The sequence below is a fragment of the Kitasatospora phosalacinea genome (genome assembly GCF_030268885.1).
Lineage (GTDB): Bacteria > Actinomycetota > Actinomycetes > Streptomycetales > Streptomycetaceae > Kitasatospora > Kitasatospora phosalacinea_C.
In genome coordinates this window covers 506,974-620,581 of sequence record NZ_BSSA01000001.1, presented here as the reverse complement: position 1 = coordinate 620,581, position 113,608 = coordinate 506,974, and the positions used below count along the sequence as shown (strand labels likewise).

Genomic DNA, 113,608 nt, shown 5'->3' with positions numbered 1-113,608 from the left:
TAGGAGCCGTAGAACAGCGGGTCGCCCTCGGCGAGGACGACGACGTCGCGTCCGGCGTCGAGGTGGGCGGCGAGCCGGGCGGAGGCTTCCTGGTAGAAGTCGTCGAGGGCGCCGCGGTAGCCGCCGGGGTGGTCGGTGGTCTCCACGGTGACGGGGTACATCAGCCGCTCTTCCACCTGACCGCCCGTCAGGTAGCGTTCGGCGATGGCCCGGGCGTGCGAGCGGCCGTGCCGGGCGCAGTGGTAGGCGATGACGTCGGCCTTGCCGATGAGTTCGGCGGCGCGCACGGTGACCAGCGACGGGTCGCCGGGGCCGACGCCGACCCCGTACAGCCGGCCGGTTTCCTGACGGTCCGTCATTCTTCTTCGCTCGCAATCGCGTTGATGGCTGCGGCGGCGATGGCGCTGCCGCCGCGGCGGCCCCGGACGACGAGGTGTTCCAGGGCGGAGGGGTGGTCGGCGAGGGCCTGCTTGGACTCGGCGGCGCCGATGAAGCCGACGGGGACGCCGATGACGGCGGCGGGGCGGGGGGCTCCGGCCTCGATCATCTCCAGTAGGCGGAACAGCGAGGTGGGGGCGTTGCCGACGGCGACGACGGCGCCCTCCAGGCGGGGCAGCCACAGCTCCATGGCGGCGGCGCTGCGGGTGGTGCCCATGGCACGGGCGAGTTCGGGGACGGCGGGGTCGGTGAGGGTGCAGAGCACCTCGTTGTCGGCGGGCAGCCGCCTGCGGGTCACGCCGCTGGCGACCATGTTGACGTCGCAGAGGATCGGCGCTCCGGCGAGCAGGGCGCGGCGGGCGTCGGCGACCGCGTTCGGCGACCAGAGCAGGTCGTCGACGAGGTCGGTCATGCCGCAGGCGTGGATCATCCGGACGGCGACCCGGGCGACGTCGGCGGGCAGGTGGGCGAGGTTCGCCTCGGCCCGGATGGTGGCGAAGGACTGGCGGTAGATGGCCGCGCCGTCCTTCTCGTAGTCGATCATTTGGGCCTCCGCCATTGGGCGTTGCGGGCTTCGGCGACTGCCTCGGCCGTCTGGTTCTCTTCGGTGTCGCGGACGGTGCCGTCGACGGTGACGCGGTGTCCGGCCGCGGTGGCCAGGACGTCGACCCAGCGTCCGGCGGGGTGCCCGCAGCGGCGGGCGCAGCCGGACCAGTGGACGGGCAGTCCTTCGGCGGGGACGTCGGTGTGGGCGCGGGTGGCCTGGGCGCGGACGTCGGCGAGGGACTTGGCGCAGCCGGGCAGGCCGGTGCAGGCGGTGACGCCCTCCCAGGGGCCGCCGGGGGTGGTGCGGAACCCGGCGTCGGCGAGGTGCGGGAGCCGGGCGGGGTCGGCGCCGGGCAGGACGACGCCGCGCCAGGGGGTGAGCCGGGCGGTGCGGTCGGCGGGGAGGGCGTCGGCGAGCAGCCGCCACTGGGCGCTGGTGGCGCGGCCGAAGCGCAGTCCGACCGAGAGTCCGTCGCCGACCTGCCCCAGCGCGGGCTGTTCGCCCGCGAAGGGGGGGAGCGGGACGGTGCCTTCGGGCAGTTCGGACTGGATCTCGCGGGGGTGCCAGGCGCGTCCGGCGGCGAGGTCGAGGAAGCGGCGGGCGGCGTCGAGGGCGGCGGGCACGGGTGCGTCGACGGCGGTGGCACGGCGGGCGCGGCCGAGGCGGAGCAGGGCGCGGCCGCCGCCGACTGCGATCAAGGTCACATCGGCCTGGAGGGCGGCGACGTCGCCGCGGCCGTCGTCGAGGGCGAACAGGAACTTCCCGGACAGCCGGGCGGCCCACGGCGCGGCGCACAGCGCCTCGTCCAACTCCCCCACCCAGCCGTCGAATCGGGCGTCGCCCGCACCGCGTCCGTCGATTCCGGCGAGCGGGGAGGCGACGATGTTGCGGACGCGTTCGTGGGTGTCGGAGGGCAACAGGCCGACGGTGCGCAGGCGTTCGGCGAGGTCGGCGGCGCAGGCCTCGCCGAGGCCGCGCAGCTGGGCGTTGCCGCGGGAGGTGATCTCGATGCCGCCGTCGCCGAGGGCGTCGGCGGCGTCGGCGATCGCGTGCAGCTGACGGTGCGTCAACTTCCCGCCGGGGAGCCGGAGTCGGGCGAGGTGCCCGTCCTCGGCGGGATGCAGTCGGAGCGCGCCGGGGCAGGCGTCGGCGCGGCCTCGGTCGGGCCCGACGGAGGGTGCCTGGGCGGCGTCGGGTGTGGGTGGCATGGCGGCGAGCATACCCATCGGGCGCGTTCGCGCCACCGCCTCCTCCGTCACACCCGCCCGGGGGCCCGGGCGCCCACCGCGGGGCGATTGCGCAGCTCAGGGCGGTGCGGGTCGGAGGCGTGGGGCGCGGGTGGTCGGGTTTCGGTCAGCGTCGCAGCTCACACTCCCCCGGGGGCCGATCACCCCGTACGATGCTGGCGGGCGCCTCTCGGGGCGTCCGCTGCCAGCGACGGCACAGCGGAGGAAGTCCGGTGCGAATCCGGTGCGGTCCCGCCACTGTGACCGCGGCTCAGTGAGCCGCGGGAGCCAGGAACTCCGGCCGTCCTCCACTGCCCGGGGCGAGGACCCCGAGGAAGGCCGTTCCATGCGCTGCCGCATGCCCGCGCTCCACCGGGCGCCCGCCGTTGCCGGGCCGCCCCGTGCCGTCCGCCGGGCGCGACCCGTCCGCCCCGTCCTGCCCGCGTGCCCCGCCCTGGCCCCGTGCCCCGTGCTGTCCGAGACGCCCGGGAGGGCTTCCGCATGATCCTGCTGCTGTCGACGTCCGACACCGACCTGCTGAGCGCCCGGGCGGCCGACGGTCCGGTGCCGTTCCGCTGGGCGAACCCGGCGCGCCTGTCGCCCCAGGAGCTGCCCGCGCTGCTGGAGGGCGTGGAGCTGGTGGTGGTGCGGCTGCTGGGCGGCCGCCGGGCCTGGCAGGAGGGGTTGGACGCGCTGCTGGCGGGGCCGCGGCCGGTGGTGGTGCTGACCGGTGAGCAGGCGCCGGACGCGCAGCTGATGGAGCTGTCGAGCGTCCCGGCGGGCATCGCGGCGGAGGCCCACGCGTACCTGGCGCACGGCGGTCCGGCGAACCTGGCGGAGCTGGGCGCGTTCCTGTCGGACACGGTGCTGCTGACCGGGCACGGTTTCGCGCCCCCGGCGTCGGCGCCGTCCTGGGGCCGGCTGGAGCGCGGGGCGCGCACCGCCGAGGGCCCGGTCGTCGCGGTGCTGTACTACCGGGCGCACCACATGAGCGGCAACACGGCGTTCGTGGAGACGCTGTGCCGGGCGGTCGAGGACCGGGGCGCGCAGGTGCGGGCGTACTTCTGCGCCTCGCTGCGCGGGGCGGAGCCGGAGCTGCTGGCCGAGCTGGGCGCGGCGGACGTGATCGTGACGACGGTGCTGGCCGCGGGCGGCACCCGGCCCGCGGACGCGCAGGCGGGCGGCGACGAGGAGGCGTGGGACGCGGGGGCGTTGGCGGCGCTGGACCGGCCGATCCTCCAGGCCCTGTGCCTGACCTGGTCGCGGGCGCAGTGGGAGGGCAGTGACGACGGCCTCTCCCCGCTGGACACGGCGACCCAGGTGGCCGTCCCGGAGTTCGACGGCCGGCTGATCACCGTGCCGTTCTCGTTCAAGGAGGTCGACGAGGACGGGCTGACGGTGTACGCGGCGGACCCGGAGCGGGCGGCGCGGGTCGCGGGCATCGCGGTGCGGCACGCCCGGCTGCGGCACACCCCGGCGTCCGAGCGACGTCTGGCGCTGGTGCTGTCCGCGTACCCGACCAAGCACGCCCGGGTGGGCAACGCGGTGGGCCTGGACACCCCGGCCTCGGCGGTCCGGCTGCTGGAGCGGCTGCGCGCGGAGGGCATGGACCTGGGCGACGGCCTGCCGGGTTTCCACACCGGGACCGACGAGGGCCGCCACGAGGGCGACGCGCTGATCCACGCGCTGATCGAGGCGGGCGGCTACGACCAGGCGTGGCTGACCGAGGAGCAGTTGGCCCGCAACCCGGTGCGCATCCCGGCGGCCGACTACCGGCGCTGGTACGCCACCCTCCCGGCGGCGCTGCGCGAGCGGGTGGAGGAGCACTGGGGCCCGGCGCCGGGCGAGCTGTACGTGGACCGTTCGCAGAACCCGGACGGCGACCTGGTGCTGGCGGCGATCCGCTCCGGCAACCTGCTGGTGCTGGTCCAGCCGCCGCGCGGGTTCGGCGAGAACCCGGTGGCGATCTACCACGACCCCGACCTGCCGCCCAGCCACCACTACCTGGCGGCGTACCGGTGGATCGCGGCGGACCGCGCGGACGGCGGTTTCGGCGCGCACGCGGTGGTGCACCTGGGCAAGCACGGCAACCTGGAGTGGCTGCCGGGCAAGACGGCGGCGCTGTCCGCGGAGTGCGGTCCGGACGCGGCGCTGGGCGACCTGCCGCTGGTCTACCCGTTCCTGGTGAACGACCCGGGCGAGGGCACCCAGGCCAAGCGCCGGGCGCACGCGACGCTGGTCGACCACCTGGTGCCGCCGATGGCGCGGGCCGACTCGTACGGCGACATCGCCCGGCTGGAGCAGCTGCTCGACGAGCACTCGAACATCGCGGCGATGGACCCGGCGAAGCTGCCCGCGATCCGGGCGCAGATCTGGACGCTGATCCAGGCCGCGAAGCTGGACCACGACCTGGGGCTGGCGGAGCGGCCGGAGGACGACGGCTTCGACGACTTCCTGCTGCACGTGGACGGCTGGCTGTGCGAGGTGAAGGACGCGCAGATCCGCGACGGCCTGCACGTGCTGGGGCAGGCGCCGAGCGGTACCGACCGGGTGAACATCGTGCTGTCGATCCTGCGGGCGCGGCAGATCTGGGGCGGGGTGAGCGCGCTGCCGGGCCTGCGCGAGGCACTGGGCCTGGACGAGGCGGCGCTGACGCTGGGGGCGACGGACGCGGCGGAGGCGCGGGCCCGTTCCCTGGTCGAGGCGATGGAGGCCGAGGACTGGAACCCGGCCGCGGTCGCGAAGGTCGCCGAGGGGCTGCCGCCCGCGGTCGCCGACGTGCTGACCTTCGCCGCCACCCAGCTGGTGCCCCGACTGGCCGCCACCACCGACGAGTTGGACGCGGTGCTGCACGCCCTGCAGGGCGGTTTCGTCCCGGCCGGCCCGTCCGGCTCCCCGCTGCGCGGGCTGGTCAACGTCCTTCCCACCGGCCGCAACTTCTACTCGGTGGACCCGAAGGCCGTCCCCTCCCGGCTCGCCTGGGAGACCGGCCAGGCGCTGGCCGCGTCCCTCGTCGAGCGCTACCGGGCCGACAACGACGGCCAGTTCCCGCCGTCCGTCGGCCTCTCCCTCTGGGGCACCTCGGCGATGCGCACCGCGGGCGACGACATCGCCGAGGCGCTGGCGCTGCTGGGCGTGCGCCCGGTGTGGGACGACGCCTCGCGCCGGGTGACCGGCCTGGAGGCCGTCCCCGTCGGCGAGTTGGGCCGTCCGCGGATCGACGTGACGCTGCGCATCTCGGGCTTCTTCCGGGACGCCTTCCCGCACGTGGTGGCGCTGCTGGACGACGCGGTGCGGCTGGCGGCCCGCCAGGAGGAGCCCGCGGAGCAGAACTTCGTCCGGGCCCACGTGCAGGCCGACCTGGCCGAGCACGGTGACGAACGCCGGGCCACGGTACGGGTGTTCGGCTCCCGCCCGGGCACCTACGGGGCGGGTCTGCTGCAGCTGATCGACAGCCGGGACTGGCGCACCGACGCGGACCTGGCCGAGGTGTACACGGTGTGGGGCGGCTACGCGTACGGGCGGGGCCTGGACGGGCGGCCCGCGCGCGAGGAGATGGAGAGCGCGTACCGGCGGATCACGGTGGCCGCGAAGAACACCGACACCCGCGAGCACGACATCGCCGACTCGGACGACTACTTCCAGTACCACGGCGGCATGGTGGCCACCGTGCGGGCGCTGACCGGCGCCAGCCCGGCCGCGTACATCGGCGACTCGACCCGCCCCGAGACGGTGCGCACCCGCACCCTCACCGAGGAGGCGGCCCGGGTCTTCCGCGCCCGGGTGGTCAACCCGCGCTGGCTGGAGGCGATGCGGCGGCACGGCTACAAGGGCGCGTTCGAGATGGCCGCGACCGTCGACTACCTGTTCGGCTACGACGCGACCACCGGCGTGGTCGCGGACTGGATGTACGAGAAGCTGACCGAGGAGTACGTGCTCGACCCGGTCAACCGCGAGTTCTTCGCCGAGGCCAACCCGTGGGCCCTGCACGGCATCGCGGAGCGCCTGCTGGAGGCCGCCGGGCGCGGCCTGTGGGCGGAGCCGGACGCGGCGCTGCTGGACGAGCTGCGGCAGGTGCTGCTGGAGACGGAGGGCGACCTGGAGGACGAGTGACGGCGGCCGGACGGGCCCGCCGGGGACGGGCGGCGGCGGCCGGGGTGAGTGACGGCGCGGGATCCGGGCAGGCTTGGGGGGACCTTGACATGCCGGTGATCGAATAGGGGTGCCTTCCGGCACCGCCGGACGGACAATCTGCCCATGAACCTGCGAACCGCCCTCACCCGACCCGCCCGCTACGGCGCGCTGGCGTCGGGCGCGCTGCCCGTCCTGACCTTCCCCGGTGCGGGCCTGGCCTGGCTGGCCTGGGCGGCGCTGGTGCCGGGGCTGCTGCTGATGCGCGCGGCGGACGGGGCGCGCGAGGCGGCGGTGCGCGGCTGGTGGTTCGGCGCGGGGTTCATCCTCACGGGGATGTACTGGCTGGTCCCGTCGATCGGCCCGGGGCTGCCGGTGCTGGCGGTGCTGTTCGGCGTGCTGCAGGCGCCGCTGGGCCTGGCGGCGTGGTGGCTGCTGGGCGGCGAGCCGACGCCGCGGCGTTCGGCGGCGGCGCTGGTGGTGCTGCCCGCGGTGTGGGTGTGCGCCGAGTACGCCCGTTCCTGGGGTGCGCTGGGCGGGCCGTGGGCGGTGCTGGGCGCGACCCAGTGGGAGCATCCGGCGGTGCTCGGCCTGGCGTCGGTCGGCGGTGTGTGGCTGGTGAGTTGGGCGCTGGTCACGGTGAACACGGCGCTGCTGGTGGTGGTGTGCGTGCGCGGGCTGCGGGTGCGCGCGTTGGCGGCGGCGACGGCGCTGGCGGCGCTGCTGGCGGGTCCGGCGGCGTTCGCGGCGCAGGCGGCCCCGGCGACGTCCGGTTCGGCGTCGGTGGCGCTGGTGCAGGCGGGTTCGACGCCGGACGAGCAGGCCCGGCTGGAGGCGAACGTGCGGATCACCCGGTCGCTGGCGGGCCGCCCGGTGGACCTGGTGGTGTGGGGCGAGAGTTCGACCACCGAGGACCTGGACCGGCAGCGGGCGACGGTGGACCGGCTGGCGGCGCTGTCGCGTTCCACGGGGGCGCAGTTGCTGGTCGGCGAGGACGCCCGGAAGGCGGACGGCAGGATCTCCAAGGACGCGGTGCTGGTGGACGGTTCGGGCCTGGTGGCGCGCTACCGGAAGATCCGGCTGGTGCCGTTCGGCGAGTACATCCCGCTGCGTCCGCTGCTGGGCTGGATCGCGGGGGTGAGCGCGGCGGCGGGCGAGAACCGGGCGCCGGGCAGTTCGGTGCACCTGCTGCCGGTGGTCGGCCGGGACGGGCGGCCGCTGCCGGTGGGTGCGCTGATCTGCTTCGAGTCGGCGTTCCCCGACATGTCGCGCACCGCGGCCCGGCAGGGCGCCGAGCTGATCGTCTACCAGTCGGCGACGTCGACGTTCCAGTCGACCTGGGCCCCGGCGCAGCACGCCTCGCTGGGGGCGCTGCGGGCCGCGGAGAGCGGCCGCCCGGTGGTGCAGGCGGCGCTGACGGGCGAGTCGGTGGCGTACGACGCGCAGGGGCGGCGGCTGGCCCGGCTGGGCACGGACGCGTCGGGGTCGGTGACGGTGCAGGTGGCGCTGGCCGATCCGGCGGCCCGCACCTGGTACGTGCAGTGGGGCGACTGGGTGCCGCTGACGGCGCTGGCGGTGGTGCTGGTGGCGGCCGCGGCCGCGGCCGGGCCGGTGCTGCGCGAGCGCGGCCGCCCGGGCCCGCCGCCGGCGGCGACGCCCACCGGCCTGCCGCCGGCCCGGGTGTGAACCCCGTTGCGGGGCGGGGGCGCCGGGTGCGCCCCGCCCGCCGCGTTCACTCCTCCTCCACCGCGTGGATGCCGAAGAGCGCGCCCTGCGGGTCGTGCAGGACGGCCAGCCGGGGCCCGTCGGGGACGTCGGTGGGCGGGAGGGTGACGGTGGCGCCGAGCAGGGCGGCGCGTTCGGCGCCGAGGTCGACGTCGGCGACCACGAAGTAGGGCATCCAGTAGGGCGCGACCTCGGCCGGGAACTGGTCGGACATGTCCATCATGCCGCCGAAGTCGCGTCCGCCCAGCCCGAACCGGGTGTACATCTCGCCCGCGTTGACGCTCCAGCCGAACACCCGGGCGTAGAACTCGGCGGCCGACTGCGGTTCGTGGGTGGCGAGTTCGACCCAGCCGAGGGAGCCGGGCGCGTCGCGCAGGTCGACGCCGCGCAGGGCGGCGGGCTGCCAGGTGGAGAAGACCGCGCCGGTGGGGTCGGCGGCGACGGTGAACCGGCCCCGGTCCAGGGCGTCCGTCGGCGGGACGATCAGCTTGCCGTCGGCGTCGGCGATCTCGTCGGCGGTGGCGTCGGCGTCGGGGGTGTGGAAGCCGATCGTCCAGGCGGTGGGCTGCTCGGGCTGCGTCAGGGCGCCGAGTCCGGCGACGAGTCGGTCGCCGAGGTGGAGCCCGGTGGAGCCCGCGGCCCTCCCGTCGGGGACGGTCTCGGCGCGCCAGCCGAAGAGTTCGTGGTAGAAGGCTCTGGCGGCGGCCGGGTCCTTGGTGGCGAGTTCGACCCAGCAGGGTGCGCCGGGGCTCGGTTCGGTGGTGGTCACGGTCGGCTCATCTCCAGGATCAGTTTGCCTCGGACGTGTCCGCCCTCCACCGCGGCCATCGCCTCGGCGGCGCGTTCCAGCGGGTAGCGGGCGGTGATGTGCGGGTCGAGGGTTCCGGCGGCGACGAGTTCGGCGAGGGCGGCGAGCGGGGCGGCGGTGCCGTCGCGCTCGACGTAGGCGCCGCCGAGTTCGGCGGCGGTGGCCGGGTCGGCGGTGGAGACCAGCCGACCGGGGACGCGCAGGACCCCGGCGACCTCGCGGACGGCGTCCCCGCCGATCAGGTCGAGCACGGCGTCCACGCCCCCGGGGGCGACGCCGCGCAGCCGCTCGGCGACGCCGGGGCCGTAGCGGACGGGGGTCGCGCCGATCGAACGGACGTACGCGGCGCTGCCCTCCCCGGCGGTGCCCAGCACCTCCAGGCCGCGGCCGCGGGCGATCTGCGCGGCGGCGGTGCCGACGCCCCCGGCGACGCCGACCACCAGCAGGGTGTCTCCGCGCCGCAGGCCGAGGGCGGCGAGCTGGTCGAGCGCGTCGTGGGCGGTGGCGGCGGCGACGGGCAGCGCGGCGGCCTCGGCGAAGCCGACGGTGCGGGGCTTGTGCGCGGTGGCGCGGGCGGGGAGCAGCGCCTCCTCGGCGAAGGCGCCGCCGGGGGCGGTGCCGAAGACCTCGTCGCCGACCCGGAAGCCCTGCACGCCCTCGCCGACGGCGGTCACCACTCCGGCCGCCTCGCTGCCCATCACCAGCGGCGGGGCGGCGTCGGTGCCGAACCAGCCCTGCCGCTTCTTCCAGTCCGCGGGGTTGACCCCGGCGGCCACCACCCTGATCCGCAGCGTGCCGGGCCCGGGGGCGGGCGTCGGCCGGTCCAGGAACTCCTGCTGCTCCGGTCCGCCGTACGCGACGAACCCGAATGCCTTCGCCATCCGGTGCCTCCTCCCGGTGCGGCCCTGCGCCGTCCTCCGTTCCACCTTGCCGGGGTACCGGCGAGTAGCCCGGGGGCGGTGGGCCGAACGGGAGGGGAACACCGCCCGGGACGCCGGTTGTTCAAATTGGAACCACGGTGTAGCGTCGACCGCGCAGGATCCGGTTCGAATTTGAACAACACGGGCAGCCCCCGCACCGGACCGCAGCACGCCCCTACTCGCGGCCCCGGAGGGACCCGACATGACGCACCCCGAGACCACCCCCCAGCCGCCCGCCGCGACCGTCCGCTCCCGCGTGCGCATCCCCCTCGCCTTCCCCGACGGCTACCGCGTCGAAGCCGAGGTCCACACCTTCCACGGCCTCGCCGACGGCGCCGAGCACCTCGCCCTCACCCTCGGCGACCCGTCCGCGCACCCCGCCCCGCTGGTGCGCCTGCACTCCGAGTGCCTCACCGGCGACGTCTTCGGCTCCGCCCGCTGCGACTGCGGCCCCCAGCTGCGCGAATCCGTCCAGCGCATCGCCGAGACCGGCGGCCACCTCCTCTACCTGCGCCAGGAGGGCCGCGGCATCGGCCTCTACAACAAGCTCGACGCGTACGCCCTCCAAGACCTCGGACATGACACGTACGCCGCCAACACCGCCCTCGGCCTCCCCGAAGACGCCCGCGACTACACCGCCGCCGCCCAGATGCTCACCGCCCTCGGCGCCACCACGGTCGACCTGCTCTCCAACAACCCGGACAAGTCAGGCCAGCTCCAGGCACTCGGGATCCAGGTGCAGAACCGCATCCCCACCGGCGTCCACACCACCCCGCACAACCTCACCTACCTGCGCACCAAAGTCCGAGGCACCACCAGCCTCCTCGCTCACGACCTCCTCGTCGGCCGCATCGCCTGACCGGTTCGGCGCGCCGAGGGACAACACCTCGACCTCGAGTTCACTCAGCGACAGCTCCAGCCCGCCTCAACCCTGCGGCAATATCTGCTCTTTGGCCTCGACTCGCCCTCCGCCGGCAAAGCGAGCTTCTCCACCCGGAGGCCCGAGTTGCGGGCACGGGTCGACTGGCTGCTGTCGTACGTGAACAGGCGTACCGGAGCGACGTTCGCGGCGTCGGTATCGATTGCGCGAAGCATCAAGTCCCTTTTTTGCAAAGGTACTTGAATTCCGATGGGCAGATGGAACATTTCTCTTTGGTTAGGCTCGCTCAAGTTCGCCGGCCCTAGGAATTAATCGCAGCTTCCTTTCGGCACACTTCCCAGATGCAGATTCCGTCATCGGTGCCGACCCGTCCGACATAGCACTGCCGGCAAGGAGGACAGGTAGTACCGTGCGGTCCTCGAACCTTACGCGGGATCGCGGTCGAACCGGGCCAGAGTCCAGCGGTAGCCGAGGACGGTAAGGGCCGCGCACCAGAGCAGGGCGATCCACCAGTTGTTGCCGATGGGGTGCCGAGCAGCAGGCCGCGCAGGGTGCGCCGCATGGTTGGCGTCCGGCCGCGCGGCGCCCGGGTTCGGCCGGAGACCTGGTCGGAGCGGACGCCGCTCTGGTCGGCGAACAGCACTTCGGCGCCTTCTTCCCGGGCCTTCGCGCGGATCGTGGGCCACCTCTCTTCGCGCCGGGCACGGACTGCTTCCGGGTTCTGCTCGATCGCACGCTTGTCCGGGCGCTGGAACGGCAGCCCCCAGCGCTTGGGGTACTTGCCCACGTCCTGCTCGGTCAGTCGCACCCGGTACAGCAGGGCGATGAGGTCGCCGACGATCGCGCGGGTCCACAACTGCCCGCCCAGGCCCAGGTCTTCGGGGCGGTGGCCGATCAGGGCCTGCCGGACGCACTACTGCCGGTCCGGATCGAGCACCTGGCGCCCGCCCACCCGCCGACCGCGGCTCTCGGACGCCAACATCTCCCGGCCGCCGGCCTGCCAGACGGCCCACCAGTCGGTCACCGACTCCACAGTGACGCCGAGCAGTTCGGCCACCTCGCGCCGGCCCCGGCCCGCCCGAAGCGCCACAACCGCCCGCATCCGCAGAGCTTCCCGGGCCCTCGGCGACAGCCGCCGCGAGTCCCCCCACCAGATCCGTCACGCCCGGACCAACGAGCCCGGATCCCTACCGTTTCGGGTCAATAGCTGCGCCGGCCGGCGCGGTCGGCATCGTCGGGCCCTCCGCGATGGTCGGCGCAGATCGGAAGAAGCACCTGAAGGAGTGCGCCCCGGTGATACAGCGTGTGCGCTGCCCGACAACTTCTCAGACGCTTCGCGGATATCGTTTCGAAGCAAAGGCCGGTATCGAAAACCGTTATGCGGTTAATATTATTAGAGGGTGGCGGAGATATGAGACGGTCACGAATCATTGACCTGAAGAACGGGTTCGCTGCGCTGGTTTTCACCGCTGCGGCGACCCTGACGAACCCGGCAGCCCCTGCCCATGCGGCCGATTGGACCTGGATCAACGAGGGTGGCCCAGCCAAGTCCCCTGACGCCATTTCCGTGCAGTGGTTCCTCGGCGACTCGTACGAGGTCGTTCGCGGCTACGACAATCAGATATGGTGGCGCTACCGCGGTGGCGACTGGCGGATCATGCCCTATGACGGCCGCACCGTGTCGCGCCCCGAAGCGGTCACCGTGCGGGACAACACCGGGGCGCAGCGCCTGGCAGTTTTCATCGTCGGCAACGACGGCAACATCTGGTACAGCTTCTTGAGGGACGCCGCGGGAAACTCGTGGACACTGTGGGACGACGTCCCCGGTTCCGCTAGAGCCTGGAGCGGGGTCACCGCCGTTTCCCAGGGGAACGAGGTTGCCCTGCAGGTGACCGCCGATGGACGCGTCTACACCCAGACCATGCAGATCTACGACAACGCAGTGGCGTTCCCCTACGACGGGTGGAGGCCGGACCCCAACGCCGTCGTCGGGCAGGCTCGGCCGACGAACGTGCTTCTCATGCACGGGTTGACCTCAAGTCTTGACACCTGGGTTCTTCCGGCGAATTCCGGCGATCTTTGGGTTTCCACCATCCAGACCGGCCATTCCGCCTACATAGGGAACTACAGGAGAGCTCCTTACGGCGGATCCTGCCTGTCCATGGACGCAGGACGCGGCGGCCCCAATGAGCTGAGCACCAATACCAGCGACCCGAACTATCGGGCTCAGCAGAACCTGGCCATCGGTTGTGTGAGCCCGGTCGACCACCAGCTCTGGGTGAACACGTCGACCAATGCGGGAAGTACTTTTGCGGGCTGGTCGAGGATCACCGAAGGGGCTGCCCTCAACGGGACCCCGGAGGTTCACGGGTCCCCCGACGGGCAGGTCTTCGTGACCATTTCGGAAGGATCGCAAGGAGCGCTCCTCATGCGGCGCGTCATGTGACGGAGACCCGGCCGACCTCACTCTGCCGGTTGGCACAGACCTGGTCCGGCTCGTGCTGGCTGCCCTGCAGGAGGAATACGTACTGACCGGAGGAGCGCTCGCCGACCTGCTCCTCGACCCGTCTTTGGAGAGCGTCTTCCCCCGCACGAGTCGACCGGTGTCAACCCGGCCCGCTCCACCGCAACCCCGGCCGACACTCCGCCGCAGCCCTCGGCAGCCCATGCACGTCGGTCCTCCAACGCGGCGGTGTAGCGGGCCGGACGGCCGGGCGAGCGGCGCGAGGGCAGAACGAACGAGGCTCCGGGCGGTTGAGCGAGATGTCTGAAGTCTCAACTGTTCCTCCGGGAAGCCTCGTCGGTCACCTTTCCTGCCGCACTGGACCTGCCGCACGCGCTCCCCTCCCGGGTCACGATGCTGATCGTCACCCGGGAGGGGAGCGCCGATGCAAGCTGCGGCCCTCCCCGCGAGCCCTGGTTGCGCTCGTGTACCTGCGCAAGCACGACACGCCCGCCCAGGTCGCGGCCGGCTTCCGGATCAGCACCGACACCACCCATGCCTACGTCCACCAGGTCACCGAGCTGCTCGCCCGGAAGGCCCCCGGTCTGGTCCGGGCCCTGCGCGACGCCGACCCGGAGCGCGCCTTGGTCGACAGCACTCTCACGGAGTGCGGCCGTGTCGGCGGCGGCCGCGCCGACCACTCCGGCAAGCACCGCCGCCACGGCGTCAACCACCAAGTCGCCACCGGCCCGACGGGCAGCCTCGTGTGGGCCTCTCGCGCCCTGCCCGGCCGCGCCCACGGCCTCACCCGCTGCACCGTCAGGACCTGCGCCCGGCTCCCCTGTCCCGTCGAGCACGGCGTGGCCACCGTGGATCGGTGGAGGATCTTCCGGCACACACGCTGCAGCCCGAACTGGCTTACGTCAGCAGCCAATGCAGCCCCACCTCGGAGCTGCACCGCTGAAAGAGCCCCTGTGTGCGGCCGTCATCGACGCCCTCGAACAGATCCACTCCGGCCTTGCGGCGTGTGACCTGACACCGATCGAGCCTCTCGCCGACGGCAAAGGCCGCCGTGCCCTGCTCGTGCCGCAGCGTCTGCACAAGATCCAGATCCGCGTCCGGCAAGAGCAGAAGACCCGTTACCGGCAGGACCGGTACGCGCTGAGGGCCGGCTGCGAGGCCGCCGCCTTCGAGAGGGCGCGCGTCCACGGCCCGCGCTGCTGCCCCTACTGCGGAGATCCGTTCTCCGCACGTCCTCGCCAGCCTCGGAACTCCGGTCAAAGCCGGTGCCCCGGTCGTGCACTGTCGTGCTGGTGCGCGGGCACGCGGGGAGAACCCGGCCGGTCGGTCCGATCGTAGCTTCGGGGAGTGCCCGGCCGCGAACGCGGCCGGCATCTCACCGACGGCTCCGAAAGGGTTTCCCATGTTCGACATCACCAAGGTGCAGGCCGCTCCGAGCGCGGACCTCCTCACGCCCGACAACGCGGTCATGCTCTTCGTGGACCACCAGCCGCAGATGTTCTTCGGCACCGGCAGCGGTGATCGTGCCGCGATCGTCAACAGCACCGTGGGGCTCGCCAAGGCGGCCCGGGCCTTCGGTGTGCCGACCGTCCTGACCACGGTCGCCGCCGAATCGTTCTCCGGGCCCCTGCTGCCGCAGCTCGCCGAGGTGTTCCCCGGCCACGGGATCATCGACCGCACGACCATGAACGCCTGGGAGGACGACGCGCTGGTGGCGGCGGTCAAGGCGACCGGCCGCCGGAAGATCGTCCTGTCGGGTCTGTGGACCGAGGTCTGCCTGGTGCTGCCCGCGCTGTCGGCGCTGGAGCAGGGGTACGAGGTGTACGTCGTCTCCGACGCCTCCGGCGGCGTCAGCCCGGCGGCCCACGAGCACGCGCTGCAGCGGATGGTGGCCGCCGGCGCGGTCCCGGTGACCTGGATCCAGGTCCTGCTCGAACTGCAGCGCGACTGGGCGCGCCAGGAGACGTACGGCGCGGTCATGGAGATCGTCAAGGCCCACGCGGGCGCGTACGGCCTGGGCGTCGTGTACGCGCAGAGCGTGCTCGGCGCGCACGCGGCCGGCTGACGCCGGTGGACACCGGCATCCTGGTCCTGCGCCTGCTGGTGGGACTGCTCGTCGCCGGCCACGGCGTGCAGAAGGTCAGCTCGCACCTGGGGGGCAAGGGCCTCGACGGCGGCACCGAGGAGTTCCGCGCCGACGGCTTCCGCGGTGGAACCCTCACCGCCCTGGCTGCCGGCAGCGGCCAGATCGGATCGGGCCTGCTGCTCGCCGCCGGCTTCCTGACCCCGCTCGCCGCGACCGGCGCCATCGGGGTCATGACGGTCGCCCTCACCGTGAAGTGGCGCCACGGCCTCTGGGTGCAGGACGACGGGTACGAGTACCCGCTCGTCCTCATCGGCACCGCCGCGGCCCTGGCCGCCACCGGCCCCGGCGACTGGTCCCTGGACGCGGCCGTCGGCCTCACGCCGTACCCGCTGTGGTGGGCGGCCGTCGCCCTCTCCGCCGGGCTCGGCTCCGGCCTGCTCACCCGGGTCGTCCTGCACCGGCCGGCCCCTGCGGCGCCGGCCCCGGCCGTCGGCGGGCACTGAGCTCGAACAGCACGTACCAGGTCCGGCCGCCCGGGTCCCCACCCGGGCGGCCGGACCCTTTTCATCCGTCGGCTCGCGGACATCCGAGCGGACACCACCGGCACCGCGTCCGGAGCCTCCGGCCCAGGCCCGCTCCGGGCGCCCGAACGAGAGACCACCACGATGAGCACAGCCTCCGCCACCGGCGTCACCGACGGCACCGACGAAGCGCAGGAAAGCCGGCCGGCCCCTCCCCCGGGGCGCGGCTTCGAACCCGACCTCCGGTCGATGACCCGGATCAACCTCCGCCCGATCGCCTCACCGATGCCGCTGGGCTTCTTCACGGTGGCGATCGCCTCCGTGATGACGGCGTGCCTGCAACTCGGAGTCCTCGAAGCCGAGGCCCGCCGCGCCGTCGCCCTGTGCGTGCTGCCGGCCTTCGCGCTGCAACTCCTGGTGAGCGTCCTGGCCTTCGGCGCCCGCGACGTGATCGCGGCAACCCTGATGGGCGCCTTCGCCGGCAGCTGGCTGGCGTACGCGCTCGTCCTGTTCACCGGCGCGGCCGACGGCCCGCGCGTGCTGGGCGTCTTCAATCTGGCGTTCCTGTGCCTGGGGGCGCTGATGACCGCGGTGACGCGGCCCAAGCGCGCGCTGTGGCTCGTCCTGCTGGTCTCCCTGCCCCGCTGGGCGGCGACCGGGCTGTCGGGCCTCACCGGCGCCGAGTGGCTCACCCGCACGTCCGGCGCGCTGGGCCTCCTGGTGGCGCTCGTGGCGATGTACACGGCCTTCGCCCTGATGCTGGAGGACATGCGCACCGAGGAGGTCCTGCCGATCGGCCGCAGCGGCCCGGCCCACGCCGCCGTCGCGGGCGGCCTCGCGGTCCAGCTCCGCGACCTGGAACGCCAGGCAGGCGTCCGCCGCACCCTCTGAACACCCGCACCCGCACCCGCACCCCGCGCCCCGGACCGGTGCCTCCCGCACGAGCCGCTGTCCTCGAATCGTCGGCCGACGACGAGACCCCGGCTCCCCGCTCTGCTCGCGGGAGGGAGGCCCGGTCCGGGGTGCGTCGTGCCCGGCGGCCCGGAGGGTGAGAAGGAGGTCCCGGCCGTCCTCCGCCGCCGTCCGCGGCCGCTGCGCCCGCAGGCAAGACCCAGGGCATCGTGCGACAACACGCGGCGCCCGCCCCGCCGTAGCGTGACGGCATTCCGCGCCACGACGACGCGCGGACCAACCGATTCCGAGCAAGGGACCAACCATGCCGTACATCACCGTGGGCCAGGAGAACACCACCTCCATCGACCTCTACTACGAGGACCACGGCACCGGGCAGCCGGTCGTCCTCATCCACGGCTTCCCGCTCGACGGCCGCTCCTGGGAGCGGCAGAGCGCCGCGCTGCTCGACGCCGGCTACCGCGTGATCGCCTACGACCGGCGCGGTTTCGGCCAGTCCTCGCACCCCACCACCGGCTACGACTACGACACCTTCGCGGCCGACCTGAACACCGTGCTGGAGACCCTCGACCTGACCGGCGCCGTCCTGGTCGGATTCTCGATGGGCACCGGCGAGGTCGCCCGCTACGTCTCCCGGTACGGCTCGGCCCGCGTCGCCAAGGTCGCCTTCCTCGCGTCGCTGGAGCCCTGCCTGCTCAAGAGCGACGACAACCCGGACGGCGTCGCCCCGAAGGAGTTCTTCGACGGCGTCGTCTCCGCCGTGAAGGCCGACCGCTACGCCTACTACACCGCCTTCTTCAACGACTTCTACAACCTGGACGAGAACCTGGGCACCCGCATCAGCGAGGAAGCCGTCCGCAACAGCTGGGACACCGCGGCCCGCGGCGGCTCCTTCGCGGCCTCCGCGGCACCGGCGACCTGGTACACCGACTTCCGTGCCGACATCCCGGCCGTCGACGTCCCCGCCCTGATCCTGCACGGCACGGCCGACCGCATCCTCCCCGCCGAAGGCACGGCCCGCCCCTTCCGCAGGGCCCTCCCGTCCGCCGACTACGTCGAGATCGACGGTGCCCCGCACGGCCTGCTGTGGACCCACGCGGAGGAGGTCAACACCGCACTCCTCGCGTTCCTGGCGAAGTGAGGCCACTCCCGCCGGCCCGCCTGGAGTGAGCCCCGCCCGCGGCAGCCGGACCTCCGGCTGCCGCGGGCGGGGCCGGCACCGACGACCGGGCGCACTCCGGTCCCGGGGCCCGCGATCGCAGCATCCACACAGCTTCAGGAGAGCAGAAGCAGCATGCAGTTCGGCATCTTCACCGTCGGGGACGTGACCCCCGATCCCACCGACGGCCGTGTTCCGGCGGAACACGAGCGCATCAAGGCGATGGTCGCCATCGCCCTCAAGGCCGAGGAGGTGGGCCTGGACGTCTTCGCCACCGGCGAGCACCACAACCCGCCGTTCGTCCCCTCCTCCCCGACCACCCTGCTCGGCCACATCGCGGCCCGCACCGAGAGGCTGGTCCTCTCCACCGCGACGACGCTGATCACCACCAACGACCCGGTGAAGGTCGCGGAGGACTACGCGATGCTCCAGCACCTGGCCGACGGCCGGGTCGACCTCATGCTGGGGCGCGGCAACACCGGGCCGGTGTACCCCTGGTTCGGGCAGGACATCCGCCAGGGCATCGACCTCGCCAGGGAGAACTACGCCCTGCTGCGCCGGTTGTGGCGTGAGGACGTCGTGGACTGGGAGGGCAGGTTCCGCACGCCGCTGCAGGCCTTCACCTCGACACCGCGCCCGCTGGACGGCGTCGCGCCCTTCGTCTGGCACGGGTCCATCAGGTCGCCGGAGATCGCCGAACAGGCCGCGTTCTACGGCGACGGCTTCTTCCACAACAACATCTTCTGGCCGGCCGACCACACCAGGCGCATGGTCCAGCTGTACCGGCGCCGGTACGCCCACCACGGCCACGGCCGCCCGGAGGACGCCGTCGTGGGGCTCGGCGGCCAGGTCTTCATGCGGCGGAACTCGCAGGACGCGGTCCGGGAGTTCCGTCCCTACTTCGACAACGCGCCGGTCTACGGCCACGGCCCGTCGCTGGAGGACTTCACCGAGCAGACCCCGCTGACCGTGGGCTCCCCCCAGCAGGTCATCGAACGGACCCTGTCCTTCCGGGAGACCGTGGGCGACTACCAGCGCCAGCTCTTCCTGATGGACCACGCGGGCCTGCCCCTCAAGACCGTCCTGGAGCAGCTCGACCTCCTCGGGGGGGAGGTCGTCCCCGTGCTGCGCAAGGAGTTCGCCCTCGGACGTCCGGCGACCGTACCGGACGCCCCGACGCACGCGGCGCGGGTCGCGGCCGCCGCGGCCCCGGAGGGGGTGAGCGCCCCGTGAAGCTGGTCGCCGTCTCCGCGGGGCTGAGCACCCCCTCCTCCACCCGCCTGCTCGCGGACCGCCTGGCCGAGTCGGTCCGTGACGGGCTCGCCGACCGGGGCGCGGTCGTGTCGACCGAGGTGGTGGAGCTGCGCGCCCTGGCCGGCGACATCGCCAACCACCTCGTGACCGGCTTCCCGGCACCGCGGCTGGCCGCCGCGATCGGCGCGGTGACCGGAGCCGACGGCCTGGTCGTCGTCACCCCGGTGTTCACGGCCTCCTACAGCGGGCTGTTCAAGTCCTTCTTCGACGTGATCGATCCGGACGCCCTCGCGGGCAAGCCGGTCCTGGCCGCGGCCACCGGGGGCACCGCCCGCCACTCCCTCGTCCTCGAACACGCCCTGCGCCCGCTCTTCGCGTACCTGCGCGCCACCGTCGTTCCCACCGCGGTGTACGCGGCGTCCGCCGACTGGGGTTCCGGAGGGGACGAGTACGCCGACGGCCTGCCCGCCCGGATCCGCCGGGCGGGCGGCGAACTGGCCGCGCTCATGGCGGACCGCCCGGCCCGGGCCGAACCCGCGGACGACGTCACCGCCCTCGAACAGCAGCTCGCGGACCTGCGCTTCGACTGAGGCCCGTCCGCACCGAGTCTCGACCACGCCGCTGCCGACGCCGGCCGGACCGCACCCGCACGGAGCGCGAACATGCCCTTCCTTCCCGTCGACGGGGAGAACTCCGGCACCGTGAACCTGTACTACGAGGACCACGGCACCGGCCGGCCCGTCGTCCTCGTCCACGGCTGGCCGCTCAACGGGGCGTCCTGGGAGAAGCAGGAAGCCGCGCTGCTGGCCGCCGGCCACCGCGTGATCACCTACGACCGCCGCGGCTTCGGCGCCTCCGACAAGCCGTCCTCCGGCTACGACCACGACACCTTCTCGGCCGACCTCGCTGCCGTGCTCACCCGCCTCGATCTGCGCGACGCCGTGCTCGTCGGCTTCTCGATGGGCAGCGCCGAGGTCACCCGCTACCTCGGCGCCCACGGCTCGGGACGCGTCTCCAAGGCCGTGGTGCTCGGCGCGGTACCGCCGTTCCCGCTGAAGACCGGGCACGACCCGGACGGTGCCGACGGCGCCGTCCCCACGGTGGTCCGGGACGCCGTCCACGCCGACCGGCCGGCCTTCGTCGCCGATTTCCTCGCCGACTTCTACGACGCGGACGTGCTCGGCGGCGGCCTGGTCAGCGACCAGGCCGTCCAGTACAGCTGGAACGTCGGCGTCTCGGCCTCCGGCCCGGCGACGGTGGACCGCGTCCCGGACTGGCTCACCGACTACCGTGCAAACCTGTCGAGGATCGACGTCCCCGTCCTGATCATCCACGGCGACGCCGACCGCACCCTGCCGCTGCACTCGACGGCCGTCCCCCTCTCCCGGGCCATCGCGGGCGCTCGCCTGGTGGTGCTCGAAGGCGCCCCGCACGGCCTCATCTGGACCCACGCCACCGAGGTCAACGAGGAACTGCTCGCCTTCATCGGCGAGTGACCCATCTGCTCCCCCGCTCTCCGAAAGCGAGACCGCATGTCCAGCATGCCCGTCGCCGGGATCCGTCCCGGCCCGGCGGCCTCCGACCGCTCCCCCGACCACGCCGCCGACCTGGTCGTGCGCAATGCCGAGGTGTACACGGGCGACCCACTGCGCCCCCGGGCCGGCGCGGTCGCCGTCCGCGCCGGCCTGATCACCGCCGTCGGCGACGACGCCGACGTCCTCCCGCAGGTCGGCCCGCACACCCGGGTGGTCGACGCGCTCGGCCGGCGCGTCGTCCCCGGCCTCAACGACTCGCACCTGCACGTCATCCGGGGCGGCCTCAACTACGTACTGGAGCTGCGCTGGGACGGCGTACCGACGCTGCGCCAGGCGCTGGCCATGCTGCGCGCCCAGGCCGAACGGACCCCGCCGGGCCAGTGGGTCCGGGTGGTGGGGGGCTGGTCCGCCGACCAGTTCGCCGAGCGCCGGCTGCCCACCCTGGCCGAGCTGAACGCCGCCGCCCCCGACACCCCGGTGTTCGTGCTGCACCTGTACCAGTCGGCGCTGCTCAACCGGGCGGCGCTGCGGGCCGCGGGCTTCACCCGCGACACCCCCGACCCGGTCGGCGGGCAGATCGTGCGCGCGCACGACGGCGAGCCGACCGGCCTGCTGCTGGCCGCTCCGGGCGCCCTGCTGCTGTACTCCACGCTGGCCAAGGCGCCGACCCTGGACGAGGCCGACAAGGCCGCCTCCACCCGGCACTTCCTGCGCGAGCTCAACCGGTTCGGGCTCACCTCCGCGATCGACGCGGCGGGCGGCTTCCAGAGCTTCCCGGAGAACTACGGCACCGTCACGGAACTGGCGAGGAACGGCGAGCTGACGCTCCGGATCGCCTACCACCTCTTCCCGCAGACCGCCGGGCAGGAGCTGGACGACCTGCGGCGCTGGGTGGAGACCGTCCGCCCCGGCGACGGGGACGAGTGGCTGCGGCTCAACGGGGCCGGGGAGAACCTCACCTGGGCCGCCGCGGACTTCGAGAACTTCTCCGAGCCGCGCCCCGAACTCGGCCCCTACGAGGCCGGGTTCGAGCAGGCGGTGCGCCTGCTGACGGAGCACGGCTGGGGCTTCCGGCTGCACGCGAGCTACGACGAGACGATCCGCCGCGACCTGGCGGTCTTCGAGCGGCTGGCCGCCGAGGGCCTGTTCCCCGGCGGGAACCGCTGGCTCTTCGACCACGCCGAAACGGTCTCCCCCGCGAGCCTGGACCGGATCGCGGCGCTCGGCGGCGCCGTCTCGGTGCAGAACCGGATGTCCTTCCAGGGCGAGGCGTTCGTGCGGCGCTACGGCGCGGCCGCGGCCGCCGGAGCCCCGCCGGTGCGGGCGATGCTGGAGCGCGGCCTGACCGTGGGCGCCGGCACCGACGCCACCCGGGTCTCGTCCTACAATCCGTGGGTGGCCCTGCACTGGCTGGTCTCCGGACGGTCCGTCAGCACACGCGTGCTCCGCCCGGCCGGCAACCGGCTGAGCCGCGCGGAGGCACTGGAGCTGTACACCCTGGGCGGTGCCCGGCTCACCGGTGAGGAGGAGGTCAAGGGCCGGCTGAAGGTGGGCTGCTACGCCGACCTGACGGTGCTCAGCGCCGACTACTTCACCGTCCCCGAGGCGGACATCCCGCACATCGAGTCGGTGCTCACCGTCGTCGGCGGCCGCATCGTGTACGGCGCCCAGGAGCACGAGGGCCTCGCCCCCGAACTGCCGGCCGTGGTGCCGCCGTGGAGCCCGGTGGCCCGCTTCGGCGGCTACCAGGCCTGCCGGGCACCGGGCCTGTCCGGCGCCCGGCAGGCCGAGCAACTGACCGCCGCGGTGGCCGACTCCGACGAGCAGCGCGCCTGGCGCGCAGCCCGTGGCCGGTGGGCGCCCGGAACGGACGGCGGTCCCGTACTGGACGACCCCTGCTTCCTCTGAACCGCCCGCTTCCCGGTCGACCGCTCGCCCCGTCGGCCGTTTCCACCGCCGTGCGCCGCAGGGCTCCTGCGGCGCACGGCGCAGCCCGGCAGGAGCCGCGAAAGGACATCTCCGTGACCACCCCCGCCTCCCCCGCGCCCGTACCCGCCGCGCAGGTCCACGACCGCCACCCGCTCGTGCCGGCGCTGTTCGTGCTGACCGCCGTGAGCGGCCTGGTCGACGCGGTCAGCTACCTCGGACTCGGCCACGTCTTCACCGCGAACATGACCGGGAACGTCGTCGTGATCGGCTTCGCCCTGGCAGGCACGGACGGCTTCTCGATCACCGGCTCGCTCACCTCGCTGGCGGCCTTCCTGGCGGGTTCGGTGCTGGCCGGGCGGCTCGCGGCCGGGTACGGCGCCGACCGCCGGGCGCCGTGGCTGCGCGCGGCGCTGCTGGCCGAGACGGCGTTGCAGGCGGTGGCGGCGGCCGTCGCGTTCGCGTGCGCGCCGGAGGGGACGCGCGGGTACGGGGCGGCGCCCTCCACCGCGCTGATCGCGCTGCTGGCGCTGGCCATGGGCCTGCGCAACGGCACCGTCCGCAAGCTCGGCGTCCCGGACCTGACGACCACGGTCCTCACGCTCACCCTGACCGGCCTCGCCGCGGACTCCTCGCTCGCCGGCGGCGACAACCCCCGCTTGGCGCGGCGGCTCGGCTCGGTCCTGGCGATGCTGGCCGGCGCCGCACCGGGCGCCGCCCTGGTGGTCCGCGGCCACCTGGGCTGGGCCCTGCTGGCCGGTGCCGTCCTGGTCGGGACGGTCGCGCTCGGCTACCGCGAGGGCGGCCGGGAGGGCCGGGCCGCTTGACCGGCGGCCCGGCCCGTCGCGGTTCGAGACCGTCGAGGACGGCGCACCCGCGGGCTTCGCCGGGTACCACCGCCACCAGGACGGGGCCGTGTCCGCGCGCTCCTCGAACTGCGCGGGGCCGCGCCCGTCGGCGCGGCCCCGCGGACGACGTGCGGCCTCAGCGGTCGCCGACCAGGCGGCCCAGTTCCGCGTCCCAGTCGATGAGTCCGGACTCGGTGCCGCGGGGCACGAGGGCGAAGCTCCGGTCGCGGAGCCAGTCGCGCAGCGGCTTGGCGGGGAGGTCGAGCAGGGCCGTGCCCTCGTTCCCCACCAGCATGATCCGTAGCTGTCGGCGGCCGCGGCAGTGGCACGGCGGCCAGATCCGCACGTCGCCGAGACCCGCCGGCTCGTGCAGTCCCTCCCACAGCAGGTCGCGGGAGAACTCCCAGGCCCCGGCGCCCTCGTTCGGGCCGGGGAACTCCAGGAGCACGGCGAAGGGAGCCTCGCGGCGGTACGCGAACCGTACCGGCAGGTCGATGAACTGGCCTTCTCCGACGAAGAGTTGCGCTTCCAGCGGGAGCGCCGTGGAGTCCGCGCCCCCGGCGGGACCCTGGTCGTGCATCGGGTGGCGTCCGGGCACGGTACCTCCAAGATGGTGACGGGTGGTGCGGCGGGCGGGTCGGGGCGGGGCCGTCGGCGGACGGGCCCCGCCCGCGGGTCACGGCCCGGCCGGAGGGGTGACCACGAGGTGCTCGGCGAGGAACCAGACCTGTACCTCGCCGGTGCGGATGACCTGGGAGACCAGGAGGTCCTGGGTTCCGTCGTCGCCGAGCTGCGCGGTGCGGGCGGCCGCGTCGCGGGCCTCGGCCAGGACGGTCTCGTGGGCGTCGAGGAGCCTGGAGAGCATCGCGGGCACGTCCTCGATCCCGTCCGGTGGGCGCGGCACGCCGGTGATCTCTGCGGCGTGGCGGGGGTCGCCCACGGCGACGCCGCCCAGGCTCTGCACCCGTTCGGCGAGTGCGTCGACCAGGGTCAGCTGTTCCTGGGCGTGCTTGTCGAACAGCAGGTGCAGCGGGTAGGAGGTCGGGCCGTGCACGCCCCAGTGGTGCTTCTTGTAGAGGGCGTACAGGAACTGGGTGTCCGCGAGGACGCGGTTGAGCCGTTGGCAGGAGTACTGCCGGGCGTCGTGGGACAGGGCGATCGGCAGTTGGGTGACGGTGCCGAACGCGTGGATCTCGGGGCCGTGCTGGTGGAGTCGCGGTTGGCTGCTCATAGTGGTCCTGTTCGGTCGGTGGCGCAGTGATGGCGGGCGGTCAGTCCTGGTGCAGCGCCTGGCGCAGCGTCTGGACCGCGAGGGCGACGGCGCCCTGCGCGGACTTCGAGGTGCGCAGCGCGTCGAGCATCACGAAGTCGTGGATCGTGCCGAGGAAGCGGACGGCGGTGACGGGGACGCCGGCCCGGCGCAGCTTCACCGCGTAGGCCTCCCCCTCGTCGCGCAGCACGTCGGCCTCACCGGTGACGACCAGCGCCGGCGGCAGCCCCCGGAGCTGCTCGACGGTGGCGCGCAGCGGTGAGGCGGTGATCTCGGCGCGCTGGTCGGGGTCGGTGGTGTACTGGTCCCAGAACCACTGCATGGCGTCGCGGCGCAGGAAGTAGCCGGTGGCGAAGCGGTGGTAGGAGTCGGTGTCGAAGGCGGCGTCGGTGACCGGGTAGAACAGCACCTGCTGCACCAGCGGGACGTCGCCGCGCTCCTTGGCCATGAGCGTGAGCGCAGCGCTCATGTTGCCGCCCACGGAGTCCCCGGCGACGGCGAGGCGGGAGGCGTCCAGGCCCTTGGCGGGCCCGTCGGTCACGATCCAGCGGGCGACGGCGTAGTTCTGCTCGATGGCGACCGGGTAGCGCGCCTCGGGCGACAGGTCGTACTCCGGGAAGACGACCGCGGCCCGCGCGCCGACGGCCAGCTCGCGCACCAGGCGGTCGTGGGTCCGGGCGTTGCCGAACACCCAGCCCGCGCCGTGGATGTAGAGGACGACGGGGAGCGGACCGGCGGCTCCGGCGGGACGCACGATGCGGGCGCGGACCGGTCCGGTCGGGCCGCCGGCCACCTCGATCCACTCCTCGTCGATCTCCGGCTTGGCGATCGCGCCGGACTGCACCTCGTCGACCGCCTCGCGGCCCTTGGCCGGGCCCAGGTCGAACAGGTAGGGCGGGTTCGCGGTGGCCTCGGCGAAGGCCCGGGCCTCTGGTTCCAGGGTCGGCCCGGTGCCGGCGGCGTTCTGTGCGGACATGGTGGTCACCTCGTGGTCTCGTTGTGCTGTGCGATGGTCATCAGGCTAGGAACGTGCAGGCAGGAGGCCTGTCCCGACGGCGCACCGCCTCGCGCCGCTGCGCGCACCCCTGGCCGCGCAGGCCGGGGAAGCGGCCTCGCCGATGCCGTTCGAGGGTTCGGCGGAAATTTTCACTTCCGCTCCGCGGGGCGGTATGAATGAGCCGAAAACGGACGGGCCGGAGGCGGACGGGAACACGATGGGCGACGGGAGCGGGACGCGGTTCGGTCGGATGCTGCGGGAGCTGCGGCAGGCCCGCGGGCTGACGATCGAGGAGCTGGCGGAGGCGTCCGGTGTGTCGGGGCGCGCGATCGGCGACATGGAGCGGGGACGGAGCCTGCGCCCGCAGCGCGGAACCGTCACCGCGATCGCGCAGGGCCTCGCGCTGGACGAGGCCGCGCACGCCGAACTGCTGGCGGTGGCCCGGGCCGGACGTACGGGCAGCAGGCCGCCGGCTGCCGTCTCGGCGTCGCCCTGCGCGCTGCCCAGGGGCGTCCGGGACTTCGTCGGGCGGCGGGCGGAGCTCGCCGCGCTGCGCGGCCTCGCGCACCGGCCCCCGCCCGGCTCGCCGGGCGGGGGCGGCGTGTCCCCGCCGGTCGCGGTGGTGTTCGGCGCGCCGGGCAGCGGCAAGACGTCGTTGGCCGTCCAGCTGGCCGAACAGCTCGCGCCGGAGCTGGCGGACGGGGCGTTCCTGCTGGACATGCAGGGGCTGGACGACCGGCCGCTGTCGCCGCAGGAGGCGGTGATGCGGCTGCTGGGCGCGTGGGGTGCGGGTGACCTGGACCTGGTGCAGCTGAGCCCGGAGGAGCGTCTCGCGCGCTACCAGGCGGTCGCGGGCGGGCTCCACGGGGTCCTGATCCTGGACAACGCCGGCAGCGAGGCCCAGGTCAGGCCGCTGCTGCCGCGTGCGGGGCGGCTGTTGGTCGTGGTGACGAGCCGCCACACCATGGCCGGGCTGGAGGGGGTGCGGCGGGTGGAGCTGCCCGTGCTGGACCCGCTGGAGTCCGGTTCGCTGCTGCGCGCGGTCGTCGGCGCCGGCCGGGTGGACGCGGAGCCCGACGCCGCCCGGACGATCGCCGCGTTGTGCGGTCACCTGCCGCTCGCCGTGCGCGTCGCCGCGAACTGGGCCGCCACCCGGACGAACTGGAGCCTGCAACGGCTGGCGGTCCGCCTCACCGACGAGGACCGCCGGCTGGACTCGCTCAGCGCGGGCGACCTGCGCGTCAACTCGGCCTTCTCGCTGTCCTACTCGCGCCTCGCCCCGGGCGCCGCCCGGATGTTCCGGCTGCTGTCGCTCGTCCCGGCGCCGGACTTCAGCCTCCCGTTGGCGGCCGTCCTCGCCCGGGTCCCCCTGTTCGACGCGGAGGACCTGCTGGAGGAGCTGCTGGAAGCGGGTCTGCTGACGACGCACCGGGACGACCGCTACCGTCTCCACGACCTGCTGCGCCTGTACGCCAGGGCGCAGCTGCGCCAGGAGGACGGCGGGGCTCGGCCGGAGGCTTCCCGCTCCCGGTTGCGCGCCTGGCTGCTCGACACCGCCGTCACTGCGGGGCGGTGGCACGAACCGGAGTACGGTGCGCCGCCGCCGGACCCCGAGCGGCTGGTCGCGCTGGAGGACCCCGGGCAGGCCATGGGCTGGCTCAAGGCGGAGTACGCGAACTGGCTGGCCGCCTTCCGCGAGGCCGCCGCCCTCGGCGAGCACGGCGCGGTGAACGAGGTCGGCCGGGCCATGGGGCTGGTGTCCGACAACTGGGTGTCCGCCGGCCACTGGACCGAGGTGTTCGAGACGGCCGCCCGGGCCGCGGCGGCCCTCGGCGAGGCCGCGACGGAGGCCGGCCACCTGAACGACCTCTCCTGGGCCCACTGGGTGTGCGAGGGCAGCCACGCGGACGCGGTCGCCACCGCCACGGCCGCGCTCGACCTCGCCCGGGCCTGCGGGGACCGGGTCCAGCAGGCCCGGGCCCACCTGCGGCTCAGCGTGCTGCGGGACGCCGTCGGTGACGCCTCGTCGGCTGCCGACCACTGCCGCCGGGCCATGGACCTGTTCATCGCGGCGGACGAGGTCACCCGCTACCTCCCGGCCTGCAACGTGAGCATCCGGCTGCTGCACCGGGCCGGTCGCAACGACGAGGCCGTCGCGACCTACCGGGAGGTCATGGGGGTGCTCGCCGATCCCCGCCACGCCGAACGCATACCGGAGAGCGTCCGGGGCCTCACCGTGCTGGTCGCCACGTACCACCTGTCGCTGGTGCACCTGAACCTCGGGCAGTGGGCCGAGGCGGTCGACGCCCTCCGCCCGCTCCGCGGGCAGCTCGACGCCCGCGGCTACCACCGGGTGGGGGCCAAGCTCCACCTCCACCTCGGCCACGCGCTCGCCCACCTCGGGGAGGGCGACGAGGCCGCCGCCGAGTACCGCGCCGTCGTCGCGTTCGGGGACCGCGTCCCCGGGGAGCTGGTGGAGCAGGCCCGGGCCGCCATCGAGGGCCTCGGGACCGGTCGGCTGTCGCCGCCGACCGTTTTCGACTGACCGGCCCTGACTCCGGCCCGGCCGGGCCGGTGGTCAGACGGCGACGCCGTACGCGGCCCGGGCGGCGGCCTCCCCGGCCCTGCCGCCCGAGGGCCGGCGGCGGACCGGGTCCGGGCCGGTGCCCGCTCGCCACTCGCGGGGGGAGAGGCCGTATGCGGAGCGGAACGACCGGCTGAAGTGGCTGGCGCTCACGAAGCCCCACCGGGCCGCGACCGACGCCACGGTCAGCGCGCCCGCCGGACGGGCCAGGTCCCGTCGGCACATGGCCAGTCGCTGCTGCTGGATCCAGCGGGCCACCGTCACGCCCTCGAACTGGAAGATCTTGTGCAGGTAGCGCACCGACACGTGGTGGGCCGCCGCGATCCGCTCCGGTGAAAGGTCCGGGTCGCCCAGGTGGCGCAGGATGTGGTCCTTGACCCGTGCCAGGGTGGCGCCCGCCGCCTCGGGCGCGCCCGCGACCGACCGCCCGGTGCGCTCGTGGGCGAGCACCGCGAGCAGGTCCAGGGCGGTGGTGGCGAGCCGGCCGGCCACCTCCGGCCCGAGCGAGTCGGCCGACCGGGCCAGGCACTCCAGGTACGCGGCCACCAGTGCGGCCGTGCCGCTGCCGGGGTCGAAGGCCGTCGCGGTGAGCACCCGCAGGTCCTCGTCGGACACGCCCACTGCGGAGCGCGGCCAGTGGAAGGCCGTGAAGGCGAAGGGCTCCGGCAGTTCCTTGGCGAACGGCCGTCCGGCGTCGGAGATCGCAAAGGTGCCCGGCCGCAGCAGCACCTGGTGGCCGTCCTGCCCCAGCCGGGCGGTGCCGCGGTGCTGGAGCGCCAGCGTCAGGTGGTCCTCCCCGCCCCGGGCGATCAGGCCCGCGGTGCGGACGACCCGCTGCGGACCGGCCTGGACCAGGGAGACCTGCAGGGCGCCCAGGCGGTGGCTGGTGATGGTCCCGGCGGCGGGCTCGTCCTCCAGCAGGCGCACGTCCAACGGGATGAAGGTGTGGGAGACCGCCTCGTGCCAGTACTCGGCCCGTTCGGCCGGCGGCACCGGGGCGGTGTCGAGAACGAGGGACATCGGTGCTCCTCGGCGGGTCGGGGTGCGGGAATCGGGCGGCCCGCGGGTCTCCCCGCTCCGCCTCATCCATCCCACCCCCGCGCAACGCCCTGGACCAGGAAGAACCACAGGCAGAAATCCGCCCGCCGGGGTCCGCGGCGCCCGGCCTCACCAGGAGCGGCGGTGCAGGGCGACGTGCACGGTGTCGACGGCCTGGATCAGCGCGGCCCGAGCGGTGCCGGTGGGACGGAGCGCGTCCAGGAGGAGGAAGCCGTGCACGGCGCCCTGGTAGCGCGTCGCCACCACCGGGACGCCCGCCACCCGGAGCCTGGCCGCGTAGGCCTCGCCCTCGTCCCGCAGCACGTCGGCCTCGGCGGTGATCACCAACGCCGGTGGGAGACCGGCGAGTTGCTCCAGGGTAGCCCGCAGCGGCGCGGCGGTCGCCTCCCGCCGCCGCTGCGGCTCGGGCAGGTAGTCGTCCCAGAACCGGCGCATGTGGTCGCGGTGCAGGAAGTAGCCCGTGGCGAACCGGCGGTAGGACGGGGTGCCGAAGTCCGCGTCGGTCACCGGGCACAGCAGCACCTGGTGCACCAGCCGCACGTCCCCGCGCTGCCGGGCGAGCAAGGTCAGGGCCGCCACCAGGTTGCCCCCGGCGGAGTCGCCGACGACCGCGATCCGGCCTCCCTCCAGTCCGATCTCATGGCCGTGCGCGTGGATCCACCGGGCCACGGCGTAGCACTGCTCGACGGCGACCGGGTAGCGAGCCGCGGGTGCCCGGGCGTAGTCCACGTACACCACCGCGGCATCGGTGCCCAGCGCGAACTCCCGGATCAGCCGGCCGTAGGAGGCGGCGTCGCCGAACGACCAGCCGATGCCGGGCAGGAACAGCACCACGGGGCTCGGCCCGGGGGCGCCGACGGGCCTGGTCACCTGGACGTGCACCCGCCCGGTGGGCCCGCCGGGCAGGGCCAGCCACTCCGCCGTGGTGCCGTACGGGTCTTCCGGCTCGTCGGCGGACGCCGCGGCGGCGTCCGCCGGGCCCCCGGCGTCGGCCGGGGCGAGGAGGGAGAAGTCCGGGAATTCCGTCGCCGCGTTGCCGGCGGACGCGTCCAGGAGCTCCTGGAGCGGCCGGTCGAGCGCCGGCCCCCGGCCGGGCGGGGGCGTGATGTCGGACAACTCTCGTCTCCTGGCGTGCTCGGACGGGAACGGCGGCGCGCGGCGCGCACCACGGCGGGTGCCCGGCGCGGCGCGGGGCACGGCGCCGTCCCCTCCCCGGGCACACGCCGCTCGACCGTACGTCCCCGGCGGCGGCCGCAGTGTCCTGTCCGTGCACGGATTCCGGACACCGGCCCGCGGACCGTCAGCCGGCGTCCGCGGTCCGCAGCGCGCGCCACTCGCGGGGCGAGACCCCGTAGGCGGCCCGGAAGGCCCGGCTGAAGTGCGCCGGGTTGACGAAGCCCCACCGCTGGGCGACCGCCGACACCGTCGGCGCGGTGCGGCCGCGACGGCCCAGCTCCCGGGCGCACGCGTCCAGTCGGCGCTGCTGGACGAGCCGGCCCACCGTGGTTCCCTCGCCCTCGAAGAGCCGGTGCAGGTACCGCACGGAGATGTGGTGGGCCCGGGCGATCGTCTCGGGCGACAGTTCCGTATCGCACAGGTGACGGTCGATGTGCTCCCGCACCCGGCGGACCAGGTGGTCGTTCGCGGCGTGCGGTCTGTCGGCCGCCCGCTCGGCGGTCAGCTGGGCGACGAGCGTGCTCAGCAGGTCGGCGACGCTGCCGGCCAGCCGGTCACCGACCGGGGCCGAGTACGAGGGGGCGGACACCGCCAGGGTGCTGAGGAAGGGCAGCAGCACGGACCCGCACCCCTCGTCCGGGGTGACGGCCGTCCCCGCCGCCTGCCGCAGCTCGCGCTCCGGCACGCCCAGCAGCCGGCGCGGCAGGTGGAACAGGTGGGTGCGGAAGGGCTCCGGGTAGTCGACGGAGTACGGCCGTGCCGTGTCGTACAGGACGAGCCCGCCCGCCGGCACCTCCGCCCGGCGCCCGTCCTGCTCCAGCACGGCCCGGCCCGACACCTGGACCCCGACCCCCACCTGCGGCTCGGCCTGCGGGGTCCGGGCGATCAGCGCCGGCGTGCGGGAGATCCGCACCGCGTCCGCCTCCAGCGTCGAGATCCGGACGTACCCGAGCCGGTGCGACGCCAGGTGCCCCGCGAACGGCCGTCCGCCGCGCGGGGCCACCTCCACCGGTACCAGCGTCCGCGACATCGTCCGGTTCCAGAACGCCGTCCGTTCCTCGTCCGGCACCGACGCAGCCGTCACCTGCGAGCCCACCTGACCGTCCTTCCCGTCCCAACCTTGCGACGCAAGACTGATCCGCAGGTCAGCGAGCCCGTTAGGTCATCTGACTGGCGGGCCGCCGTGGTGCGCTGCCGGACCGGAAGGGTGCACGGAGAGCACAGTCGGCCGCTCGCCCCGGCCGGTCAGCCGCCGCCCAGGGCGAGCGCGAGCGCGGCCCGCGAGGTGATGCCGAGCTTCGGGAAGACCTTGTAGAGGTGCGCGCCGACGGTACGGGGCGACAGCTGGAGCAGTCGGCCGATCTCCTTGTTGCTCAGGCCGGTGGCGGCCAGCCGGGCGATCCGCAGTTCCTGACCGGTCAGTCCGGTCGTGTCCGGGGCCGCCACGCCCGACGGCGGTGCCACCGGGTCGCCCGCGGCACGCAGTTCCTCCTCGCACCGCCGCGCCCAGGGGTCCGCCCGGAGGCGGCGGAACGCGTGGTGCGCCGCGCGCAGCGCCTCCCGGGCCCCGGGCCGGTGGCGGCGGCGCAGCCACGAGCCGTGGGCGAGCCGCAGCCGGGCGAGGTCGAACACCCACTGCTCGGCGCCCGGCACGGCGTAGGCGGCGCGGTAGGCGGCGTCGGCGTCGGCGTCGACGGCGGCCAGGGCGGCGGCGGCCGCCAGCAGGAAGGCGTGCCGGCCGGAGATCTCCGCGGAGCCCCCGGCCCGCCCCGCCGCGACGCGGGCCCTCGCCTCCTCGGGCCGGCCGGTGTGCACGGCGGCGGTCACCAGGTCGAGGACCAGCGCGTGGTACCAGGGCGGGCCGCCCGGCGGCCGGCCGGGCGGAGCGAGCTCGCCGAAGAGCGCGTACGCCTCCTCGTAGCGGCCGTGGGCGAGGGCGGCCAGGCCGCGCAGGTGGGTCAGCCGGTCGAGGACGAACCGCATCCGGGCGCGGGTGGCCGTGGGCCTGACGGCCTCCTCGACCTCGCGCAGTCCGGCCTCGTCGCCCCGCCCGGCCAGGAAGTGGGCGTAGTACTGGCGAAAGACCAAGGCGTTGCAGTGGTAGCCGAGCCCCTCCGCGATCTCGGCCTCGCGCCGGCAGGCGTCGGCCTGGTCCCAGTGCCCGAGCAGGTAGTCCCGGTGGCACTTGGCCTTGGCCACCGAGCCCTGGGTGGCGTAGCTGTGCTGCCCGGTGGAGCGCTGCCACAGGTCCGCCTCGGGGGCGTCCAGCGCCGAGGCGGTCCACAGCAGGAGCCAGGCCGCGCCCGCCTCCTGTTCCTGCGTCATGCCCTCGGTCACCGTCCGGAGCGCCTCGGCGACGCCCGGGCCCGGCTCGGTCCAGGCCCGCAGGCAGAGCCGGCCGGCCTCGGACACGTTCCCCCGGTGCCGTTCCAGGGCCCGCCAGGCCCACGGGTCGTCCGTGTAGCCGGCAGCCAGCAGCAGTTTGAAGTAGGCCTGTTCGACCAGCCCGCCGAAGGGGTCGGCGCCCTGCGCCGTCAGCGCGTCGAGGACCGAGGGCAGCAACGCGGCGGAGGACCCGAAGTCGACGTGGTGGCTCTGGTCGGCATAGACCACCGCGTACGCGAACAGCGGAGCGACGTCCGACGGGACCGCACCGGCCTTCAACTCCTCCACCAGGGCGGCCGTGTGGCGCAGTTGGCCGCCGCGGGCCGCCATCACCGCGGCCCAGGTGAGGCGGCGGGCGCGGTCGGCCGGATCGGGGCTGAGGGCGGCGGCGCGTTCGAGCAGGAGCGCCCCCTCCGCGTCACCGCCCCGCTCGGCGAGGCCACGGCCCACCTCCTGCAACTGGTGCGCGAGGCCTTCCTCCGGGAGCAGCGCGGCCGACGCCTCGTGGACCAGCCGCCGGGGGTCGTCCGCCGAGAGCGAGGCGGCAAGAGCCCGGTGGGCCTCGCGGCGGGCCGAGTCCGAGGCCGCCGAGACCACCGCGGTGCGGACCAGGGGATGCCGGAACACCAGCCGTCCGTCGGCGTCGAGCCGGGCGAGGCCGTCGGCCTCGATGCGCTCGATGGCGCCCCGCGCTTCCTCGCCCCCGACGGCACCCAGCCACGCCCGGCCGCCGAAGTCCGTACCGGTCGCCAGCGCGCCCATCAACAGCAGGCGTCCGGCCTCCGCCGTCACCGACCCCAGCCGCTCGGCGAACATCCGCTCCAGCTTCCGCCCCAGCGGCAGGCGGTCCGGCAGCGAGACGATCCCCCGCCGCTGGCCGTCGGCCAGCTGCCGGGGCAGCTCCACCAGCGCCAGCGGGTTGCCGGCCGCCTCCGTCAGGACCCGGTCCGTGGCGCTCTCCGCCAGCTCGGGGTAGCAGGCGCCCAGCAGCAGCGCCGCGTCCGCCCGGGACAGGGCCGCCACGTCGACCGGGTCGGCCGACCACGTCCGCGCCACGGAGCCGTCGGGCCGACTGGCACCGACGATCACCAGCGGCAGCTCCGCACAGCGCCGGCGGAGGAAGGCGAGGACCGTCGCGCTCGACGAGTCGGCCCAGTGCAGGTCGTCCAACAACAGCAACACCGGGGAGCTCCGCACCGCTTCGTCCAACAGCGCCAGCGCAGCGGCACCCACCGCGAACCCGCTCGGGGTACCGGCCCGGACACCGAACGCGCCCTCCAGCGCCTCGCGCTGGTGGGCGGACAACGCCCGGGACCGCCCGAGCAGCGACCACAGGGCCTGGTGCAGCACCCCGAACGCGAAATCGGCCTCCGCCTCGGCACCGACCGCCCGCAGGACCGTGAACCCCCGCCCCCGCGCCTCGCCCTCCACCCAGGCCAGCAGCGCGCTCTTCCCGACCCCGGCGTCCCCCCGCAACAGCACCGCAGCGCCACCCGCGCCGCTCCCGGCCCGAGCCAGGGTTTCAGCCAGCAACCCCATCTCCCGCCCGCGCCCGACCAGGCCCGGACCCCGCCCGTCCTCCACCACTCTCGTTCTCCCCGGGTCGACCGACCTGCCAGCACCCCCGGCCGCCCAAGGCTACTGAACTTGATCGGGTGATGTCGGTGCTGTTCGCCGGACAGCTGGTCGTGGGTACCGGTAGCCCTGTGGTGTGAGGTACGCGCAGGGCGGCGGGCTGACCGACGCCGAGAGAAGCACGCGGGAGCTGCTACGGCTCCAGGCGGTGGAGCGGTTCGAGGGCGGGCAGAAGAACACGGAGATCGCCACTGCTCTGCGGATCAGTGTGCGGTCGGTCGAGCGGTGGCGCCGGGCCTGGCGCGAGGACGGCGAGGCGGGCGTCCTGTCGAAGGGGTCGCCGGGAAGACCTCGGCTTAGTGAAGCCCAGATCGCCAGGCTGGAGCGGGAGTTGGAGCGTGGTCCACTGGCTCACGGCTGGGCGGACCAGCGGTGGACGCTGGCACGGATCAAGACGTTGATCGGCCGGCTGTTCCACGTCTCGTACACGGTCGAGGGCACCTGGCGGCTGCTGAAGCGACACGGCTGGAGCTGGCAGCAGCCCGTCCGCCGGGCGATCGAGCGCGACGATGCGGCGGTTGAGAGGGCGTTAAGTCCGTTTCTGGTAGCGGCCGCGTCCGGGTTGGTCGAGGGTTCCCTGGTGGGCGAGTCGTCCTAGGCGGGAGCGGGTGACGTTGATCGAGGGCTCGTCGGTTGGCAGGCCGAGGAGTTCGTGTAGTTCGCGAACCCGGAAGACCTGCCGGGGATGCTCGTTGAAGGCGGTCACGATGCGCTGGTAGACGGTGGCGGTCTCCGCAGGGGCCGGTTCGTGGTCGGGCAGGGCGAGGCCGTCGATGACCTTGCCGGTGGTGACGATCTCGGCGAGGCGGGCCTCGACCTCGGCCAGCGCACCGGTGAGTTGCTCGATCTGTGCGCGCAGGCAGTCGGCGCGTGCGGCGGTCTCGTCGTGTTCGGCCTGCAGCAGCCGCAGGAGTTCGGTGACGTTCACGCGGCCAGCTCGACGTCGTCGCGCCAGGCGGGGCTGGGGTGGTGAGGCGGCGGAGCATGCCGGCGGTGGAGGCCCAGTAGACGCGGGAGGCGGCGTTGTCCAGCCGGTGGTCGTAGTCGCGGGCGAGGCGCCGGTGGAGCATGAGGGTGCCGTTGACCTGCTCGACCACCCACCGCTTCGGTTGCGGGACGAAGCCCTTGCCCGCGTCGTCGGGGTTGCGCCGGACCACCTCGACGGTGATGTCCTTCACCGCCCCGTGGATGATCACCGCGTCCTTGAAGCCCTGGTCGACCAGGACCTTCTCCAGACGCATCCCGCACCGCATCGCCGCCTGGTCCAGCAGGGCGATGCCGGCCTCGTTGTCGTGCGCGCTCGCGGCCAGGACCACCACGCCGATGACCAGGCCCAGCACGTCGACGGCCAGTCCCCGCTTCCTGCCGGGCGTCTTCTTGTTCGCGTCCAGCCCCGTGGTCTCCTTCGGCACCCCGGCCGCCGCACGGACGGACTGGGTGTCGATGATCACCAGGGACGGGTCCTCTAATCGACGGGCCCGCTCCCTCACCTGGCAGCGCAGGATCTCCTGGATCCGCTGGTCAAGGCCGCCCTGGCGCCACAGGGTGAAGTAGTAGAACACCGCCGACCAGGCCGGTAAGTCGTGCGGTAGGAGCCGCCACTGACAGCCCGTCCGGTTCTGGTACAGCAGCGCGTTCACGACCTCGCGCAGGTCGCAGGAGCCCGGGTCCCCGGTCGCCGACCGCGACACCCGCTCCTGCTTCCAGGCGGTGACCAGCGGCTCGATCAAGGCCCACTGCCCGTCGGACAAGTCCGTTGAGTACGGCATCCGTTCCATGCCCCGACCCCATCATGCGCACGACACCACGGTCAGCCCGAACGGCCCTACCCACGAACGGGCGACACCAGATCATCCAGAAACGGACTTAACGTCCTCTTAAGCTCCCGACATGACGTCCACAAAGCACCCCGGCCTGATCGGACTCGAGGTCGAGATATCCCAGCAGGACACCGACACCCCTCGCGCGGTCTACCTGCTGCCGGACGAACTGGCCGAGGCCGAGTTGACCATGGCACGCCTGCGGGAGTACTCGGCCACGATCCGCCGGTCCGCGACGGCGAACACCGATCGCCCGACCACGAGCCGGACAGGCGCGTAACCGTCGACCTCGGGATGTTTCCGCAGGTCGAGAACAAGGTGGAGGGGTGTACCGTCATCCCAGGACTCCGGCCTGGACACCTACCAGGCCAACACCGCCCTCGGCCTCCCCGAGGACGGCCGCGACTACACCGCCGCCGCCCAGATGCTGCACACCCTCGGCGCCCCCGCCGTCCGCCTGCTCAGCAACAACCCCGACAAGGCCGCCCAACTCGCCGCCCACGGCATCACCGTCACCGAACGCGTCCCCACCGGCGTCCACCTCTCCCCCAGCAACCTCCGCTACCTCCGCGCCAAGGTCGAACACACCCGGCACACCCTCGCCCTGGCCCCCCTGGTCGGCTGACGCCCCGACCGGGTGCGGCTCAGTCGCCCAGGCCCGGGACCCAGACCAGGCGCAGGACGTCGACGGTGCGCTCGTCGGCGTCGACGAACAGCTCCGCGGTGACGGTCGGGGCGATGACGACGCTGCGCAGGTCGCCCCAGGCGTCGACCGGGGTGCCGGCCCGGCCGTCGAGGAGGACCAGGGCGGCGGTGACCAGGGCGAACAGGTCGTCGTCGGCCTTCGAGATGGCGATCATCGTCTGGGCGGGCTGGTCCTGCAGCCAGACCCGCCAGCCCGTCACGCCGCCGTCCCGGTCCGGCGCCCGCGGGTGCGGACCGGTCCGCTCCCCCGGCCGCCGCGCCGCACCCGCCGTGCTCCGGGCTCCGCCGTCGCGGTCATCCCCTCGCCTCCCCTCGCGTCCCGACCGACCGTACCCCCTTCCCGGCCGGTCCGTCCGCTCGCGGCCCCGGGGAGCGCGTCGGCGCCCGGACTGCTGCCGGGACGCCAGTTCGACGGCGCCGGGCGGCAGTTCGGGGCGGGGAAGCCCCGCGCGCCCCGGGCCGGCGCCGGTCCACCGGGTCGGTACCGTGGCGATCGGCGAAGGCACAGCCGACCAGGACGGTGCCGGACAGGACCGAACGGGAGGGCCCCGTGCTGCACCACCTCCTCACCCAGGACGCCGACCTGCGCATGGTCCCCACCGACCGGGCCGAACTGGCCGCCGCGGTCGACCGGTTGCACGAGGAGCTGTCCGCGGGGGCCGCCCCCGGCCGAACCCGGGTCCTGACCCGGTGGATCGGCATCGGCCACCTCGTCCTGGGGAACCACGACGAGGCCCGCGCGTTCCTGCGGCGCGCCCTCGAACTGGCCGTCGCCGACGGGGACGCCCGGGCCGTCGTCGCCACCGGCGTCAACTCCGGCGACGCCCACCGCTACGCCGGGGACCTCCCGGCCGCGGACGCGTGCTACCGCAGCGCCCTGGACACCGCGCGGAGCGCCTGCCCGGAACTCCTCGACTTCGCGCTCCAGCACTTCGGCAAGCACCTCGCGGAGCGCGGCGACCTCCTCGGCGCCCGCGCGCACCTGCGGGAAGCCCTGCGGCTGCGGGACGCCAAGGGGGACGCCGAACTGATCGGGTCGACCCGGGACGCGCTCGACCTGGTCGAGTCGCGGCTCCGGGCCGCCGGGGGTGGCGGCGGGGCGTGAGGGCCGGGGCCGCGGTGCCGGTCAGCGGTGCGGACGCGGGCGCAGGCGCAGCAGGGCGGCGGTCTCGGTGCGGCGGTTCCAGGCGATGACGGCCAGCGGGACCATGAAGAGGAACGGGGTGCCCGCGTTCTCGCCGTGCATGGCGGTGAGTTGGACGGCGAACGCGCAGAACAGGAAGGCGATCAGCGCCGTCGCGGCCGGGCCGGCCAGGCGGGGCAGCAGCAGGCCGACCGCTCCGGCGAGTTCCACCAGGCCGGTGAGGTACATGAACCAGTCGCCCGCGCCGATGGCGTCGAAGACCGTGGTGGCGGCCGGGACCGCGAGCAGCTTGGGCAGGGCGCTGGCCACCGCGAAGAACAGCGCCATCAGGATCCGCAGGGTCCAGACCGTCCGGAGGAGGACCTTCCCGGGCCTGGCGGCAGCGGTGGTGGCGGTGGAAGCGGTGGTGGTGGAAGCGGTGGTGCTGGGCATCTCAGGTCTCCCCGGTCGGCGGTCGTTGCTCTCACGGGCTTCGACGGCCGCCGCCCCGGGAACTCATCGGTGCCCGGCGGGGAATTCTTCCGCCCCCGGTCAGGGCGCCGGGGGGACGCCCCACCAGCGGTCGGCAGTCGCCGGTGCACTCGGGTTCACCGAGCAGGACCCGGCGGGCCTCGGCGGTGCAGCGTCCGGACCGCAGCACGTCGATCCGCAGGTGGCTGAACACCCGGTCGTCCTCAGGCCGGTGGGCTCCGCGGGCGGTTGCTCCCGGGCGGCGTCCCGGTCGCTCCGGGTCGCCGGGCGGGCACGGGGCGTCGAGAGCGGGACGGGCGGTGCGGGCCCGCGTTGCGGGCGCGGGGCGGCGGGCGGACGGTGGAAGCAGCCGCGTCCGGCGGCCCGTCGCGCGCGGCTGCCGCCCGTTCCCCGAAGAGCACGGAGCGCACGGAGAACACGGAGAACACGGAGACCACGGGAACGAGCACGAGGGACACGAGGAGCACGGAGAGCGCCATGACCCCAAGGCCACCGCCCGACCCCGCGGGCCCGGGCCCGGGGCCCCTCGCGGGCCCGGCGGATCCGCACGCGACGGTGGCGGAGCTGGCCGGGTGCCTGACGGGGGCGGCGCGGGACGGGCAGGCGCTGGACGCGTTCCTGTACGCGGCGGGGATGCTGCAGGCGGCCGAGGACCGGCTGGCCGGCAGCTGGATGGTGCCGCGACGGCTGGTCCGGCACCTGCAGGACGGGGCGGACCCGACGGCCGGGGGCCGGGCCGGGGCGCGCGGGGCGGCGGCCCTGGAGCGGGCGGCGGTGACGCTGGCCGGGCGGGCGCCCGCGCTGGGGACGGCCGCGCGGTGGGTGCGGGCGCTGGCCGGTGCGACGGACGAGCTGGCCGCGCTGGTGCTGCGCCCGGCCCCGTTCCCGTCCGTCCTGTACCGGCGGCTGGAGCGGCTGACGGGGTGGTGGGACGGGCGCTCGGCGGGCGGGGCGGGGCTGCGCCGGGTGCTGGGGTCGGCGGTGCGGCGGCCGCCGTCCTGCTTCTGCAGTTTCGACCAGTACCCGGACGACCTGGTCGAGCTGGCCCGCCGTTTCGACGCCGTGCGTCCGCTGCCCGCCGACCTGCCGCTGCTGGTGGTGGGGGTGCGGACCTCCGGCAGCTACCTGGGCCCGCTGCTGGCGGCCGCGCTGCGGCAGGCCGGGCACCGGGCGGTGCTGGGCGGCACCGTCCGGCCGGGACAGGCCGTACTGGCGGGCCGGGAACGGGAGTTGGCGTGGCTGGTGGCGGCGGGCGGGCAGGTGCTGGTGGTGGACGACCCGCCGGTCACCGGGCGTTCGCTGCTGGAGGTCGCCTCCGGCCTGCACGCCCGGGGGTTCGCGGCGGACGCGGTGAGCGTGCTGGTCGCGGTGGAGCGGGAGCCGCCCGACCTGGGTCCGTTCCGGGTCGTCGCGCTGCCCGGATCCGACTGGCGGGTGCAGGAGTTGGTCTCGCCCGCGGCCGTGGAGGCGCTGGTCCGCCGGAGCGTTCCGGGCGCCGCCGACTGGCCGCGCCTGGAGGTCGGCCCGGCCGTCTGCCCGGGGCGGGGCCTGCACCGCTCGCTGCCGGTGACGGGGCACCCGGCGGACGGGCCGCCCGTGCCGCTGCGGGTGGAGACCGTCGGCCTGGGGCACCTGGGCCGACGGGCCGCCGAGTACGCCGCCGCGCTGCCCGGCCTGGTACCCGAAGTCCTGGCGCTGGAGGGCGGGTTGATGGTCCGCCGGGAGCAGCCCGGCGACACCCCCGTCTCGGCGGAGGCGGCGTCCCGCTACGTGGCCGCCCGGCAGCGGGCGCTGGCCCTCGGCGCGGACCGCACCGCCCGGCTGGTCGGGCGCGGGCCGGTGTGGGAGGAGGCGGGGCGCCTGTTCGCGCCGCTGTTCGGCCGCTGGTCGGCGGTGCTGCGCCCGCTGCTCGCCGACCCGGTGGCCCGCGAACTCACCCGCGCCGCACGGCCGTACGTGGTGGACGGGCGCACCTCGGCCGGGCGCTGGACGGGCCGGGACGGGCGGTGGGCGAAGACCGACTGGGCGGAGGGCGCGTTCAGCCACCTGGACCTGGCGAGCTGCGACCCGGCCTGGGACTTGGCGGGTCTCGCCGTCTCGCTGACCGCCCTCGGACGCCCCGGCCGGGCCGCCGAGGTGCGGACCGGGTACGAGCGGCTGACCGGGGAGCGGATCGGCGCGGCCCGCTGGTGCCTGGCCCAACTGGTGCAGGTGCAGCACGGATCGGGCGACCTGCCCGCGGGACGGGCGGCGCGGCGGCGGGCTTCGGCGCGGGCGGTGCAGGGTTTCCTCGCCGAGGAGTACCTGGACGGCCTGCCGGCGCCCCCGGAGGGCGCCGGGGGCGGGGACGGGCCGGGGGCGGGGTGGTGCGTGCTGGACCTGGACGGGGTGCTGGAGACCGATCCGCTGGGGTTCCCGGCCGGTTCGCCGCTCGGGATGCTCGCGCTGCGGGCGCTGCGGGCGCACGGTTTCCGTCCGCTGCTGGCGACCGGCCGTTCGCTGCCGGAACTCCAGGACCGCTGCCTGGCCTACGGCTTGGCGGGCGGCGTGGCCGAGTACGGGGCGGTGGTGCACCTGCCGGGGCGGCCGCCGCTGCCGCTCGCCGACCGGGACGGCGCCGGGGTCCGGGCGCTGGCCGCGCGGTCGGCGGACCTGGAGGTCGACCCGCTGGCCCGCTGGACGGCCCGGGTGTCCCGGCGGCAGCCGGACGGGCGGCGCACCGGGCTGGACGGGCGCACCGCCGAGCGGATCGCCGCCGCGACCGGCACCCGGACGGTGCGGGGCGAGCAGCAGACGGACTTCCTCCCGCCGGGCGTCGGCAAGGCCGCCGGAGTACGGGCGCTGCTGGCGGAGTTGGGCGATCCGGGCGCGGTGCCGGTGTTCGCCGCCGGGGACGGCCCGGCGGACCTGGAGCTGCTGCGCCTGGCCCGGCTCGGTGTCGCGCCCGCCCACGCCCCGGCCGAACTCCGTTCCGTCGCACGGGTCTCCGCCGCCGCGTACCAGGCGGGACTGGCGGAGGGGGTCGCCGCCCTGCTGGGCCACCGCCCGGGCGGCTGCCCCCGCTGCCGTCCGCCCCGGCCCGCCCCGGGCAGCCGGGCCCTGCTGGCGCTGCTCGCCCTGCCGGAGGCCGGTCGGGCCGGGATGCCCGCGCGGCTCGCCGAACTCTCGCTGGCGGTCGGCGCGTTGGCGCTGTCCGGGGAGCGGGAGCGGGAGCGGGGATGAGCACCGGCCGCCGGGTGCCCGTGCACGAGCTGATGGGGGTGCGCGAGGTCGCGGGCGGGCTGCTGCTGGTGCCGCCGGGGGTGGCGGGCCGGGCGGTGGACGGGCTGCGACTACGGCTGGCCGCACGGGAGTTGGGGCGCGGCCGGTGGGAGGCGGTGGCGCAGGGATTCTCGGACGTGCTGGTGGCACGCCGACGCCCGGCGGACGGCGGCCCGCCGGTGCTGGTGAAGTGCCCGCGCACCCAGGAGGCGGTCCTCGCCCTGGCGCGCGAGCGGGACGCGGTGAAGGTGCTGGCCTCCCAACTGCGCTCGGCGGGGCTGCGGGAGCTGCTGCCGCGGACGGTCGACTCCCGGCTGGGCGCCCGCCCGCCGGTCCTGGTGCAGGAGGTGCTGCCGGGCGTCCCGGGCGACGTCCTGCTCTCCCGCCGTCCCGAGCTGGCCGGCGCCGTGACCGCCGCCGCGTTCCGGGTCCTGGACGGGTTGCGCGGCGCGACGGGCGGTCCGAGCCGGGACGGGCGACTGGTGGACGGCTGGTTGGGCCACCGGCTGGCGGTCCTCTCCGACCGGGTCCGCTGGTGCCGCGGCGCGGAGGGGACCGCCGGGCTGCTGGCGCTGCGCGCCTTCCTGCGCCGCGAGTTGGCCGAACACCCGGTCGAGGTCGCCTGGACGCACGGCGACTTCACCCCCGGCAACCTGCTGCTCCGCTCCCCCGCCCGGACCGGCCCGCCGCCGGACGACGGACCGCCCGTCGCCGGGTCGCCCGTCACCGGCCTGGTCGACTGGGCGGACGCGACGGCCGACGGCCCGGCCGTGGTCGACCGGGCGACGTTCGCCCTGGCCCTGGGCTGGCTGCTGGACGGCCGCTCCTGGGGCGAGCAGGTGGTGACGGCCCTGCGCACCGGCGCCCTGCACCGCCCCGAGACCGGCGAACTCCCGCTCACCGGAGTCCTGTTGGCCTGGCTCTGGCACGTCTCGGGCAACCTGGAGAAGTCCCGCCGCTTCGCCCGCAACCGCCACTGGCTCCGCGAGGTCCTCGTCCCCGTGCTGCGCGAACTCGCCCGTCCGTGAAGCCGTTCCGTGGAGCCGTTCCGTGAAGCCGTTCCGCGGAGCCGTGGAGCGCTCAGGGCAGCGGGGTGCCGCCGGTGGCGTTGACGATGTCGCCGGTGATGTAGCCGGCCTCCGGCGAGGCCAGGAAGACGTAGGCGGGCGCCATCTCGGCGGGCTGGGCGGGGCGACCCAGCGGTGACTGCTTCCCGAACCCGGCCACCTTGTCGGCGTCCATCGTCGCGGGGATGAGCGGCGTCCAGACGGGGCCCGGGGCGACCGCGTTGACCCGGATGCCCTCGGGGGCGAGCTGCTGCGCGAGCCCTTGGGTGAACGTGACGATGGCGCCCTTGGTGGCCGCGTAGTCCAGCAGGTACGGGCTGGGCTTGTAGCCCTGCACGGACGTGGTGTTGATGATCGACGACCCCGGCTCCAGGTGCGGCAGCGCCGCCCGGCACAGCCAGAACATCGCGTAGAGGTTGGTCTTCACCACCCGGTCGAACTGCTCGGTGGTGATGGCGGCGAGCCCGTCCGGCTGGGACATCTGGTAGGCGGCGTTGTTGACGAGCACGTCGAGGCCGCCGAGCTCGTCGACGCAGCGGGCCACCAGGTCGGTGCAGAACCGCTCCTCGCGCACGTCGCCGGCCACGGCCAGGGCGCGCCGTCCGGCGCTGCGGACCAGCCGGACCGTCTCCCGGGCGTCGTCCTCCTCGGCGGGCAGGTGGCAGAACGCCACGTCGGCGCCCTCCCGGGCGAACGCGAGCGCGACGGCCCGGCCGATGCCGGAGTCCGCGCCGGTGACGAGCGCGACCCGGTCCGTCAGACGGCCGGTGCCGCGGTAGGTGTCCTCGCCGTAGTCCGGCTCCGGGTCCATCTCGGCGCTGCGCCCGGGGTGGGGCTGCTGCTGCTCGGCGAAGTCGGGCTTCGGGTACTGCTCGGTGGGGTCGTTCGGGGTGAACTGGTCGCGGGTCATCGGTCGTCCTCCCAAGGGGCCGGTCCGGGGCCGGGTACGGGCGCCTCCGCGGCGCCGGCGGGCGCGCAGCCTCCTCGCGGCTGCCCGGGGCGGTGCGGCCGAAACCTCCCCCACCTGCGCCGGACCGGGGCGGAGCGGTCCGTCGGGGCGGCCGGGTTCACCAGGCGTCGTGGGTCTGCCGCGGGACCGCCGGGGTGCGGCCGGTGGCCACCCGCAGGAGGGCTTCCAGGATGCCGGTGCTCTCCGCGGCGGACAGGGCGGCGGTGCGGGGCAGGCCGCTCGGGGAGCAGGCGATCTCCAGGAGGACGCGGGCGGCGTCGGCCAGCGCGGCCGCGGCCCGCTCCGCGCGTTCGACCGGGTCGGGGTCGGGGCCGACGGGCAGCCCGAGGGCCTCGGCGGTGTGGCGCCGCTCGCGGCGGGCCTCGTAGGCGCGCTGCCGGCAGGACTGGCCGCAGTACTTGGGGCGGGCCCCCCGTTTCCCGGGCGCGGGGACGGGCTTGCCGCACCAGATGCACGGGGGCGTGTCCGGGCGGGCGTCCGCCCCGGGAACGGAGGCGGAGGCGGAGGCAGGCCCGGGAACGCGGCCGGGACGGGTGGCGGGAGCGGGGGCGGGGGCGTCGTCCATGCACGGTCCAACGCCCGCGGCCCGGCGCCGGAGGAGGGCGCGGAGCCGGTTCACCTGAACGGGGGGACGGGTCTCCGGCCGCGGCCGCGGCCCTGGGTGCGGCCACGGACGCGGCCTCAGTGCTGCCAGACGCCGACCCAGGCCACGTGCAGCCGGGCGGTGTCGGTGCCGGTGAGCGGGGCCTGTTCGAAGCCGACGGCGAGGTTGATCAGGAGTTCCATGGGGGTGCGGGGGATCTGGGCGGGGTCGGTGACCTGGAAGCGCGGGACGCCGTCGACGTACCAGGTGATGCCGTCGGGTTCCCAGTCGACGCCGAAGACGTGGTAGCCGCCCGCGAAGTCGGCGGGGCCGTAGCGCTGGTGGGCGATGGTGTCCTGGCCCTGGGGGGTGAGGCCGTGCAGGTTGAGGTCGACGTAGCGGTTGGAGTTGATGAACTCGGCGACGTCGATCTCGGGCAGGCCGCCGCGGGTGGCGGCGGGCAGCAGCCAGAAGGCGGGGAACGTGCCGGTGGCGTCGGCGGGGGCCTGGATCGCGGCGGCGACGTAGCCGTAGGTGAAGGTGTGCCGGGGCTCGGCGTCCCAGTTGTCGCGGCCGGTGGAGACCATGCCGGACGTCCAGGGGTAGGTCCTGCCGTCGCTGCCGGGGGTGGGGCGGCGGGTGGCGGTGAGGGTGAGGGCGCCGTCCGCGACGGAGACCTGGCCGGGGCGGTACCACTCGCTCTCCTTGTTGCCCGCGTTGGTGCAGCCGCCCTGGTTCCAGTCGTAGCAGGTCGTCCAGTCGGCCGGGTCGAGGGTGCGTCCGGTGAAGTCGTCGTGGAAGACGGAGTGCCAGGGGCCGGTGGCGTCGGGGGGCTGGGCGGGCGGTTCGCCGGTGGGGACGGCGGGGGTGGCGGGGCCGGGGCTGCCGGGGTCCCGCAGGTCGCCGGCGGCCGGTCCGCCGCAGGCGGCGGTGGCGGTCAGCAGGGCGGCGGCGGCCCAGGCCCGGCCGCGGCCGGGGCCCCGCCGCGGGGCGGGCGCTCGCCGCGGGGCGGGCGCTCGCCGCGGGGCGGGAGCGGCGGCGCTGCCGGACGCGGTGGGCTGCGGGGCCGGTGGGCCGCGGTGGGCGAGCAGGGTCAGTGCGGTGGTCAGCACGGCGAGCACCAGGACGGCCCGGGTGGCGGTGAACCGGCCCGCCAGGGCGAGGGCTTCGGTGGTCAGGGCGGTGAGCGCGGCGCTGGTCGCGACGGCCAGGACCGCCGCCGACCAGCGCTCGCCGCGGCGCAGGGCGGGGCGGGCGAGCCGGAGGGCGGCGGTGCCGGGGCAGGTGAGCAGGAAGGCGGTGACGGCGGCGGCCCGCAGCGCCCCGGCGGCGGGTGGTGCGGCGGGCAACGCGGTGGCGGCGAGCGCGACCCAGCCGGAGGCGGCCAGCAGCAGCGGTCCGTGGCGCCCGCCCTGCCGCCGGAGCGCCCGCCCGGCCTCGGCGGCCCGGTTCGCGACCCGGATCGCGGCCCGGTTCTCGGTGCGGCTCATGGCGTGCCTCCTCCGGTGCCGGGGGCGGTGGGCGGCAGGTACTGGTAGACGACCGCGTCGGGGCTGCTGTGCACGGGCCGCAGGGTGGGCAGGTGGGCGGCGCTGTACCGGATCTCGTCGACCGCGGCGGCGGGCAGGAGTCCGGTGAGTCGGCAGGCGGCGAGCTGGGCGCGGGTGAGGACGAGGTAGGAGGGTTCGGCGGTGGGCTGTCCGGTGGCGAGGGCGTCGGTGAGGGCGGTCTCGGGGTCGGTGGCGAGGAGTCTGCGGTCGGCGGGGTCGGCGTCGACGAGGATGGTCCACCGGTGCTGGTCGTAGTGGAGCTCGCCGCCCGGTTCGTCGGAGGTGAGGGAGACGATCCGGGAGCCGGGCGGGGTCTGCGTGGTGGCGTAGCGGACGGCGGCGGCTTCCTGCGGGGTGAAGTGGTTGACGGCTTCCTTGCTGTAGTAGCCGAACAGCAGTCCGCCGAGCAGGGCGACCAGGACGGCGGCGGTGGCGGCGGCCCGGAGGGGCGGGAGGTGCGGGGCACCGGTGGCGGCGGGCCGGGGGTGCGAGGTGCCGGGGGCGAGCAGGGCGGCGATCAGGAAGGAGGTGGCGGGCAGCGCGAACAGGTAGGCGCGGAACAGCATTTCGCCGTCGTAGCCGTTGGCGAGCAGCAGGACGAGCGGGGCCAGCAGCAGCAGCGGCAGGGTGGTGCGGCGGACCCGGCGGCGGCGGACCACGGCGGCGAGGGCGAGCAGCAGGACGGTGGCGGTGGTGGCCCGGTCGATCCAGGAGGCGAGGACCTGTCCGGGTGCGGCGGCACCGAGTTGGGCGAGCCCGGAGACGGCGTTGCGGTCGGGGGCGGCGAGCGCGGCGATCAGCCCGTGCAGGTTGGCGGCGACGAACGGGCGGGCGACGGTGGCGTCCCAGGCGGCGGTGAGGACGAGGGCGGCGGCGAGGACGGGCAGCACGGTGCGGCGGTTGCGGCGGGGCAGGGCGAGGACGGCGAGCGAGCTGACCAGCATCACGGGGGTGAGCTGGTGGGAGGAGGCGATCGCGGCGATCAGCACGACCAGCAGCGCGTACGGTCCGGGCCGCCACCCGAACCGCCCGCAGTCGCTTCTCCCCAGCGAGAGCTGACGCATCGTCAGGGCGATCACGGTGACGTACAGCAGGTAGGCGAAGGCCTGCGGGGAGAAGTAGTCCTGGCCCACCCAGGAGGTCGCGTAGTACAGCCAGACGGCGCACCAGACCAGGCGGCGGTCGCGGGTGAGGCTGCGGAAGAGCAGCAGGAGCGGGCCGAGCAGCAGCAGGTTGGCGACCAGCGGGTACCAGGAGGCGTAGCCGAGGGCGGAGTGCAGGCCGGTGGCGCGCAGCAGGAGGGCGTTGAGGGCGAAGAAGCCGGGCCACTGGTTGTAGACGTCGAGCTTCCCGGCGTCGGGGACGGTGCCGCCGTGGCGGAGCATGGCGTCGACGACGGCGATGTGCTTCCAGGCCCAGGAGTAGCGCAGGGTGGGGTAGAGCAGGCTGGGGGTGGCGTGGACGAAGGTGATCAACGCCAGTGCGTACCAGGCGAGTCGGCGCTGCGGGAGCCAGGGGGTGCGCAGGGCGGTGAGGAATCCGGCGGTGAGGACGGCGAGCGCGGCGTAGTAGGTGGGCGGGAGGGCCTGGAGCAGGCCGAGGTCGCCGATCCGGTCGAGGCGGGTGGTGCGCAGGGCGAGCAGCCAGAGCAGGACGGCGAGGGGCAGCGCGAGGCGGACCGTCCAGACCTGCCGGGGGGCGGCCCACCGGGCGGTGGTCCGCCGGGCGGTGGCGCGGGCGGCGGGGCGCAGTGGGCTGGCGCCGGTGGGAGGGTCGGCGGCGGCGGTCCTGGCTGGTGCGGTCACGGCGTTCTCCTGGCCTGCGGAGGGCCTGCGGGGCCTGCACGGCCCGCGGGCGTCCGGGGTGTCACTGGCGGGGCGGTCCGCCGACGGGGCTGCCGAGGCGGGCGCGCAGGCGGCGGTAGGTGCGCCAGGCGCGGGTGGCGGTGCTGTCGCGGAGCGGGCCGGTGCGGGTGGCGCGCAGGTGGGTCCAGTCCTCGAAGGTGCGGGCGGGGGTGGTGCGCATGACCATCAGGCGGCAGATCCGCAGCGGGTCGTCGATGGTGGAGCTGAGGGCGTTGCCGACGGCGGTGGCGGAGGTCCAGCCGGCCCGGGCGACCTCGCGGCGGACGGCGGGGCTGTGGTAGCCGTGGGGGTAGGCGAAGGCGGTGGCGGGGTGGCCCAGGGCGTCCTCCAGCTCGCGTTTGCTGTCGGCGACCTCCTGGCGGAGCCGGGCGGGCCGGGCGGTGTCGAGCGGGAGGTGGGTGCGGGAGTGGCCGCCGATCTCCACGCCGAGGGCGTCGAGGGTGGCGACCTGCCGCCAGTTGAGCATGGGGGTGGGGGGCAGCAGGCTGCCGCCGGGCCGGGCGCCGGGGGCGTGGACGGCGCCGGTGGTGAGGTAGACGGTGGCGGGCAGGCCGCGGTCGGAGAGGATCGGGGCGACCGTCCAGTAGAAGTCGGCGTAGCCGTCGTCGAAGGTGAGGACGGCGCAGTGGGCGGGCAGCGGGGGCCCGCCGTGCAGGGCGGCGACCAGGCGGGCGAGCGGGACGACGGAGAGTCCGGCGTCCTGGATGCGGTCGAGTTGGGCGCGGAAGGCGTGCGGGGGGACGGTGTAGGGGGCGAGCCAGTTCGGCGGGTCGTCGGACACCGAGTGGTAGAGCAGGACGGGGACGGCGGTCATGGCGTTCCCCTTTCCTGATGGTTCGTCAACTGTGCTGCCCGCTGGGCGAGGTAGCCTCCGGCGGTGAGCAGGACGCCGCCGGTGAGGGCGGTGGCGGTGCCGAGGCGGCCGCGCAGCAGGGCGCGGCGCAGGGCGGCGGGGACGGTGCGGCGCAGGTAGGCGCGTTCGCTGGCGAGGGCCGGTCCGGGGCCGGTGCGGCGGGCGACCATCGCCTTGGAGCGTCCTTCGGCGAGGCAGCGGGCGGCGAAGTACCGTACGGTGGCGCGCTGTCGGGGGACGTGGTGGCGGACGGCGGCGGACGGGTCGTAGTGCATCCGGGCGCCGGGGTGGCGGGCGGCCAGGCGCAGGCAGAGTTCGGTCTCCTCGCAGCCGAGGGGGCGGCGGCCGACGCGTCCGAGGTCGGTGCGGAAGCCGCCCGCGGCGCGGGCCGCGTCGGTGCGGAAGGACATGTTGGCGCCGATCAGGTTGCGCACCCGGTCGGGCCGTCGGGGCATGCCGCTGTGGCTGCAGCCGACGACCCAGTCGAAGGCGGGCGGGAACCAGCGGGGGCGGCCGTGCTGCCAGTGCGGGACGACGGGTCCGCCCGCGCCGAGCACGCGCTCGTCGCGGTAGGCGGCGAGCAGGGTGGCGCTCCAGCCGGGGCGGGCGGCGGCGTCGTCGTCGAGGAAGGCGGTGACGGTGCCGCGGGCGGCGGCGAGTGCGGTGTTGCGGGCCCCGGACAGGCCGGTCCGCTGCCGGTTGGCGAGCACCGTGACGCCCGGCAACTCGTGGGCCTTCCGCAGTAGTTCGTCGTTGTGGTCGATGACCAGGAGCAGTTCGCCGGGGGGCGGCTGCTGCCGGTGCACGGAGTCGACGGCGGCGCGCAGCAGCGTCCAGCGCTCCAGCGTGTAGGCGCAGATCGCCACGGTGAGGGTGGGGTCGGGGGCGGGACCGTGGGCGGGGGTGGGGCGGGGGCTCATGTCGGCTCCTCCTCGGGGTGTGGGCGGGGCCGGCCGGGCAGCGGGGCCGGTCCGAGGACGCGGGGCAGCGCGGCGAGCAGCGGCAGGGCCAGGGCGCATTCGGCGATCAACCAGGCGCAGCCGATGCCGGTGAGGCCGAAGGTGGGCAGCAGGACGGCGGTCAGGGCGATGACGACGACGGCGAAGGCCAGCCGGATGCCGATCATCCAGGGCAGCGCGCGGCGCACCCGGGCGACCTGGAGGACCACGTTGGGCACGGTGTTGGGGATCGCGGACAGGACCATCAGCCGCAGCGCGGTGGTGCCGTGCTCGGCGTAGTCGGGGCCGAACAGGCCGAGGATCCAGGGCGCCGCGGCGGCGATCGGCAGCGCGGCGGCGGTCACCAGCAGGGTGGAGTGGCGCAGCAGCCGGCGGGCGTGCTCGGCGAGCCGGGCGGGGTCGCGGGAGCCTTCGACGACCAGCGAGTGGCCCATGCTGAACGCGGCCACGTACAGGGTGGAGGCGATGACGAAGGCCAGCGAGTAGTAGGCGCTGCCGTCGGCGCCGAGCCGGTCCAGGACCATCAGCGGCAGGACGGTCGCCGCGGCGAAGGTGCACAGGTTGCCGAGGTAGTCGGCCCCGGCCCAGCGGGCGATCCGCTCGGTCGGAGGCGCTTCCCGCTCGTCGACGGGGGCGCTCCGGTGCGCGGGGATCGCGCTGCGGAACAGCACGGCGTTGGTGAGGACGATGGCCAGGACGAGCGCGGCGGCCCAGGACAGCAGGATGCCGGTGCCGACGGCGAACGCGGCGCACAGCGCGAGCAGGGCGGCCTTGGCGACGGCGAACACGGTGTTCTCGCCGAGCACCCAGCCGGCCCGGCGGACGCCGGTGAGCGCGCCGTCCTGCAGCACGAACACCGAGTACCCGGCGGTGGCGGCGACGAACGACACGGCGAGGACGGGTCGGCGCAGCTCGCCGAGGTCGGGGGCGACGACGGGGACCAGCAGCAGGAACGCGACGGCGACGACGGCGCTGACGGTGGTGCTGACCAGGTAGCTGCGCAGCACCAGGGCGCGGGTGCGGCGTCCGGCGGTGGGGACGAAGCGCACCAGGGCGTCGCCGAGGTTCAGGCTGCCCAGGGTGGACAGGAACATGGTCGCGGACAGCGCGGCGTAGCTGCGGCCGACGTCGGCGGCGCTGTAGGAGCGGGTCGCGAGGATCCAGAACAGCGAGCCGAGCCCGGCCGACAGCAGCGAACTCGCGGCCAGCAGGTGGCCGTTGTGCAGCAGCGGCTCCCGGCGGGAACGGGCGAGCAGGGCCCGCGTCCCGGCCCGCAGCAGTGTCGGGTAGCTGCACTCGCAGGGCAGTTCGACGGGGCAGGCGCAGCGGGCGCGCCGGTCGACGGCGCTCATCGGCCCGGCCCGTCCGTGAGTTGGCGCTCCGCGGGTCGGCGCTCGGCGGGTCGGGGCTCGGCGGGACGACGCTCCGCCACCCGGTGGTCGGCCGCCTCGCCGTCCGCGAACGGCCTTTCGGCGTACCGCCGTTCGTCCCGCCGCCGGTCGGCGAGTCGGCGTTCGGCGATCCGGTGCTCGGTGATCCGGTGATCGGCGCGGTGCTGGGCGCGCAGGCTGCGCAGGTAGCCGAGCGGGCCGTACAGCAGGCCGAGCAGTTCGCGGCGGCGCAGCGTCCGCAGCAGCGGGTCCGCGGGGGCGGTCGGGGTGGCGGCGGGTGCGCCCCGGTGGGCGGTGCGCCACAGGCCGCGCGGGATCAGCGGCACCAGGGCGGCCAGCAGCCGGGGTTGGTGGCGGACGGCGGCGGCGAGGTAGGCGCCGAAGCCCGCGCCGAGGCCGAACACCTGCCGCGGCAGGGTGTCGAGTTCGCGCCGGTGCGGGTGCCAGACGATGGCGTCGGGCCGGTAGCTGACGGTGTGCCCGGCGGTCAGGACCTGCAAGAAGGCGAGCAGGTCCTCCCCGCCGAGGGCGGGCGTGCCGGTGCCGGTCGCGGGGTCGAACCCGCCGAGGGCGCGCAGCACTTCGGTGCGGAAGGCCATGTTCGCGCCGGTGCCGAGGCGGCCGGTGGCGAAGGGGTGCAGCGGGTCCCCGGTGGGGGTGTGCAGGGTGTGGTCGCGCGGGGCGAAGCCCTTGCCGTAGCCGCCGTAGCGCTCCAGCAGGAGCTGGGCGCGGGTGTCGAGTTCGGCGGGCAGCACGAGTCCGGTGACGCAGGCGGTGCGTGGGGCGCCCCGGAAGCCCGCGGCCAGGGCGGGCAGCCACTGCGGGTCGAGGACCAGGTCGTCGTCGGCGAACGCGCAGATCGTGCCGCGGGCGGCGGCCAGCCCCCGGTTGCGGGCCCGGGCCAGGCCGGGCACCGGCTCGCGCAGGTAGCGCACCCGGCGGCCGTAGCGCTGCAGCAGCAGGCGGCGGACGGTGTCGTCGGCGGGGGCGTTGTCGACCACGACGGCGTCCAGGTAGGGGTAGTGGGTGCGCAGCAGCGAGTCGAGGCAGCGGATGAGCAGTTCGGGCCGGTTGTGGGTGCACACCACGACGCTGACGGTGGGCTCCTCGCCGGTGTCCTCCTCCGCCCCCGCCCCCGACCCGTCCGGACCGCCCGGCCCCGACTCGCCCGCCTGCGACTCGCCCGCCTGCGCGTCGAACCGGCGGTGCGCGGCGGCGTGCAGGGCGGCGCAGAGCTGTTCGGGGCGGCCGCCCGGGGCGTGGGCGGTGACGGTGCCCAGCGGGCGCCCGGCGGAGCGGACCAGGGCGAGGGCCCGCCGCCCGGCGGGGCGGTACCACTCGCCGTAGCCGGGTCGGCGCAGTTCGCCGGGGCGGGTGAGGTCGAGCTCGACGACCTGTACCGGCGGCTCTTCCGGCAGGACCGCGGAGGCCGACGCGGGGACGGGCGCGGGGGCGGACGCGGCGTTGCGGGTGTTCATGGCCGGCCTCCGCCGGGGGTGTGCCGCTGCTGCCAGCGGGCGTAGAGGTAACGGGACGGCCCGAGGAGGAGGCCGCGGCGCTCCATCCGGCGCAGGGCCCGCAGGCGGCGGCGCTCCAGCGGGGTGTCGGCGGCGGGCGGGCGGTGGCCGCGGTGCCAGCCGAGGGCCCCGGCGGGCAGGCGCAGCAGCAGGTCGGCGAGCAGGGCGGGGCGGCGGCGCAGCGCGGCGGCGAGGTAGGCGCCGAAGCCGATGCCGAGGCCGCGGACCTGGACGGTGAGGGCCTGCAGGGTGCGCCGGTGGCGGTGCCAGACGACGGCGTCGGGCCGGTAGGCGACGGTGTGCCCGGCGGTCAGGACGAGGTGGAAGGCGAGCAGGTCCTCGCCGCCGCGGGAGGGGGTGCCGGTGCCGGTGGCGGGGTCGAACCCGCCGAGGGCGCGCAGCAGTTCGGTGCGGAAGGCCATGTTCGCGCCGATGCCGCAGCGGCCGGTGGAGTACCGGTCGAGCGGGCCCGCGTCGGGGGCGGCGAGGTTCCAGTCGCGGGGCGTCCAGCCGCGTTCCGTTCCGGCGTAGCGTTCGAACAACTGCTGGGCGGGGGTGTCGAGTTCGGCGGGGACGACGAGTCCGGTGACGCAGCCGGTGCGCCGGTCGGCGGCGAACGCGGCGGCCAGGGCGGCCAGCCAGCCGGGGTCGGCGAGGGCGTCGTCGTCGGTGAACGCGCAGATCGCGCCGCGGGCGGCGGCCAGCCCCCGGTTGCGGGCCCGGGACAGGCCGGGGGCGGGCTCGCACAGGTAGCGGACCCGGCCGGGGTAGCGCTCCTTGACCAGCTGCTCGGTGGCGGGGCCGGTGGGGGCGTTGTCGACCAGCAGCACGTCCACGAACGGGACGCCCGGGGCCTCGGCCGGTCCGTCCCCGACGGGTCCGGCGAACGCACCGCGCCTGTCGAACGCACCGCGCCCCGCGGAAGCACCGCGCCCCACGGAAGCACCGCTCCCGGCGAGGGCACCGCGCCCCACGGAAGCACCGCTCCCGGCGAGGGCACCGCGTCCGGCGAGGGCACCGCCGCCCACGGAAGCGCCGCGCTCCGCCAGGGCGTCGGCGGCGCGCAGCACGGAGTCCAGGCAGTCGGCGAGCAGTTCGGTGCGGTCGCGGGTGCAGATCACGACGGTCATCCCGCCGGTCGGGAGCACGGCCCGGCCGCCGGGCTCCTTCGGTTCGAACTCCGTTTCTGGGAAGTCGAGTTCGCGATGAGCGGCGGCGGCCAGCGCCCGGGCGAGCGCGGCGGGCCGGCCGCTCGTCCCGGTGGCGTGCACCATGCCGAGCGGGTGTCCGTGCAGTCGCACCAACGCCGACACGCGTCCGTCGGGGGCGGCGGGGCCGCGGCCGCCGGGCGAGCGCACCTCGCCCGGGTCGGCCAGGTCGAGTTCGACCACGGTGACGGGGGTGTGCGGCGAGGCCGGTGCGGCGGGCGGCGGGCAGGCCGCGGGGCGGCGCCGACCGCGGCCGTTCATCGTCCCTCCCCCGCGCCGGGGCGTTCGGCGAGCAGGGTGCGCAGTACTCTGCGGCCGTCGGAGACGGCGTGCAGGTGGGAGCGTCCGCTGCGGCGGGGAAGTTCCAGGCTGGGGACTTCGGCGATCCGCAGTCCCGAGCGCAGTGCGTGGGCGATCATCTCGGCCTCGATCTCGAAGCCGGTGGCGCGCAGGTCGAGTTCGGCGAGGAAGTCGCGGCGGAAGGCGCAGTAGCCGTAGCACAGGTCGGTCAGCAGGCCGCCGTAGAGGCGGTTGACGACCAGCAGCAGGGCCTTGTTGCCGAGCGCACGCAGCGGCGTGAGGTCGAGCGAGCCGCCGCCGGCCATCCGGCGGGAGCCCTTGACGAAGTCGTATCCGTGGTCGAGGAAGTGCAGGAAGTGCGGGATCTCGCCGGGCCACATCGAGCCGTCGGCGTCGATCATCACGATGTACTCGCCGGTGGCGGCGGCGAATCCGGCGCGCAGCGCGTTGCCCTTGCCGGGGGCGCCCTGGTCGACGTTGCGGACGGTGGGGCGGCAGGCGCGGGCCATCGCGACGGTGGCGTCCCGGGAGGAGCCGTCGACCAGGATGACCTCGTCCACGCAGCTGGGGATCTGCTCGAACACCCAGGGGATGTTGCGGGCCTCGTCCCGGGCGGGGACGACCAGGCTGACGGTGTGCCGGGTGCGGTAGTCGCCGGCCCGCCGGGCGGGTCCGCGGACGAGCGGGCGGACGGGCGGGCGGTCACCGGCCCGGCGCATCGGGGCCCGGTCGGCGATCCGGTCGGCGGCGCGGCGCCGGAGCCCGGTCCCGGGGGGCGTCCGCGGGTCGGTGGACGCCCGGGACCCGGCCGGACCGCCGGACGGTGTGGCGGGGTTGGCTGGGGGTTGCCCGGTGGGCAGGGTGGTGCTCATCGCGGTGCCTCTTCGTGGCGGGCCTCTCGCGGGGCGGCGGGCCTCTCGCGGGGCGGAGGCGGGAACGGGCAGGGCGCTGCCCGTGCGGAAGGTGGGGTGCGGCGGTCCGGGACGGCGCCGGACGGGGTCGGCGGTCCGGGACGTCACCGGGCGGGTACGGCGGCCCGGGACGTCACCGCGGTTCCAGTGCTCCCCCCGGTTCCATCGCCCTCCCTGGTGCCCGGTCTCCCTGCCGGTCCCCCTCGGGACGGTCGGCGCCGCAGAAGGGCGATCGTCGTCCGGGGCGCGTGGTGCGCCGCGTGCGGCCCGCTCGGCGAGGTGGGGGCGGGGCCCCCGTACCGGCGGTGCCAGGACCTCATCGTCCGCCCGCGGCGGAGCGACTGTCAACCGTCTTCGCACCGGTCTGTCCGTTTTTGCCCCACCGTGCGGACGCCGTCTCCCGCCCCGTTCCGGACCCTCCGGCCACCGCGGGGCGGGCGGCCCGTCGTGCCGCGTCCGAAACTGCCACCCGACGCACCCGCGACGCCCGGCCCCGCCCCCGCAGAAAGGTTTCAGCTCTCGTACCCGAGCCCGGGCTCGGGCGCCGCCTCGAAGTCGGCCTCGGCGATCCGCCGGGCGATCTCGGCGGGGCGGACGGGGCGGCCGAAGTGCCAGCCCTGGGCGAGGTCGCAGCCCATCAGGCGCAGGCGTTCGGCGTCGGCCCGGCTCTCCACGCCCTCGGCGGTGACCGACAGCCCCAGGGTGTGGGCGAGCGAGACCAGCCCGCTGACGATGCGCCAGCCGAGGTGGGTGTCCTTGGCGGGGTCGTGCAGGTCGCCGACGAAGGAACCGGCGATCTTGAGGTTGGAGACCGGCAGGTCGCGCAGGTAGGCGAGGTTGGACCAGCCGGTGCCGAAGTCGTCGACGGAGAGCGAGACGCCCATGTCGACCAGGGCGTGCAGGGCCTTGAGCGCCTCGTCCTCGGGGCCGACCACGGTCGACTCGGTGATCTCCAGCTGCAGCATGGCCGGGTCGAGCCCGGTGCTGCGCAGGGTGCGTTCGACGTCGCCGACCAGTCCGGCGCTGCGGGCCTGCCGCACGGCCAGGTTGACGCTCACCCGGGGCGCCCGGTCGCCGAACCGGGCGACCCAGTCGGCGGCCTGCTCGCAGGCCTGTTCCAGCACCCAGCGGCCGAGCGGCATGATCAGCCCGGTCTCCTCGGCGACGCCGACGAACTCCTCCGGGCCGAGCACCCCGAGCTGCGGGTGCCGCCAGCGCACCAGCGCCTCGACGCCGGCCATCGCGCCGGATGCGAGGTCGACCATCGGCTGGTAGTCGATGAAGAACTCGCCGCGGTCCAGCGCGGCGGGCATCCGCACGGACACCGCGTAGCGGCTGACGGCGCGGGCGTTCTCCTTGGGGTCGAAGAGCGTCCAGCGGCCGCGTCCGGCCTCCTTGGCGCGGTACAGCGTGAGGTCGGCGGCCCGGACGGCGGCGCCGGGCGTGGTGGTGGCGATGCGCCGCTCCAGCACGCCGACGCTGGCGCCGACGGCGAGCCGGTGGTCGCCGATCACGACGGGCTTGGTGAGCGCGGCGAGCACGGTCTTGGCGGCGGCGACGGCCTCCTGCTCGCCGCGGCAGTTCTCCAGCAGCACCACGAACTCGTCGCCGCCGAGCCGGGCCACCATGTGGCCGAGCGGGCTGAGCGCGTTCTCCAGGCGGCGGGCCACCACGGTCAGCAGCTGGTCGCCCATGTCGTGGCCGAGGCTGTCGTTGACGACCTTGAAGCCGTCCAGGTCGACGTAGCACAGGCCGAAGCGGACGTCCGGCTCCGGTTCCTCGAAGAGCTTCTCCAGCCGTTCGAAGAACGCGGCCCGGTTGGGCAGGCCGGTCAGCGGGTCGTGGGTGGCCTGGTGGCGCAGCCGCTCCTGCAGGCGGTAGCGGTCGGTGACGTCCTCCAGCATGGCGACCTGGTAGAGCGGGGCGCCGTCGTCGTCGCGGATCAGCGAGACGGTCAGGTGGGTCCACACCACTTCGCCGTCGCGGCGGTAGTACGGCTTGTCGAACTGGAAGTACTCGCGCTTGCCGCTGATCAGCTCCTCGTACGCCTCCCAGACGCCGGGGGTGTCCTCGGGGTGGACCAGGTCGTTGACGCGCACGCCCGTCATGTCCTCGGGGCCGCCGCCGAAGATCTCGCCGAGGGCCCGGTTGACGGCCAGGATGTTGCCGTCGGTGTCGCCGAGGCCGATGCCGATCGCGGCGGACTCGAACAGGGCGCGGAAGCGGGCCTCGGAGACCCGCAGGGCCTTCTCGACCTCCTGCCGGGCGGTGTCGGCGGCGAGCCGGATCGCCTCCTGCTCGCGCAGCGTGCGTTCGCGCAGGGCGGCGGCCCAGCCGGCCGCGAAGGCGCCGCTGAGCTCCGGGCCGCGCTCGTCGGGCACGGCCTGACGCTGGATCAACTGCACGGTGTCGGCGAGCAGTTGCGGGTCGGTGAACTGGTTGTCGATGAGCAGCGCGCCGACCTGTCCGGCCAGTTCGGGGCGGAACGGGTGCTCGCGGGCGGCGCGCAGCAGCAGGTCGGCGGTGCTGGCGATCAGCGGGTTCAGCACGCCGGGGCGCACCGCGGCGCCGTGCCCGGTGCGCAGCATGGCGGACCAGGCGGCGCGGAAGTCGGCGGCCGCGGCCTCCTCGGCCCGCGCGTCCTGCGCCGCCTGCGTGCCCGCCGCCCTGCCCGCAGCAGCCCCGAGCGCCTCGCCGACCGTCCCGCCCGCAGCCGGTCCGAGCGCGTCGTCGGCCGCCCCGAGCGCGTCGTCGGCCGTCCCGAGCGCGTCGCCACCCGGCGCACTGTCGTCGTCCAGCGGGCCGGGCAGGTCTGCCGACTCGTTCACGACAGGCGCCCGACCCCGGCCATGCCGGTCATCCGCTCGGGGTGCGGGCCGACCGAGTCCGCGTCGTCGGGCCGCCACTCGGGCAGGTAGACGACGCCGGGTTCGACCAGCTCGTAGCCCTCGAAGAAGGCGGTGATCTGTTCGCGGTTGCGCATGGTGAGCGGGGTCGGGGTGGAGCGGTAGAGGCTCTGGTGGGAGCCGGCCTGGTCGGGGCGCCCCTCCAGGGAGGCGTGCGAGAGGATCAGCATGCTGCCGCTGGGGAGGGCCTCGCGGAGCTTGGCGAGGATCTTGTCGGGTTCGTCGGCGTCGGTGACGAAGTGCAGGACGGCGTTGAGGATGACCGCGACGGGTTCGCCGGGGGCGAGCAGTTCCTCGACCTCGGGGCGGGCGAGCAGGTCGTCGGTGTTGCGCAGGTCGGCGTCGACGATCTGGCAGAGCGGGTCGTCGGCCAGGATGAGGCGGCTGTGCGCGACCGCGACGGGGTCCATGTCGACGTAGACGACCCGCGCGTCGGGCCGGTGCTCGCGGGCCACCTCGTGGACGGCGCCGAAGGTGGGGATGCCGGAGCCGATGTCCAGGTAGCGGCTGATGCCCTCCTCCGCGGCGAACTGGGTCGCCCGGCGCAGGAAGGCCCGGTTGGCCCGCATGATCTTGGGCAGGTCCGGCCAGAGTTCGATCGCCTTGCGCGCCATCTGCCGGTCGACCTCGAAGTTGTGCGATCCGCCGAGGTAGTAGTCGTAGACCCGGGCGGCGTTCGGCTTGTCGAGGTCGGTCCCTGCGGGCACCCAGTTCGGACGCGCCATGACGGCACTCCCTCCGACGTGGCAGTCGAAAATGGCAATAGGACATAAAGATCTTCCTATATTTGTGATGCGCATCGCAAGCCGCGGCGTCCGAACGGCGGCGCGGCGCGTCCCGCGTGGCGCCCGCGCCGGATCGGCGCAGAATCACCTTCATGGGCGGACGCATCGAGGACTACGCGCTCCTCTCCGACCTGCAGACCGCCGCCCTGGTCGGCCGGGACGGCTCGGTGGACTGGCTCTGCCTGCCCCGCTTCGACTCCCCCAGCTGCTTCGCGGCCCTGCTGGGCGCCCCCGAGCACGGCGCCTGGCGGATCGCCCCGGCCGGGGCGGCCGACTGCACGGAGCGCCGCTACCTCGGCGACACCCTGGTGCTGGAGTCGCGCTGGCGCACCCCGGACGGCGAGGTCGCGGTGGTCGACCTGATGCCGCACCGCGACCGGACCCCGCGGCTGGTGCGGATCGTCGAGGGCGTCAGCGGCGCCGTCCCGGTCCGCGGCGAGCTGCGGCTGCGCTTCCACCACGGCCGGGTCGACCCGTGGGTCCGCCGCACCGAGCACCACCGGGTCGCCGTCGCCGGGCCGGACGCCGCCTGGCTGCGCGTCCCGCCGGGCGTGCACACCTACGGCGCGGACGGCACCACCGTCTCCGAGTTCACCATCCGCCCCGGGGAGCGCGTCCCGTTCGTGCTGACCTGGCAGCCCTCGCACCTGTCCACCACCCCGCGCACCGATCCCGAGGCGCTGCTGGCCGCGACGCTGGAGGGTTGGCGCGAGTGGGCCGGGCAGCTGCGCTACCGGGGCGAGTGGCGGGAGGCGGTGCTGCGCTCGCTGTTGACCCTGAAGGCGCTGGCGTACGAGCCGACCGGCGGGATCGTCGCGGCGCCGACCAGTTCGCTGCCGGAGGTGCCGGGCGGGGAGCGCAACTGGGACTACCGGTTCTGCTGGCTGCGCGACTCGGCGATGACGCTGTCGGCGCTGCTGCGCGGCGGCTTCCGCCAGGAGGCGGCGGCCTGGCGCAAGTGGCTGCTGCGCGCGGTGGCGGGCGACCCGTCCGACGTGCAGGCGGTGTACGGGGTGGCCGGGGAGCGCGGCCTGCCGGAGACCGAGGCCCGCTGGCTGCCCGGACACCTCGGCTCGACGCCCGTCCGGTTCGGCAACGCGGCCGTCGGGCAGCTCCAGCTCGACGTCTACGGCGAGGTGGTGGACACCCTGGACCTGGCGCTGCGGGCGGGCATCCCGATGGAGCGGCAGGTGTGGAGCCTGCTGCGCACGCTGCTCGGTTCGCTGGCCGCGCGCTGGCGCGAGCCGGACGAGGGTCTGTGGGAAGTGCGGTGCGGGCGGCGGCAGTTCACCCACTCGAAGGTGATGGCCTGGGTCGCCGCCGACCGGGCGGTGCGGATGGCGGAGGCCACCGGCCTGCCCGCCCCGCTGGAGCAGTGGCGGGCGCTGCGCGACGCGGTGCACGCCGAGGTGTGCGAGCGGGCCGTGGACCCGCGCCGCGGGGTGTTCGTCCGCTCCTACGGGGAGGGCGAGTTGGACGCGGCGACGCTGTTCGTCGCCACCACCGGTTTCCTGCCGCCGGACGACCCCCGGGTGGTGCGCACGGTGGAGGCCGTCCAGGACGGCCTGGACCACGGCGGGTTGGTGCGCCGCTACCGGCCGGGGGCGACGGACGGCCTGTCCGGGTCCGAAGGGGCTTTCCTGGCCTGCTCGTTCTGGCTGGCGGACGCGCTGGCACTACTGGGCCGCCGCGGCGAGGCGCGCGAACTCTTCGTCCGGACGGCCTCGTTGGCCAACGACCTGGGCCTGCTCAGCGAGCAGTGGGACCCGGTGGGCCGCCGCCAGCTGGGCAACACCCCGCAGGCGTTCACCCATGTCGCCCTGGTCAACACCGCCTTCCGGCTGGGTGGTTGACGCTCCGTGCGGAAAACGGCAACCGCCCACCTGCAGACCCTGCAGGTGGGCGGCGCCTCTATTGGTGGTGCGTTGCGGCTCTCCCCGCGTCAGTCGGGTGGGGCCGCTGTCCGCTGCGTGCTACCGGCTGCCTGGTGTCAGCTGGTGGCGGTGCAGGTCAGGGTCGGGACGGCGTTGCTGCCCGAGTAGTTGGCGCCGAAGCCGAAGCTGGTGGAGCCGTTGGCGGCGACGGTGCCGTTGTAGCCGGCGTTGTTGACGGTCACGGACTGGCCGGACTGGCTCACGGTGCCGTTCCACAGGTTGGTGATCTGCTGGTTGCCACCGTAGGTCCAGGTGACCTTCCAGGACTTGATCGCGGTGTTGCCCGCGGTCACGGTGATGTCGGCGTTGAAGCCGGCGCCCCAGTCGCTGCTGACCTTGTAGGTGGCGGTGCAGCCGGCGCCGGTGCTGGTGCCGGCCTGGGTGGTGGCGGTGACGGCCGCGGCGGCGGAGAGGTTGCCGGCCGCGTCCTTGGCCTTCACGGTGTACGAGTACGCGGTGGAGGCGGTCAGGCCCGAGTCGGTGTACGAGGTGCTGGTGGTGGACCCGATCAGGGTGCCGCCGCGGTACACGTTGTAACCGGTCACGCCGACGTTGTCGGTGGAGGCGCCCCAGGTCAGCGTGGCGCTGCTGGAGGTGGTGGTCGCCGCCAGGTTGGTCGGGGCGGTCGGGGCGGTGGTGTCGGTGGTGCCACCGGCGGTGGTGGTGGCGCTGAGCGCCGCGGAGGCCGCGGAGACGTTGCCGGCCGCGTCCTTCGCCTTGACCGTGTACGAGTACGCGGTGGAGGCGGTCAGGCCGGTGTCGGTGTACGAGGTGTTGTTGGTGGACCCGATCAGGGTGCCGCCGCGGTACACGTCGTAGCCGGTCACGCCGACGTTGTCGGTGGAGGCGGTCCAGGTCAGCGAGACGCTGCTGGAGGTGGTGGTCGCCGCGAGGCCCGTCGGGGCGGTCGGGGCGGTGGTGTCGCCGGTGCTGGTGCCGAGCGCCGGGTAGGCGTTCTTCAGCAGCTCCTGGAACTGGGCCGAGAACCAGTGGCCCGCGAGCGGGGCGTTGGGCAGCGCACCCGACATGTTGTTGTTGTTGCGCGCGTTGCCGGTGTAGGTCGGGTCGCACATGGCGTCGAAGCCCTTGCCCTCGTCGTTGGCGACGGCCTGGCTCGCGCCGTCCGACTCACCCGGGGGCTTGACCCACACGTACGCGGCGATGCCGTCCTCGGGGGCGGCCTTCGGGCGCTCGCCGAGGCCCGCGCCGGACTGGTTGCACCAGTTGCCGGTCTGGAAGCGGCGGTCGATGCGGCCGCCGTCGACGTACGCGTCCACGGTGGTCTTCGGGCCCGGGCCGGCCGGACGGTTCGCGCCGCCCCAGCCGTTGCGGGAGGTGTCGATGATCATGCCGATGTTCGAGTTGAACCCGGACGCGATCGCCTTGGTGCGCCACGCCTTCGCGAAGGACGCCTCGTCGACGTACTGGTTCCAGTCCACCCACTTCGACTGGCGGACCGAGGTGCCGTTCACCGTGTCGGCGACGGTGAAGTTGGGCTCGTGCAGCGCGCCGTAGTTGGCGGTGTTGACGACGAAGCCCTGGACGTTGTTGAGCGTCGAGCCGGACGCGGTGGCGGCCTGCTTGATGACGTCGATGGCCGGCTGCATGTTGGAGTCCCAGCCGAGCCAGCCGTGGTGGCCCGCGTCCACGTAGTTGTAGACGTTCGGGATCGCGCCCAGCTTGGCCAGCGCGTAACCGACGCCCTTGACGTAGTTGCCGTTGGCCTTCATGGTTTCGCAGTTGGGCGTCGAGGTGGCGGTGCCGCCCGCGTTGGTCGTCAGGTTCGGCAGCGAGTCGAGCTCGACCGTGGTGACGATCCGCAGGTTCGCGTAGGCCGGGTCGGCCAGGATCGCGGCGATCGGGTCGATGAACTCGCTCTGGTAGCGCGGCAGGTCGGTGGGGCCGAGCTCGCCGTTCGAGGCCAGGGCGGCGCAGTCGCGGCCCGGCAGGTCGTAGATGACGACCTGGAACACGTACGGCTTGCCCGCGGCCTGCTTCACCGCGGCGTTCAGGTGGTCGCGCAGGCCCATGCCGCCGTTGACGCCGTTGATGGCGGCGATGCGGTCCAGCCAGACGAAGGTGGGCTGGTTGGCGATGGCCGAACCGCCCGGCTCGGCGGCGGCGTTGGCGGACCACTCGGGGTTCACGTAGACCCCGGCGCCGACGAAGGGGTTGTCGACACGGGTCGCCGCGTGGGCGGCGGTGGTGGTCAGGGCAAGGGGGATCACGGTCGCGGCGCTGAGCACCGCGGCCGCTGCCGCCGTCCGGAGGCGACGCGTCAGATTTGCCGACACGGTAAGGGAGTCCTTTCGGGTGGGGGACGGACTCGATGAAAACGCCCCTAACTAATGGGAGCGCTCCCATACTTGGCCCGGACTGAGGCGAACTCAGCTCGGGGACAACCGATATGAAGCCATGACCTCGAACTCCCGTCAAGAAGTTGGACAGAACCTGTGGGAGCGCTCCCGCCGATCGGGGATGGACACCGCCCGCCGGGGTTCGGCCACCCCGCCCCCGCCCCGCTCCCGTCCCCCTCCCCCGCACCTCCTGAGCCCCAACAGGCCGCGCCCGCACCACCGTTCACCCCCGAATCGGGGACGGTTCGCCGACGATCCACCCACTCCCCCACCAGCTGCGCACCGCCCGCGCCGGGGGCGCACCGGGCCCGCGCGGCGCCTTCCGGCCGGGCGACCGTGGCCGGATCCGTCCCCCCTGCGGTCGCGGGTGCGCACCCCGCCCACGACCGGCGGGGACCACGGGCCACGGCCCGGACCACCGCGCGGGCCGGTGCGCGGCGCCCGGGGCGGCCGGACGCCCCGCACCCCGCCCCGCCACCGCCCCCACCTGCGGGTTCGCCCCGCCCGCCCGCCCCGCCCCCGTCCGGGCCCGGCCCCCGCGGCGCCGGACCGGACGAACCGCCCCGCGCCGGGGCCGTTCTGCTGCGAAACTTTCACGGTCCGCCGCGCCGCGGGGCGGATTCCGGCCCGGACGGGCCCGGTGCGCGTCGCCCGCCGGGCCCGGGCGCGGCCCCGTGGCAGGCTGTTCCCGACCCGCAGGAGGAACCCGTGCCCGCCCGACCCCGCTTCGACGACGACCAGCGCCGCGCCCGGCTCGCCCGCCGCCACAGGCTCGCCCCCGGCACCGGGGCCGACCGGGCCGAGCAGGTGGTGGACGACCTGGTCGCCGTGCACGCCACCGACCCCGCCACGGTGTTCCTCGCCGTCGCCGCCCGGCTCGCCGCGCCGGGCACCGCCGACACCGAGCGCGCCCTGTACGCCGACGGCACCGTGCTGCGCCGCCACGGCATGCGCAAGACCCTGTTCGCCGTCCCCGCCGACCTGGCCCCGGCCCTGTACGCCTCCACCACCGCGAAGGCCGCCGCCGCCGAACGCGCCCGCCTGCTCAAGGACTTCGCCGCCTCCGGCCGCGACGCCGCCTGGACCGCGGCCGCGGAGCGCGCCGTGCTCGACACCCTCACCGCCGCCCTCGACACCTCGCCGGACGGCCTGACGGGCAGTCAACTCGGCGAATTGGTACCGCAGTTGCGCGAGACCATCGACTACGGGGTCGGCACCTCCTACCAGACCGCCCAGCCCGTCGGCATGCGGCTGCTGCGGCTGCTCGGCATGGAGGGGGCGATGGTCCGCCGCCGCCCGCTGGGTGGCTGGACCAGCAGCCGGCACCGCTGGGTTCCGGGTCCGCCCGTGCCCGCCGCCCCGAAGCCCGCCGAACGCGCCGCCGCCCAGGCCGAGTTGGCCGCCCGCTGGCTCGCCTCCTACGGCCCCGCCACCGAGGACGACCTGGTCTGGTGGACCGGCTGGGGCATCCGCGAGGTGCGCACCGCACTGGCCGCGTGCGCGGCCGCCGAGGTCGAACTCGCCGACGGAAGCACCGGGTTCGTCCTCCCCGACGACCTCGCCCCGGAGCCCGACCCGGCCCCCTGGGCCGCCCTGCTGCCCGCCCTCGACCCCACCGCCATGGGCTGGAAGCACCGCGACTGGTACCTCTCCCCCGAGCACCGCCCCGACCTGGTCGACCGCTCCGGCAACCTCGGGCCCACCGTCTGGTGGAACGGCCGCGTCATCGGCGGCTGGGCCCAGCGCCCCGACGGCGAGGTGGCCTTCGACCTCCTCACCGACCCCGGCCCCGAGGCCCGCCGGGCGGTCGCCGCCCGGGCCGCCGCCCTCCGCACCGTCCTCGCCGACGTCCGCGTCACCCCGCGCTTCCGCACCCCGCTGGAGCGCCGCCTCAGCGCCTGAGCACCTGACCTGCGGATCCGACGGCGAGCGCGGGGCGCGCTGGGCCTAGCCCGGGACGATGACGACCACCTCGGCGATCCTCGGCCAGTTCGACCTCTGCGCGGACCGGGCGGAGTTCCCCGACCTGGACAACGGCTACTCCTACCCGGTCGCCGAGCGGCTCCACCTGTTCGGCGGCCGCACCCGCTGGGCCGTGGTCGCCGAACTGCTGGGGTACGCCCCGCGCGACGGGAACCTCGTCGACGTGGTGCACCGCTTCGGCAACTGCCTGACGCACGGCGAGCCCGGGTTCGGCGAGTTCCTGGAGCGGGTGGACAACATGGCGGAGCTCGACCCCGACCGGACCGGCCGCTACCCGGGCGGCACCCCGGTGGTCGTCCGCGGCACCGCCCTGTCCGTTCCCGCCGCACCGGGCACCCCCTGGCAGGACGTCTTCCGGCAGCTCGCCCCGGCGCACCGTCCGCTCCTGCTCGCCGACCCGGCGGAGCTGCGCACCGGCCTCCCCGCCGACCTGCCGGTGCTGCTCCGGCTCGACGAGTGGAACCAGCCGGAGGACCTCGGGGGCGTCATGCCCAGCGAGCACGAGACCTTCCGGCTGATCGCCGAGGTGCTGGACTCCGGCGACCCGTCCCGCTACCGGCCCGCACTGGCCCCGAACACCCACTGGTCCCACTGGCCGGAGGCCGGAACGCTGTAGGCCACCCGCCCCGCCCGCCCCCGGCTACTGCGGCGCGGCGCTCGTCGCGGCGGGCCCCTCGACCGGGGTGGTGGGGGTCGGGACGAGGGTGAGCTGCATCAGCAGGGTGTCGATCCAGCGGCCGTGCTTGTGGCCGACGGCGGCGAGGCGGCCGGCGTCGGTGAAGCCGAGGCGGCGGTGCAGGGCGGTGGAGGCGTCGTTGCCGGGGCTGGCGATGACGGCGACGAGCTGGCGGAGCTCGGTGCGGGCGCAGGCGTCGACCAGGGCGCGCAGCAGGGCGGTGCCGTGGCCGCGGCCGAGGTGCTGCGGGGAGAGGTAGACGGAGTTCTCGGCGGTGTGGCGGTAGGCGGGCTTGGGGCGCCAGGGAGCGGCGTAGGCGTAGCCGACGACCTGTCCGGAGACCTCGGCGACCAGGAAGGGCAGGCCGCGGCCGGTGAGGTCGGCCAGCCGCTCGTGCCAGTGCGCGACGGGGGGCGGGGTCTCTTCGAAGGTGCTGACGGTGTGTCGGACGTAGTGGGTGTAGATCCCGGCCACGTCCTCCAGGTCGGCGGGGGTGGCCGGGCGGATCAGGCGGCGGTCGTCGACGGTCACGGGAGCGAGCATAGGGGGCGGCCGCCCACACGGGTACGCGTCCTCCCCGGCCACCGCGAGGAAGCACCCGGGTGAAGTGCCCCGGGGACGGAGGCGGTTCCGGTACGGCGGGGCGGTGACCTGGGCGGACGGTCGGGCCAATCGGGTGAAGCGGGGCGGAGGGGCGCTCCGGCGGCGGTTAGGATCACCGGGTCTGACGGTCCGTCAGATCTCTTCGGGGGTGCGGTGTCCGTCGTAGGCGCTGTCGCACCGCCACGATGCGGCCGCGCCGCGCCGCCGGGCCCCGCCCGTCCCCCGCGCGGGGTGTCCCCCGTCCGGTCGGCGCACGTCCCTCCGCCTCCAGAAACGTTTCGCCTACGCATCACCCTTCTACCGCGAGGACTCCCCCAGCATGAGCACGACCACCCTCGCGGCCGCGCCCGCGGCCGCCACCGATGCGGAACTGCTCCGGGCGGCGGCCGACCACGCCCGCCGCCACGACACCGCCGCCCTGCTGGGCGCCCTGCTGCCGGGCCTGGACGGCGTCGAGCTGCGCGCACTGACCGACCGCTGCCGTTTCGCGCACACCGGGCTGCTGGTCTTCCCGCCGGACGCCGACGCGCTGCACCGGCTGCTCGCCGGGGCCGGGCTGGCGGCACGGGAGGCGCCGCGGCCGAGCACGGTGGTGCGGGAGCGGCTGGCCGCCCGGCACGGCCGGGACGCGGCCGGGCTGGAGGTCGGCATCCTGCGGCCCGCCGTGACGGGCGCGGACGGGGAGGACCGGGCGGTCGAGGTGTTCGCACTGACCGTGCCGCCGGGCTCGGACCTGGGCGAACTCGCCGCACACGAACGGGCGTTGCAGCACGAGGCGCACCTCGGCTTCGAGGTGGTGCGCCCCGACCCGCTGGTGCTGCGCGGCCTGTGCGCGCTGCTGGACCGGCACGGCGCGCGGCCGGACGGCGGCGGCTACAACCCGCACGAGGACGGCACGGTGCTGTACTTCACGGCGCCCGCCGGTGCGAAGGCCGACTGTCCGCGGATCGAGCTGTACGCGCCGGGCGACCACCGGGAGTTGCTGGCCGAGCACCTGGCCCGCCACCGCTCCGGGCAGCCCGCCGAGGTGCTGCTGCGGCAGCTGACCGGCGCGTGGACGACCCAGGCCCTGGGCGCCTTCGCCGAGTTGGGCGTCCCGGAGGCGATGGAGGCGCACCAGCCGCGCAGTGCCGAGGAGTTGGCGGCGGCGGTGGGTGCGGACCCGGAGACCCTGCGGTCGCTGCTGCGCTACCTGGCCGCGCTGGGCACGGTGGTGCAGGACGGCGCGGGCTTCCGGCTGGCCCCGGCGGGGGAGTTGCTGCGGGCGGGGGCGGCGGGTTCGCTGCGGCCGCTGTCCCTGCTGTACGCGGGCCCGTTCTACCGCTCCTTCGGCGAGTTGGCGTGGACGGTGCGGACCGGCCGGGTGGCCTTCGACCGGCTGTTCGGCGAGAACCACTTCGACCACTTCGCCCGCGATCCCCGGCTGGCGGAGCTGTTCGACCGCTCGATGGCGGCGAGCAGCCGGATGTTCGACCCGCTGCCGGGCCACCCGGTGGTCCGGGCGGCGGCCGCCGCGGCCGCCGCGGGCGCGCCGCGCACGGTGGTCGACCTCGCGGGCGGCACCGGCGAGCTGCTGGCCCGCCTGCTGACCGCGCACCCCGCGCTGCGCGGCGTCCTGCTGGAGCGCCGCCACGTCGCGGACGCGGCCCGGGCGTTCCTGGACGGCGCGGGCTGCGGGGCCCGGGTCGACTGCCGGGCGGGCGGGTTCGCGGACGTGCCGCCGGGCGGGGACGTGTACCTGCTGTCGCGGGTGCTGCACGACTGGGACGACGACCGCTGCCGGGAGATCCTGCGCCACCTCGCCGCCGCGATGCCGCCGCACGCGGACCTGCTGGTGGTCGAGCGCCTGCTGCCCGAGGACGGCTCCCCCTCGCTGGCCACCGCCTGGGACCTGCACATGCGCTGCAACGTGGGCGGCCGCGAACGCACCGCCGGGCACTACGCGCGCCTGTTCGCGGACGCCGGGCTGGAGTTGACCGGACACGAGCCGCTGCCGCTGGACGCCCGCGTCCTGCACGTGCGCAAGTCTCCGGTGGCGAGCGCGGGTTGACCCCTCACAGCGCGTCGAGCGCGGCGGCCGGTCGGGCGTCCGCCGCCGCGGAGCCGCGCAGCAGGGCGGCGAGGTCGTGCCGCCCGGCGGGTTCGGCGGTCGGGTCGGCGGCGGTGATCCGGTCGAGCCGGAAGCCGCGTCCGGCCCGGCGGGTGCGGCACCAGGCGATCAGGTACCAGTGGCCGCCCGCGGTGAGCAGCCCGGCCGGTTCGACCAGCCGTTCGCTCTCCCGTCCGGCGGCGTCGGCGTAGCGCAGCCGCAGCACGGTGCCCGCGGCGAGGGCGTGCTCGACGGCGGCCCGGGCGGTGGCGACGGGTTCGGGGGCGGCGGGGAGGGCGACGATCCGGCGGGCGAGGTCGCGGGCGGTGGCGGCGGCGGGTTCGGGCAGGACGGCGGCGAGCTTCTGGGCGGCGGTGCGGGCCGCGGCGGCGTACGGGGTGCCGTGGCCGGTGGCGGCGAGGGCGACGGTGAGGGCGGCGGCCTCCTGTTCGGTGAACCGGACGGGCGGGAGGGTGGTGCGGGGGTCGATGGACCAGCCGCCGCCCCGTCCGGTGGTGGCGCGGACGGGGAGGCCGGCGGCCGTCAGGGCCTGCAGGTCGCGCTGGACGGTGCGGGTGGCGACCTCGAACCTGGCGGCGAGGCGGGCGACGGTCAGCGGTCGGGGCGCGGCGGCGCGCAGCTCCTCGACCAGGGCGTACAGTCGGGCCGTTCGGTTCACCCGGGGGACCTTACCGCCCCGCGGCGGTGAGGAACCCGGCCTCGCGGTCGCGTTCGCGGGCGGTGACGGTGAGCGGGTAGAGCGTGAAGCCGTGCATCGCGCCCGCGACGACGTCGAGGCGGGCCGTGCCCCCGGCGTCCTGCCAGCGGCGGGCGAGCAGGACGGAGTCGTCCAGCAGCGGGTCCTCGGTGCCGACCACGAGGCGGGCGGGCGGGAGTCCGGTGAGGTCGGCGTACAGCGGGGAGAGCCCGGGGTCGCGGCGCTCCGCGGGGCCGGTGCCGGGGCTGTACATCTCGTAACTCCCTTGCAGGCTGCGGGTGTTGCTGAGCAACGGGCGATCGCCGAAGTCGCGTTGGCTGGGGGTCATGGCCAGGTCGTAGGGGCCGAAGGCGAGGTGCGCGGCGCGGTAGGCGCCGGGGAGGCCGCCGTCGCGCAGGCGCAGCAGGGTGAGGACGGCGAGGTGGGCTCCGGCGGATTCGCCGCCGATCAGCAGGCGGCGGGTGCCGAACTCGGCCTCGGCGTGCTCGGCGAGCCAGCGGGCGGCGGCTTCGCAGTCGTCCGGTCCGGCGGGGTGGGGGTGTTCGGGGGCGAGGCGGTAGTCGACGCTGACGACGGCGAGGCGGGTCCGGCGGGCGAGTTCCCAGAGCCGTTCGTCCTGCCCGTCGGCGGAGCCGAACGCCCAGCCGCCGCCGTGCAGGTGCAGCAGGACGCCCTCGGGCGCACCGGGGTCGAGGACGCGGACCCCGACGCCGGACGGGAGGCGCCGGTCGCGGGCCTGCGGGAGGCGGCGGGGCGGGGTGTCGCCGCCGAGGCGGTTGCGGCGCAGCAGGGCGAGGGTGGCGGCGTCGAGCGGACCCCGGCGGGCGGGGCGGCTGCCCGCGGCCCGCTCGAAGGCCCGGTTGAAGGCGAGCGTCTCGTCGAGGCGGTCGAGGTCGACCAGGTGCTCGCGCAGGGGGTGGGCGTCGTAGGCGTCGGGGCCGGTGGTGGGGGGCGTGGCGTGGGCGGGGCCGGTGGTGGCGGGGTGCGTCATGGCACAGACGGTGGCAGGGTGCGGCGACAGCCCCGTGTCACCCTTTCCACGTGACCCCGGTCACACCTCGCGCGGTCGCCCCTCGGACGGGCGCGCCTCGCGCGGGCCGCGCCGTTCAGACGGCCTGCAGGACGGCGCGGCTGCGGGGCGAGGCCATCTCGACCAGGTGGGCCCCGGCGGCGCGGAGGCGGTCGGCGGTGGCGCGGGCGGTCTCCGGGCAGAGGGCGAAGACCCAGGTGCCGGGGATCAGGACGGTGTCGACCCAACCGGCGGCGATGTCGGCGAGCAGGTGCTCCAGGCGGGGGGCGCATTCGGTGGAGCGGGTGCCGTTGTCCAGGTAGAGGATCGGGCGGGCCAGGCCGGAGCGGTCGGCCAGGTCCTCCAGGGCGCGGCGGTGGGACAGCATCTCCCAGTGGTCCTCCGGATAACAGCGCAGGTAGATGGCGGTGCCGTTCTTGGGCATGAGGTCCTCGCAGGGTGGGTCCGGCCTACCGCGGTTCGGCCACGAGTGCGATCGGTGCGTCCAGTCTGCGTGGCCCCGGACAACGTTGTCCAGACATTCCGGACGCGTTTCCGAAAAACGATAATGGTTAAGCAAAGTTTAAGTAATATCGGGCCTTCTGCTTCACTCGTCGCAAGGTGAGCAACACGTATCGCTTAACCTTTCGGGGTTTCGTCCGCCGCGGTCCACCCTCCGCAGGAGCCAGCCGCAGCACTAGCGTGAGGGGGACGGCGTCGGAGGGAGCACCCGGTGTTCGAGCGGTTCTCGCGGGCGGGGACGGGCAGTGCGAAGTGGGCGCGGGCGGGGGCGGGTCGGATCGCCATGGGGGTGGCGGACATGGACCTGCCGGGCCCGGCCGCGGTGGGGGCGGCGCTGCGGGCGCGGGCGGGGCACCCGGCGTTCGGGTACCCGGTGGCGGAGGCCGCGGACCGGGTGCTGGTCGCCGACTGGTACCGGCGGCGGCACGGGGTGGAGGTGGATCCGCGGTGGGTGATGCTGCTGCCGTTCGCCCCGGGCACGGCGGTGCGGCTGCTGGTGGAGGCGGTGCGTCCGCTGCCGGGCCCGGCGGTGTTCGTGACGCCGGAGTGGGGCGGTTTCGCGCGGGTCTGCCGGGCCGCGAGGGTGGCGACCCGGGAGCTGCCGCTGCTGGAGACCGGCGACCCGGCCGACCCGTACCGGCTGCCGCTGGCCGACGTCGCCGCGTCCCGCCCGGGCCTGGTGCTGCTGAGCAGCCCGCACAACCCGTCCGGGCGGATCTGGTCGGCGGGCGACGTCCGGGCGCTGGCCGCGGCGGCCGGGCCGGGGCTGCTGGTCTCGGACGAGGTGCACGGCGACCTGCGGCACCCGGACGCGGGCGTGCCGCAGCCGGTCGCGGTGGCGGTGACCGGCGGGGCGGCGAACGTGGTGACGCTGAACTCGGTGGGCAAGACCTTCAACGTCTCGGGCCTGCCGAGCTGTATCGCCCTGGTGCCGGACGCGGGGCTGCGGGAGCGGCTGACGGCGGTGATGGCGGGCTTCGGGCTGTGGGAGGGGGGCCTGCTGGGCGCGGTCGCGCAGCGGGCGGCGCTGGCCGAGGGCGGGCCGTGGCTGGACGCCGCGCTGGCGCACCTGGTGCGGGCCCGGGAGCTGGCGACGGCCGCGTTGGGCGGTGCGGTGCTGGCCCGTCCGCAGAGCTCGTACCTGCTGTGGCTGGACGGGGCGGGGCTCGGCACCCGGGAGGAGCTGCTCACCCGCTGTCACGTCGAGCTGGCGGACGGGTCCGATTTCGGAACGGCCGGTTCCGGGCGGCTGCGGCTGAATTTCGCCCTGCCGCTGGACCGCCTGCGCACCGCACTCACCCGCCTGACCTGCGAAATGTCGGCTCGGGCGGCACCGAGGTTTGCCCCGGAGCAGACTGAGCAGGAACAACCGGGCTCAAGTCGCGAACCGAGGGATGGTGAAACCCGGTGACATCCGTACGTCCGCAGCAGGCCGCACCGGCCCCCGACCCGATACACAGCGTGACGCTTCGGGCGGAGTTGACCGAGGCGTCGGCCGAACGCCACCTGGGGGCCATCTGCTTCAAGATCGGGCCCCCGGCGCTGGTCGGGGTGGAGGCGGAGTGGTTCGTCCACGACGTCCGATGTCCCGGCGTACCGGTGGACCCCGACCGGGTGGCGGCCGCGCTGGCGGCGCTGCCCGACTCGGCCGACGGCCCGGTGTTCCCGGCGGGCTCGCGGCTGACGCACGAACCCGGCGGGCAGGTCGAGCTCAGCTCCCCGCCCGCCGCCGATCCGGCCGACTGCGCGGCCGGGCTGAGCGCCGACCAGGCGGTGCTGCGGGCGGCGCTGGCCGCCGAGGGCCTGCGGCTGACCGGCAGCGGCACCGACCCGATGGACCGCGAGCGGCGGATGCAGGCCGCCCATCCGCGCTACCGGGCGATGGAGCGCTACTTCGACCGCGGCGGCCCGTGGGGCCGGATCATGATGACCGGCACCGCCTCCGTGCAGGTCTGCGTGGACGCCGGGACGGAGGCCGACCACGTCGAGCGCTGGCGCCTGGTGCACGAGCTGGGGCCGGTGCTGGTCGGCGCGTTCGCCAACTCGCCGCTGCTGGAGGGCCGTCCGACCGGCTGGAAGTCGACCCGGCAGCTGGTCTGGTCCCGGATGGACCCCTCCCGCACGCTGGCCCCGCCGCCCACCGCCGACCCGCGCACCGCCTGGACGCACTACGTGCTGGACGCCGCACTGCTGTGCGTGCGCCGCCCGGACGGGCTGCCCTGGGACGCACCGGCCGGGCTGACCTTCCGCGGCTGGCTGCGCGACGGGGGCGAGCGGCCCGCCGCGCTGGCCGACCTGGAGTACCACCGCACCACGCTGTTCCCGCCGGTGCGGCCGCGCGGCCACCTGGAGCTGCGGATGATGGACGCCCAGCCCGGCGAGGGCTGGCGGGTGCCGCTGGCGCTGGTCAGCGCGCTGATGGACGACCCGCGGGCCGCCGACGAGGCCCGCGCCGCCCTGGAACGGCTCGGCCACGCGGGCAGCCGCGCCCCGCGCTCGGGCCTGTGGCGCCGCGCCGCCGCCCTCGGCATGGCCGACCCGGACCTGCGCCGCGCCGCCCTGCTGTGCTTCGCCGCCGCCGAGCGCTCGCTGGCCCGCCGGGGCAGCCCGCTCCGCACCGACCTGGTCGAGTTCGCCGAACGCTACCCGGCCCGCGGCCGCTGCCCGGCCGACGACCAACTGGCCGCCCTGCGCACCGGCGCCGCCCCCGGCCTGCTGGAGGACGCCCCGTGCTGACCGCCGCCGCTCCCGCCCGGCCGGAGGAACGCCGGCTGCACCGCGGGCCCGCGTCCCCCGCGCCGGGGGAACCCCACCTGCCGACCGCCGAACTCCCCTTCCCGCCAACGGAGGTGGCCGCGTGCTGAACGCCGACCGGACCGACCCCGCGCTGCTGCGCGAGCTGATCGCCGCCGAACTGCTGGCCGCCCGGGAGCGCACCGCGCTCCTCACCGGGGCCGTCGACGACGCCGAACTCGTGGCCCAGCACTCCCCGTTGATGTCGCCGCTGGTGTGGGACCTGGCGCACATCGGCAACCAGGAGGAGCTGTGGCTGCTGCGCAACGTCGGCGGCCGCGACCCGATGCACCCGGAGATCGACCCGCTGTACGACGCGTTCGAGCACCCGCGGGCCGAGCGGCCCCGGCTGCCGCTGCTGCCGCCGGCCGAGGCCCGCGCCTACGCGCACGAGGTCCGCGGCCGGGTGCTGGACCTGCTGGCCGCCTCCCCGCTGGAGGGCGCGCCGCTGCTGGACGCCGGGTTCGCGTTCGGGATGATCGTCCAGCACGAGCAGCAGCACGACGAGACCATGCTGATCACCCACCAACTGCGCAGCGGTCCGGCCGTGTTGGACGCCCCGCCGCCGGCCGCCACCGGCGGCCCGCTGCCCGCCGAAGTGCTGGTCCCGGCCGGTCCGTTCACCATGGGCACCGACACCGAGCCGTGGGCGCTGGACAACGAGCGCCCCGCCCACCAGGTCGACCTGCCCGCGTTCTGGCTGGACACCACGCCGGTCTCCAACGGCGCCTACCGGCGCTTCGTCGCCGACGGCGGCTACGACGACCCGCGCTGGTGGACGCCCGCGGGCTGGGCGCACCGGATGTCCGCGGGGCTGGAGGCGCCGCTGTTCTGGCAGCGCGACGGCGGCCAGTGGCTGCGCCGCCGCTTCGGCCACCTGGAGCCGGTGCCGGACGAGGAGCCGGTGCTGCACGTGAGCTGGTACGAGGCCGACGCGTACGCCCGCTGGGCGGGGCGGCGGCTGCCGACCGAGGCCGAGTGGGAGAAGGCGGCCCGGCACGACCCGGCCTCCGGCCGCTCCCGGCGCTTCCCGTGGGGCGACGAGGCGCCCGGCCCCGAGCACGCCAACCTCGGGCAGCGGCACCTGCGACCGGCCCCGGTCGGCGCCTACCCACAGGGTGAATCTCCGTACGGAGCACGGCAGTTGATCGGTGACGTGTGGGAGTGGACGTCCAGCGACTTCACCGGCTACCCGGGGTTCACGGCCTGGCCGTACAAGGAGTACTCGGAGGTGTTCTTCGGCCCCGAGTACAAGGTGCTGCGCGGCGGCTCGTTCGCGGTCGCGCCGGTCGCCTGCCGGGGCACCTTCCGCAACTGGGACTACCCGGTGCGGCGGCAGATCTTCTCCGGCTTCCGCACCGCCCGCGACGCCGGGCCCCGGACGGAGGGCTGAGCCCGGTGTGCCGCCACTTCGCCTACCTGGGGCGGCCGGTGCCGATCCGCTCGGTCCTGCTCGACCCGCCGCACGGGCTGCTGCGCCAGTCCTGGGCGCCCCGGCTGCAGCGCTACGGCACCGTCAACGCGGACGGCTACGGGGTCGGCTGGTACGCCGCCGGGGACGAGCGCCCGGCCCGCTACCGGCGGGAGGGGCCGATCTGGGCCGACGGCGACCTGGTCGACCTGGCCCGGGTGGTCAGCTCGCACGCGGTGCTGGGCGCCGTCCGCTCCGCGACCCCGGGCTGCGCGGCCGGGGCGCAGGCCGCCGCCCCGTTCGCCGCCGGACGCTGGCTCTTCAGCCACAACGGCGCCCTGCCGGGCTGGCCGGGCGCCTTCGCCCCGCTGGCCGAACTGCTGCCCGCCACCGAGCTGTTGGAGCTGGAGACGCGCACCGACTCGGCCCTGCTGTGGGCGCTGGTGCTGAACCGGCTGCGGGCGGGCGTCAAACTCGGCGAGGCGCTCGCCGACGTCTGCCTGCTGGCCGGAGAACTGGCCGACGCCCGGATCAACCTGCTCGCCACCGACGGGAGTTCGATCGCGGCCACGGTCTGGGGCGACACCCTGTTCCAGCGCCGGGACGCGGACGGCTCCGTGCTGGTCGCCTCCGAACCCTTCGACGACGGGCCCGGTTGGTCCGAAGTCCCCGACCGCACCCTGCTGGTGGCCGATCCGGCCGGCAGCGTGCTGACCCCGCTGGCCCCCATCGGCCCGCGCACCCGAGAGGACGCCCCCCGATGACCGGATACCGGCTCACCCGCCTGCTGCCCCCCGACCACCTGCACCACGCGCTGCGCGCCGACGTCCGCGACGGACTGACCGGCGAGCCCAAACGGCTGCCCCCGAAGTGGTTCTACGACGCCCGCGGCTCCGAACTGTTCGAGGAGATCACCCGGCTGCCCGAGTACTACCCCACCCGGGCCGAACGCGAGATCCTCACCACCCGCGCCGCCGACATCGCCACCACCACCCGGGCCCGCACCCTGGTCGAACTCGGCTCCGGCTCCTCGGAGAAGACCCGCCTGCTGCTGGACGCGCTGCGCGCCGCGGGCACCCTGGAGCGCTACGTCCCGGTGGACGTCAGCGAGAGCGCCCTCGAATCGGCCGCGACGTCCCTGACCGCCGACTACCCGGGGCTCGACGTCGCCGCCGTGCTCTCCGACTTCACCCAGAGCCTCGGCCTGCCCGACGGCGGCGGCCCCCGCCTGGTGGTGTTCCTCGGCGGCACCCTCGGCAACCTGCTGCCCGCCGAGCGCGCCGCCTTCCTGACCGGCCTGCGGGCCCAACTCCTGCCCGGCGACTGGCTGCTGCTCGGCACCGACCTGGTCAAGGACCCCGCCGTCCTGGTCGCCGCCTACGACGACGCCGCGGGCGTCACCGCCGCCTTCAACCGCAACCTGCTGTCGGTCCTCAACCGCGAACTGAACGCCGACTTCGAACCGGAGCAGTTCGACCACGTCGCCCTCTGGGACGCCGAGCACGAGTGGATCGAGATGCGGCTGCGCTCCCGGCGCGCCCAGACCGTCAAGATCGCCGACCTCGGCCTCCCCGTCCACTTCGAGGCGGGCGAGGAGCTCCACACCGAGGTCTCCGCGAAGTTCCGCCGCGAACGCGTCGAACGCGAGCTCTTCGCCGCGGGCCTGCGCCTGGCCGACTGGTGGACGGACGACGAGGGCCGCTTCGGGCTCTCGCTCTCCCGCCCCTTCGAGGACGGCTCCGACTAGGCGCTCTCGGTCCCGTCCGGTCGATCATGTGCGGAGCCAGATGACGAGGGCGGCTGCGGTGACGGTGCCGAGGTAGACGTAGCCGCGCTTGTCGTAGCGGGTGGCGACGGCTCGGGCGTGCTTGAGCCTGTTGATGGCCCGTTCGACGGTGTTGCGTTTCCTGTACCGCTCCTCGTCGAACCCGGGTGGCCGCCCGCCGCGTGAGCCCTTGCGCAGACGGGCGGCCCGGCTGTCGGACTTCTCCGGGATCGTGTGCCGGATGCCGCGTCTGCGCAGGTAGGCGCGGCATGGTCCGTTGCTGTAGGCCTTGTCGCAGGCCACGCTGTCGGGCGTCTTGCGGGGCCGGCCCGGACCGGTCCGCAGGACGCGGATCTTCTCCAGTACGGGCTCGAACTGCGTGCAGTCGGCCCGCTGCCCCGGTGTGACGATCAGGGACAGCGGTCGGCAGAAACCGTCCGCGCTCAGGTGGATCTTGTTGGTGAACCCGCCGCGTGAACGACCCAGGCCCTCGCCTCCAGCACCACCTCCACCAGCCGGCCGACGAGGCTCTGCCACGGTGTCTCGTCCTGGTGTTCTCCTCGCCCAGCCCCCTTTGGCGCGAGGGCCGGCGGCGGGTCGGTACGGGCACCGGCCGCGTGCTGGTGGGCCCGGACGACGGTGGAGTCCACCGAGCTGTCCCAGTCGATGTTGCCGGCCGCGTCCGCCTCAGCCTGGACCCGCTGGAGCAGGCGTTCCCAGGTCCCGTCAGCCGACCACAGCCGGTGGCGCTCGTAGACCATCTTCCAGGGACCGAACCGCTCGGGCAGGTCACGCCAGTGCACGCCGGTCCGCACCCGGTGCAGGATCCCGTCGATCACCTGCCGATGGTCCCGCCACCGGCCACAACGCCTGTTGCTGACCGGCAGGAACGGTCGCAGCCGTTCCCCCTCGGCATCCGTGAGATCTCCCCGCCCCATGCCCGGACCAACGAGCACAGCGAGTGATAGTCACATGATCGACCGGTCAAGTCCTAGTAGTACTTCGTTACGTTGAGCGATCTTGCTTGTTGGTGGGCATCTTCTGGGTGTGAAGCTGGGGGATGTGGAGCGGCTCCGGGGCGAGTTGGCGGAGTTCGTGGGTGATGTGTTCGGCTCGTTGCGGCGGCGGGATCAGCGGCGGTGGGGTGCGTGTTACCTGCGGGGTCTGATGCTGGACGGTCGGCGCAAGTCGATCCAGCCGATGGCCGCGCGGTTGCCGGACGGGGACATGCAGGCCCTGCAGCAGTTCGTGAACCAGTCGCCGTGGGATCCGCTGCCGGTACGGAGACGGATCGCGCGGCGGCTGTCGGAGGCGATCGCACCGCAGGTGTGGGTGATCGACGACGTGTCGTTCCCCAAGTGCGGTCGGGCTTCTGCCGGAGTGGCCCGGCAGTACTGCGGAGCGCTGGGGAAGCGGGCGAACTGCCAGGTCGCGGTCAGCGTCCATGCAGCCACCGACAGCGCGTCGTGCCCGCTGGACTGGCAGTTGTACCTGCCCCGGGAGTGGACGGAGGAGCCCGGCCGTTGTCGTCGGGCCGGCATCCCGGAGGGCGTCGTCCACCAGGAGAAGTGGCGTCTGGCGCTGGGCCTGCTGGACAACGTGGCCGGGTGGGGGCTCGATGCCCCGGTGGTGGTCGCCGACGCGGGCTACGGCGTCAGCACCCCTTTCCGCCACGGCCTGGAGGAGCGGGGCATGTCCTACGTCCTCGCGCTGACCGGGAAGGAAGTTGCCCATGAGCTGGAGGCCGAGCCGTACCGCCCCGACTACGGCGGGCTGGGGCCGCCCACGCTTGCCCGCTACCGGACGGCGCCTCGCTCCCTCGCGCTTCACGCGGCCGACGCGGCTGCCGCCGGCCGTTTCACGGAGGTCCTCTGGCGGCAGGGCAGCAGAGGACCGATGACCTCGAGGTTCGCGGTCATGGCCGTACGGCCGGCGGGCAAGCAGTCCCTGGCCGCTGCCCAGACGGCGGGCGGTGGACGCAGCCGGTGGGACGGCGTCCTGCCCGCCGCCACCGTCCTGGTGGAGTGGCCCGCCGGTCATGACGCCCCGACCGGCTACTGGATATCCAACCTGCCGCCCGACACGCCCGTCGCCGACCTGGCGCGATGGGCGAAGATGCGCTGGCACGTCGAGCACGACTACCGCGAGCTCAAACATGGCCTGGGCCTGGACCACTTCGAGGGACGGACCTGGCGCGGCTGGCACCACCACGTCACCCTCGTCACCGCCGCCCAGGCCTTCCTCACCCTCAGGCGGCTCGACCCAAAAGTCCGAACGCCGGCCTGACCCTCTACCAGGTCCTTGACCTGTTGCAGGACCTGTTGAAGGGCTGGACCGGCACCTGCACCACCTGCAACCGCCCCCTGCCTCGCATGAGAACCAGACACCGAAGCAGAGGCAGAACCTAACGAAGTACTACTAGCGCGGTAGCTGCTTCGACCAGTCACCCCGGAAATGGTAGGCACGACCCTCAGTGACCTGCTTCATCCCGCCGGGAACGACATCCCGGTAATAGCGATGTTGTCGCGTCACCGCCGCCAGCAGGAACTCCAGGAAGCCCCCTTCGAAGAGGTCCCACTTCTGCCTGGACTCGAACCTGGCGACGACCGGCCACCGGTCCGGGTCCGGCCCTCGCATCAGCCAGAAGAACTGGTCGGCGTTCCAGTTGTTGGCCCACTTCAGCAGCCCGCCCTCGGCCGGGAACACCGGGTACGGGCACTCCTCGTAGTCCCCGTCTGCATAGGCCTGAGCCAGCGTGGCGCAGTACCCGTAGGGATCCGTCGTGTAGTACAGGAACCCCTCGAAGCCGACCGGTTGCCCGGTCTTGCTGGTTGGCTCCGACGACGGGGCGTAGACGTGCAGCTCGTCGCTGATGCTCACCATCCCGTACCGATCGACGAATGCCCGGTAGTCCGCAGGCAGCTGGAAACCCATCACCTCGGGCGCGAGCTCCCACGGAACCGGGACCACACCATCTTCGGGCGGCGGCCCGATCACCACGCCGAGCCGGTCCATCGCCTCGTCGATGTTCACCACGTCCGCTCCCGTCGGCCTCTCATGTTCTCCTGGTGGTGGGGCTGTTCCCGGACGCCCAGGTGGTCGGCTGGGCAGGCCGCGGTGTCGAAAAGTGCGGGCACGGCCTCTGCCAGTCCAGCTCTGCCCTCTCGCCGAGCGCCACAACGGCGGCAGGTTGCAGTTTTCTGTCCGTTTGCCCGCCCGCCCTCCCGCAACTTCCCGGCAAAGTACCACTGAGGTGCCCTACAGATGATCGTCAGGACAGCTCCTAGCTTGATCTTTAACCTGTGCGGCGTGGGCGAGGGTTGCTGACCTCGGGCTTCTTCTTCGCTGATGGCTTCGCGGGGCCGGTCTTTGCGGCGGTGTGGACGTCGTGGCGTGGTGTGGGGTGGGTGTTCTTGCGGCCGGGAGGTCGTCCGGCACGCCGCACAGGTTAAAGATCAAGCTAGGCGCTCTCGGTCCCGTCCGGCGGCGCCTGCGGGCGGACGCCCTGCCGCAGCAGGCCCGCCCACAGGCGGGCGCGGCCGCTGCGGTCGAGGGCCTCGTGCGCGGCGAGCAGGCCGCCGGTGACCGCGCCGAGGAAGCCCCCGGCCAGGCAGTCCTGGCCGGAGAGGTAGAGGCCGTCGATCGCGGTGCGCGGGCGCAGCCAGTCCGCCCGGCCCGGTGTGCGGCCGTCGCCGAAGGCGGTGACGTCCTTGGCGAGCCCGTAGAGGCTGCCGCCGGGCCAGGCGGTGAAGTGCTCGGCGGTCAGCGGGGTGCCGAGCTCGTGGTGGGCGACCCGGCCGCGGGTGCGGGGCAGGCAGCGGTGGAGCCGGTCGAGGAGGTGCGCGGTGAGCTCGGCCTTCAGGGCCAGGTACGCCGGGCTGCGGCGGTGCCACCGCGAGCCGTGGAAGGGCGCGAACAGCTCCGGGTGGACGTAGGCGAGGATCTCCCCAGTCGAGCGGCCGGGGTTGCGGGCGCTCCAGGTGGGGTCCTTGGCGCAGGAGAAGGAGAGGAAGCAGCCGCTGGTGCGTCCGCCCGTGCCGTCGAAGAAGGCGTCGCAGTCCCCGTCGGTGACGAGCAGGTTGTGCCGGGGCAGGCCGAGTTCCGCGGGGTCGCCGTCGAGGCCGAGGAAGAGCACCACGAACGGGAACCCGCGCCGCATGCCGTCCAGGCGGTCCGGCCCGGGGCCCGGCGCGTGGCCCGACCGGGGGTCCGGCTGCGGGGCCGCGGGCGTCGGCAGCAGGGTGCGGTAGGTGTGGTGCGCGCCCGCCGCGCTGACCACCACCGGGGCCCGCACCCGGGTGCCGTCCGCCAGGTGGACGCCGGTGGCCCGCGACCCGGTCAGCTCGATCCGGGCGACCGGGGCCCGGACGAAGACCTCGCCGCCCGCGGCCCGGATCGGGTCGAGCATCGCGCGGGCGATCGCGGCGCTGCCGCCCACCGGGTACCAGGCGCCGGTCCGGAAGTGCTCGAACATCACGGCGAGGAGGAAGAACGGCAGGTTCGCGGTGGAGTCGGCCAGCAGCAGGGCGCTGCGGGTGAGGACGGCCTGCCGCAGCCGCTCGTCGCCGATCAGCCCCTCCACCACCTCCCGGGCCGGGCGCATCGCCTCGGGTGGTACGGCGGCCGCCCGCAGCAGGCGGGCCAGCCGCCGGACCACCGGGCCCGAGAGGCGGCCCAGGGCGAGGGCGGGGAGCACCGCCCGGCACCGCCCCACCAGCGCGAACAGGGCCTCGACGCCGCCCCGTTCGGCCGGGAAGCGGGCGATCAGCTCGGCCCGGTACGCGTCGAAGCCGACCGGCCCCCGGTACGCCTCGTCGGCCAGCCGGTACTCGTCGCACGGGTCCCCGACCGGGGCCCAGCGCAGGGTGCCGCCGGTCAGGTAGTCGGAGAGCACCCGGACCGGTTCGCGCGGGGCCAGTTGGCCGACGTAGTGGATGCCGACGTCCCACTCCCAGCCGCGGCGCCGGTAGGCGTGGGTGTAGCCGCCCGCGGTGTAGTGCTGTTCGAACACCGCCACCCGGCGCCCCTGGCGGGCCAGGCAGACCGCGGTGGTCAGCCCGCCGGCCCCGGAGCCGATCACCACCGCGTCGTACCGCTCCGCGACCGCACCCGCCGTCAGGGGCCTGCCCACCAGCACGCGTCCTGCCACGTCCGTCACCTCCGCCGCACCGGCCCGGGGGCGGAAGGAGATCCACCGGCCGGTACAACTCCCCGGGGGAGCGGTGGTTACGGCCCGCACCCGGTGCGGTCAGCCCGCTGACGCCTCGCTGGACGCCTCGACGGACGCCTCGACGGGCGTTGCGAGGGACGCTTCGATGTCGGCGAGTTGGGCGGCCAGCAGTTCCTCGAACGCGGCCCGGCGGTCCGCGCCGAGCGGGCGGACCTCGCGGGCGAAGCGGGCCAGCATGGGGAAGCGCTCGGGGTCGGCGCCGAGCACGGCGACCCGGAACTGCTCCAGGCCCTGCTCGTACTCCTCGGGCGCGACGGAGCCGAGGCCGCCCTCGGCGGAGATCAGTGCGGAGAGCAGCACCACCAGCCGGTGGTAGCGCACCGGGACCTCACGCTCCGGCAGACCGGCGTCGTGCAGGATGCGCAGCAACTCCTCCATCACCAGCCGGGATCCCGCGCCGCCGGACCCGTAGCGCCCCCAGATCGCGGCGAGCTGCGGCTGCTCGCCGAAGCCCTCGCGCAGGCGCAGCGCCAGGGCGGTGACGCGTTCCTTCCAGTCCGCGCCGTCCGCGCCGTACGCGCCGTCCGCGCGGTCCGTGCCGTCCGCCCCGGCGCGGTGGTCGGCCATGGCGGTCTGCAGGACCCGGTCGGCGACCTCGCGCAGCAGTTCGGTCTTGTTGCGGAAGTGCCGGTAGAGGCTGGAGGAGTCGGTGCCGAGCGCGGCGGCGAGCCTGCGCAGGCTGAACGACTCGGTGTCGCCGGTGCGCAGCAGCTCCGCCGCCTTGTCGAGGATCTCGTCGGCGGTCCATCGCCTGCGGCCGGTCATGTCGCTCCCCATCGTCGCTTCCCGCCCCAGCCTAGCCCATGCGCGCGACATTGCCCGTGACGTTGCGCTCGCCATTGCACTTGCCGTTGCACGCGGCGCGTGCATTAATGGGGGCGCGGCGAGCGGCCGGAACACGACGACACGGACACGCACCCGGCGGCGCGCCGGGAGGGGGAGCAGGACGGATGGACACCGCACGAGCGGACACGGGCGGCATCGGCGCGACCAGGCCACCGGCCCCGGACTTCGAGACGGTCACCGCCGAGGAGCTGGCGGCCTACAGCGCGGCGGAGAACCGCTTCCGCTCCTCGGCGGCGGCCCGGGCGGTGCTCGGGGAGCCGGACCCGGGGGCGACGGTCGAGTGGCGGCACCTCGCGCTGCCCGGCCGCGAACTGCCGGTCCGGGTCCACCGGCCGAACACCGCACCGGACACCGGATCGGCGGCCGCACAGGACGCCGGATCGGCGGTCGCGGGAAGCCGCCTGCCGTTGGTGGTGCACGTGCACGGTGGCGGGTTCGTGGGCACCGCGACGCAGTGCGACTGGACGACCAGCCACCTCGCGGCCCGGCTGCCCGCCCTGGTCGTCTCGGTCGAGCACCGCCTGCTGGCCCCCGGCCTGCCGCTCGCGGAGGCCGCCGCCGACGGGTGGGAGGCGCTGGTCGCGCTGGTGCGCGACGCCGAGCGGTGGGGCGTCGACCCGGAGCGGGTCGCGGTCCTCGGGGAGAGCTGCGGCGCGCTGATCAGCGCCCTGTCGGCCGTCCGGGCGGCGGCGGAGGGCCTGCCGCTGCGGGCGCAGGTCCTGGTCAACCCGGTGACCGACGTGACCGCCGCGATGTTCGACCACCCGTCGGTGGCCGCCCACGGGGACCGACCGGGCCCGACGCTGCCGCTGCTGCGCCTCGTCCGGCGGCTGGCCGTCCCCTCGGGGGACGAGGCCGCGGCGCGGGCGCTGTCGCCGCTGCACGCACCGGGGCTGGGCCGGACGGCTCCGGCGCTGGTGGTGGTGCCGACCCGGGACTCGGTCGCCGACCACGGCCGTCGCCACGCCGAGCGGCTGCGCGCGGCTGGGGTGCCGGTGCGGCTGACCGAGTACCCGGACGCCCCGCACGCGTTCCTGACCCTGCCGGGCCTCGAACCGCAGGCCGTCGCCGCGCGGGCGGAGATCCTCGGTTTCCTGCGCACCGCCCTGGAGGCACGGTGAGCGCGGCGAGCGCAGTGAATGCGGCGAGCGCGGCGAGCGCGCCCGGCGGGGTGCCGCTGCCCCGGCTCGGCCTCGGCTGCATGAGCATGGTCGGCAGCTACGGCGCGGTCGACGGGCGGGAGGCCGCGGCGACCCTGCTGGCGGCGCTCGACGCGGGCGTCACCCTGTTCGACACCGGCGACTTCTACGGCGACGGGGCGAACGAGGAGCTGCTCGGCCGCGTCCTCGCCCCGCACCGCGAGCGCGCCCTGCTGGCCACCAAGACCGGGCTGCGCCGCGACCCCGGGGGCCGACTGCTCCCGGCCGGGGCGCCGGACGAGCTGCGCCGGGCCTGCGAGGCTTCGCTGCGCCGGCTGCGCACCGACCGGATCGACCTGTACTACCTGGCCCGGATCGACCCGGTCGTCCCCGTCGAGGAGTCCGTGGGCGCGCTGGGCGCGCTGGTCGCCGAGGGCAAGGTGCGGCGGATCGGCCTGTCGGAGGTCTCGGCGGCCACCCTGCGCCGGGCGCACGCCGTCCATCCGGTCGGCGCCGTGCAGAGCGAGTACTCGCTGTGGGAGCGCGGGGTGGAACGCGAGGTGCTGCCGGTGGTGCGCGAGCTGGGCGCCGTCCTGGTCGCGTACGGCCCGCTCGGGCGCGGGCTGCTGACCGGGACCGTCCGGGCCGGTGTGCCGTACGCGCCGGGGGACTTCCGGGCCACCGCTCCGCGCTACCGCGGTGCGGACCTGGTGGCCAACCTGGCCGTGGTGGAGGCGGTGGCCCGGGTCGCCGCCGACCTGGGCGCCACACCCGCGCAGGTCGCGCTCGCCTGGCTGCTGGCCCGGGGCGACGACGTCCTGCCGATCCCGGGCAGCTCCCGGCGCACGCACCTGCGCGACAACCTGGCGGCGCTCGACCTGCGGCTGGGCGCCGCCGAGTTGGCCGCCGTCGACGCCGCCGTCCCGCTCGGCGGCGCGCGGGGCGCCCGGTACGGCGAGCACGGTGCCGCGCTGCTCGACGAGTAGGGCGAGCGGGAAGGGCGAGCGGGGAGGGCAGCGGTGCCGTCCGTTATTCGGTGGCGCGGGCCCGGGGCCGTCCGGAGAATGCCCGGGTGCAGATGACTGAGCAGCGGACGGCGACCGTCGTGGTCGGGTGGCAGGGCGAACTCCTGGGGGCGGTGGGCCCGTTCGCGACGGACTCGCCGTACTGGGCGCAGGTCGGCGAGGTGGCCGCGGCGGCGTCGCGGGCGGCGGGGGTGCCGCTGGCGGTGCTGCGGCTGCTGTCGGTGGCGGGCGGGGAGGGCGGCCGGGGCGGCGGGACGGTGTACCTGGCGGTGGCGTCCGAGCGCCCGACCGGCGCGCTGGCTCCGGCGGACACCGAGGACGTCGGGCACCCGCTGCGGCTGCGGTGGGCGTCGGCGGACGGGCTGGCGGCGGAATGGGCCTGGGCGGACGGCGAGTTGGCCGAGCTCGGCCGCCCGAGGACCGGCCCGGTGGAGCAGGTGCGCAGCTGGAACCTGTCGGCGCTGTCGCGCTTCCCGACCGCGGACGGCCCGGTGTGGCTGAAGAGCACGCCGCCGTTCGCGGTGCCGGAGGCGGCGGTGATCGCCCGGGCGGGGCGGGTCGATCCGGAGCTGGTGCCGCGGGTGCTGGCCGCGGACGGGCGGCGGGTGCTGCTGGCGGACGTGCCGGGCGTGGACTGCTGGGGCGTGCCGGAGGACGGCATGCTGACGGCCGTCGACCGCTGGGCGGCCGTGCAGGCGGCGGTCGCCGCGGACGGGCCGGGCGAGTGGGCGGACTGCTCGCCGACCGCGCTGGCGGAGCGCTTCCCGGCGCTGCTGGAGCGGCTGCGCCCGGAGCTGTCGGAGCAGGAGTACGCGCAGGCCCGGGAGCTGGCCGGGCAGCTGCCCGCGATCGCCCGCGAACTCGAGTCCTGTGGGCTGCCGTCGACACTCGTGCACGGCGACTTCCACCCGGGCAACTGGCGCTTCGACGGCGAGCGGGCGACCGTCCTGGACTTCTCGGACGCGGCCTGGGGCCACCCGGCGCTGGACGGCCTGCGGCCGATGCCGTTCCTCTCCCCCGAGCGCTGGGCGGTCGTCCGGGCGCGCTGGGCCGACGCCTGGCGGGAGCTGGTCCCGGACTGCGCCCCGGAGCGGGCGCTGGAGCTGGCGCCGCCGCTGGTGCACGTGCACTTCGCGCTGCGCTACCAGGAGTTCCTGGACGGCATCGAGCCGAGCGAGCACCCGTACCACGCGGGCGACCCGGCCGGTGAGGTGCGGCGGGCGCTGCGGTCCCTGGGCAAGGCGCTGTTCCCGACGGTCGGGTCGGAGCCGCGGGGCGCGGGCCGCGAGCTGTACCACGCGCTGATGGCGAGGACCGGGAGTTCGGCGCAGCTGGTGCTGGACGCCTGGGCGGCCGAGGCCCTGCCCGGCTACCCGGAGCGGTTGGCGGCGGCGGCCTCGTACGACGCCTTCACCGCGCAGTCGGCGCAGGAGCAGGACCTGCTGGAGTGCGAGCTCTACGCGCTGAGCCGGACCGCGGACGCGCTCGCCCTGGAGTTCCAGCCGCCGTACGGCGACGGGCCGGTGCGGGACGGGGTCCGGCTGGGCGTCGGCCGGGAGGAGTTCGCGGCGTTCTTCGCCCGGCTCGGCATGACGGAGGTCGGTGCGGCGGACGGCTTCGACCCGTTCCTGCACGAGATCGCCGAGCTGGTGCCCGCCGAGGACCCGGACGCGCCGATCGAACTGCTGGACGTGCTGTGGCCGGGGTTCGTCCTCGGCGAGCTGGTGTTCACCCGCGCGGGCGTGCGGGTGCGGGCGGGCGCCCGGGTGGCCGAGCCGGGCTGGGCGGACGCCTCGCCGGTGTACTGGGCGTTCCGGCGGCGCGGTCGGCGACCGGTCGACCTGTCGCAGGGCTGGGGTTCCAACTCGCAGTGGAGCACCAGCCACCGGATGGACTTCCGGACCGCGGACGGCGACCGGCTGAACGTGGTGCGCACCCCCGAGCGGCTGTCGGACCACCACGCGATCGACGGCTTCCCCCCGCTGAGCCGGGCGGAGGCCGAGGAGCTGCTGCGCCACCGCTGCCTGCTGCGCCGCCCGGCCGGGTACCCGGAGCTGGTCGTGGACTCGCAGGAGGCGGCGGACTTCTGGCCGTTCGACTGGACGCTGCCGGAACCGGCGGCGTGCTCGCCGGACTGCCGCGACCACGGGAGCAACTGGCAGCGGCCCTGAGCCGAGCCCTCAGGGCAGCTCGCCGCCGCTGACGAGGGCCACCCCGAAGGCGGCGACCGGCAGCCCGGCGGCGAGCAGGGCCGCCGCCCCGAGGAGGGCGCCGAGGGTGGCGGCGGTGCGGGGCCGGTCGACGGTGTCGGCGGGCAGCGCGCCCTCGGGGCGGCCGGGCAGGTAGCGGACCTCGACCCGGTCGCCGACGGCGCGCGGGGTGTCGCCGTCGTCCTCGACCAGGACGGGCAGCTGGTCGGCGGTGCGGAAGCGGAGGACGGCCCGGCGGTCGGTGTGGACCTGCCGGGTCTCGGCGTGCCGGTGCGTGCTGACGTACGTCTCCAGGACCTCGGCCTCGGCCCCGAGGCCGTCGGCCCGCAGGCGGCGCAGCCGGGCGTCGTCGCGCAGCCGCTGCACGGCGACGGCCGCGCCGAGGGCGGCGAGCAGCAGGCCCGCACCACAGGCCGCCGTACCGGCCGCCGCGTCCACCCAGCCCATCCGCTCCCCCGTTCCCGTACGGATGGACGTCCGGGCCGGACCGCCGGTTCCCGGAGCGGTCTCAGCGCAGGCGGCGGTAGCGCAGTTCGAGGCCGTCGAGGAGGGCGTCGAGGCCGGTGTCGAAGGCGCCCTGGTCGATGGTGCGGCGGTGTTCGGCGAGGCGGTGGGCGTCGCCGAGGTGGGGGTAGTCGGCGGCGTCGTAGAGGGTGGCGTCGTCGGGGAACCCGGCGGCGAAGGAGCCGAGGGCGGAGCCGGTGACGAAGTAGCGCATCAGGGCGCCGATCCGGGTGGCCTGGCCGGGGGGCCAGCCCGCGTCGACGAGGCAGCCGAAGACGGCGTCGGCCAGGCGCAGGGCGTGGGGGCGGCGGCCGGGGCCCTGGGCCAGGACGGGGACGAGGTGGGGGTGGGCGGCGAGGGCGGCGCGGTAGGAGCGGGCCCAGGCGTGCAGGGCGGTGCGCCAGTGGTCCGGCGCGTCGAACATGCTGAGGTCGACCTCGCCCATCACACTGTCGACGACGGCGTCGAGCAGGTCGTCCTTGGTGGCGAAGTGGTTGTACAGCGAGGGACCGCTGACCGAGAGCTCGGCGGCGAGGCGGCGGGTGGAGAGGGCGGCCAGGCCCTCGGCGTCGACCAGGGCGAGGGCGGCGGCGATGATGCGGTCCCGGCTGAGCAGGGGGGTGCGGGGTCGGGCGATCTCCGCCTCCTGGGGTGCGGGCCGGTGGGGTACGGGCCATTGTCGCAGGTGCCTCCGGGCGCCGGTCGGGTGCTCCTGCGCTGCTCTTCCGCTTCCGGCCGGGGCGGGCTACAGTCACCGTAAAACTTGCAGTGCTAGTTTATCGGCACCGCAGGATCGCCGAGTGTGTGCCGAGTGTTCGGGGTGTCGCCGCGTGGACCTGGAGCTGACCGAGGAGCAGTCCGCCGTACGGGAGTTGGCGGCCGTCTTCACCGAGCGGGAGATCGTGCCGTTCGCCGCCGCGTGGGACCGGGCGGAGTCGATCGACCTGGGGATCGTCAGGAAGCTGGGCGACCTGGGCTTCCTGGGGCTGACCCTGCCGGAGGAGTACGGCGGCAGCGGCGGCGACCACCTGGCGTACTGCCTGGTGCTGGAGGAGCTGGGACGCGGCGACTCCTCGGTGCGCGGCGTGGTGTCGGTCTCGCTGGGGCTGGTCGCCAAGTCGGTGAACGCGTTCGGCACCGAGGAGCAGAAGCGCACCTGGCTGCCGCGGCTGTGCTCGGGCGAGGCGCTGGGCTGCTTCGCGCTGACCGAGCCCGGCACCGGTTCGGACGCCGCCAACCTGACCACCCGGGCCGAGCGCGACGGCGGCGACGGCGCCGACTGGCTGCTGTCCGGCGCGAAGATGTTCATCACCAACGGGACGTGGGCGGACGTCGCCCTGGTCTTCGCCCGCACCGGCGGGCCGGGGCACCGCGGCGTCACCGCCTTCCTGGTGCCCACCGACGCACCCGGCTTCGAACGGCGGCTGGTGCACGGCAAGTTGGGCCTGCGCGGGCAGGCCACCGCCGAGCTGTCCTTCGACCGGGTGCGCGTCCCGGACAGTGCGCGCCTGGGCGGGGTCGGCGAGGGCTTCAAGGTCGCGATGGCGGCCCTCGCCAAGGGCCGGATGTCGGTCGCGGCGGGCTGCGTGGGCATCGCGCGGGCCTCGCTGGACGCGGCGGTCCGCTACGCCGGGGAGCGCGAGCAGTTCGGCAAGCCCGTCGCCGCCCACCAGTTGGTGCAGGAGCTGCTGGCCGACATCGCCGTCGACGTGGACGCGGCCCGGCTGCTGACCTGGCGGGTCGCCGACCTGATCGACCGCGGCCTGCCGTTCGCCACCGAGTCCTCGGTCGCCAAGCTGTACGCCTCCGAGGCGGCGGTGCGCTGCGCCAACAACGCGCTGCAGGTCTTCGGCGGGTACGGCTTCATCGACGAGTACCCGGTCGGCAAGTACCTGCGCGACGCCCGGGTGATGACCCTGTACGAGGGCACCAGCCAGATCCACAAGCTGCTCATCGGCCGCTCCCTCACCGGCGTCAACGCCTTCTGACCCCTGCCCCTCCCCCTTTCCCTCGGCCCACCGGCCCACTGACCCACCGACAAGGAGCCCGACGAAGTGCTTCCGGTCTTCATCGCCGCCGCCCGCCGCACCCCGATCGGGCGGCTGCGCGGCGCACTGTCCGCCGTCCGGCCCGACGACCTGTCGGCGGCCGTGCTGCGCGGACTGCTCTCCGAGGTGCCCGCGCTGGACCCGGCGCGGATCGACGACGTGTACTGGGGCGCCGCCAACCAGGCGGGCGAGGACAACCGCAACCTGGCCCGGATGGCCGTGCTGCTGGCCGGGCTGCCGGACAGCGTGCCGGGCGCCACGCTCAACCGGCTGTGCGCGTCCGGGATGGAGGCGGTCACCACCGCGGCCCGGGCGGTCGGCTCCGGCGAGGCGGACGTGGTGGTCGCGGGCGGCTGCGAGTCGATGAGCCGCGCCCCGTTCGTGCTGCCGCGCCCGGACGAGGCGCTGCCGCACCGGATGGAGACCTTCGACACCCGGCTCGGCTGGCGCCTGACCAACCCGCGGATGCGCGAACTGCACGGCGTGCTGTCGATGGGCGAGACCGCCGAGGAGGTCGCCGCCCGCTACGGCATCGGCCGCGAGGCGCAGGACGCGTTCGCCCTGCGCAGCCACCGACTGGCCGCCGCCGCAAGGGAGTCGGGGCACTTCGACGCCGAACTGCTGCCCGTCGCCCGCCCGGACGGGACGCTGGTCGACCGCGACGAGTCGATCAGGCCGGACACCACCGCGGAGAAGCTCGCCGCCCTGAAGCCGGTCTTCCGCCCCGGCGGGACGGTGACCGCGGGCAACGCCTCGCCGATGAACGACGGCGCGGCCGCCCTGCTGCTGGTCAGCGAACGGGCGCTGGCCGAGCTGGAGTTGGAGCCGCTGGGCCGGTACGTGGCGGGCGCCTCGGCGGGCGTGCACCCCGACGTGATGGGGATCGGGCCCGTCCCGGCCACCCGGCGGGTGCTGGAGCGCTCCGGCTGGAAGCTCGCCGACCTGGAGACCGCCGAGTTCAACGAGGCCTTCGCGGCCCAGGCACTGGCCTCCGTCGGCGAGTTGGGCATCGACCCGGAGCTGGTCAACCCCTCCGGCGGGGCGATCGCCCTGGGCCACCCGCTCGGCTGCTCCGGCGCCCGGATCCTCACCACCCTGCTGCACCGGATGCGCCGCACCGGCGCCCGGCGCGGCCTGGCCACCATGTGCGTGGGCGTCGGCCAGGGCTCGGCCGTCCTGGTCGAGCGCGACTGAACCCACCACCCCCACCAAAAACATGACGGATCGTCAGGAACGGAGCGCGACAGTGGGCAGGTTCGACGGCAAGGTGGCGGTGGTGACCGGCGCCGCGCAGGGCATCGGTGCGGCGACGGCGCGGCTGCTGGCCGCGGAGGGCGCGGCGGTCGCCGTGGTCGACCTCACGGCGGAGCGGGCGAAGGGCACCGTCGAGGAGATCCTGGCGGCGGGCGGCACGGCCCGGGCCTACGGGTGCGACGTCGCCGACTACGAGGCGGTCCAGGCCGTCTTCGCGGTCGTGGTCGAGGAGTTGGGCGGGGTGCACGTGCTGGTCAACAACGCCGGGATCACCCGCGACAACCTGTTCTTCAAGATGCCCAAGCAGGACTGGGACACCGTCCTCGCGGTCAACCTGACCAGCGCCTACAACTGCGCGCACGTCGCGCAGAAGTACTTCGTGGCGCAGAAGTACGGCAAGATCGTCTCGCTCAGCTCGCGCTCCGCCCTGGGCAACCGCGGCCAGGCCAACTACGCGGCGGCGAAGGCCGGCATCCAGGGCCTGACCGCGACCCTGGCCATCGAGCTCGGCCCGTTCAACGTCAACGTGAACGCCGTCGCCCCCGGCTACATCGCGACCTCGATGACCGCCGCGACCGCCGAACGGGTCGGCGCGACCCCGGAGCAGCACCAGGCCGAGGTCGCCGAGCGCACCCCGCTGCGCCGGGTCGGCCGCCCCGAGGAGGTCGCGGCCGTGGTCGCGTTCCTGGCCAGCGAGGACGCCTCGTACGTCAGCGGCCAGACGCTGTACGTCAACGGCGGCGCACGCTAGGCGTGCCGTCCGGCGGCCGGGGCGGTCAGTCCCGGCCCAGCAGGCCCAGGGCCCGGGAGCGCTGGGCGACGAGCGCGTCGTAGGTGCCGTCGCGCTCGGCCCAGCGGTGCCCGCGGACGGCCCGCACCAGGATCTCGCGCGGGGTGGGCTCCTGGGCGAGCAGCTCCATGACCTCGGTGGCGAAGTCGTCGAGCGGCAGCGCGTGCGGGTTCACCGCCTCCTGGCCGGCGGTGGCGACGGCCGGGGGGACGAGTTCGACGACGCCGACGCCGGTGCCGTCGAGCTGTGCGCGCAGCGCCTCGGAGTAGGCGTGCACCGCGGCCTTCGACGCGGCGTAGCCGGGCATCGGCGGGAACGGCAGGAAGGCGATGCCGGAGGTGACGGTGACGAAGGTGCCCGCGCCCCGTCGGACCAGGTGCGGGGTGAAGGCGTCGACGACCCGGACGGTGCCGAGCAGGTTGGTGTCGATCGTGGTCGCCGTCGCCGCGAAGTGCCCGGGGTCGAGCAGGTCCTCCAGCAGCATGACGCCCGAGCTGGTCACCACGGTGTCCAGCCCGGGGTACCGGGCGAGCACGGCGTCGCGGGCGGACGCGACCGAGGCGCCGTCGGTGACGTCGACGGCGAAGGCGCCGAAGCCCTCCCGGTCGAGTTCCGCGAGCGCCCGCGGGTCGCGGCCGCCGACGGCCACGGTGCTGCCCGCCGCGGCGAACCGGCGGGCCAGCTCCCGTCCGATGCCCGAGGTTCCGCCGACGACGAGGACGGTGCGGTCGGAGAGGTCCACGGGGTCCTCCCTTTCGTTCGGGGCGCCGCCGGGGTGCGGACCGGCGGCGGCCGGGGGTGGTTCCCGTCCCTGCCGGAACGGTTCCCCCGCAGTCTCGGCCGCACCGGCCGGGCCGCGGGAGGGCCCCCGTCCTCCCTGGTCCTGACAGGACCCCCGTTCCGGCACCCGCACCGCAGTACGGTGGGCGGCATGAAGGACGACGGATCCGGCAACCGGCTCGGCAGCTACCTGCGGGCCCGGCGCGAGCTGGTCTCCCCGGCCCGGGCGGGGCTCCCGCCCGGCGGCAACCGGCGGGTGCCCGGGCTGCGCCGCGAGGAGGTCGCGCTGCTCGCCGGGATCAGCCCCGACTACTACCTGCGCCTGGAGCGGGGTCGCGACCGGAACCCGTCCCCGCAGGTCCTGGAGTCGCTCGCCCGCGTCCTGCACCTCGACGAGGTCGAGCGGACGTACCTGCTCGGCCTCGCGGCGGCGCGCCCCCGGGCACCGCGCCGCAAGCGGCCCGAGCAGGTACCGGCGCGGGTGCACCAGTTGCTCGCCCACCTGACCGTGCCCGCCTTCGTCGAGGGGCGGGCGTTCGACGTCCTGGCCGCCAACCCCCTGGCGCTCGCGCTCTCCCCCCGGCTGCGCCCCGGCCTGAACCGGCTGCGCTCGCTGCTCCTCGACCCCGAGGAGCAGGCCTTCCACCAGGACTGGGCCCGGGCCGCGTCCGATGCCGTCGCCGCCCTCCGCGCCACGGTCGGGGACGACACCGACGACCCCCGGTTCGTCGAACTCGTCGGCGAACTCGCCCTGTCGAGCCCGCACTTCCGCGCCCTGTGGGCCCGCCACGACGTCCGCCCCCTCGGCGGGGGCACCACCACGGTCCACCACCCCGTCGTCGGCGACCTGCACCTGCACCGGGACAAGCTGCCCGTGGACGAAGTCATCCTCGTCGTCTACTACCCCGACAAGGACGGCGAGAGCGACGAGAAACTGCGCCTCCTCGCGGCGCTCGCGCACGACGGGCCGGTGGACGGCTCCCTCCCGCGGACGCCCTGAGGGAGCGGGAGGGGGCGGCGGGCGGCGCGTCGGTCAGCGCCAGGGCCGGCGGCGGCCGGGCTTCGACTGCGGCGCGGGCTGCGGCGGGACCGGAGCGGGGCCGGTCGGCGGGACCGGGGCGGGGCCGGTCGGCGGGACCGGCGCGGGGCCGGTCGGCGGGCGTTCGTGCTCAGGCTGGAGGATGACCGGGTAGTCGAGCCCGGTGGCGATCTGGACCAGCGCGGTGGCCCGCCAGCCCGTCCAGTCGCTCTCGCGGTCGTGGCTCTCGTGCTCGGCCCGGTCCTCGGTGCGCAGTTGGACCGCGGTCATCCCGGCCGCCGCGGCGCCGCCGAGCTCCCGGCCGTCGCCGACGCCGACGTACAGGCAGCGTTCGGGGGTGACGCCCAGGCGCCGCGCCACCTCGGCGTACAGGGCCGGGTCGGGTGTGCGGCGGCCCTCGCGGCAGGAGAACACCGCGGCGTCCACCCAGCGGGCGACGGGCACCAGCGCCCAGTGGTCGGCGAGTTCGCAGGAGCAGTCGCTGAGCACCCCGATCCGGACGTCCCGGCGGCGGATCGTCTCCAGCACCCGCAGGGCGTCCGGCCGCGCCTCGAACAGCTCCCGTTGCGCCTCGCGGCGGGCCTCGCACGCCCGCCACAGCGCGATCCGCTCCGGGTCCGTCACCCCGCAGCGCGCCGCGAGCGCGGTGACGGTCTCCCGCAGGTCACCGAGCCCGCCGACGGCCCGTTCCGGCCAGGACTCGTCCCAGGCCCGCCGCCAGCGCTGCGAGTCGATGCCCAGCGGGGCGGCGCTGCGCGCGGCGTGCTCGTCCCGCACCCGGGACGGGACGGCGGGAGTGAGCGTGCCGAAGAAGTCGAACACCACGGCCTGGAAGGGCGAGAACGGCATGCGGAGCAGGATACTGCCCCTGCACGGGCCAACGACCGTCGGTGCGAAGGGAGTTCACGCGCGGTGCAGTCGCACGGCAACCGAGGGCTCGGCGACGGCGGGCTCGGCGACGGTGCGGCGGCGGCCGCGACCGGCGAGGCGGCAGCCCGTGCAGTCCGGGTGGCCGTGGCGGGCGGCGCGGTCGCGGGTGCGCCAGTGCCGCTGCTGCGCCGGGCGCGGGCCGCTGGGCTTGCCCCAGCCCGCGAGGTGCAGGGCCCAGGTGGCGAACGCCGCGACGGGGGCCAGGGCGATCCCGGCCCACAGGACGGCGGGCGAGGCGAGGACCAGTCCGGCCCCGGCCACCGTGAAGGCGAGGATGCCGAGGGCGGAGCCGGTCCATCCCGCGACGGTGTGCCCCATGTCGTGGTCGCCGTGTGCGCTCATGTGTCCTCGTTTGGTGTGATGGGCGGATGCGGAGACAGGTCGGGCCGGATCGGGTGGCAGCCCACCGGACCGTTTATCTCACGAGCTAAGTAACTTAGATGCTAAGGAGTTCTCGAGTGGAGGGCAAGCCGCGCCCCCGGGCCACGCCTGAACAGGCCCTGCAGGCCATGGACCGCATGATCGCCCTGGCCCAGTTCGGCCAGCACGACATCGCCGCCAGGCTCGGGCTCAACGTCACCGACCTGACCTGTCTGGGCTTCGTGATCGAAGCCACCGCGTCCGGCGAACCGCTCGCCGCGGGCGACCTCGCCGAACGCGCCCAGCTCACCACCGGCGCCGTCACCGGCGTCCTCAACCGGTTGGAGAAGGCGGGGTACGCCCGCCGCGAGCCCGACCCGAGCGACCGCCGCCGGGTGCGCGTGCTGATGTCCGAGGACGCCCAGGAACGCATCCTCCAGGTGTACGGCCCCTTCTACGCCCGCCTGGCCGAGCTGTTCGCCGACTACTCCCCCGCCGAGGTCGCCGTCCTCGCCGACTGGTTCACCCGCGCCCGGGCCGCCATGGCGGACTCCCTCGCCGAGATCCGCGAGTAGGCCCGCGCCCGGCCCGCCCGCCGGCCTCCGACCCGCCCGCCGGCCTCCGACCCGCCCCCGTACCCGCCGACGAAGGAGCACCCGTGCCCGACCGCACCGAGATCCGCCTGATCGCACCCGGTGACGCCGCCCCGATAGCCGCCCACCGGGCCCGGGACGTCGAACTCCTCCGGCGCTGGGAACCGGCCCAGCCGCCCGCCCTCCTCACCGCGGAGGGCCAGGCCGAACGGATCGACCGGCTGCTGGCCGGGCACCGGGCCGGCACGCTCTGGCCGGGCGTGGTGCTCGCCGACGGCGAGGTGGTCGGACAGGTCACCGTCGGCGGCGTCCTGCCGCAGCCGCACCTGCGCCGCGGCTCCCTCGGCTACTGGATCGCGAGCACCGCCCAGAACCGGGGCCACGCCGGGCGCGCCGTCGGGCTCGCGCTGCGGGTGATGGCCGAGGAGCTCGGGCTGCGCCGCGCCGAGGCGTCCACCAACCTGGAGAACCTGCCGTCCCAACGGGTGCTGCGCCGCAACGGGTTCAGCCCGTACGGCGTCGCGCACTCCACGATCCTGCTCGACGGCGAGTGGCAGGACTCGCTGCTGTGGGAACTGATCCTCGGCGACTGACCGTTCGACCGGCCGGCCGGACAGGCGTCCGACCGACCGCCCGACTGCCGGGCCCTCAGCCGCGGTTCTCGGCGAGCTGGCGCAAGTAGCGCTCCGCGGCGCGGAGTTTGCGGTTGTCCGGGCCGGGGAGGTGCGCGCGGAGCTCGATGATGTCGGGGGCGAGCCGGATCGCCTCGGCCGGGTCCTCGACCGCGCGCCAGCAGGCCTCGGCGTTGGTGACGGCGCGCTGCGTCTCGGGGTGTTCGGGGCCGTCGCTCTGCAGCAGGGCCGCGGCGACCTGGCGGTAGAGCTCGGCCGCGACGGCGGGACGGCCGCCGACCCGGCAGACGTGCGCCCGGACCTGACGGACCTGCAGCACCACGGTGGCCCGGGCGCCGTACGCCCCGACGGCCTTCTCCTCCAGCGCGAGGGCGAGCGCCGAGGCGGTCTCGTGGTCGCCCGCCTCCGCACTGCGGACGATGTCGCCGATCGCCTCCAGGTACTCGCTGGGCGGCGCCTGCGTGCGGTCCACCGAGGGCTGCGGCGGCGGGGCGTCGGAGCCCTTGCCGAGCCGGACGGTCCCGGTGGACGCGGGGCCCGCCGCGGCGGGGGCGCCCCGGCCGGGGAGCGGGGTGGTGGCGGCGAGCGGGTCGTGCCGGGGCGTCGGTTCGGGCTCGGGGCCGCGCTCGACGATCGGGATGGTGACGGGCCGGTCTATCGGGAGGGTCGCGGCCAGGGTGTCACCGGCCCCGGCCGGTGCCGCCTCCTTGGCGAACGTCACGGCGGACGCGGCGGACGCGGCGGACGCGGCGGGCGCGGGTTCGAGCGTCGGCAGCGGCTCGGTCGCGGTGTCCCCGGCCCCGGCACCGGTCGGGGCACCGGTGCCCTTGCCCAGCTCGACCCGCGGCGCGCCGCGCCCCGGCTTGTCGAGCGCCACCGGCGGGGCCGCCGGGCCGGCGGAGGTGGGCGTGAGCGGGACGGTGGACTGCGTGTCCGCGGGCACCATCGGCTCGCCCTTGACCAGCGAGACCACCATCGCGCGGCGCGGCGGGGTCGCCGGGACGCCCGCCTTGCGCAGCGAGACCAGGCCGCGCGGCGTCCAGCCGGGCGAGAGCCGGGGCCGGACCGGTTCGGGAGCGGCGGTGCCACCGGCGGCACCGGCACCGACGGCCGCGCGGGCCGCGGTGTCGGAGCGGGCCTGGAGGGGGGCCGCGGGCTCGCCGGTGCCGATCTGCCGTGCGGTGTTGCGGAAGTAGGGCCGGTCGACGGGGTGCGAGGTGATCACCACGGTGTCGGCCCGCAGCACCGAACTGACCTGCTGGCGGACGAGTTCGGGGGTGAGGAACTGGTCGGCGCCGGGGCGCCCGCGGTGCAGGGCCTCGATCAGGCCGAGGGTGAAGGTTCCGAGCTGGTCGGGGTCGTGGTTGACGACGGCCCAGAGCGGTACGCCGTCGGCGAGTTGCTGCCCGGCGGTGGCGGCGAGGGTGGGCCAGACGACCTGGTCGGCGCTCAGGTCGCCGATCACCAGGGTGTCCAACTCGGTTCCGCGGTGCCGCAGTTCGGTGGCGATCGCGGACCAGGGCAGGCTCTCGGAGCTCTTGTTCTCGCGCAGCGAGAGGTAGAGCTGTTCGCCGCGCCGGTCGGTGATCAGGTGGCCGCCGAGGTGGATGAGCAGCGGTCCGGGGTGCCGGGCGGCGGCGCGCAGGTGGGCGAGGACGGTCTGCGGGTCGCTGGCCCCGGGCAGGTGGACGGCGTCGACCTGGTCCGCGGAGAGCAGCACCTGCGGGGCGACCCCGGCCAGCGCGGCGGAGAGCACCGAGGTGTGCGCGCCGCCGCCGCGGCCCCAGCGGCGTCCGCCGCCGTAGCCGCCCTCGATGACCAGGATGCGTCCGCGCAGGCCGCCGCCGATGCCGTGGGCGGGGGGCGGGGCGTCCGCGACGGGGGCGGCGGTGGGCGCGGGGGGCACGGCGCGGACGACCGGGAAGGAACCGGTCCAGCCGGTGCCGCCGGGCGGGGCCGCGGGCGGCGGCGGGAGGGCGGTGCCGCCCGCCGGGGTGGCGGTGGGGGGCAGCGGGACGGTGCGGGCGGCGTCCGGGATCACCAGGTTGATGGAGGTCGCGAACGGGTCGGCACCGGGCGCGGCTTCGAACTTCTGCTCCACGGCGGGCCCGCTCGGGGGAAGCTCGGACGTCTCCTCCGGGCCGGCCCCCGCCGACCCGTCCCCGGCCGTCGATGCCACGTCAGCCACCGTTCGGTCACCGCCCCCGTCCGTCGCCGGCGCGACGCCGTGCCTGTACGCCGTGGTGTCCCGCACCACGTTCCGATCCCGGCCACGATACGTGGTCGGCAGCCGGACCGGCCAGGCCGGGTCCCACGAGGGCCGGCACCCGGCCGGACCGCGCCCCGGCCCGCCCCCGAACGCGGCGACGGGGCGCGGGCGTTGGCCCCCGGCGGACCGCCGACCGGCCCCGAGCAGTACGGCGGACAGTGCGCAGAGGACGGTACGCAGGGGCCAGTACGGCAGGGCAGCACGGCAGGGCAGCACGGCAGGGCAGCACGGCAGGGCAGCACGCCGAGCGCCCCGTCACCGGGCGTCGGACGGGGTGTCAGTCCCGCTGTCCGGCCACCGGCTCGGGCCGGACCCGGTGGCCGTACCCGCGCACGACGGCGGCGGCCAGGAGGGCGACGGCGCCCCCGAGCACCATCACGGTGGCGGGCGAGGAGCGGTCCACCACGAGGCCGCCGGTCAGGGCACCGATCGACAGGGTCGCCTGGAAGGAGGAGGTGAACAGCACGCCCGCCGCCTCCGGGACGTGCGGGGCCGCCGCCAGGAACCAGTTCAGCGAGCACACCGGCACGGCGCCGTACGCCGCGCCCCACAGCGTCAGCAGGACGGCGGCGCCCGGGCCGCCGGTGCCGAGCAGCGGCATCAGCAGGGTCGCGGCGGCGAGCAGCACCACGGCCGTGCCGAAGACCGGCCGCAGGGCGCCCGCCGCGCGGCCTCCGGCGAGCGCGTTGCCGAGCAGCCCGGCGGCGCCGTACCCCAGCAGCAGGCCGGTGACCAGGCCGGGCCCGGCGTGCGCGGTGGTCTCCAGGAACGGGGTGACGTAGGTGTAGCTGCCGAAGTGGGCCAGCACGATCAGGAAGGTCACGGCGAGGCCGCTGCGGGTGCCCCGTCCGGTGAGCAGGCCGCGCAGCACGCCCAGGTCGGTGACGGCCGACGGGGGCAGCGGCGGGAGCGAGAGCAGCAGGGCGGCCAGGGTCAGCACGGTCAGCGCGGCCGCCACCAGGAAGGCGGCCCGCCAGCCCGCGAGCGACCCGAGGTACACGCCCGCCGGTACGCCGAGGACCGAGCCGAGCGGGACGGCGGTGAAGAACACGGTGGTGGCCCGGCCCTGCCGGTGCGCCGGGACGAGCCGGGCGGCGAGCCCCGAGCCGACCGACCAGAACGCCCCGATGACCAGGCCGAGGGCGACCCGGGCGGCCAGCACGGCCCAGTAGGCGGGGGCGAGGGCGTTGAGGAGGTCCGCCAGGGTCAGGAGCAGCAGCAGGACGCACAGCACGGTCCGCCGGTCGGCGTGCCTGGTCGCGACCGTCACCACCGGTGCGGCGGCCGCGGCGACGAGGCCCGGGAGGGTCATCATCAACCCGGCGGTGCCGTCGGAGATCCGGAAGGTGGCGCCGATCGGGGTGAGCAGGCCGATCGGCAGGATCTCGGTGGTGACGAGGGAGAACACGCCCGTGGTGACGGCCAGTACGGCGGGCCAACCACCTTGCCCCGTCCGTCGGTTGGGGCGGTCACCGGGGGCGGTGGGCGGGCGGTGGGTGGTGGTGGCGGCCATGCCGGAGGTCCTGTCCGTGGGCGGTGGGGTGTCCCTGGACAGTCCACCAGCCGGACCGGGGGCGGACCGGCGCGAATCGGACCTCGACGTCCCGCCCCGCGTCCGTCAGCCCGCCACCCCGTCACCCCGTCACCCCGTCAACGCCCCTCCCGCCGACGGCGGTTGCGGGCGAACAGCAGCACCCCGACCCCGAGCAGCACGCTCAGCGCCGTGCCCGCGGCGACCGTGCCGATCCCGCCCGCACCGGTCGGGGGCAGTCCCCCGCCGTGGTGGTGCGGCCGGGGCCGGTCGGTCGGCCCGGGGTGCGGCGTGGGGCTGGGCGTGGGCTCCGGCGAGGGCGAGGGCGAGGGCTTCGGGGTCGGGGACGGCGACGGGCTCGGCGAGGGCGACGGGGTGGTCACCTCGACCGGGACGTCCGGGCTGCGCGAGGCCCGCCACTCACTGCCGGACGGGGCGTAGACGGCGTGCAGCACGTGGGTGCCCGCCGTCGGGTGCGGGTACGTCAGGACGGCGCGCCCGTCCGCGTCCAGCGTCGCGGTGCCGACGGCGGTGCCGTCCACGTACAGGGTCACCGTGCCGGGCGGGGTTCCGGCGGCGGCGTCCCGGGCGGTGACGCGGAGGTCCACCGGCAGGTCGACGCCCTCCTCGGGGGTGCCGCGCGGGACGAGCGCGGTGACGGTGTCGGCGGCCCACTGGGCGTGGACGGTGCGGTCGGCGTCCAGCGGGGTGTCGGGGCCGATCTCGACGGGCCGGCCGCTGCCGTCGGCCGCCGTGTTCCAGCCGGTGAACGTGAAGCCCGCCCGGGTGGGCGGCGCGGGGACGGTGCGGGCCCCGGCGGCGAAGGAGGTGGCGAACACCCGGACGGCTTCGGTGGGGGTGCCGCCGTTGGCGTCGAAGGTGACCAGGAAGTTGTGCGGCTTCACGCCCAGTTGCTGCCACTGGACGCCGTCGGTGGGCAGCTGGATCGCCCCGTTGTTGACGACCAGTCCGTTGCCGGTCCCGCCGCTGCGCAGCGAACCGTCGCCGGTGACGGTGACGCCCGCGGGGACGCGCAGCGCCGCGCCCCCGGGGACGATCAGCACGGCGGGGGCGCGGACGTCCAGCGAGCCGAAGGCGCTGCCCGCGACCGCGCCCTGACCGACCGCGGAGGAGTCGTAGGCGGCCTTGTTGGCGGCGGTGACGGTGCCGCCCTCCAGGACGACGGTGCCGCCCGCTCCGGCCTGGCCGCCGCCGATGCCCGCACCGGAGGTGGTGGCGGTGGCGGTGACCACGGGGTTGTCGCGGACGGTGAGCGAGCCGCCCGCGCCGCCGTAGCCGCCGCCGATCCCGGCGCCGATGGCGGAGCCGGTGGCGGTGACCTGCGCGGTCCCGGCGATCAGGACGGTGCCGCCGTTGCCGCCGGTCAGCGGGGTGGTGAGGCCGGCCTGGCCGCCGCCGATGCCCGCGCCGCGGCCGGTGCTGGTGGCGGTGACGGTGGCGGCGCCGTCGACGGTGACCTCGCCGCCGTCGCCGCCCCAGTAGCCGCCACCGATGCCCGCCCCGCCGTCGCTGGTGGCGGTGACGGTGGCGTGGTCGGTGATCCGGGTGGTGCCGCCGGGGCTGTAGTCGCCGCCGCCGATGCCCGCGCCGTCGACGGCCCTGGCGTGACGGTGGCGTTGCCGGAGATGGTGACGCTGCCGCCGCCCCCGCGGTCGCCGCCGCCGATCCCGGCGCTGAACTGCCCTCCGGCGGCGGAGACCCGGGCGTCGCCGGTGATGGTGACGGTGCCGTTCTCGCGGTGGTTCTTGTCGCCGCCGATGCCGGCCGCCTCGTTGTCCCGGGCGGTGGCGCTGACCACCGCCCGGCCCTGGACCACCAGGGTGGCGCCGCCCACGGCGATGCCCGCGCCGCCGAGGCGCGGGGAGGCGGCGGTGAGCACGCCCGGCGTGGCGGGGGCGGGGGTGGTGTCGGTGAGGGTGAGGGTGCTGCCCGCACCGAGCACGACGGCGACGGTGTCGAGGCGGTGGCCGTTCAGGTCGAGGGTGAGCGCGGCCCCGTCGGCGAGCCGCAGGTCGGCGGCCGCGCCCTGCACGAGGTCCGCCCCGAGCTCGACCTGCCCGCCGACCCCGGCCGGGTTCGCGAACGCGCCGCTGAGCGCCACCCAGTCGCCGACGTCCGTGGCGAACGCGGGCTGCGGGAGCAGCGTCCAGGTGGCGGCGACGACCACAGCGGCAGCCAGGACGGCCCTGCTCGGGCCCGTGGAGTTGCGCATGGCCCAGAGTAGGCGAACGATCTCCCTCCGCTTACGCACGATCACCCCCGACGGCGTGTCCCGCGCCCGCTCGACGGCCTCCCCGGGCCGCCGGTCCGAGCAGCCGGTCCGAGCAGCCGGTCCGAGGAGCCTGCCATCATGCCGCGCATGGATGACCGAGTCGCCGACCTTCGCCCCTGCGTTTTCTGCTCCCACCCGGTGCCGGAGGACGCGCTCGACGAGTACGACTGCCCGGTGTGCGGCGATCCCTGGTCCCGGCCGCCGTCCCGCTGACCGTCTGCCCGCACCCGCTCGCCCGCCCCGTCAGGGGTGGCCGTTGCCCGTGCGCAGGGCGGCGCCGAGCGGGGTGGGGCGGTAGTGGACGTGGCGGCCGTGGCGGGTGCGCTCCAGCAGGGCGGCGGCGTGCAGGGCGGCCAGGTGCTGGCTGACGGCGGCGGGGGTGACGGCGAGGCGGTGGGCGAGTTCGGTGGTGGTGGCGGGGCCGTCGTCGGCGAGCATCACCAGGAGCCGGGCGCGGGTCGCGCCGAGCAGCTGGGCCAGGGCGCGCGGGGCGGGCGGCGGCGGGCTCTCGGCGAGGGTGGCCAGGCCGCGGGTGGCGTAGACGATGTGCGGGGGCGCGTCGCGGTCGAGCATGGTGGAGACGCCGTCGGCGAAGCAGCTGGGGGTGAGCAGCAGGCGGCGGCCGTCGACGGGGATGTCGTCGGGGGTGGACGGCCAGGGGCCGCCGCGGCGGATGGTCAGGGTGTCGTCGGCCCAGGAGAGCCGTTCGCTGATGCCGCGGAACAGCGCGTCGGCGCCGCCCTCGGCGAGGGTGCGGGCGCGGTGCGCGAGGTCGGCGGCCAGGACGGCGCGGGCCCGGGGCCACCAGTGCGGGCGCAGGCAGGCGTGCCAGTACGCCTCCAGGGCGTCGGCGAGGTCGGCGAGCAGCCGGTCGGGGTGGTGCAGGCCCGCGGCGAGCACGGGCGGGACGGGTTCGCCGAGCGGGTGGAAGGTCTGTTCGATGCCGGGTCGCAGCCGGGCGGGGTCGGTGGCGCGCAGCGCGGCGAGTTCCGCGCGCAGGTCGGGGGCGGGGGCGGCGGGGCGCGGGGTGAGGAAGTCGGGGACCCAGTAGCGGCGGTGGGCGACCAGCGCGGTGAGCAGGGGGTGCGCGTCGAGCCGTTCGTACGCGGGGCGCATTGCGGCGAAGGCGGGGCGCAGGGCGGGGAAGCGGCGGGCGTGGTGGGTCCACATGCGCAGGCTGAGCACGGCCTCCTGGAGCGGCGAGTACGCGAAGGAGGTGGCGGCGAGGTCGGCGAGGCGGAGCCGGAAGCGGATCATTAAGCACCAGGGTAAATCGGTTCCGGCCTCCGGCGGCCGCGGGTGTGCTGGTCGGCATGAACCTGAGCACCGCCTCCCCGCCCCTCGCCCGCCCGCTCTCCCCCGCCCCGGTGGTGCGCCGACTGGCGGCGCTGCTGCTGGTGAACGCGGTCGGCAACGGGCTGTTCCTGACGGTGGGCACGCTCTGGTTCACCCGCGGCCTGGGCTTCTCGGCGGGGGTGGTGGGCGCGGCGCTGACGGCGGCGGGCCTGTGCGGGGGGCCCGCGGCGCTGCCGGTGGGGCGGCTGTGCGACCGGCTGGGCGCGAAGCCGGTGCTGGCAGTGGTGCACGTGGTGCAGGCGGGGGCGACGGCGGTGTTCGCGTTCACCGGGTCGCTGTGGCTGTTCGTCCTGCTGGTGTGCGTGACGGGCGCGGCCTCCCGGGCGAACGGGGTGGCCCGCTCCACCCTGTACGCGCACGCGCTGCCCGCCGCGGTGCGTACCCGGGCGCTGGCCGTGCTGCGGGCGCTCAACAACGTCGGCATCGGCGCGGGCGCGGCGCTCGGCTCGCTGGTGCTGGCGCACGGCGGACCGGTCTCGCTGCGGGTGGCGATCTGCGCGAGCGCGGCCGCGTACCTGCTGGCGCTGCTGCCGCTGCGGACGGTGCCGACGGGGGTCGCGCCCGGCCCGGCGGCCGCCCGGCCGGTGGCGGCGCGCCCGCTGCGGGACCTGCCGTTCGTGGGGGTGGCGGTGCTGAACGCGGTGGTGAACACGCTGTACGTGGTGCTGGAGGTCGGGTTGCCGCTGTGGACGCTCGGGCACACCGCGGCCCGTCCGGCGGTGACGGGCTGGCTGCTGCTGACCAACACCGCGCTGGTGGCGCTGCTGCAGGTGCTCGCGGCTCGTCGGGTGTCCGAACTCGCGGGCGCGGCACGGTCGTTCCGGCTCGGCGGCCTGCTGGTGGGCGCGGCCTGCGTGACCCTGGCGGGGGCGGCCGGACGGACGCCGGGGGTCGCGGTGGCGGTGCTGCTCGGGGCGGTGGTGCTGCTGACGGCCGGCGAGGTCCTCTCCCAGGCGGGCAGTTGGGCCCTGGCGTACGGCCTGGCCCCCGAGCACGCCCACGGCGCGTACCAGGGCGTCCTGCACACCGGCGTCGCCCTGGCCCAGGCCCTCGCCCCGGCCGCCCTCACCGCCCTGGTCCTCCCCCGCGGCACCACCGGCTGGGCCGCCCTCGCCGCCGTCCTCGCCTGCGCGGCCCTCGCCCTCCCCCCGGTGGCCCGCCACGCGGCCCGCCGCAACGAGGCGGCCGGTCGGCCGAGTTGACCGCCCCCGCTCCTCGGCGCCCCGCCGGGCCGGGCCGCGCCCTCACCCCAGCGTGTTCTTGTACACCGTCCCGCCCTTGACGACGAGCCGCAGGTGGCGGCCGGGGTCGCCGAGGACGGCAAGGTCGCTGGTCGGGTCGCCGTCGACCACCAGCAGGTCGGCCCAGGCGCCGGGGACGAGGACGCCGAGCGGGGCCTCGCGGTAGGGATCGCGGAGCCCGGCGAGGCGGAACAGTTCGGCGTTGCCGGAGGTGGCGAGCTTGAGGACGGCGACGGGGTCGAGGTACTCGCCGAGGCGGACCAGCATCTCGTTCTGCCGGTGGGCGAGGGAGGGTTCGAGCAGCAGGTCGGTGCCGAAGGCGAGCCGGACGCCGTGCTTCAGCGCCCAGCGGAAGGTGTCGCCGACGCCCGCGCAGACCCGGCGGTTCTTGGCCCGGCTGTCGGCGTTGTCGAAGTGGTGGTCGTCCTCGGCGAAGGGCTGGGTGCTGAGCCAGACCCCGCGCTCGCCGAGCAGCCGGACGGTCGCCTCGTCGGCCAGGTGCCCGTGCTCGATGCAGCGCACGCCCGCGTCGACGGCGCGCCGCACGCCCTCGGAGGTGTAGACGTGCACGGTGACGTAGGTGCCCCAGTCGGCGGCGGCCCGGACGGCGGCCTCCAGTTCGGCGGGCGTGAACTGCAGGACGTCCAGCGGGTCGTACGCGGAGGCGGCGCCGCCCCCGGCCATCAGCTTGATCTGGGCGGCGCCGCGCTTGAGCTGCTCGCGCACCGCGGCGAGGACGCGTTCGGGCCCGTCGGCGACCCGCATCAGGCCGAGCTGCTCGGCCCGGGACGGCGGCCCGCCGAGCGCGGTGGGCGGGTCGTAGACCGTGCCGAAGTCGCCGTGCCCGGAGGTCTGCGAGAGCGCGGCCTGGCTGGGGTAGATCCGCGGCCCGGGGAACAGTCCGGCGTCCAGGACGCGGCGCAGCGGGTCGGTGTCGCCGGCCAGGTCGCGGACGGTGGTGAAGCCGCGCATCAGCATCGCCCGGGCGGAGGCCAGCGCCTGGTAGTACACCGCGCCGGTGGGGGCGAGCTGGAGTCCGGCCATGGTGCCGCCGATCAGCATCAGGTGGACGTGCGCGTCGGTCAGGCCGGGCATCAGGGTGCGGCCGCCGCCGTCGACCACCGTCCCGGCGGTCCCGGCCGCGGGCGCCGGGTGCCCGAGCACGACCTCGGCGATCCGGTCGCCCTCGGTGCGGACGTACCCGGGCACCGCCTCGTCCCCGATCCCGTCGAAGACCCGGACGTTGGTGATCAGCAGCCCGCCCGGAACGGCGGTGGACGCGTCAGGAGCCATGCCCCATGCTCGTCCGCCCGGACCGCCCGCCCCCGCCCGTTCGGCCGGACGTGGGCGCGTCGGGCGGCGGCTCGCGGCGAGCCGTTCCCCGTGCCCCGCCCCGCTCCGCCCGGACGGTCGTCAGTAGGTGACGGTGATCCTGCGGGCCGGGCCGTCGACCCGGATGCGGCCGCCGTAGGGGATGACGAGCTGCGGTTCGGTGTGGCCGAGGTCGACGTCGAAGACCACGGTGGCGTCGGGGGCGTAGGCGTCCAGGGCGCGCAGGACGGCGGCGCGCTGTTCGGCGCGGTAGCGGGCGCGGGCGGGTGCGTCGTGGGGGTGCTCGAAGGACCAGGCCATGGCGCGGCCGACCAGGACGGCGGGGAACTGGCGGAGCAGGCCGCGCTCGCCGAGGTTGCGCAGCATCCGGAACACCTCGGTGGCGCTGGGCAGTTCCTCGGAGGTCTCCAGGATCAGCACGCCCCCGGCGTGCTCGGCGGCGGGGCGCAGCCGGTCGGCGGCGGCCATCCAGTGCAGGATCTCCAGGTTGCCGCCCCAGCTGGTGCCTTCGACGACCCGGTCGGGACGGTGCCAGTGCCAGCCGGTGGCGGGTTCGGCGGCGGGTTCGCGCTCGAAGGTGGCCGGGTCCTCCCAGCGGCCGAGGACGGTGCTGCTGTCGGCGGCCTCGGTGAGTTCGTACGGGCCGCTGCCGAAGAGGGCGGCGCGCAGCGAGGCGTCGGTGAGCGGGTGGACGGCGTGCGGGCGGCCGAGCTGGGTCATCAGGGCGGCGCCGTGGTAGCTGACGATGCCCTGGCGGTGCAGGAGGTCGAGCAGGTTGGTGTTGTCGCTGTAGCCGAAGAAGGGCTTGGGGTTGGCCCGGATCAGTTCGGCGTCCAGGTGCGGGACGACGGTGATCTGGTCGTCGCCGCCGAGGGTCGCCATGACGGCGGCGACGCCCGGGTCGGCGAAGGCGGCGTGCAGGTCGGCGGCGCGCTCGGCGGGGGTGGCGCCGAGCTTGCGGGTGGTCGGGTACTCGACGGGCTCCAGGCCGTACTCCTCGCGCAGGCGGCGCAGCCCGAGCTCGTGCGGCAGCGGGAAGGCGCCCGGCCCGGCGAAACCGGGTGAGACGATCGCGATCCGGTCGCCGGGGCGGGGCTTGGGCGGGTACGTGGGCTGGTCCGTCATGCCGGGATGCTAGCGACGCGGGCGGGCCGCACACGACCGGATATCCGGAGCGGTCCGGGCGCGGTTCAGGGGCGGACGTCCAGCAGGGTCTTGCCGAGGGTGGCGCGGTTCTCGATGGCGCGGTGGGCGTCGGCGGCGCGCTCCAGCGGGAAGCGCTGGCCGATGACGGGGCGCAGCCGGTGCGCGGCGGCCTCGGCGAGGACGTGGGCGGTGGCGGCGCGGGTGCGCTCCGGGGTGGGGCGCAGGTGGAGGACGGTCAGGTCGCGGGCGGCGGCCTCGTCGGCCGGGAGGTCGGTCCAACTGCCGCTGGCCAGGCCGTAGCTGACGATGCGGCCGCCGTCGCGGAGCAGGCCGGCGGCGGCCCGGCCGAGGGCGCCGCCGACGCCGTCGAGGACGAGGTCGACGGGGGCCGGGGCGCGGGTCCAGTCGGGCTGCAGGTAGTCGACGGTCTCGGCGGCGCCGAGTTCGGCGGCGAGGGCGAGTTTGCGCGGGCCGCCGGCCGCGGCGAGGACGTGGGCCCCGGCGGCGGTGGCGAGTTGGACCAGCAGGGTGCCGACGCCCCCGGCCGCGGCGGTGACCAGGACGCGTTCGCCGGGCGCGGGGGCGGCGGTCTCCAGCAGCAGGCGGGCGGTGCGGCCGTCGGCGAGCAGCGCGGTGGCGGTGTCCAGCGGGAGGCCGTCGGGGACGGGGTGCAGGCCGTCGGCGGGGACGGCGGCGAGTTCGGCGTAGCCGCCGCTGCCGCCGGTGGAGGAGACCACCCGCCGCCCGAGCCAGGCCGGGTCGGCGCCGGGGCCGAGGGTGGTGACGGTGCCGCCGACGCCGTTGCCGGGCACCATCGGGAGGGCGCCGGTGAACGGTCCGAGGCCGGTGGCGCGGAACTGGGTCTCGACGAAGGTCAGGTTGGCGTGCGCGACCTCGACCAGCACCTGCCCTTCCCCCGGCACCGGGTCGGGGGCGGCCCCGGCCACCAGCACCTCGGGCCCGCCGAACTCCCGCAGCCACACCGCTCGCATCACGCCTCCGCCCGTTCCCGGACCGGTCGTTCCGGCCCGCCGCCCATCCTGCAACCTCAAGCGGGCTTGAGGTCAAGCACGGCCCCGACCGACCGGGTGTCACCGGCGGGTGCCGGGATCCGGGCCGTGGACACGGACGGTTTCCGGGCGCTGGAGGCGATCGGCCACGAGAGCCCCCACGACGCCGAGTTCGACGAACCGGTGTGGACGCCGGAGCAGCGCGCCGCCCGGCTGCCGCGGCTCACCGCGCTGTTCGCCGGAGCGAACCGACGCCCCGTCAGGTCAGTGCCCGCTCGATCAGCGCGCGGGTGAACAGCCGGGCCTGCTCGGCGCGTTCGGTGCGGGCCCCGGGGGTGAGGACGGGCGGGGTGCCGTAGCGGCGGGCGGCGATGTCCTCGGCCAGGCCGGGCGGGGCCTCCAGGGCGGCGAGGCGGGTGATCGCCTCGCGCTTGGTGATCAACCGGCCCTCGCGCAGGGCGGCGGTGGCGCGGACGGCGGTGACCGGGCCGTGGTCGACCCAGATGTCGCGCTGCCACGGGTCGGGGCGGGCGGTGATCGGGTACCAGTAGTCGCGCAGGTCGGCCCGGATGAAGGCGTGCAGTTCGGCGTCGTCCACCGGCGGCAGCAGCTTCTCGGGGCGCTCGCCCGCCAACACCGTTGCACCGTCCAGCAGTTCGCGCCGGGTGACGGCCGTGACCGGACGCCGCATCGGCTCGCCCTGGGCGAAGGTGAAGTGCGCGGCGGCCGCGTCGGCGAGCTCCCCGACCGGCAGGTAGCTGCAGTGCAGCCGCGCCGCGTCGGGCTCCCGGTCGATCAACTCCCGGTGCAGCGCGGCGAGTCGCTCCTGCAGCTGCCCGTCCGGGGCGGCGGGGAGGACGGCGACCAGGTCGAGGTCGCTGCGCCCGTGCCGGTAGTCCCCGTACGCCAGCGAGCCGTGCGCCCACAGCGCACGCACCGGCGCGGCGGCGGACAGGCGGGCGGTGAACTCCGCCAGCAGCGGTGCGGCCAGGGCGCGTTGGGCGGCGTCGACGGCGTCCCGCTCGGCGGCGGACAGCCGCAGCAGCTCCGGAAGGGTCATGCCGCCCATCCTGACACGCCCGCCCCGGTACGCCCGCCCGTCCCGCTGCGCCCCGGTACGCCCGCCCGCCCCGACGCGCCTGCGCCGGGGAGCGCCGGGCCCGCCCTACTGTCGAAGGGGTCCGGCCGGGCGGCCGGGCGACCGTACGGGAACGGAGGACCCTTCCGATGAGTCAGAAGATCACCACTTTCCTGTGGTTCGACGACCAGGCCGAGCAGGCCGCCGAGTTCTACACCTCGGTGTTCGAGTACGGCCGGATCACCGACGTGCAGCGCTACTCGGAGGCCGGACCGGGCGAGCCCGGCAGCGTGATGCTGGTGTCCTTCGAACTGTTCGGACAGGAGTTCCTGGCCCTGAACGGTGGGCCCCAGTTCACCTTCAACGAGGCCGTCTCGCTGCAGGTCGACTGCACCGACCAGGCCGAGGTGGACCGCTACTGGGAGCTGCTGACCGCGGACGGCGGCGCGCCGGGCCCGTGCGGCTGGCTGAAGGACCGCTACGGCCTGTCCTGGCAGATCGTGCCGCGCCGGATGACGGAACTCCTCTCCGACCCGGACCCGGAGCGCGCCCGCCGGGCCACCGCGGCGATGCTGCAGATGGGCAAGCTCGACATCGCCGCCCTGGAGGCCGCGGCGGACGGGGGCTGATCGGAGCCGCCGCACGAGCCCGCCGCCCGGCGTTCGTCCCTGCGCGGAGGAACTCCCCGGACGGAGCAACGGGACCGCACCGGCAAACGGACTGACGGCGGCCGCCCGAGCTGGCACCATGGGGCGGGTGACCCACCTCCGAAAGGCCCGTGGCGCGTAAGCCGCCCGGCGCCGTCCGCGCCCTGCCGCGGCGGCGGCCCACCCGTCCCGTCCGCCGCCTCCAGGGGCTGCCCCGGCGCACCCGGACGGCCGTCCACCGCATCGAGGCCCTGGGCCTGGGGGCGGGCGCGGTCGCCGAGGCGCTGCACACGTACGAGCGCTTCCTCCGCCGACCCGGCCGCCACCTGTACGTGCCCCGGGCGGACTGCCCCTGCTGCGACCCGCTGACGGCCCGGGACGTCCTGGAGACGGCCCTCCACCGCCTCCCCCGCCCGGCCCGCGCCCCGCTGCGGGCCCTGGTCGAACGCCTCGACGAGGAGTTCCTCCACCGCACCCTGCCCGACCCGCTCGCCGCCCGCCCGGACGGCACCCGTCCGGCGGCCTGGTGGCACCGGCGCCTGCGCGCGGACTGACCGCCGCCGCCCCGGGCGGGGCGACGGCGGTCGGCGGTGCGGGTCGGCTTCCCGCTCAGCTGCCGGTGAGCAGGTCGCGGAGCAGGGCCACGGTGTCCGGGTCGAGGTCGCGGCCGGTGCGGCGGCTGAGCGCGTCCAGCCGGTTGACGGAGCGGACGAGCTGGTCGCGGGCGCCCGCCGAGGCGTAGGCGTAGAACAGGTCGCGGTGCAGGAGTTCGACCTCGGGGGCGACGGCGAGGGCACGGAAGATCGCGGCCTCGGCGGTGCGGTGGTCGCCGTACTGCAGGCGGCGGGCGGCGAGTTCGTGCGCGGTGTCGACGATCGCGGCCAGCATGTCCTGCCGTTCGGCCTCCGCCCAGGCGTACGTCCCGGCCGGGGCCTCGGCGAACGGGGCGCCGCGGACCAGGGCGAGGGCGTGCGCGAGGGCGGCGTCGGCGGTGCTGGAGGTGGAGCGCATGCCGCGCCGGTACAGGCTGCGGAACTCGTCCCAGTCGCAGCTGACGGTCGGCGCCAGGGTGTACGTGTCGGCGGGCTGCCCGCCCAGGTAGTCGCGCCCCTCCGGGGAGGTGCCCAACCAGCCCGCCAGCGCGGCGAGTTTGACCGGCAGCGGCTCGGCGAGGCGCTCCGCGGTGGCCTTCGGGTCGAGGTGCGCGGCGCCCGGGTGGAGGTCGCGGTCGATCGCGGTGTGCTCGCTGCCCGGGCGCAGCGCCAGGTACGCGGCGAGCTCGGTGAGCCGGGGACGGCCCGCCGGGTCGGCGCTGCCCGCCGCCCCGAGCACGTCGACCGGTCCGAGCACCCGGATCCGCGGCGCGGACCGCAGGTGGTGGGCCTCCGGGGAGCGCAGGATCGCCAGCAGGTCGTCGCTGTCGGTGCGGGCCGGACCGCTCCCGGGCCGGGCGGACGGCCGGGCCGGGGAGCGCGGGTCGGGGGCCGCCGCCTGGTCGTGGGTGGGCAACGGCTCCGGCGCGGGCTCCGGCTCGGGCGCGGGCGCGGGTGCCGCTGGCGTTTCGACCGGCTGCTCGACCGGAGCGGGGGCGGCGAGCCCGGACGGCCGGGCGCCGTCCTCCGCCACCGGCTCGGCCCCGGGCTCGGACCCGGACCCGGACTCGGCCGCGACGGACGGGAGTCCGTCCTGCGGCGGCAGCGGCGGCGCGGGCGGGGCCGGCGGCTGGGCGGGCACGACGGGCGGCAGCGCGGCGGCGATCCGGGGGTCGACGGGCGTGCCGTGCGGCGGGGTGGTGACCTTGCGGGCCTGTCCGTTCGCGGCGTGCCGCGGCTCGGCGGGCGCCGCGGGCCGGACGGGCTGGGCGCTCTGGGCGCTCTGGGCGGGCTCCGGCGTCGCGGGCGGCAGCGCGGCGGGCTGGACGGGCACCACCGGCACGACCGCGTACGGGTTGGTGGGCGCGGTCGGGACCAGCCCGGCGAACGGGCTGCTGCCGGTGGGCACGACCCGGGCCAGCAGCCGCGGCCCGGCCCCGTCGCCCTCGTCCTTCCGGCCCTCGCCGCCTGCGCCGCCTGCGCCGCCCGCGCCACCGCCGGTCGGCTTGTCCAGGCTGGTCCGCACCGGGGCGTCGGCCGTAGCCGCTTCCGCCCCGGCCGTCCCGATCGGCCCGCCGAGCAGGGCGATCAGGCGGGCGTCGAGCGTGCCGTCGGCCCGGACGGCGCCCTCCTGCCCCCCGTCCTCCGGCTCTCCGAAGCCGGTGCCGAACGGGGCGGGGACGGCTCCTATCGCGGCGCCGACCGCGGCCAGCGCCGGGACGGGCAGCGGGAGTTCGGCCTCGTCCTCGGGGCCGTTGTGCGGGCCGTCGACGGTCCAGTCGGGGGCCGGGTGCTGGGTGAAGTCGCCGGAGGCGCGGACGAGTTCGCCGATCTGGGCGTACTGCTCGCGGTTCAGGCGCTGGAGTTCGACGCTGAGGTGCAGGCCGGGCAGGGCGGCGTGCCCGGTCGCGGGGAGGGTCCAGCGGGCGACCGGTCCCGCGCCGCGCTCGGGGGCGCGGGTGAGGACGGCCAGGCAGGTGCGGGGGCGGCCGTCGAGCAGGCGGCCGAGTTCGGCGGGGACGGCTCCGGAGGGCGGCTGCGCGGACAGCACGATCTCCGGCAGCCAGGCCTCGTCGGCGCTGCCGCGGCTGCGGGCCTCGCGGGGGCTGCCGACGTTCGCGCCGATCAGGGTGGCGCGGGCCTTGGCGGTGCGCGGGCCGAGGGCGGCGAGCGCGGCCTCCAGGGTGGGGTGGTGGTGGACCCGGTCGGCGGCCGGTCCGGCGGTGGGCAGGTCGGTGGCGATGCCGACCAGGTGCAGGTGCAGGCGGTCGGCGAGCGGGCTGTGGGCGAGTTCGACGGCGAGGCTGCGCAGCACGTCCTCGGCGTCCTCGGGGTGCCCGGACAGGTGCACCAGCCGGACGGTCTCCAGGTCGGCCAGCACGGTGGAGCCGTCGGGGGTGGCGCCGAGGGTGACCAGCGCCGGGTAGGGGGCGGCGTACTTGGCGGCCTGCCCGGCGGAGAGCAGCTCGGTGGAGTCGACCGGGCACCACCACACGTTCGGGGCGTGCGCGGCCCGGAACGGGGCGATCGGCACGGCCGGGGCGGCCAGGTGCAGTTCGACGGTGCCCGCGACGGTGATCCGGGCGGCGACCAGGGCGGGCAGCCGCTTCTCGCCGCGGACGGTGTTGCGGCCCAGGGTGCGCAGGGCGCGGTTGAGCAGGTCCAGGCCGTGCTCGTCCTGCCGGGCCTTCAGCTCGGCCTCGAAGCGGCCTGCCTCGGCCGAGGGCAGGGCGATCCGGTGCCGGGGGCGGCGGGCCCGCTGCTGGTCGGTGCGGCGGCGGGCGACCAGGGTGATCAGCGCGGCGGCCATCAGCACGCCGAGGCCGGAGGCGGCCAGCGCCACGGTGTAGTCGTCGCCGCTCTTCGCGACGGCCTGCTGGTCGCGGACGGCGGGCAGGCCGGTGGCGGCCGCGGTGTCCTGCGGCGCGGGCGTCTGCGCCTCGGCCGCGGGCGGGGTGGCCTGCTGCGGGGCGGGCTGCTGGGCGTCCGGCGCCGGGGTCTGGGCGTCCGGGGCGGGCTGCTGGGCCTCCGGCGCGGGCGTCTGGGCCTCCGGCGCCGGGGTCTGCGGGCCGGGCGCGGGCTGCTGGGCGTCCGGCGCGGGGGTGGTCGCGGCCCCGGGCA

The 113,608-nt window shown here is 75.5% G+C and carries 94 protein-coding genes, 5 pseudogenes and 1 riboswitch (2 of these 100 running past the window's edge); of the genes and pseudogenes, 45 read left to right on the top strand and 54 right to left on the bottom strand.

Features of this window, described 5'->3' with window-relative positions; translation table 11 throughout:
* The 3 genes in view from QSK52_RS02690 to QSK52_RS02680 are tightly spaced (each overlapping or abutting the next) and all read right to left on the bottom strand, a layout consistent with a single transcriptional unit that may run on beyond the window.
* On the bottom strand, positions 1-359 hold the start of the coding sequence (locus QSK52_RS02690) for a precorrin-2 C(20)-methyltransferase (protein WP_285733023.1). The gene continues 1,201 nt to the left of window position 1, outside the view; 359 of the gene's 1,560 nt are visible here — the first part of the coding sequence; its start codon is at positions 357-359; its stop codon lies beyond the left edge, outside the window.
* Positions 356-982, bottom strand: coding sequence for a precorrin-8X methylmutase (locus tag QSK52_RS02685; RefSeq protein WP_285733021.1), 627 nt, complete (start codon positions 980-982; stop codon positions 356-358). The genes QSK52_RS02690 and QSK52_RS02685 overlap by 4 nt, the downstream gene beginning before the upstream one ends.
* Positions 979-2,193 carry a cobalamin biosynthesis protein CobG gene (locus QSK52_RS02680; RefSeq protein WP_285733019.1) on the bottom strand — a complete coding sequence of 405 codons (1,215 nt, stop codon included), beginning with the start codon at positions 2,191-2,193 and terminating at the stop codon, positions 979-981. Before QSK52_RS02680 ends, QSK52_RS02685 begins: the two co-directional genes overlap by 4 nt.
* A gap of 247 nt (positions 2,194-2,440) precedes the next feature.
* Positions 2,441-2,505, top strand: a riboswitch (cobalamin riboswitch).
* Between the two features lie 207 nt (positions 2,506-2,712).
* On the opposite strand from QSK52_RS02680, the gene cobN reads away from it, so the two are divergent.
* Both cobN and lnt read left to right on the top strand, forming a co-directional pair.
* Positions 2,713-6,324 carry a cobaltochelatase subunit CobN gene (gene cobN / locus QSK52_RS02675; RefSeq protein WP_285733018.1) on the top strand — a complete coding sequence of 1,204 codons (3,612 nt, stop codon included), beginning with the start codon at positions 2,713-2,715 and terminating at the stop codon, positions 6,322-6,324.
* A gap of 144 nt (positions 6,325-6,468) precedes the next feature.
* Positions 6,469-8,028: an apolipoprotein N-acyltransferase gene (gene lnt, locus QSK52_RS02670; protein ID WP_285733016.1), complete on the top strand. Its 1,560-nt coding sequence runs from the start codon at positions 6,469-6,471 to the stop codon at positions 8,026-8,028.
* Positions 8,029-8,074: 46 nt separating this feature from the next.
* On the opposite strand, the gene QSK52_RS02665 is transcribed toward lnt, so the two are convergent.
* The gene (locus QSK52_RS02665; RefSeq protein WP_285733014.1) at positions 8,075-8,836 is read right to left on the bottom strand and encodes a VOC family protein; all 762 of its coding nucleotides are present in this window, start codon (positions 8,834-8,836) and stop codon (positions 8,075-8,077) included.
* Positions 8,833-9,756: an NADP-dependent oxidoreductase gene (locus QSK52_RS02660; protein WP_285733012.1), complete on the bottom strand. Its 924-nt coding sequence runs from the start codon at positions 9,754-9,756 to the stop codon at positions 8,833-8,835. The genes QSK52_RS02665 and QSK52_RS02660 overlap by 4 nt, the downstream gene beginning before the upstream one ends.
* A gap of 241 nt (positions 9,757-9,997) precedes the next feature.
* Between QSK52_RS02660 and QSK52_RS02655 the strand changes: the two genes are divergently transcribed.
* Complete coding sequence (locus tag QSK52_RS02655; RefSeq protein WP_285733010.1) at positions 9,998-10,654, top strand: GTP cyclohydrolase II; 657 nt, start codon at positions 9,998-10,000, stop codon at positions 10,652-10,654.
* 446 nt (positions 10,655-11,100) lie between these two features.
* Here QSK52_RS02655 and QSK52_RS39660 read toward each other — a convergent pair.
* Positions 11,101-11,777 (bottom strand): annotated as a pseudogene (locus QSK52_RS39660) (winged helix-turn-helix domain-containing protein).
* 309 nt (positions 11,778-12,086) lie between these two features.
* Here QSK52_RS39660 and QSK52_RS02640 point away from each other — a divergent pair.
* Positions 12,087-13,121 carry a hypothetical protein gene (locus QSK52_RS02640; protein WP_285733005.1) on the top strand — a complete coding sequence of 345 codons (1,035 nt, stop codon included), beginning with the start codon at positions 12,087-12,089 and terminating at the stop codon, positions 13,119-13,121.
* A gap of 411 nt (positions 13,122-13,532) precedes the next feature.
* Positions 13,533-14,149, top strand: a pseudogene (locus QSK52_RS02635) (transposase family protein).
* On the opposite strand, the gene QSK52_RS02630 reads toward QSK52_RS02635, so the two are convergent.
* Complete coding sequence (locus QSK52_RS02630) at positions 14,037-14,327, bottom strand: hypothetical protein (protein ID WP_285733456.1); 291 nt, start codon at positions 14,325-14,327, stop codon at positions 14,037-14,039. The pseudogene QSK52_RS02635 and the gene QSK52_RS02630 overlap by 113 nt on opposite strands.
* 214 nt (positions 14,328-14,541) lie before the next feature.
* Between QSK52_RS02630 and QSK52_RS02625 the strand changes: the two genes are divergently transcribed.
* The 9 genes from QSK52_RS02625 to QSK52_RS02585 all read left to right on the top strand — a co-directional run bounded on the left by QSK52_RS02625 (position 14,542) and on the right by QSK52_RS02585 (position 23,359).
* Positions 14,542-15,204, top strand: a complete 663-nt coding sequence (locus QSK52_RS02625) for a hydrolase (RefSeq protein ID WP_285733003.1) — start codon at positions 14,542-14,544, stop codon at positions 15,202-15,204.
* Between the two features lie 5 nt (positions 15,205-15,209).
* Positions 15,210-15,728 carry a DoxX family protein gene (locus QSK52_RS02620; RefSeq protein ID WP_285733001.1) on the top strand — a complete coding sequence of 173 codons (519 nt, stop codon included), beginning with the start codon at positions 15,210-15,212 and terminating at the stop codon, positions 15,726-15,728.
* A gap of 162 nt (positions 15,729-15,890) precedes the next feature.
* On the top strand, positions 15,891-16,637 hold the full coding sequence (locus tag QSK52_RS02615) for an acetate uptake transporter family protein (protein WP_435053147.1): 747 nt from the start codon (positions 15,891-15,893) through the stop codon (positions 16,635-16,637).
* A gap of 325 nt (positions 16,638-16,962) precedes the next feature.
* Positions 16,963-17,799, top strand: coding sequence for an alpha/beta fold hydrolase (locus QSK52_RS02610; RefSeq protein WP_285732999.1), 837 nt, complete (start codon positions 16,963-16,965; stop codon positions 17,797-17,799).
* 153 nt (positions 17,800-17,952) lie between these two features.
* Positions 17,953-19,050, top strand: coding sequence for an LLM class flavin-dependent oxidoreductase (locus tag QSK52_RS02605; RefSeq protein ID WP_285732997.1), 1,098 nt, complete (start codon positions 17,953-17,955; stop codon positions 19,048-19,050).
* Entirely contained in the window at positions 19,047-19,661 is a 615-nt protein-coding gene (locus tag QSK52_RS02600) for an FMN reductase (protein WP_285732995.1), read from the top strand. The genes QSK52_RS02605 and QSK52_RS02600 overlap by 4 nt, the downstream gene beginning before the upstream one ends.
* 72 nt (positions 19,662-19,733) lie before the next feature.
* Positions 19,734-20,567 (top strand): alpha/beta fold hydrolase, encoded by an 834-nt coding sequence (locus QSK52_RS02595; RefSeq protein WP_285732993.1) that lies wholly within the window; start codon positions 19,734-19,736, stop codon positions 20,565-20,567.
* Between the two features lie 36 nt (positions 20,568-20,603).
* Entirely contained in the window at positions 20,604-22,514 is a 1,911-nt protein-coding gene (locus tag QSK52_RS02590) for an amidohydrolase (protein WP_285732991.1), read from the top strand.
* Between the two features lie 113 nt (positions 22,515-22,627).
* Positions 22,628-23,359 carry a YoaK family protein gene (locus QSK52_RS02585; protein WP_285732988.1) on the top strand — a complete coding sequence of 244 codons (732 nt, stop codon included), beginning with the start codon at positions 22,628-22,630 and terminating at the stop codon, positions 23,357-23,359.
* Positions 23,360-23,516: 157 nt separating this feature from the next.
* Here QSK52_RS02585 and QSK52_RS02580 read toward each other — a convergent pair whose 3' ends face one another.
* From QSK52_RS02580 to QSK52_RS02570, 3 genes are all read right to left on the bottom strand, one after another.
* On the bottom strand, positions 23,517-23,960 hold the full coding sequence (locus QSK52_RS02580) for an SsgA family sporulation/cell division regulator (protein WP_285732986.1): 444 nt from the start codon (positions 23,958-23,960) through the stop codon (positions 23,517-23,519).
* Between the two features lie 96 nt (positions 23,961-24,056).
* Positions 24,057-24,611 carry a Dps family protein gene (locus tag QSK52_RS02575; protein WP_285732984.1) on the bottom strand — a complete coding sequence of 185 codons (555 nt, stop codon included), beginning with the start codon at positions 24,609-24,611 and terminating at the stop codon, positions 24,057-24,059.
* A 40-nt stretch (positions 24,612-24,651) separates the two neighbouring features.
* Positions 24,652-25,626: an alpha/beta hydrolase gene (locus QSK52_RS02570; RefSeq protein WP_285732982.1), complete on the bottom strand. Its 975-nt coding sequence runs from the start codon at positions 25,624-25,626 to the stop codon at positions 24,652-24,654.
* Between the two features lie 271 nt (positions 25,627-25,897).
* Here QSK52_RS02570 and QSK52_RS02565 point away from each other — a divergent pair, with 271 nt between their 5' ends.
* Positions 25,898-28,192: an XRE family transcriptional regulator gene (locus QSK52_RS02565; RefSeq protein ID WP_285732980.1), complete on the top strand. Its 2,295-nt coding sequence runs from the start codon at positions 25,898-25,900 to the stop codon at positions 28,190-28,192.
* A gap of 33 nt (positions 28,193-28,225) precedes the next feature.
* On the opposite strand, the gene QSK52_RS02560 is transcribed toward QSK52_RS02565, so the two are convergent.
* From QSK52_RS02560 to QSK52_RS02545, 4 genes are all read right to left on the bottom strand, one after another.
* On the bottom strand, positions 28,226-29,251 hold the full coding sequence (locus tag QSK52_RS02560; protein ID WP_285732979.1) for a helix-turn-helix domain-containing protein: 1,026 nt from the start codon (positions 29,249-29,251) through the stop codon (positions 28,226-28,228).
* A 147-nt stretch (positions 29,252-29,398) separates the two neighbouring features.
* Positions 29,399-30,406, bottom strand: a complete 1,008-nt coding sequence (locus QSK52_RS02555; RefSeq protein WP_285732977.1) for an alpha/beta hydrolase — start codon at positions 30,404-30,406, stop codon at positions 29,399-29,401.
* Between the two features lie 184 nt (positions 30,407-30,590).
* On the bottom strand, positions 30,591-31,562 hold the full coding sequence (locus tag QSK52_RS02550) for a helix-turn-helix domain-containing protein (RefSeq protein ID WP_285732975.1): 972 nt from the start codon (positions 31,560-31,562) through the stop codon (positions 30,591-30,593).
* Between the two features lie 149 nt (positions 31,563-31,711).
* On the bottom strand, positions 31,712-34,435 hold the full coding sequence (locus QSK52_RS02545) for an AAA family ATPase (RefSeq protein ID WP_285733434.1): 2,724 nt from the start codon (positions 34,433-34,435) through the stop codon (positions 31,712-31,714).
* 127 nt (positions 34,436-34,562) lie between these two features.
* Between QSK52_RS02545 and QSK52_RS02540 the strand changes: the two are divergent.
* Positions 34,563-35,009: pseudogene (locus tag QSK52_RS02540) on the top strand (winged helix-turn-helix domain-containing protein); the annotation flags it as partial.
* Positions 35,010-35,015: 6 nt separating this feature from the next.
* Here QSK52_RS02540 and QSK52_RS02535 read toward each other — a convergent pair.
* Entirely contained in the window at positions 35,016-35,414 is a 399-nt protein-coding gene (locus QSK52_RS02535) for a hypothetical protein (protein ID WP_285732971.1), read from the bottom strand.
* Positions 35,411-36,264: pseudogene (locus tag QSK52_RS02530) on the bottom strand (IS5 family transposase). The gene QSK52_RS02535 and the pseudogene QSK52_RS02530 overlap by 4 nt, the downstream one beginning before the upstream one ends.
* 112 nt (positions 36,265-36,376) lie before the next feature.
* Between QSK52_RS02530 and QSK52_RS02525 the strand changes: the two are divergent.
* Together QSK52_RS02525 and QSK52_RS02520 are read left to right on the top strand one after the other, a co-directional pair.
* A complete protein-coding gene (locus tag QSK52_RS02525; RefSeq protein WP_285732970.1) occupies positions 36,377-36,586 on the top strand; it encodes a hypothetical protein in 210 nt (69 codons plus the stop codon).
* 60 nt (positions 36,587-36,646) lie between these two features.
* A pseudogene (locus QSK52_RS02520) lies at positions 36,647-36,931 on the top strand (GTP cyclohydrolase); the annotation flags it as partial.
* A 19-nt stretch (positions 36,932-36,950) separates the two neighbouring features.
* Here the strand turns inward: QSK52_RS02520 and QSK52_RS02515 are convergent.
* Complete coding sequence (locus QSK52_RS02515; protein ID WP_285732967.1) at positions 36,951-37,211, bottom strand: hypothetical protein; 261 nt, start codon at positions 37,209-37,211, stop codon at positions 36,951-36,953.
* Between the two features lie 350 nt (positions 37,212-37,561).
* Between QSK52_RS02515 and QSK52_RS02510 the strand changes: the two genes are divergently transcribed.
* Positions 37,562-38,116, top strand: a complete 555-nt coding sequence (locus QSK52_RS02510; RefSeq protein ID WP_285732965.1) for a tetratricopeptide repeat protein — start codon at positions 37,562-37,564, stop codon at positions 38,114-38,116.
* Between the two features lie 21 nt (positions 38,117-38,137).
* Here the strand turns inward: QSK52_RS02510 and QSK52_RS02505 are convergent, their stop codons facing one another.
* The gene (locus QSK52_RS02505; protein ID WP_285732963.1) at positions 38,138-38,587 is read right to left on the bottom strand and encodes a DoxX family protein; all 450 of its coding nucleotides are present in this window, start codon (positions 38,585-38,587) and stop codon (positions 38,138-38,140) included.
* A 516-nt stretch (positions 38,588-39,103) separates the two neighbouring features.
* Here QSK52_RS02505 and QSK52_RS02500 point away from each other — a divergent pair.
* Positions 39,104-41,848 carry an HAD hydrolase family protein gene (locus QSK52_RS02500; RefSeq protein WP_285732961.1) on the top strand — a complete coding sequence of 915 codons (2,745 nt, stop codon included), beginning with the start codon at positions 39,104-39,106 and terminating at the stop codon, positions 41,846-41,848.
* Positions 41,845-42,915, top strand: coding sequence for an aminoglycoside phosphotransferase family protein (locus tag QSK52_RS02495; RefSeq protein WP_285732960.1), 1,071 nt, complete (start codon positions 41,845-41,847; stop codon positions 42,913-42,915). The genes QSK52_RS02500 and QSK52_RS02495 overlap by 4 nt, the downstream gene beginning before the upstream one ends.
* Before the next feature lie 52 nt (positions 42,916-42,967).
* On the opposite strand, the gene QSK52_RS02490 is transcribed toward QSK52_RS02495, so the two are convergent.
* The 12 genes from QSK52_RS02490 to QSK52_RS02435 all read right to left on the bottom strand — a co-directional run bounded on the left by QSK52_RS02490 (position 42,968) and on the right by QSK52_RS02435 (position 58,692).
* Entirely contained in the window at positions 42,968-43,864 is an 897-nt protein-coding gene (locus QSK52_RS02490) for an SDR family oxidoreductase (protein ID WP_285732958.1), read from the bottom strand.
* Between the two features lie 157 nt (positions 43,865-44,021).
* Entirely contained in the window at positions 44,022-44,489 is a 468-nt protein-coding gene (locus QSK52_RS02485) for a hypothetical protein (RefSeq protein WP_285732956.1), read from the bottom strand.
* A gap of 116 nt (positions 44,490-44,605) precedes the next feature.
* Positions 44,606-45,997, bottom strand: a complete 1,392-nt coding sequence (locus QSK52_RS02480; protein ID WP_285732954.1) for a glycoside hydrolase family 16 protein — start codon at positions 45,995-45,997, stop codon at positions 44,606-44,608.
* Positions 45,994-47,862 carry a glycosyltransferase gene (locus tag QSK52_RS02475; protein ID WP_285732952.1) on the bottom strand — a complete coding sequence of 623 codons (1,869 nt, stop codon included), beginning with the start codon at positions 47,860-47,862 and terminating at the stop codon, positions 45,994-45,996. The genes QSK52_RS02480 and QSK52_RS02475 overlap by 4 nt, the downstream gene beginning before the upstream one ends.
* Positions 47,863-47,923: 61 nt before the next feature.
* On the bottom strand, positions 47,924-48,736 hold the full coding sequence (locus QSK52_RS02470) for a polysaccharide deacetylase family protein (protein WP_285732950.1): 813 nt from the start codon (positions 48,734-48,736) through the stop codon (positions 47,924-47,926).
* Positions 48,733-49,695, bottom strand: a complete 963-nt coding sequence (locus tag QSK52_RS02465) for a glycosyltransferase family 2 protein (RefSeq protein WP_285732948.1) — start codon at positions 49,693-49,695, stop codon at positions 48,733-48,735. Before QSK52_RS02465 ends, QSK52_RS02470 begins: the two co-directional genes overlap by 4 nt.
* Complete coding sequence (locus tag QSK52_RS02460; protein ID WP_285732946.1) at positions 49,692-51,086, bottom strand: lipopolysaccharide biosynthesis protein; 1,395 nt, start codon at positions 51,084-51,086, stop codon at positions 49,692-49,694. Before QSK52_RS02460 ends, QSK52_RS02465 begins: the two co-directional genes overlap by 4 nt.
* Positions 51,083-52,603, bottom strand: a complete 1,521-nt coding sequence (locus QSK52_RS02455; protein WP_285732943.1) for a glycosyltransferase family 2 protein — start codon at positions 52,601-52,603, stop codon at positions 51,083-51,085. The genes QSK52_RS02460 and QSK52_RS02455 overlap by 4 nt, the downstream gene beginning before the upstream one ends.
* A complete protein-coding gene (locus QSK52_RS02450; protein WP_285732942.1) occupies positions 52,600-54,111 on the bottom strand; it encodes a glycosyltransferase in 1,512 nt (503 codons plus the stop codon). The genes QSK52_RS02455 and QSK52_RS02450 overlap by 4 nt, the downstream gene beginning before the upstream one ends.
* Entirely contained in the window at positions 54,108-55,022 is a 915-nt protein-coding gene (locus QSK52_RS02445) for a glycosyltransferase family 2 protein (RefSeq protein ID WP_285732940.1), read from the bottom strand. The genes QSK52_RS02450 and QSK52_RS02445 overlap by 4 nt, the downstream gene beginning before the upstream one ends.
* A gap of 551 nt (positions 55,023-55,573) precedes the next feature.
* Positions 55,574-57,889 (bottom strand): putative bifunctional diguanylate cyclase/phosphodiesterase, encoded by a 2,316-nt coding sequence (locus tag QSK52_RS02440; RefSeq protein ID WP_285732938.1) that lies wholly within the window; start codon positions 57,887-57,889, stop codon positions 55,574-55,576.
* A complete protein-coding gene (locus QSK52_RS02435; RefSeq protein WP_285732935.1) occupies positions 57,886-58,692 on the bottom strand; it encodes an SAM-dependent methyltransferase in 807 nt (268 codons plus the stop codon). The genes QSK52_RS02440 and QSK52_RS02435 overlap by 4 nt, the downstream gene beginning before the upstream one ends.
* Before the next feature lie 152 nt (positions 58,693-58,844).
* On the opposite strand from QSK52_RS02435, the gene QSK52_RS02430 reads away from it, so the two are divergent.
* On the top strand, positions 58,845-60,605 hold the full coding sequence (locus QSK52_RS02430; protein WP_285732933.1) for a glycoside hydrolase family 15 protein: 1,761 nt from the start codon (positions 58,845-58,847) through the stop codon (positions 60,603-60,605).
* Between the two features lie 137 nt (positions 60,606-60,742).
* Here the strand turns inward: QSK52_RS02430 and QSK52_RS02425 are convergent, their stop codons facing one another.
* Positions 60,743-62,914 carry a glycoside hydrolase family 6 protein gene (locus QSK52_RS02425; protein WP_285732931.1) on the bottom strand — a complete coding sequence of 724 codons (2,172 nt, stop codon included), beginning with the start codon at positions 62,912-62,914 and terminating at the stop codon, positions 60,743-60,745.
* An 837-nt stretch (positions 62,915-63,751) separates the two neighbouring features.
* Between QSK52_RS02425 and QSK52_RS02420 the strand changes: the two genes are divergently transcribed.
* A complete protein-coding gene (locus tag QSK52_RS02420) occupies positions 63,752-64,945 on the top strand; it encodes a winged helix DNA-binding domain-containing protein (protein WP_285732929.1) in 1,194 nt (397 codons plus the stop codon).
* A gap of 58 nt (positions 64,946-65,003) precedes the next feature.
* Entirely contained in the window at positions 65,004-65,642 is a 639-nt protein-coding gene (locus QSK52_RS02415) for a DUF7003 family protein (RefSeq protein ID WP_285732927.1), read from the top strand.
* Between the two features lie 24 nt (positions 65,643-65,666).
* Here QSK52_RS02415 and QSK52_RS02410 read toward each other — a convergent pair whose 3' ends face one another.
* Positions 65,667-66,245, bottom strand: a complete 579-nt coding sequence (locus QSK52_RS02410) for a GNAT family N-acetyltransferase (protein ID WP_435053146.1) — start codon at positions 66,243-66,245, stop codon at positions 65,667-65,669.
* A gap of 379 nt (positions 66,246-66,624) precedes the next feature.
* Here QSK52_RS02410 and QSK52_RS02405 point away from each other — a divergent pair, with 379 nt between their 5' ends.
* Entirely contained in the window at positions 66,625-68,355 is a 1,731-nt protein-coding gene (locus tag QSK52_RS02405; RefSeq protein ID WP_285732923.1) for a methyltransferase, read from the top strand.
* 4 nt (positions 68,356-68,359) lie between these two features.
* On the opposite strand, the gene QSK52_RS02400 is transcribed toward QSK52_RS02405, so the two are convergent.
* The 3 genes from QSK52_RS02400 to QSK52_RS02390 form a co-directional block, all read right to left on the bottom strand.
* Positions 68,360-69,073, bottom strand: a complete 714-nt coding sequence (locus QSK52_RS02400; RefSeq protein WP_285732921.1) for a helix-turn-helix transcriptional regulator — start codon at positions 69,071-69,073, stop codon at positions 68,360-68,362.
* Positions 69,074-69,083: 10 nt separating this feature from the next.
* Positions 69,084-70,103, bottom strand: coding sequence for an alpha/beta hydrolase (locus tag QSK52_RS02395; protein ID WP_285732919.1), 1,020 nt, complete (start codon positions 70,101-70,103; stop codon positions 69,084-69,086).
* Between the two features lie 115 nt (positions 70,104-70,218).
* Entirely contained in the window at positions 70,219-70,566 is a 348-nt protein-coding gene (locus tag QSK52_RS02390; RefSeq protein ID WP_285732916.1) for a hypothetical protein, read from the bottom strand.
* A 288-nt stretch (positions 70,567-70,854) separates the two neighbouring features.
* Between QSK52_RS02390 and QSK52_RS02385 the strand changes: the two genes are divergently transcribed.
* The 5 genes from QSK52_RS02385 (at position 70,855) to egtD (ending at position 76,594) form a co-directional block, all read left to right on the top strand.
* Complete coding sequence (locus tag QSK52_RS02385) at positions 70,855-72,054, top strand: aminotransferase class I/II-fold pyridoxal phosphate-dependent enzyme (RefSeq protein WP_285732915.1); 1,200 nt, start codon at positions 70,855-70,857, stop codon at positions 72,052-72,054.
* Positions 72,051-73,379, top strand: coding sequence for an ergothioneine biosynthesis glutamate--cysteine ligase EgtA (egtA, locus tag QSK52_RS02380; protein ID WP_285732913.1), 1,329 nt, complete (start codon positions 72,051-72,053; stop codon positions 73,377-73,379). The genes QSK52_RS02385 and egtA overlap by 4 nt, the downstream gene beginning before the upstream one ends.
* Before the next feature lie 121 nt (positions 73,380-73,500).
* On the top strand, positions 73,501-74,829 hold the full coding sequence (egtB, locus tag QSK52_RS02375; protein ID WP_285732910.1) for an ergothioneine biosynthesis protein EgtB: 1,329 nt from the start codon (positions 73,501-73,503) through the stop codon (positions 74,827-74,829).
* 5 nt (positions 74,830-74,834) lie between these two features.
* A complete protein-coding gene (egtC, locus tag QSK52_RS02370) occupies positions 74,835-75,611 on the top strand; it encodes an ergothioneine biosynthesis protein EgtC (RefSeq protein ID WP_285732908.1) in 777 nt (258 codons plus the stop codon).
* Positions 75,608-76,594 carry an L-histidine N(alpha)-methyltransferase gene (gene egtD / locus QSK52_RS02365; protein WP_285732906.1) on the top strand — a complete coding sequence of 329 codons (987 nt, stop codon included), beginning with the start codon at positions 75,608-75,610 and terminating at the stop codon, positions 76,592-76,594. The genes egtC and egtD overlap by 4 nt, the downstream gene beginning before the upstream one ends.
* 24 nt (positions 76,595-76,618) lie before the next feature.
* On the opposite strand, the gene QSK52_RS02360 is transcribed toward egtD, so the two are convergent.
* Positions 76,619-77,550, bottom strand: a protein-coding gene (locus QSK52_RS02360) for an IS5 family transposase (RefSeq protein ID WP_285733432.1) whose coding sequence is annotated in 2 segments (ribosomal slippage) — positions 76,619-77,175 and positions 77,175-77,550 — 933 coding nt in all. Because the reading frame shifts where the segments join, the coding sequence is not laid out codon by codon here.
* A 109-nt stretch (positions 77,551-77,659) separates the two neighbouring features.
* Here QSK52_RS02360 and QSK52_RS02355 point away from each other — a divergent pair.
* A complete protein-coding gene (locus QSK52_RS02355; protein ID WP_285732904.1) occupies positions 77,660-78,898 on the top strand; it encodes an IS701 family transposase in 1,239 nt (412 codons plus the stop codon).
* 132 nt (positions 78,899-79,030) lie between these two features.
* Here the strand turns inward: QSK52_RS02355 and QSK52_RS02350 are convergent, their stop codons facing one another.
* From QSK52_RS02350 to QSK52_RS02340, 3 genes are all read right to left on the bottom strand, one after another.
* A complete protein-coding gene (locus QSK52_RS02350) occupies positions 79,031-79,648 on the bottom strand; it encodes a hypothetical protein (protein WP_285732902.1) in 618 nt (205 codons plus the stop codon).
* A gap of 424 nt (positions 79,649-80,072) precedes the next feature.
* Positions 80,073-81,761: a phytoene desaturase family protein gene (locus QSK52_RS02345; RefSeq protein ID WP_285732900.1), complete on the bottom strand. Its 1,689-nt coding sequence runs from the start codon at positions 81,759-81,761 to the stop codon at positions 80,073-80,075.
* A 99-nt stretch (positions 81,762-81,860) separates the two neighbouring features.
* Positions 81,861-82,607, bottom strand: coding sequence for a TetR/AcrR family transcriptional regulator (locus tag QSK52_RS02340; RefSeq protein WP_285732898.1), 747 nt, complete (start codon positions 82,605-82,607; stop codon positions 81,861-81,863).
* Between the two features lie 185 nt (positions 82,608-82,792).
* On the opposite strand from QSK52_RS02340, the gene QSK52_RS02335 reads away from it, so the two are divergent.
* From QSK52_RS02335 to QSK52_RS02325, 3 genes are all read left to right on the top strand, one after another.
* The gene (locus QSK52_RS02335; protein ID WP_285732896.1) at positions 82,793-83,809 is read left to right on the top strand and encodes an alpha/beta hydrolase fold domain-containing protein; all 1,017 of its coding nucleotides are present in this window, start codon (positions 82,793-82,795) and stop codon (positions 83,807-83,809) included.
* Positions 83,806-84,813, top strand: coding sequence for an aldo/keto reductase (locus tag QSK52_RS02330; protein WP_285732893.1), 1,008 nt, complete (start codon positions 83,806-83,808; stop codon positions 84,811-84,813). Before QSK52_RS02335 ends, QSK52_RS02330 begins: the two co-directional genes overlap by 4 nt.
* A 92-nt stretch (positions 84,814-84,905) precedes the next feature.
* A complete protein-coding gene (locus tag QSK52_RS02325; protein WP_352230265.1) occupies positions 84,906-87,023 on the top strand; it encodes a phosphotransferase in 2,118 nt (705 codons plus the stop codon).
* A gap of 9 nt (positions 87,024-87,032) precedes the next feature.
* Here QSK52_RS02325 and QSK52_RS02320 read toward each other — a convergent pair whose 3' ends face one another.
* Positions 87,033-87,509 (bottom strand): DUF3592 domain-containing protein, encoded by a 477-nt coding sequence (locus QSK52_RS02320; protein ID WP_285732889.1) that lies wholly within the window; start codon positions 87,507-87,509, stop codon positions 87,033-87,035.
* Positions 87,510-87,570: 61 nt separating this feature from the next.
* Positions 87,571-88,203 carry a TetR/AcrR family transcriptional regulator gene (locus QSK52_RS02315; RefSeq protein ID WP_285733429.1) on the bottom strand — a complete coding sequence of 211 codons (633 nt, stop codon included), beginning with the start codon at positions 88,201-88,203 and terminating at the stop codon, positions 87,571-87,573.
* Positions 88,204-88,396: 193 nt separating this feature from the next.
* Between QSK52_RS02315 and QSK52_RS02310 the strand changes: the two genes are divergently transcribed.
* From QSK52_RS02310 to fabG, 3 genes are all read left to right on the top strand, one after another.
* Positions 88,397-89,554, top strand: coding sequence for an acyl-CoA dehydrogenase family protein (locus tag QSK52_RS02310; protein WP_285732887.1), 1,158 nt, complete (start codon positions 88,397-88,399; stop codon positions 89,552-89,554).
* A 66-nt stretch (positions 89,555-89,620) separates the two neighbouring features.
* Complete coding sequence (locus QSK52_RS02305) at positions 89,621-90,808, top strand: thiolase family protein (protein WP_285732885.1); 1,188 nt, start codon at positions 89,621-89,623, stop codon at positions 90,806-90,808.
* A gap of 52 nt (positions 90,809-90,860) precedes the next feature.
* Positions 90,861-91,619 carry a 3-oxoacyl-ACP reductase FabG gene (gene fabG / locus QSK52_RS02300; protein ID WP_285732883.1) on the top strand — a complete coding sequence of 253 codons (759 nt, stop codon included), beginning with the start codon at positions 90,861-90,863 and terminating at the stop codon, positions 91,617-91,619.
* Positions 91,620-91,644: 25 nt separating this feature from the next.
* On the opposite strand, the gene QSK52_RS02295 is transcribed toward fabG, so the two are convergent.
* Positions 91,645-92,400 (bottom strand): SDR family oxidoreductase, encoded by a 756-nt coding sequence (locus QSK52_RS02295; RefSeq protein WP_285732881.1) that lies wholly within the window; start codon positions 92,398-92,400, stop codon positions 91,645-91,647.
* A 189-nt stretch (positions 92,401-92,589) separates the two neighbouring features.
* On the opposite strand from QSK52_RS02295, the gene QSK52_RS02290 reads away from it, so the two are divergent.
* On the top strand, positions 92,590-93,438 hold the full coding sequence (locus QSK52_RS02290; protein WP_285732879.1) for a helix-turn-helix domain-containing protein: 849 nt from the start codon (positions 92,590-92,592) through the stop codon (positions 93,436-93,438).
* Positions 93,439-93,471: 33 nt separating this feature from the next.
* Here QSK52_RS02290 and QSK52_RS02285 read toward each other — a convergent pair whose 3' ends face one another.
* Positions 93,472-94,326 carry an HAD family hydrolase gene (locus QSK52_RS02285; RefSeq protein ID WP_285732877.1) on the bottom strand — a complete coding sequence of 285 codons (855 nt, stop codon included), beginning with the start codon at positions 94,324-94,326 and terminating at the stop codon, positions 93,472-93,474.
* A gap of 54 nt (positions 94,327-94,380) precedes the next feature.
* Positions 94,381-94,749 carry an HGxxPAAW family protein gene (locus QSK52_RS02280; protein WP_285732875.1) on the bottom strand — a complete coding sequence of 123 codons (369 nt, stop codon included), beginning with the start codon at positions 94,747-94,749 and terminating at the stop codon, positions 94,381-94,383.
* A 116-nt stretch (positions 94,750-94,865) separates the two neighbouring features.
* Here QSK52_RS02280 and QSK52_RS02275 point away from each other — a divergent pair, with 116 nt between their 5' ends.
* On the top strand, positions 94,866-95,342 hold the full coding sequence (locus QSK52_RS02275; RefSeq protein WP_285732873.1) for a MarR family transcriptional regulator: 477 nt from the start codon (positions 94,866-94,868) through the stop codon (positions 95,340-95,342).
* An 83-nt stretch (positions 95,343-95,425) separates the two neighbouring features.
* Positions 95,426-95,953 (top strand): GNAT family N-acetyltransferase, encoded by a 528-nt coding sequence (locus QSK52_RS02270; protein WP_285732872.1) that lies wholly within the window; start codon positions 95,426-95,428, stop codon positions 95,951-95,953.
* A gap of 55 nt (positions 95,954-96,008) precedes the next feature.
* Here QSK52_RS02270 and QSK52_RS02265 read toward each other — a convergent pair whose 3' ends face one another.
* The 4 genes from QSK52_RS02265 to QSK52_RS02250 all read right to left on the bottom strand — a co-directional run bounded on the left by QSK52_RS02265 (position 96,009) and on the right by QSK52_RS02250 (position 102,025).
* Positions 96,009-98,180, bottom strand: a complete 2,172-nt coding sequence (locus QSK52_RS02265) for a hypothetical protein (RefSeq protein ID WP_285732870.1) — start codon at positions 98,178-98,180, stop codon at positions 96,009-96,011.
* 358 nt (positions 98,181-98,538) lie between these two features.
* The gene (locus tag QSK52_RS02260; RefSeq protein WP_285732868.1) at positions 98,539-99,774 is read right to left on the bottom strand and encodes an MFS transporter; all 1,236 of its coding nucleotides are present in this window, start codon (positions 99,772-99,774) and stop codon (positions 98,539-98,541) included.
* A gap of 137 nt (positions 99,775-99,911) precedes the next feature.
* On the bottom strand, positions 99,912-101,045 hold the full coding sequence (locus QSK52_RS02255) for an Ig-like domain repeat protein (protein WP_285732866.1): 1,134 nt from the start codon (positions 101,043-101,045) through the stop codon (positions 99,912-99,914).
* A 131-nt stretch (positions 101,046-101,176) separates the two neighbouring features.
* Positions 101,177-102,025, bottom strand: a complete 849-nt coding sequence (locus QSK52_RS02250; protein ID WP_285732864.1) for a hypothetical protein — start codon at positions 102,023-102,025, stop codon at positions 101,177-101,179.
* A 147-nt stretch (positions 102,026-102,172) separates the two neighbouring features.
* On the opposite strand from QSK52_RS02250, the gene QSK52_RS02245 reads away from it, so the two are divergent.
* On the top strand, positions 102,173-102,298 hold the full coding sequence (locus QSK52_RS02245; protein ID WP_285732862.1) for a hypothetical protein: 126 nt from the start codon (positions 102,173-102,175) through the stop codon (positions 102,296-102,298).
* 30 nt (positions 102,299-102,328) lie between these two features.
* Here the strand turns inward: QSK52_RS02245 and QSK52_RS02240 are convergent, their stop codons facing one another.
* Positions 102,329-103,342 (bottom strand): ArsR family transcriptional regulator, encoded by a 1,014-nt coding sequence (locus tag QSK52_RS02240; RefSeq protein ID WP_285732860.1) that lies wholly within the window; start codon positions 103,340-103,342, stop codon positions 102,329-102,331.
* A gap of 56 nt (positions 103,343-103,398) precedes the next feature.
* Here QSK52_RS02240 and QSK52_RS02235 point away from each other — a divergent pair, with 56 nt between their 5' ends.
* Complete coding sequence (locus tag QSK52_RS02235) at positions 103,399-104,643, top strand: MFS transporter (RefSeq protein ID WP_285732858.1); 1,245 nt, start codon at positions 103,399-103,401, stop codon at positions 104,641-104,643.
* Between the two features lie 42 nt (positions 104,644-104,685).
* On the opposite strand, the gene QSK52_RS02230 is transcribed toward QSK52_RS02235, so the two are convergent.
* The 3 genes from QSK52_RS02230 to QSK52_RS02220 form a co-directional block, all read right to left on the bottom strand.
* A complete protein-coding gene (locus QSK52_RS02230; protein WP_285732856.1) occupies positions 104,686-105,975 on the bottom strand; it encodes a metal-dependent hydrolase family protein in 1,290 nt (429 codons plus the stop codon).
* A gap of 120 nt (positions 105,976-106,095) precedes the next feature.
* Positions 106,096-107,139: a S66 family peptidase gene (locus tag QSK52_RS02225; protein WP_285732854.1), complete on the bottom strand. Its 1,044-nt coding sequence runs from the start codon at positions 107,137-107,139 to the stop codon at positions 106,096-106,098.
* A 65-nt stretch (positions 107,140-107,204) separates the two neighbouring features.
* The gene (locus tag QSK52_RS02220; RefSeq protein ID WP_285732852.1) at positions 107,205-108,152 is read right to left on the bottom strand and encodes a zinc-binding dehydrogenase; all 948 of its coding nucleotides are present in this window, start codon (positions 108,150-108,152) and stop codon (positions 107,205-107,207) included.
* 126 nt (positions 108,153-108,278) lie between these two features.
* On the opposite strand from QSK52_RS02220, the gene QSK52_RS02215 reads away from it, so the two are divergent.
* On the top strand, positions 108,279-108,464 hold the full coding sequence (locus QSK52_RS02215) for a hypothetical protein (RefSeq protein WP_285732850.1): 186 nt from the start codon (positions 108,279-108,281) through the stop codon (positions 108,462-108,464).
* Here QSK52_RS02215 and QSK52_RS02210 read toward each other — a convergent pair.
* On the bottom strand, positions 108,430-109,230 hold the full coding sequence (locus tag QSK52_RS02210) for a nucleotidyltransferase domain-containing protein (RefSeq protein WP_285732847.1): 801 nt from the start codon (positions 109,228-109,230) through the stop codon (positions 108,430-108,432). The two genes, QSK52_RS02215 and QSK52_RS02210, sit on opposite strands and share 35 nt — an antisense overlap.
* Before the next feature lie 167 nt (positions 109,231-109,397).
* Between QSK52_RS02210 and QSK52_RS02205 the strand changes: the two genes are divergently transcribed.
* Positions 109,398-109,877 carry a VOC family protein gene (locus QSK52_RS02205; protein WP_285732844.1) on the top strand — a complete coding sequence of 160 codons (480 nt, stop codon included), beginning with the start codon at positions 109,398-109,400 and terminating at the stop codon, positions 109,875-109,877.
* Between the two features lie 149 nt (positions 109,878-110,026).
* Positions 110,027-110,449, top strand: coding sequence for a hypothetical protein (locus QSK52_RS02200; RefSeq protein WP_285732842.1), 423 nt, complete (start codon positions 110,027-110,029; stop codon positions 110,447-110,449).
* A 55-nt stretch (positions 110,450-110,504) separates the two neighbouring features.
* On the opposite strand, the gene QSK52_RS02195 is transcribed toward QSK52_RS02200, so the two are convergent.
* Positions 110,505-113,608, bottom strand: the 3' portion of a protein-coding gene (locus QSK52_RS02195) for a LysM peptidoglycan-binding domain-containing protein (RefSeq protein ID WP_285732840.1). 1,069 nt of this gene lie beyond the right edge of the window; the window shows 3,104 of its 4,173 coding nt (coding positions 1,070-4,173); its start codon lies beyond the right edge, outside the window; it ends in the stop codon at positions 110,505-110,507.

Bases quoted from the DNA above. Each gene is read 5' to 3' on its own strand.
- QSK52_RS02260 (WP_285732868.1), bottom strand. From the start codon at position 99,774: ATGGCCGCCACCACCACCCACCGCCCGCCCACCGCCCCCGGTGACCGC.
- QSK52_RS02225 (WP_285732854.1), bottom strand. From the start codon at position 107,139: ATGACGGACCAGCCCACGTACCCGCCCAAGCCCCGCCCCGGCGACCGG.
- QSK52_RS02320 (WP_285732889.1), bottom strand. From the start codon at position 87,509: ATGGGCTGGGTGGACGCGGCGGCCGGTACGGCGGCCTGTGGTGCGGGC.
- QSK52_RS02245 (WP_285732862.1), top strand. From the start codon at position 102,173: ATGGATGACCGAGTCGCCGACCTTCGCCCCTGCGTTTTCTGCTCCCAC.
- QSK52_RS02335 (WP_285732896.1), top strand. From the start codon at position 82,793: ATGGACACCGCACGAGCGGACACGGGCGGCATCGGCGCGACCAGGCCA.
- QSK52_RS02445 (WP_285732940.1), bottom strand. From the start codon at position 55,022: ATGAGCACCACCCTGCCCACCGGGCAACCCCCAGCCAACCCCGCCACA.
- QSK52_RS02680 (WP_285733019.1), bottom strand. From the start codon at position 2,193: ATGCCACCCACACCCGACGCCGCCCAGGCACCCTCCGTCGGGCCCGAC.
- QSK52_RS02285 (WP_285732877.1), bottom strand. From the start codon at position 94,326: ATGCCGTTCTCGCCCTTCCAGGCCGTGGTGTTCGACTTCTTCGGCACG.
- QSK52_RS02570 (WP_285732982.1), bottom strand. From the start codon at position 25,626: ATGTCCGCACAGAACGCCGCCGGCACCGGGCCGACCCTGGAACCAGAG.
- QSK52_RS02685 (WP_285733021.1), bottom strand. From the start codon at position 982: ATGATCGACTACGAGAAGGACGGCGCGGCCATCTACCGCCAGTCCTTC.
- QSK52_RS02460 (WP_285732946.1), bottom strand. From the start codon at position 51,086: ATGAGCGCCGTCGACCGGCGCGCCCGCTGCGCCTGCCCCGTCGAACTG.
- QSK52_RS02615 (WP_435053147.1), top strand. From the start codon at position 15,891: ATGAGCACAGCCTCCGCCACCGGCGTCACCGACGGCACCGACGAAGCG.
- QSK52_RS02435 (WP_285732935.1), bottom strand. From the start codon at position 58,692: ATGGCGCGTCCGAACTGGGTGCCCGCAGGGACCGACCTCGACAAGCCG.
- QSK52_RS02230 (WP_285732856.1), bottom strand. From the start codon at position 105,975: ATGGCTCCTGACGCGTCCACCGCCGTTCCGGGCGGGCTGCTGATCACC.
- QSK52_RS02505 (WP_285732963.1), bottom strand. From the start codon at position 38,587: ATGCCCAGCACCACCGCTTCCACCACCACCGCTTCCACCGCCACCACC.
- QSK52_RS02430 (WP_285732933.1), top strand. From the start codon at position 58,845: ATGGGCGGACGCATCGAGGACTACGCGCTCCTCTCCGACCTGCAGACC.
- QSK52_RS02250 (WP_285732864.1), bottom strand. From the start codon at position 102,025: ATGCGCAACTCCACGGGCCCGAGCAGGGCCGTCCTGGCTGCCGCTGTG.
- QSK52_RS02560 (WP_285732979.1), bottom strand. From the start codon at position 29,251: ATGTCCCTCGTTCTCGACACCGCCCCGGTGCCGCCGGCCGAACGGGCC.
- QSK52_RS02210 (WP_285732847.1), bottom strand. From the start codon at position 109,230: ATGACCCTTCCGGAGCTGCTGCGGCTGTCCGCCGCCGAGCGGGACGCC.
- QSK52_RS02500 (WP_285732961.1), top strand. From the start codon at position 39,104: ATGACCCCAAGGCCACCGCCCGACCCCGCGGGCCCGGGCCCGGGGCCC.
- QSK52_RS02205 (WP_285732844.1), top strand. From the start codon at position 109,398: ATGAGTCAGAAGATCACCACTTTCCTGTGGTTCGACGACCAGGCCGAG.
- egtD (WP_285732906.1), top strand. From the start codon at position 75,608: ATGACCGGATACCGGCTCACCCGCCTGCTGCCCCCCGACCACCTGCAC.
- QSK52_RS02290 (WP_285732879.1), top strand. From the start codon at position 92,590: ATGAAGGACGACGGATCCGGCAACCGGCTCGGCAGCTACCTGCGGGCC.
- QSK52_RS02605 (WP_285732997.1), top strand. From the start codon at position 17,953: ATGCAGTTCGGCATCTTCACCGTCGGGGACGTGACCCCCGATCCCACC.
- QSK52_RS02395 (WP_285732919.1), bottom strand. From the start codon at position 70,103: ATGACGCACCCCGCCACCACCGGCCCCGCCCACGCCACGCCCCCCACC.
- QSK52_RS02325 (WP_352230265.1), top strand. From the start codon at position 84,906: ATGACTGAGCAGCGGACGGCGACCGTCGTGGTCGGGTGGCAGGGCGAA.
- QSK52_RS02575 (WP_285732984.1), bottom strand. From the start codon at position 24,611: ATGAGCAGCCAACCGCGACTCCACCAGCACGGCCCCGAGATCCACGCG.
- lnt (WP_285733016.1), top strand. From the start codon at position 6,469: ATGAACCTGCGAACCGCCCTCACCCGACCCGCCCGCTACGGCGCGCTG.
- QSK52_RS02480 (WP_285732954.1), bottom strand. From the start codon at position 45,997: ATGAGCCGCACCGAGAACCGGGCCGCGATCCGGGTCGCGAACCGGGCC.
- cobN (WP_285733018.1), top strand. From the start codon at position 2,713: ATGATCCTGCTGCTGTCGACGTCCGACACCGACCTGCTGAGCGCCCGG.
- QSK52_RS02280 (WP_285732875.1), bottom strand. From the start codon at position 94,749: ATGAGCGCACACGGCGACCACGACATGGGGCACACCGTCGCGGGATGG.
- QSK52_RS02580 (WP_285732986.1), bottom strand. From the start codon at position 23,960: ATGCACGACCAGGGTCCCGCCGGGGGCGCGGACTCCACGGCGCTCCCG.
- QSK52_RS02565 (WP_285732980.1), top strand. From the start codon at position 25,898: ATGCTGCGGGAGCTGCGGCAGGCCCGCGGGCTGACGATCGAGGAGCTG.
- QSK52_RS02640 (WP_285733005.1), top strand. From the start codon at position 12,087: ATGAGACGGTCACGAATCATTGACCTGAAGAACGGGTTCGCTGCGCTG.
- QSK52_RS02610 (WP_285732999.1), top strand. From the start codon at position 16,963: ATGCCGTACATCACCGTGGGCCAGGAGAACACCACCTCCATCGACCTC.
- QSK52_RS02455 (WP_285732943.1), bottom strand. From the start codon at position 52,603: ATGAACACCCGCAACGCCGCGTCCGCCCCCGCGCCCGTCCCCGCGTCG.
- QSK52_RS02390 (WP_285732916.1), bottom strand. From the start codon at position 70,566: ATGCCCAAGAACGGCACCGCCATCTACCTGCGCTGTTATCCGGAGGAC.
- QSK52_RS02235 (WP_285732858.1), top strand. From the start codon at position 103,399: ATGAACCTGAGCACCGCCTCCCCGCCCCTCGCCCGCCCGCTCTCCCCC.
- QSK52_RS02415 (WP_285732927.1), top strand. From the start codon at position 65,004: ATGACGACCACCTCGGCGATCCTCGGCCAGTTCGACCTCTGCGCGGAC.
- QSK52_RS02220 (WP_285732852.1), bottom strand. From the start codon at position 108,152: ATGCGAGCGGTGTGGCTGCGGGAGTTCGGCGGGCCCGAGGTGCTGGTG.
- QSK52_RS02340 (WP_285732898.1), bottom strand. From the start codon at position 82,607: ATGACCGGCCGCAGGCGATGGACCGCCGACGAGATCCTCGACAAGGCG.
- QSK52_RS02410 (WP_435053146.1), bottom strand. From the start codon at position 66,245: ATGCTCGCTCCCGTGACCGTCGACGACCGCCGCCTGATCCGCCCGGCC.
- QSK52_RS02465 (WP_285732948.1), bottom strand. From the start codon at position 49,695: ATGAGCCCCCGCCCCACCCCCGCCCACGGTCCCGCCCCCGACCCCACC.
- QSK52_RS02450 (WP_285732942.1), bottom strand. From the start codon at position 54,111: ATGAACGGCCGCGGTCGGCGCCGCCCCGCGGCCTGCCCGCCGCCCGCC.
- QSK52_RS02405 (WP_285732923.1), top strand. From the start codon at position 66,625: ATGAGCACGACCACCCTCGCGGCCGCGCCCGCGGCCGCCACCGATGCG.
- QSK52_RS02660 (WP_285733012.1), bottom strand. From the start codon at position 9,756: ATGGCGAAGGCATTCGGGTTCGTCGCGTACGGCGGACCGGAGCAGCAG.
- QSK52_RS02490 (WP_285732958.1), bottom strand. From the start codon at position 43,864: ATGACCCGCGACCAGTTCACCCCGAACGACCCCACCGAGCAGTACCCG.
- QSK52_RS02470 (WP_285732950.1), bottom strand. From the start codon at position 48,736: ATGACCGCCGTCCCCGTCCTGCTCTACCACTCGGTGTCCGACGACCCG.
- QSK52_RS02595 (WP_285732993.1), top strand. From the start codon at position 19,734: ATGCCCTTCCTTCCCGTCGACGGGGAGAACTCCGGCACCGTGAACCTG.
- QSK52_RS02590 (WP_285732991.1), top strand. From the start codon at position 20,604: ATGTCCAGCATGCCCGTCGCCGGGATCCGTCCCGGCCCGGCGGCCTCC.
- QSK52_RS02655 (WP_285733010.1), top strand. From the start codon at position 9,998: ATGACGCACCCCGAGACCACCCCCCAGCCGCCCGCCGCGACCGTCCGC.
- QSK52_RS02495 (WP_285732960.1), top strand. From the start codon at position 41,845: ATGAGCACCGGCCGCCGGGTGCCCGTGCACGAGCTGATGGGGGTGCGC.
- QSK52_RS02525 (WP_285732970.1), top strand. From the start codon at position 36,377: ATGACGTCCACAAAGCACCCCGGCCTGATCGGACTCGAGGTCGAGATA.
- QSK52_RS02625 (WP_285733003.1), top strand. From the start codon at position 14,542: ATGTTCGACATCACCAAGGTGCAGGCCGCTCCGAGCGCGGACCTCCTC.
- QSK52_RS02485 (WP_285732956.1), bottom strand. From the start codon at position 44,489: ATGGACGACGCCCCCGCCCCCGCTCCCGCCACCCGTCCCGGCCGCGTT.
- QSK52_RS02240 (WP_285732860.1), bottom strand. From the start codon at position 103,342: ATGATCCGCTTCCGGCTCCGCCTCGCCGACCTCGCCGCCACCTCCTTC.